Source organism: Microbacterium sp. LRZ72 (assembly GCF_033792225.1).
Classification (GTDB): Bacteria; Actinomycetota; Actinomycetes; order Actinomycetales; family Microbacteriaceae; genus Microbacterium.
Genome location: NZ_JANGEX010000007.1, coordinates 1 through 115343 on the forward strand (window position 1 = coordinate 1; position 115343 = coordinate 115343).

At 69.3% G+C, this 115343-nt stretch carries 101 protein-coding genes (1 of these 101 running past the window's edge); 52 read left to right on the forward strand and 49 right to left on the reverse strand.

Annotation, left to right across the window (positions count from 1 at the left end; genetic code table 11):
* Positions 1–373 precede the first annotated feature (373 nt).
* Both M4I32_RS09010 and M4I32_RS09015 read left to right on the forward strand, forming a co-directional pair.
* Positions 374–1489, forward strand: coding sequence for an NAD(P)-dependent alcohol dehydrogenase (locus M4I32_RS09010; RefSeq protein WP_319034152.1), 1116 nt, complete (start codon positions 374–376; stop codon positions 1487–1489).
* Positions 1490–1574: 85 nt separating this feature from the next.
* The gene (locus tag M4I32_RS09015; protein WP_319034153.1) at positions 1575–2237 is read left to right on the forward strand and encodes a GntR family transcriptional regulator; all 663 of its coding nucleotides are present in this window, start codon (positions 1575–1577) and stop codon (positions 2235–2237) included.
* A 79-nt stretch (positions 2238–2316) separates the two neighbouring features.
* Here the strand turns inward: M4I32_RS09015 and M4I32_RS09020 are convergent, their stop codons facing one another.
* From M4I32_RS09020 to M4I32_RS09040, 5 genes are read right to left on the reverse strand one after another with little or no spacing between them, the layout of a single operon-like run.
* Positions 2317–3570 carry an ABC transporter substrate-binding protein gene (locus tag M4I32_RS09020; protein WP_319034154.1) on the reverse strand — a complete coding sequence of 418 codons (1254 nt, stop codon included), beginning with the start codon at positions 3568–3570 and terminating at the stop codon, positions 2317–2319.
* Entirely contained in the window at positions 3567–4634 is a 1068-nt protein-coding gene (locus M4I32_RS09025) for a branched-chain amino acid ABC transporter permease (RefSeq protein WP_319034155.1), read from the reverse strand. Before M4I32_RS09025 ends, M4I32_RS09020 begins: the two co-directional genes overlap by 4 nt.
* An 11-nt stretch (positions 4635–4645) precedes the next feature.
* A complete protein-coding gene (locus M4I32_RS09030; protein ID WP_319034156.1) occupies positions 4646–5527 on the reverse strand; it encodes a branched-chain amino acid ABC transporter permease in 882 nt (293 codons plus the stop codon).
* Between the two features lie 3 nt (positions 5528–5530).
* Positions 5531–6244 carry an ABC transporter ATP-binding protein gene (locus tag M4I32_RS09035; RefSeq protein ID WP_319034157.1) on the reverse strand — a complete coding sequence of 238 codons (714 nt, stop codon included), beginning with the start codon at positions 6242–6244 and terminating at the stop codon, positions 5531–5533.
* Entirely contained in the window at positions 6228–7010 is a 783-nt protein-coding gene (locus M4I32_RS09040) for an ABC transporter ATP-binding protein (protein WP_319034158.1), read from the reverse strand. Before M4I32_RS09040 ends, M4I32_RS09035 begins: the two co-directional genes overlap by 17 nt.
* A gap of 281 nt (positions 7011–7291) precedes the next feature.
* Here M4I32_RS09040 and M4I32_RS09045 point away from each other — a divergent pair, with 281 nt between their 5' ends.
* From M4I32_RS09045 to M4I32_RS09060, 4 genes are all read left to right on the forward strand, one after another.
* Positions 7292–8662, forward strand: a complete 1371-nt coding sequence (locus M4I32_RS09045) for an aminomethyl transferase family protein (RefSeq protein ID WP_319034159.1) — start codon at positions 7292–7294, stop codon at positions 8660–8662.
* A gap of 163 nt (positions 8663–8825) precedes the next feature.
* A complete protein-coding gene (locus tag M4I32_RS09050) occupies positions 8826–9713 on the forward strand; it encodes an IclR family transcriptional regulator (RefSeq protein ID WP_319034160.1) in 888 nt (295 codons plus the stop codon).
* Between the two features lie 7 nt (positions 9714–9720).
* A complete protein-coding gene (locus M4I32_RS09055) occupies positions 9721–10494 on the forward strand; it encodes a DUF1932 domain-containing protein (protein WP_319034161.1) in 774 nt (257 codons plus the stop codon).
* 72 nt (positions 10495–10566) lie between these two features.
* Positions 10567–12063: an aldehyde dehydrogenase family protein gene (locus M4I32_RS09060; protein ID WP_319034162.1), complete on the forward strand. Its 1497-nt coding sequence runs from the start codon at positions 10567–10569 to the stop codon at positions 12061–12063.
* A 149-nt stretch (positions 12064–12212) separates the two neighbouring features.
* Here M4I32_RS09060 and ligM read toward each other — a convergent pair whose 3' ends face one another.
* Positions 12213–13616, reverse strand: coding sequence for a vanillate/3-O-methylgallate O-demethylase (gene ligM, locus M4I32_RS09065; RefSeq protein WP_319034163.1), 1404 nt, complete (start codon positions 13614–13616; stop codon positions 12213–12215).
* A 183-nt stretch (positions 13617–13799) separates the two neighbouring features.
* Here ligM and M4I32_RS09070 point away from each other — a divergent pair, with 183 nt between their 5' ends.
* From M4I32_RS09070 to M4I32_RS09080, 3 genes are read left to right on the forward strand one after another with little or no spacing between them, the layout of a single operon-like run.
* Positions 13800–14501 carry a 4-carboxy-4-hydroxy-2-oxoadipate aldolase/oxaloacetate decarboxylase gene (locus M4I32_RS09070; protein ID WP_319034164.1) on the forward strand — a complete coding sequence of 234 codons (702 nt, stop codon included), beginning with the start codon at positions 13800–13802 and terminating at the stop codon, positions 14499–14501.
* Positions 14491–15561: a PrpF domain-containing protein gene (locus M4I32_RS09075; protein WP_319034165.1), complete on the forward strand. Its 1071-nt coding sequence runs from the start codon at positions 14491–14493 to the stop codon at positions 15559–15561. Before M4I32_RS09070 ends, M4I32_RS09075 begins: the two co-directional genes overlap by 11 nt.
* Before the next feature lie 59 nt (positions 15562–15620).
* Positions 15621–16649, forward strand: coding sequence for a VOC family protein (locus tag M4I32_RS09080; protein ID WP_319034166.1), 1029 nt, complete (start codon positions 15621–15623; stop codon positions 16647–16649).
* Positions 16650–16792: 143 nt separating this feature from the next.
* Here the strand turns inward: M4I32_RS09080 and M4I32_RS09085 are convergent, their stop codons facing one another.
* The 7 genes from M4I32_RS09085 to ribD all read right to left on the reverse strand — a co-directional run bounded on the left by M4I32_RS09085 (position 16793) and on the right by ribD (position 23343).
* Positions 16793–17809 (reverse strand): amidohydrolase family protein, encoded by a 1017-nt coding sequence (locus tag M4I32_RS09085; RefSeq protein ID WP_319034167.1) that lies wholly within the window; start codon positions 17807–17809, stop codon positions 16793–16795.
* Positions 17810–18001: 192 nt separating this feature from the next.
* The gene (locus tag M4I32_RS09090) at positions 18002–18355 is read right to left on the reverse strand and encodes a Fe-S protein (RefSeq protein ID WP_319034168.1); all 354 of its coding nucleotides are present in this window, start codon (positions 18353–18355) and stop codon (positions 18002–18004) included.
* A 67-nt stretch (positions 18356–18422) separates the two neighbouring features.
* Positions 18423–19871, reverse strand: coding sequence for an MFS transporter (locus tag M4I32_RS09095; protein WP_319034169.1), 1449 nt, complete (start codon positions 19869–19871; stop codon positions 18423–18425).
* Positions 19868–20353: a 6,7-dimethyl-8-ribityllumazine synthase gene (ribH, locus tag M4I32_RS09100; protein ID WP_319034170.1), complete on the reverse strand. Its 486-nt coding sequence runs from the start codon at positions 20351–20353 to the stop codon at positions 19868–19870. Before ribH ends, M4I32_RS09095 begins: the two co-directional genes overlap by 4 nt.
* Positions 20350–21624: a GTP cyclohydrolase II gene (gene ribA / locus M4I32_RS09105; RefSeq protein WP_319034171.1), complete on the reverse strand. Its 1275-nt coding sequence runs from the start codon at positions 21622–21624 to the stop codon at positions 20350–20352. The genes ribH and ribA overlap by 4 nt, the downstream gene beginning before the upstream one ends.
* Positions 21621–22256, reverse strand: coding sequence for a riboflavin synthase (locus M4I32_RS09110; RefSeq protein WP_319034172.1), 636 nt, complete (start codon positions 22254–22256; stop codon positions 21621–21623). The genes ribA and M4I32_RS09110 overlap by 4 nt, the downstream gene beginning before the upstream one ends.
* 1 nt (position 22257) lies before the next feature.
* Entirely contained in the window at positions 22258–23343 is a 1086-nt protein-coding gene (gene ribD / locus M4I32_RS09115; RefSeq protein ID WP_319034173.1) for a bifunctional diaminohydroxyphosphoribosylaminopyrimidine deaminase/5-amino-6-(5-phosphoribosylamino)uracil reductase RibD, read from the reverse strand.
* A gap of 345 nt (positions 23344–23688) precedes the next feature.
* On the opposite strand from ribD, the gene M4I32_RS09120 reads away from it, so the two are divergent.
* Together M4I32_RS09120 and glpK are read left to right on the forward strand one after the other, a co-directional pair.
* Positions 23689–25413, forward strand: coding sequence for a glycerol-3-phosphate dehydrogenase/oxidase (locus M4I32_RS09120; protein WP_319034174.1), 1725 nt, complete (start codon positions 23689–23691; stop codon positions 25411–25413).
* Positions 25398–26918, forward strand: a complete 1521-nt coding sequence (gene glpK, locus M4I32_RS09125) for a glycerol kinase GlpK (protein ID WP_319034175.1) — start codon at positions 25398–25400, stop codon at positions 26916–26918. The genes M4I32_RS09120 and glpK overlap by 16 nt, the downstream gene beginning before the upstream one ends.
* Before the next feature lie 12 nt (positions 26919–26930).
* Here glpK and M4I32_RS09130 read toward each other — a convergent pair whose 3' ends face one another.
* Together M4I32_RS09130 and M4I32_RS09135 are read right to left on the reverse strand one after the other, a co-directional pair.
* On the reverse strand, positions 26931–27806 hold the full coding sequence (locus M4I32_RS09130; protein WP_319034176.1) for an Fpg/Nei family DNA glycosylase: 876 nt from the start codon (positions 27804–27806) through the stop codon (positions 26931–26933).
* 9 nt (positions 27807–27815) lie between these two features.
* A complete protein-coding gene (locus tag M4I32_RS09135) occupies positions 27816–28280 on the reverse strand; it encodes a MarR family winged helix-turn-helix transcriptional regulator (protein WP_319034177.1) in 465 nt (154 codons plus the stop codon).
* Positions 28281–28440: 160 nt separating this feature from the next.
* On the opposite strand from M4I32_RS09135, the gene M4I32_RS09140 reads away from it, so the two are divergent.
* On the forward strand, positions 28441–31587 hold the full coding sequence (locus M4I32_RS09140) for an efflux RND transporter permease subunit (RefSeq protein WP_319034178.1): 3147 nt from the start codon (positions 28441–28443) through the stop codon (positions 31585–31587).
* A gap of 134 nt (positions 31588–31721) precedes the next feature.
* Here M4I32_RS09140 and trpS read toward each other — a convergent pair whose 3' ends face one another.
* The 9 genes from trpS to sdhC form a co-directional block, all read right to left on the reverse strand.
* On the reverse strand, positions 31722–32726 hold the full coding sequence (gene trpS / locus M4I32_RS09145) for a tryptophan--tRNA ligase (RefSeq protein WP_319034179.1): 1005 nt from the start codon (positions 32724–32726) through the stop codon (positions 31722–31724).
* Between the two features lie 34 nt (positions 32727–32760).
* On the reverse strand, positions 32761–34659 hold the full coding sequence (locus tag M4I32_RS09150) for an NHL repeat-containing protein (RefSeq protein ID WP_319034180.1): 1899 nt from the start codon (positions 34657–34659) through the stop codon (positions 32761–32763).
* Between the two features lie 66 nt (positions 34660–34725).
* On the reverse strand, positions 34726–35574 hold the full coding sequence (locus M4I32_RS09155) for an exodeoxyribonuclease III (RefSeq protein ID WP_319034181.1): 849 nt from the start codon (positions 35572–35574) through the stop codon (positions 34726–34728).
* A gap of 66 nt (positions 35575–35640) precedes the next feature.
* A complete protein-coding gene (locus M4I32_RS09160) occupies positions 35641–36849 on the reverse strand; it encodes a YihY/virulence factor BrkB family protein (RefSeq protein ID WP_319034182.1) in 1209 nt (402 codons plus the stop codon).
* A gap of 16 nt (positions 36850–36865) precedes the next feature.
* Positions 36866–37609, reverse strand: coding sequence for a DUF2071 domain-containing protein (locus M4I32_RS09165; protein WP_319034183.1), 744 nt, complete (start codon positions 37607–37609; stop codon positions 36866–36868).
* Complete coding sequence (locus M4I32_RS09170; protein ID WP_319034184.1) at positions 37606–38385, reverse strand: succinate dehydrogenase iron-sulfur subunit; 780 nt, start codon at positions 38383–38385, stop codon at positions 37606–37608. Before M4I32_RS09170 ends, M4I32_RS09165 begins: the two co-directional genes overlap by 4 nt.
* A 2-nt stretch (positions 38386–38387) precedes the next feature.
* Positions 38388–40193 carry a succinate dehydrogenase flavoprotein subunit gene (gene sdhA, locus M4I32_RS09175; protein WP_319034185.1) on the reverse strand — a complete coding sequence of 602 codons (1806 nt, stop codon included), beginning with the start codon at positions 40191–40193 and terminating at the stop codon, positions 38388–38390.
* Between the two features lie 48 nt (positions 40194–40241).
* Entirely contained in the window at positions 40242–40691 is a 450-nt protein-coding gene (locus M4I32_RS09180; protein WP_319034186.1) for a succinate dehydrogenase hydrophobic membrane anchor subunit, read from the reverse strand.
* Positions 40691–41089, reverse strand: a complete 399-nt coding sequence (gene sdhC, locus M4I32_RS09185) for a succinate dehydrogenase, cytochrome b556 subunit (RefSeq protein ID WP_319034301.1) — start codon at positions 41087–41089, stop codon at positions 40691–40693. Before sdhC ends, M4I32_RS09180 begins: the two co-directional genes overlap by 1 nt.
* Before the next feature lie 215 nt (positions 41090–41304).
* Between sdhC and M4I32_RS09190 the strand changes: the two genes are divergently transcribed.
* From M4I32_RS09190 to M4I32_RS09230, 9 genes are all read left to right on the forward strand, one after another.
* Complete coding sequence (locus tag M4I32_RS09190; RefSeq protein WP_319034187.1) at positions 41305–42423, forward strand: mannose-1-phosphate guanylyltransferase; 1119 nt, start codon at positions 41305–41307, stop codon at positions 42421–42423.
* Between the two features lie 165 nt (positions 42424–42588).
* Entirely contained in the window at positions 42589–43686 is a 1098-nt protein-coding gene (locus M4I32_RS09195) for a BMP family lipoprotein (protein ID WP_413466807.1), read from the forward strand.
* A 102-nt stretch (positions 43687–43788) separates the two neighbouring features.
* Positions 43789–45309, forward strand: a complete 1521-nt coding sequence (locus M4I32_RS09200; protein ID WP_319034188.1) for an ABC transporter ATP-binding protein — start codon at positions 43789–43791, stop codon at positions 45307–45309.
* Positions 45310–45314: 5 nt separating this feature from the next.
* The gene (locus M4I32_RS09205) at positions 45315–46583 is read left to right on the forward strand and encodes an ABC transporter permease (RefSeq protein ID WP_319034303.1); all 1269 of its coding nucleotides are present in this window, start codon (positions 45315–45317) and stop codon (positions 46581–46583) included.
* On the forward strand, positions 46580–47878 hold the full coding sequence (locus M4I32_RS09210; protein ID WP_413466808.1) for an ABC transporter permease: 1299 nt from the start codon (positions 46580–46582) through the stop codon (positions 47876–47878). The genes M4I32_RS09205 and M4I32_RS09210 overlap by 4 nt, the downstream gene beginning before the upstream one ends.
* Before the next feature lies 1 nt (position 47879).
* Positions 47880–48284 carry a cytidine deaminase gene (locus tag M4I32_RS09215; RefSeq protein ID WP_319034189.1) on the forward strand — a complete coding sequence of 135 codons (405 nt, stop codon included), beginning with the start codon at positions 47880–47882 and terminating at the stop codon, positions 48282–48284.
* Positions 48281–49588 (forward strand): thymidine phosphorylase, encoded by a 1308-nt coding sequence (locus tag M4I32_RS09220; RefSeq protein WP_319034190.1) that lies wholly within the window; start codon positions 48281–48283, stop codon positions 49586–49588. Before M4I32_RS09215 ends, M4I32_RS09220 begins: the two co-directional genes overlap by 4 nt.
* Positions 49589–49628: 40 nt before the next feature.
* Positions 49629–50744 carry an adenosine deaminase gene (locus M4I32_RS09225; protein WP_319034191.1) on the forward strand — a complete coding sequence of 372 codons (1116 nt, stop codon included), beginning with the start codon at positions 49629–49631 and terminating at the stop codon, positions 50742–50744.
* 200 nt (positions 50745–50944) lie between these two features.
* A complete protein-coding gene (locus tag M4I32_RS09230) occupies positions 50945–51862 on the forward strand; it encodes a hypothetical protein (RefSeq protein WP_319034192.1) in 918 nt (305 codons plus the stop codon).
* A gap of 98 nt (positions 51863–51960) precedes the next feature.
* Here M4I32_RS09230 and M4I32_RS09235 read toward each other — a convergent pair whose 3' ends face one another.
* The 11 genes from M4I32_RS09235 to M4I32_RS09285 all read right to left on the reverse strand — a co-directional run bounded on the left by M4I32_RS09235 (position 51961) and on the right by M4I32_RS09285 (position 62686).
* A complete protein-coding gene (locus tag M4I32_RS09235) occupies positions 51961–52758 on the reverse strand; it encodes an ABC transporter ATP-binding protein (RefSeq protein ID WP_319034193.1) in 798 nt (265 codons plus the stop codon).
* Positions 52755–53780, reverse strand: a complete 1026-nt coding sequence (locus M4I32_RS09240; protein ID WP_319034194.1) for a FecCD family ABC transporter permease — start codon at positions 53778–53780, stop codon at positions 52755–52757. The genes M4I32_RS09235 and M4I32_RS09240 overlap by 4 nt, the downstream gene beginning before the upstream one ends.
* Complete coding sequence (locus M4I32_RS09245; protein WP_319034195.1) at positions 53777–54823, reverse strand: iron ABC transporter permease; 1047 nt, start codon at positions 54821–54823, stop codon at positions 53777–53779. The genes M4I32_RS09240 and M4I32_RS09245 overlap by 4 nt, the downstream gene beginning before the upstream one ends.
* Positions 54820–55857, reverse strand: a complete 1038-nt coding sequence (locus M4I32_RS09250) for an iron-siderophore ABC transporter substrate-binding protein (protein WP_319034196.1) — start codon at positions 55855–55857, stop codon at positions 54820–54822. The genes M4I32_RS09245 and M4I32_RS09250 overlap by 4 nt, the downstream gene beginning before the upstream one ends.
* A gap of 65 nt (positions 55858–55922) precedes the next feature.
* A complete protein-coding gene (locus tag M4I32_RS09255; protein ID WP_319034197.1) occupies positions 55923–56855 on the reverse strand; it encodes a siderophore-interacting protein in 933 nt (310 codons plus the stop codon).
* 50 nt (positions 56856–56905) lie between these two features.
* Complete coding sequence (locus tag M4I32_RS09260; protein ID WP_319034198.1) at positions 56906–58057, reverse strand: mannitol-1-phosphate 5-dehydrogenase; 1152 nt, start codon at positions 58055–58057, stop codon at positions 56906–56908.
* Positions 58054–58494, reverse strand: a complete 441-nt coding sequence (locus tag M4I32_RS09265; RefSeq protein WP_319034199.1) for a PTS sugar transporter subunit IIA — start codon at positions 58492–58494, stop codon at positions 58054–58056. Before M4I32_RS09265 ends, M4I32_RS09260 begins: the two co-directional genes overlap by 4 nt.
* A 149-nt stretch (positions 58495–58643) precedes the next feature.
* The gene (locus tag M4I32_RS09270; RefSeq protein WP_319034200.1) at positions 58644–60329 is read right to left on the reverse strand and encodes a PTS mannitol transporter subunit IICB; all 1686 of its coding nucleotides are present in this window, start codon (positions 60327–60329) and stop codon (positions 58644–58646) included.
* 27 nt (positions 60330–60356) lie between these two features.
* Positions 60357–62027 (reverse strand): phosphoenolpyruvate--protein phosphotransferase, encoded by a 1671-nt coding sequence (gene ptsP / locus M4I32_RS09275; protein WP_319034201.1) that lies wholly within the window; start codon positions 62025–62027, stop codon positions 60357–60359.
* Positions 62028–62029: 2 nt separating this feature from the next.
* Positions 62030–62314, reverse strand: a complete 285-nt coding sequence (locus tag M4I32_RS09280; RefSeq protein WP_319034202.1) for an HPr family phosphocarrier protein — start codon at positions 62312–62314, stop codon at positions 62030–62032.
* A 24-nt stretch (positions 62315–62338) separates the two neighbouring features.
* Complete coding sequence (locus M4I32_RS09285) at positions 62339–62686, reverse strand: PTS sugar transporter (protein ID WP_319034203.1); 348 nt, start codon at positions 62684–62686, stop codon at positions 62339–62341.
* A 150-nt stretch (positions 62687–62836) separates the two neighbouring features.
* On the opposite strand from M4I32_RS09285, the gene M4I32_RS09290 reads away from it, so the two are divergent.
* On the forward strand, positions 62837–64786 hold the full coding sequence (locus M4I32_RS09290; protein WP_319034204.1) for a BglG family transcription antiterminator: 1950 nt from the start codon (positions 62837–62839) through the stop codon (positions 64784–64786).
* Positions 64787–64869: 83 nt separating this feature from the next.
* Positions 64870–65127, forward strand: coding sequence for an HPr family phosphocarrier protein (locus tag M4I32_RS09295; protein WP_319034205.1), 258 nt, complete (start codon positions 64870–64872; stop codon positions 65125–65127).
* Positions 65128–65303: 176 nt separating this feature from the next.
* Here the strand turns inward: M4I32_RS09295 and M4I32_RS09300 are convergent, their stop codons facing one another.
* The 3 genes from M4I32_RS09300 to M4I32_RS09310 all read right to left on the reverse strand — a co-directional run bounded on the left by M4I32_RS09300 (position 65304) and on the right by M4I32_RS09310 (position 69026).
* The gene (locus M4I32_RS09300) at positions 65304–66275 is read right to left on the reverse strand and encodes a hypothetical protein (RefSeq protein WP_319034206.1); all 972 of its coding nucleotides are present in this window, start codon (positions 66273–66275) and stop codon (positions 65304–65306) included.
* A gap of 220 nt (positions 66276–66495) precedes the next feature.
* Positions 66496–68196, reverse strand: a complete 1701-nt coding sequence (locus M4I32_RS09305) for a phospho-sugar mutase (protein ID WP_319034207.1) — start codon at positions 68194–68196, stop codon at positions 66496–66498.
* Positions 68193–69026, reverse strand: a complete 834-nt coding sequence (locus M4I32_RS09310) for a purine-nucleoside phosphorylase (protein ID WP_319034208.1) — start codon at positions 69024–69026, stop codon at positions 68193–68195. The genes M4I32_RS09305 and M4I32_RS09310 overlap by 4 nt, the downstream gene beginning before the upstream one ends.
* A gap of 129 nt (positions 69027–69155) precedes the next feature.
* On the opposite strand from M4I32_RS09310, the gene M4I32_RS09315 reads away from it, so the two are divergent.
* Positions 69156–70613: an NAD(P)H-quinone dehydrogenase gene (locus tag M4I32_RS09315; protein ID WP_319034209.1), complete on the forward strand. Its 1458-nt coding sequence runs from the start codon at positions 69156–69158 to the stop codon at positions 70611–70613.
* 89 nt (positions 70614–70702) lie between these two features.
* On the opposite strand, the gene M4I32_RS09320 is transcribed toward M4I32_RS09315, so the two are convergent.
* Both M4I32_RS09320 and M4I32_RS09325 read right to left on the reverse strand, forming a co-directional pair.
* Positions 70703–72469 carry an acetyl/propionyl/methylcrotonyl-CoA carboxylase subunit alpha gene (locus tag M4I32_RS09320; protein ID WP_319034210.1) on the reverse strand — a complete coding sequence of 589 codons (1767 nt, stop codon included), beginning with the start codon at positions 72467–72469 and terminating at the stop codon, positions 70703–70705.
* A gap of 78 nt (positions 72470–72547) precedes the next feature.
* A complete protein-coding gene (locus tag M4I32_RS09325; RefSeq protein WP_319034211.1) occupies positions 72548–73207 on the reverse strand; it encodes a Maf family protein in 660 nt (219 codons plus the stop codon).
* Between the two features lie 160 nt (positions 73208–73367).
* Between M4I32_RS09325 and M4I32_RS09330 the strand changes: the two genes are divergently transcribed.
* The 4 genes from M4I32_RS09330 to M4I32_RS09345 are packed head-to-tail and all read left to right on the forward strand — an operon-like array spanning position 73368 to position 77636.
* Complete coding sequence (locus tag M4I32_RS09330) at positions 73368–74639, forward strand: class I SAM-dependent RNA methyltransferase (RefSeq protein WP_319034212.1); 1272 nt, start codon at positions 73368–73370, stop codon at positions 74637–74639.
* A 60-nt stretch (positions 74640–74699) separates the two neighbouring features.
* On the forward strand, positions 74700–75362 hold the full coding sequence (locus tag M4I32_RS09335) for a response regulator transcription factor (protein ID WP_319034213.1): 663 nt from the start codon (positions 74700–74702) through the stop codon (positions 75360–75362).
* On the forward strand, positions 75352–76617 hold the full coding sequence (locus M4I32_RS09340; protein ID WP_319034214.1) for an ATP-binding protein: 1266 nt from the start codon (positions 75352–75354) through the stop codon (positions 76615–76617). The genes M4I32_RS09335 and M4I32_RS09340 overlap by 11 nt, the downstream gene beginning before the upstream one ends.
* Positions 76614–77636, forward strand: a complete 1023-nt coding sequence (locus tag M4I32_RS09345) for a hypothetical protein (RefSeq protein WP_319034215.1) — start codon at positions 76614–76616, stop codon at positions 77634–77636. The genes M4I32_RS09340 and M4I32_RS09345 overlap by 4 nt, the downstream gene beginning before the upstream one ends.
* 255 nt (positions 77637–77891) lie before the next feature.
* Here M4I32_RS09345 and M4I32_RS09350 read toward each other — a convergent pair whose 3' ends face one another.
* From M4I32_RS09350 to M4I32_RS09360, 3 genes are all read right to left on the reverse strand, one after another.
* Complete coding sequence (locus M4I32_RS09350; protein WP_319034216.1) at positions 77892–78116, reverse strand: acyl-CoA carboxylase subunit epsilon; 225 nt, start codon at positions 78114–78116, stop codon at positions 77892–77894.
* Positions 78113–79747 (reverse strand): acyl-CoA carboxylase subunit beta, encoded by a 1635-nt coding sequence (locus tag M4I32_RS09355; RefSeq protein ID WP_319034217.1) that lies wholly within the window; start codon positions 79745–79747, stop codon positions 78113–78115. Before M4I32_RS09355 ends, M4I32_RS09350 begins: the two co-directional genes overlap by 4 nt.
* A 185-nt stretch (positions 79748–79932) precedes the next feature.
* Positions 79933–80844 carry an endonuclease domain-containing protein gene (locus M4I32_RS09360; RefSeq protein WP_319034218.1) on the reverse strand — a complete coding sequence of 304 codons (912 nt, stop codon included), beginning with the start codon at positions 80842–80844 and terminating at the stop codon, positions 79933–79935.
* A 295-nt stretch (positions 80845–81139) separates the two neighbouring features.
* Here M4I32_RS09360 and M4I32_RS09365 point away from each other — a divergent pair, with 295 nt between their 5' ends.
* The 5 genes from M4I32_RS09365 (at position 81140) to M4I32_RS09385 (ending at position 85765) form a co-directional block, all read left to right on the forward strand.
* Entirely contained in the window at positions 81140–81928 is a 789-nt protein-coding gene (locus M4I32_RS09365) for a biotin--[acetyl-CoA-carboxylase] ligase (RefSeq protein WP_319034219.1), read from the forward strand.
* A 58-nt stretch (positions 81929–81986) separates the two neighbouring features.
* Positions 81987–82565, forward strand: a complete 579-nt coding sequence (locus tag M4I32_RS09370; RefSeq protein ID WP_319034220.1) for a PH domain-containing protein — start codon at positions 81987–81989, stop codon at positions 82563–82565.
* A gap of 62 nt (positions 82566–82627) precedes the next feature.
* Entirely contained in the window at positions 82628–83761 is a 1134-nt protein-coding gene (locus M4I32_RS09375) for a 5-(carboxyamino)imidazole ribonucleotide synthase (protein WP_319034221.1), read from the forward strand.
* A 109-nt stretch (positions 83762–83870) separates the two neighbouring features.
* Positions 83871–84338, forward strand: a complete 468-nt coding sequence (gene purE / locus M4I32_RS09380) for a 5-(carboxyamino)imidazole ribonucleotide mutase (protein WP_319034305.1) — start codon at positions 83871–83873, stop codon at positions 84336–84338.
* Positions 84335–85765: an LCP family protein gene (locus M4I32_RS09385; protein WP_413466809.1), complete on the forward strand. Its 1431-nt coding sequence runs from the start codon at positions 84335–84337 to the stop codon at positions 85763–85765. The genes purE and M4I32_RS09385 overlap by 4 nt, the downstream gene beginning before the upstream one ends.
* Before the next feature lie 31 nt (positions 85766–85796).
* Here M4I32_RS09385 and M4I32_RS09390 read toward each other — a convergent pair whose 3' ends face one another.
* The 3 genes from M4I32_RS09390 to M4I32_RS09400 all read right to left on the reverse strand — a co-directional run bounded on the left by M4I32_RS09390 (position 85797) and on the right by M4I32_RS09400 (position 88847).
* Positions 85797–86369 carry a hypothetical protein gene (locus M4I32_RS09390; RefSeq protein WP_319034222.1) on the reverse strand — a complete coding sequence of 191 codons (573 nt, stop codon included), beginning with the start codon at positions 86367–86369 and terminating at the stop codon, positions 85797–85799.
* 110 nt (positions 86370–86479) lie between these two features.
* Positions 86480–88279, reverse strand: coding sequence for a DUF4012 domain-containing protein (locus tag M4I32_RS09395; protein WP_319034223.1), 1800 nt, complete (start codon positions 88277–88279; stop codon positions 86480–86482).
* 37 nt (positions 88280–88316) lie between these two features.
* Positions 88317–88847 (reverse strand): hypothetical protein, encoded by a 531-nt coding sequence (locus M4I32_RS09400; protein ID WP_319034224.1) that lies wholly within the window; start codon positions 88845–88847, stop codon positions 88317–88319.
* A gap of 271 nt (positions 88848–89118) precedes the next feature.
* Here M4I32_RS09400 and M4I32_RS09405 point away from each other — a divergent pair, with 271 nt between their 5' ends.
* The 5 genes from M4I32_RS09405 to M4I32_RS09425 all read left to right on the forward strand — a co-directional run bounded on the left by M4I32_RS09405 (position 89119) and on the right by M4I32_RS09425 (position 96389).
* Entirely contained in the window at positions 89119–90186 is a 1068-nt protein-coding gene (locus tag M4I32_RS09405) for a glycosyltransferase (protein WP_319034225.1), read from the forward strand.
* Between the two features lie 75 nt (positions 90187–90261).
* On the forward strand, positions 90262–91170 hold the full coding sequence (locus M4I32_RS09410) for an ABC transporter permease (RefSeq protein ID WP_319034226.1): 909 nt from the start codon (positions 90262–90264) through the stop codon (positions 91168–91170).
* The gene (locus M4I32_RS09415) at positions 91167–91913 is read left to right on the forward strand and encodes an ABC transporter ATP-binding protein (protein ID WP_319034227.1); all 747 of its coding nucleotides are present in this window, start codon (positions 91167–91169) and stop codon (positions 91911–91913) included. Before M4I32_RS09410 ends, M4I32_RS09415 begins: the two co-directional genes overlap by 4 nt.
* Before the next feature lie 115 nt (positions 91914–92028).
* On the forward strand, positions 92029–95097 hold the full coding sequence (locus M4I32_RS09420) for an SH3 domain-containing protein (protein WP_319034228.1): 3069 nt from the start codon (positions 92029–92031) through the stop codon (positions 95095–95097).
* 212 nt (positions 95098–95309) lie between these two features.
* Positions 95310–96389, forward strand: a complete 1080-nt coding sequence (locus M4I32_RS09425) for an acyltransferase (protein ID WP_319034229.1) — start codon at positions 95310–95312, stop codon at positions 96387–96389.
* Between the two features lie 146 nt (positions 96390–96535).
* On the opposite strand, the gene M4I32_RS09430 is transcribed toward M4I32_RS09425, so the two are convergent.
* The gene (locus tag M4I32_RS09430; RefSeq protein ID WP_319034230.1) at positions 96536–98389 is read right to left on the reverse strand and encodes a hypothetical protein; all 1854 of its coding nucleotides are present in this window, start codon (positions 98387–98389) and stop codon (positions 96536–96538) included.
* A 262-nt stretch (positions 98390–98651) separates the two neighbouring features.
* Between M4I32_RS09430 and M4I32_RS09435 the strand changes: the two genes are divergently transcribed.
* The 5 genes from M4I32_RS09435 (at position 98652) to glf (ending at position 104425) form a co-directional block, all read left to right on the forward strand.
* On the forward strand, positions 98652–99731 hold the full coding sequence (locus tag M4I32_RS09435; RefSeq protein ID WP_319034231.1) for a glycosyltransferase family 2 protein: 1080 nt from the start codon (positions 98652–98654) through the stop codon (positions 99729–99731).
* Complete coding sequence (locus M4I32_RS09440; protein ID WP_319034232.1) at positions 99728–100711, forward strand: lysylphosphatidylglycerol synthase domain-containing protein; 984 nt, start codon at positions 99728–99730, stop codon at positions 100709–100711. The genes M4I32_RS09435 and M4I32_RS09440 overlap by 4 nt, the downstream gene beginning before the upstream one ends.
* Positions 100708–101958: a glycosyltransferase gene (locus M4I32_RS09445; RefSeq protein ID WP_319034233.1), complete on the forward strand. Its 1251-nt coding sequence runs from the start codon at positions 100708–100710 to the stop codon at positions 101956–101958. The genes M4I32_RS09440 and M4I32_RS09445 overlap by 4 nt, the downstream gene beginning before the upstream one ends.
* Positions 101846–103222: a polysaccharide pyruvyl transferase family protein gene (locus M4I32_RS09450; RefSeq protein WP_319034234.1), complete on the forward strand. Its 1377-nt coding sequence runs from the start codon at positions 101846–101848 to the stop codon at positions 103220–103222. The genes M4I32_RS09445 and M4I32_RS09450 overlap by 113 nt, the downstream gene beginning before the upstream one ends.
* Positions 103223–103288: 66 nt before the next feature.
* Complete coding sequence (gene glf / locus M4I32_RS09455; protein ID WP_319034235.1) at positions 103289–104425, forward strand: UDP-galactopyranose mutase; 1137 nt, start codon at positions 103289–103291, stop codon at positions 104423–104425.
* Between the two features lie 4 nt (positions 104426–104429).
* Here glf and M4I32_RS09460 read toward each other — a convergent pair whose 3' ends face one another.
* Positions 104430–104918 carry a nucleoside deaminase gene (locus M4I32_RS09460; protein WP_319034236.1) on the reverse strand — a complete coding sequence of 163 codons (489 nt, stop codon included), beginning with the start codon at positions 104916–104918 and terminating at the stop codon, positions 104430–104432.
* 192 nt (positions 104919–105110) lie between these two features.
* On the opposite strand from M4I32_RS09460, the gene add reads away from it, so the two are divergent.
* The 9 genes from add to M4I32_RS09505 are packed head-to-tail and all read left to right on the forward strand — an operon-like array spanning position 105111 to position 115333.
* On the forward strand, positions 105111–106214 hold the full coding sequence (add, locus tag M4I32_RS09465; protein ID WP_319034237.1) for an adenosine deaminase: 1104 nt from the start codon (positions 105111–105113) through the stop codon (positions 106212–106214).
* Complete coding sequence (locus tag M4I32_RS09470) at positions 106211–108016, forward strand: adenine deaminase C-terminal domain-containing protein (RefSeq protein WP_319034238.1); 1806 nt, start codon at positions 106211–106213, stop codon at positions 108014–108016. Before add ends, M4I32_RS09470 begins: the two co-directional genes overlap by 4 nt.
* Positions 108013–108780, forward strand: a complete 768-nt coding sequence (locus M4I32_RS09475) for a GntR family transcriptional regulator (protein ID WP_319034239.1) — start codon at positions 108013–108015, stop codon at positions 108778–108780. Before M4I32_RS09470 ends, M4I32_RS09475 begins: the two co-directional genes overlap by 4 nt.
* Before the next feature lie 17 nt (positions 108781–108797).
* Entirely contained in the window at positions 108798–109928 is a 1131-nt protein-coding gene (locus M4I32_RS09480) for an acyl-CoA dehydrogenase (protein WP_319034240.1), read from the forward strand.
* Between the two features lie 51 nt (positions 109929–109979).
* A complete protein-coding gene (locus M4I32_RS09485; protein ID WP_319034241.1) occupies positions 109980–110483 on the forward strand; it encodes a hypothetical protein in 504 nt (167 codons plus the stop codon).
* Between the two features lie 38 nt (positions 110484–110521).
* Entirely contained in the window at positions 110522–111313 is a 792-nt protein-coding gene (locus M4I32_RS09490; RefSeq protein WP_319034242.1) for an ABC transporter permease, read from the forward strand.
* The gene (locus M4I32_RS09495; RefSeq protein WP_319034243.1) at positions 111313–112056 is read left to right on the forward strand and encodes an ABC transporter ATP-binding protein; all 744 of its coding nucleotides are present in this window, start codon (positions 111313–111315) and stop codon (positions 112054–112056) included. Before M4I32_RS09490 ends, M4I32_RS09495 begins: the two co-directional genes overlap by 1 nt.
* Positions 112053–114125 carry an acyltransferase family protein gene (locus M4I32_RS09500; RefSeq protein ID WP_319034244.1) on the forward strand — a complete coding sequence of 691 codons (2073 nt, stop codon included), beginning with the start codon at positions 112053–112055 and terminating at the stop codon, positions 114123–114125. The genes M4I32_RS09495 and M4I32_RS09500 overlap by 4 nt, the downstream gene beginning before the upstream one ends.
* A 41-nt stretch (positions 114126–114166) precedes the next feature.
* Positions 114167–115333 carry a polysaccharide pyruvyl transferase family protein gene (locus M4I32_RS09505; protein WP_319034245.1) on the forward strand — a complete coding sequence of 389 codons (1167 nt, stop codon included), beginning with the start codon at positions 114167–114169 and terminating at the stop codon, positions 115331–115333.
* Here the strand turns inward: M4I32_RS09505 and M4I32_RS09510 are convergent.
* Positions 115321–115343, reverse strand: the 3' portion of a protein-coding gene (locus M4I32_RS09510) for a glycosyltransferase (protein WP_319034246.1). It continues 970 nt past the right edge of the window; only the last 23 of its 993 coding nucleotides appear in the window; its start codon lies off the right edge, out of view; the stop codon is at positions 115321–115323. The two genes, M4I32_RS09505 and M4I32_RS09510, sit on opposite strands and share 13 nt — an antisense overlap.

The following is a 115343-nucleotide window of genomic DNA, read 5'->3' on the forward strand; positions in this document are numbered from 1 at the left end:
TCAGCCACACTCAACACCGCATCCGTGAACCGCTCCCGGCCCCCGATAAACAACCCCGTCCGCACACCCGCAGACGTCGTCACATCTGTCATAGCCACTCCACCTCTCTGTGTTGTCGTGCCGTCGTACTACTCGTGCATGTCATACCGCTCGTGCAGTACATCTATTCCACCCCGCCCGTGGCATGTGCGCCACTGCCTGATCCGCGGGATGGGACGCCTGGCTCCAGCCTGCCTCACGAGAACGCGGGCATCAAGATTCGCGACAAGATCAGCGCGAAAATCGTCGACAAACCGGGGGGCGCGATATCCTCGGGGCACCGGGGGCGCAAGGCGGCGCCGTCCACCCCGGTCGAGCCGACGGAGGCGAGACGATGAAGACTGTGGCAGCGGTGGCCCGCGAGGCGGGAGCCGAACTCTCCCTCGAGGAGCTCGAACTCGACGACCTGCGCGCGACCGAGGTGCGTGTGCGCATGCTGGCGACGGGAGTCTGCCACACGGATGCCGTGGTGCGGGACCAGATCTATCCCACGCCGCTTCCGGCCGTTCTCGGTCACGAGGGGGCCGGCGTGGTCGAAGCGGTCGGATCCGGCGTCACCACGGTCGCCGCCGGTGATCACGTCGTCCTCTCCGTGAACACGTGTGGCACATGCCGGTACTGCCTGACGGGGGAGGGCACCTACTGCGTCGAGCTCTACGCCAAGAACTTCGGCGGCAGCCGCACCGACCAGACCACCTCTCTGACCGATGGCGAGGGGCACCGCGTCTCGTCGCACTTCTTCGGACAGTCCTCCTTCGCCCAGTACGCGAACGTCGATGAGCGCGCCGTGGTCCCGGTCGACGAAGACGTGCCCCTGGCGCTGATGGGACCCCTGGGGTGCGGCATCCAGACCGGAGCCGGTGCCGTGATGAACACCCTGCGACCGCAGGCGGGCACGTCGATCGCCGTGTTCGGGGCGGGAGCCGTCGGCTTGTCGGCGGTGCTCGCCGCCGTCGCCGTGGGCTGCGGCACGATCATCGCCGTCGACGTCAACACCGAGCGGCTGGACCTGGCGCGCTCGTTGGGCGCCACGCACACCGTGGATGCGGGGACGCTCGACGTCGCCGAGACGATCATGTCTCTGACGGGCGGCGCCGGGGTCGACCAAGCGCTCGAGACCAGCGGCCTGTCGCCCGTGCTCCGACAGGCGGTCGACTCCCTCGCTGTGCGCGGCACCGTCGGCGTCGTCGGCGCGCAGCCGCCCGGCACCGAGACCGCATTCGAGACCGGCCTGTCCATGACACGCGGATGGTCATTGCGCATGATCATCGAGGGCGACTCCGTGCCGCAGGTGTTCATTCCGCGGCTGATCGAGCTGTGGCGCCAGGGCCGATTCCCCTTCGATCGGCTGGTGCGGGAGTACCCGTTCGACCAGATCAACGAGGCCTTCGCCGCATCCGAACGCGGCGACGTGATCAAGCCCGTCGTGCGTTTCCCGGACGCTCCGTGACGGCCGGGATCGAGCCGCGCGTCCCGCGGCATGGTCGCGCGAGACGACGATCACGTACCCGCCATTCCAGGAGGCTCGAGTGTCGATGACCACGGATTCATCCGACCTGTCGCAGGTCGACGAGGAGGCGAAGCTGGACCTCACGCAGCAGATCCGCGACGCGATCCTCGGTGGAGAGTTCGCCCCGCATCAGCGGCTGATCGAGGCCGATATCAGCGCCCGGTTCGATGCGACCCGGGCCGCGGTGCGCACCGCCCTGCTCAATCTGACGGGGGAGGGGCTCGTCGAGCGGCTGCCGAATCGCGGTGCCCGAGTGCGGGCGATCAGCGTGGACGAGGCGGTGGAGATCGTCGAGGTGCGGATCGGGCTCGAGTCCCTCTGCGCCCGCAAGGCCGCCGTCAACATCACGGACGCCGACATCGAGGAACTGCGAGGGGTGCGCGCCCAGATCGAGGCGGCCGTGGCCTCCGGGCATCTGGTCGAGTACGCCCGGCTGAACCAGGAGATGGACCGGCGGATCCGCGACATCGGCGGGCACGAGACCGCGACCCGTCTGCTCGAACGCCTGCGAGCCCAGTCTGCGCGCCATCAGTTCCGGCTGGCGTTCCACCCCGGCCGCGCGTCGCAGTCCGCCCCGGAGCACATCGCGATCATCGATGCGGTCCTCGCGCGCGACCCCGACGCCGCCGAGGCCGCCACGCGCGCTCACCTCGAGGGCATCGTCGACGTGCTGCGCCACCTGGACTGATTCCCGGGCGTACGCGGAACGGCCCGGGCGGAAGAACCACCCGGGCCGTTCTGCGTCCGCGATCAGGTCGCGGCGATCGTCACTCGAACGTGTCGACCGTGTCGTACCCGGTGCCGTTGTACTTCTGAACGACGACCGACGACACGGCGGGCTGGCCGTCGAGCGTGGTGTCGACCGCGGTGCCCTCGAGCATGAGGGGCGCGACGAAGTCCTGGATGTTGCGCAGCTCTTCCATGAAGTTCTCGCGCGTGGGCTCGGTCATGTTCTGGAAGGCCTGCTCCAGCGTGGCGCCGATCATGTAGCTCCACATGCAGTGGGGGAAGGGCGGGACGTCGGGGTAGTCCGCGTACTCGGCGAGATTGGACAGGAACGCCTGCACGTCCTCATCCTCGGCGAACTCCGGGCTGGCCGGCGCCTTCGCGAACGACACCGAGTAGACGCCGGGGAACGCCTCGGCACCACCGGGCTGCAGGATCGCGCCGGGGCTCGAGGTGTTCGAGGGCAGGAACCAGCTCGGCTCCCAGCCGAGCTCCTGCGCCTTCTCCAGCGACGAGATGACGAGCGGGGTGATCGACATCGCGTTGAAGAACACATCGGCATCCGTCGCCGCCAGTTCCGTCAGCTGCGCGTCCACGGAGGTGTCCGTGGCCTCGTAGGTCAGCTCGCCCACGACCTCGATGTTGTCGGCGCCCTCGATGGCCTCGGTGAAGCCCGCGACGTACCCCTCGCCGTAGTCGTCGTTCTGCGACAGGATCGCGACGGTCAGGTCCTCATCGGACGACGCCAGCAGCTCGCCGAAGGCCGAGCCCTCGTTCTGGTAGATCGGCACGAAACCGAGCTGCCAGGGGCTTTCTTCCTCATTGCTGAAGATGGGGTCGCCGGTCTGGATGAGAACCTGCGGAACCTCTTCGTCGATCGCCGCCTCGCGGAACGCGCGGTTGGTCGGCGTGCCGAGTCCCGAGGTCATCGCGAAGACGTCGCCCGACAGCTGCTGGAAGTTCGCCAGTGCCTGCTGCGGGTCGTACTGGTCGTCGAGCGCCTCGATCTCGACCGTGCGGGTCATCCCGTCGCCGAACTCGACGCCGCCGTCGGCGTTGACCGCACCGAAATAGGCTTCGATCCCCGCGACGGTGCAGGTGCCGGGGCCGGCGGTGGGACCGCTCAGCGGTGTCGTGATGCCGAGCGTGATGCTGTCGTCGGTGATGCCGGGGCTCGCGGCGGCGCCGTCGCCCCCGTCATCCCCGCCGCGGGCGCAGCCCGAGACGGTCAGCGCCAGGACGGACGTCATGGCGATCACACCGGCGACGCTGCCTGTTCTCTTTCGAAGGTTCATGCGTGACCTTGCCTCTCTCTGTGTGTGGGATCTTCCCCGGAGGGATCCCCGGGAGGATCGTTCGGGGGAGTGTCGTCGGGGCTCGAGCCGGGGCCGGACCGCGTCTGCCCTCCGCGCCGGAAGGCGCGGGCGAGCAGGCGCGGCAGGCGAACGAGCCCGCCCGGGAGCAGGAAGAGCACGGCGAGCAGGACCGCGCCCTGGATGAGGGCCGTGAGGTTCGGCGCCACTTCGTTGGTGAACTGTGGCACCAGCACGTAGTACACGCCGCCGATCAGCGACCCGACGATGCTGCCCGCGCCGCCGATGACCATGGCGGCGAGCAACTCGATCGAGTGACCGAAGTTCATGGTCTCGGGCGACGTGTACTGCACAGCGACCATGTAGAGGAAGCCCGCGGCCCCGCCGTAGATCGACGCGATCGTGAAGGCGAGCACCTTGTAGCGGTAGGGCGAGATGCCCATCGCCGAAGCGACCGCCTCGTTCTCGCGCACGATCGTCATGGCGCGCCCGAACTTGCCCGTCACGAGGTTGCGTGCGAGAAGAAACGCGATCGCGGTGATGAGCAGCACGATGTAGTACTGCCACTGGTCGTCAGCGAGCCCGACGCCCTCGGGTGCGCCCGAGAAGCGGGCGGAGGTGCCCTGTGAGCCGCCGGTGAACTCCGACAGGCGCTTGGCGAGAGGCACACCGACGATCGGAAGAGCGATCGTCACCATCGCGATCGCGAGACCACCCAGACGCGCGGCGGCCAGCGCGATGACGAGACCGATCACGCCGGGAACGATGCAGGCGAGCGCCAGGACGATCAGGATGTTCCAGTCGTTGTTCACGCCATACGCCGTCACGTAGGCGCCGACGCCGACGAAGAAGATCTGCCCGAGCGAGACCTGACCGGCGTACCCCATGATGATGTTCAGCCCGAGGACGGCTACGGCGAAGACGCCCATGCGGATCAGCGTCTGGTTGACGAAGACCGGGAGCATCAGCGGAAGCACGACCAGGAGGATCGCGGCAGCCGCGAAGACGACCCAGCGCACCCAGGCGTTGTCTCGGTAGAGGTTCATTGCACCGGCCATCAGACGCGCACCACGACTTTCCGGCCGAACAGACCTTGGGGGCGGAGGAGGAGGGTGACGAAGATCAGGATGAAGGGCACCGCGATCTTCAGGTCGTGACCGATGAACGGCACGTAGACCGCGGCGAGGTTCTCCAGCACCCCGATCAGCCACGCGGCGACGACGACGCCGATCGGGCTGGACAGTCCGCCGAGGATGACAGCGGCGAGCGCGTACACCAGGGCGGTGTCCATCATCCCCGGAGTGAGCGTCAGCTGGGGGGCCACGAGCGCCCCTGCCACGGCGCCGAGCGCGGCGGCGAGGCCCCATCCCACCATCAGCAGGCGGCCGACGGGGACCCCGGAGAAGGCCGCGGACTGCGGGTTGTTCGCGACGGCACGCAACGCGAGGCCGAGTTTCGTGCCGCGGAAGAGCAACTGCAGCAGGACCATCATCGCGACGATCGTCACCGTCGTGCCGATCGCCCTGACCGAGATGACGGCGCCGAGGATGTTGATCGTCTCGAGGGGGAACAGCGAGGGGAAGAGCTGGTTGTTGTATCCCCAGATCCAGCCGCATATGCCGGTGATCAGGGTCAGGAGTCCGACGGTCACCACGACCGAGGTGTCGTGGCTGCCGCCCTCGAAGCGCCGGATCACGAAGCGTTCGATTCCCGCCCCCATGAAGAACGACACGATGACGGCGGCGATGATCGCGAGGATCAGCGGGAGCCCGAGGTTCAGGAACGCGAAGGCGAAGTAAGCCGACAGGACGGCCATCCCTCCCTGCGCGAAGTTGATCAGGCCGGTGGACTGGTTCACGAGCACGATTGCGAGTGCGAGTGCGGCGTAGACGGAGCCGAAAGCCAGCCCGTCCACGACGAGTTGGACGAAAGTGCCCATCGCTCAGCCTCCCAGGTAGGCGCGCCGGATTTCATCGCGGTCGCGCAGTTCGGTCGATGTTCCGGTGAGGACGCTGCGGCCCGTCTCGAGGACGGTCGCCGAGTCCACGAGCTCGAAGGCGAGATTCGCATTCTGCTCGACCACGAGCATCGCGATGCCCGATTCCTCGCGGAGGCGGCGGATGGCGTCGTAGACGTTCTTCGCCGTGCTGGGCGCGAGGCCCAGGGAGGCCTCGTCCAGAAGCAGCAGGCGGGGCTTGGCCATGAACGCGCGGGCGACGGCGAGCATCTGCTGCTCACCGCCCGAGAGCGCCGAGGCGGCCGAGGTGATTCGGTTCTTCAGCTGGGGAAACAGCTCCAGGCAGTAGTCGATGTCGGGAGCGATCGCCTTGCGGTCGCGGCGCATGTACGCCCCGATCCGCAGGTTCTCGCGGACGGTGAGGTCTCCGAGCGTGCCGCGCCCCTCGGGGACGTGGGCGATTCCGAGAGCCGCCACTCGATCGGGGCGAGTCCCGCGGATGTCGCGCCCGTCGAAGCGGATCGAGCCGCCCGCGCGCACCGATCCGCTGATCGCTCGCAGCGTCGTCGTCTTGCCGGCGCCGTTGGCTCCGAGAATCCCCACGGCGCCGCCATCGGGGACGCTCAGCGACACCCCGTCCAGCACCTGGACGGGACCGTAGAAGGCGGTCACGTCTTTCAGCTCAAGCAGCGTCATCATCTGCCTTCTTTCCGAGGTATGCCTCGATCACGCGGGCGTCCGCCTGCGCCTCGGCAGCAGTGCCCTCCATGAGCACTCGTCCCTGGTCGAGCACGACCACGCGGTCGGTGAGCGCGGAGATCAGTCCCATGTGGTGCTCGACGATCACGATGGTGATGTCGTCGTGCGCCTGCAGTCCCTTGATCGTGTCGCTGAAGCGATCGACCTCACCGTGCGACAGGCCGGCGGCCGGTTCGTCGAGCAGCAGCAGCTGGGGGCGCGACAACAGGGCGCGGCACAGCTCGATGCCCTTGTGGAGTCCGTGCGAGAGCTCGTCGGCGGGCAGATCCGTCGCCCATGCGAGGCCGGTGCGCTCGAGGAGTTCTTTCGCCTCCTCGCGCATCTGCCTCTCGCTGCGCGTCGTGCGCGGCAGGCGCAGCGACCACTGCACGGGACCGCCGGGCAGGCGGGCGTGCGCCCCGAGCATCACGTTCTCGAGCACCGTCGCGTTCAGCTGCAGCGCCGGATGCTGGAAGGTGCGGGCGAGACCGTGACCGCTGAGCTTCGCGGGGGCCGAGCCGGCGACCTCGGCATCGTCGATCAGGATCGAGCCCGAGGTGGGCTTGTAGTGGCCGCTGATGCAGTTGAACAGGGAGGTCTTGCCGGCGCCGTTGGGGCCCACGAGGCCGAAGATCTGACCGGGTTCGACCTCGAACCCGACATCGTCGAGCGCGGTGATCCCCCCGAATCGCAGGGTGACGTCCCGCAGGGTCAATCGAGCGGCCATCGCTCACCTTTCTTGGTCGGGCATCATCGCATCGACATGCATCGGGGATCTGTCCCCGCCTCTCGCAAGGTACGGACAGAGGGTCATATTGTCAACGATTTTGGTGTGAGTCCACGGGAGCGTGGCGCAATCGTGACCCGGGCGGCGTTCACTCTCTCACACCTCGACATCATTCCCGTCTTAGGCGGACAGAGCGCGTCTTTTCGACTCAACGGAATTGGTCCCGGCGCGCGAGCCGTGTGATCCGTATCCTGATCGCCTCCGAGAAAGGAAGGTCGAAGATGACAACGGAAACTCTGGCCCAGGCCATCACCCGCGCAGGCGGACCCGTCGAACTGCTCCGCAACCAGAACTGGCCCGCGTTCACGTTCCCGGTCGCCCCCGAGTTCACGAACTGGCGCGACGAGCAGCGCGCGTGGAACACGACCGTGGCCCTGATGGATCAGTCGCACCACATGACCCAGCTGTTCCTGGGCGGCGCGGATCTGCTGCCGCTGCTGGAGTCGATCTCGCCGAACACGTTCGCGACGTTCCGTCCGGGCGTGGCCAAGCAGCTGATCTCGGTCAACAAAGACGGCTACCTGATCGGCGACGGCATCCTGTTCTACAACGAGGACGCCCCCGAGGGTCTCGTGCTCGTCGGGCACCACCTGCTGATCGACTGGGTGCGCTTCAACGTCGAGAAGGCGCGGGCCGCCGGCAAGGACGTGCACCACCGCCTCGAGGCGAACTCGAACATGCGGCAGGAGCCGCCGACGTTCTACCGCTACGAGCTGCAGGGCCCGCGCGCGGACGACGTGATGGAGAAGATCTTCGGCGGCCCCGCCCCCGACATCAAGTTCTTCCACATCGGCGACGTCACGATCGGCGGCCGCCCGGTCAAGGCACTGCGTCACGGCATGGCCGGCCAGCCCGGCTTCGAGTTCTACGGACCGTGGGCGGACAACGAGGTCGTCCTCGACACGATCATGGCGGCAGGAGAGGAGTTCGGCATCCGCCGTGTCGGGGCGAAGGCCTACTCCGCGACTCCGCTGGAGTCCGGGTGGGTGCCCACGCCGTTCCCCGCCATCTTCGACGAGGACTTCGCCGAGTTCCGCGAGTGGCTGCCCGCCGCCCGGGCGGGCTCGGTCGCCGGCTCGCTGCAGTCGGACGACATCCACGACTACTACATGACGCCCTACGACATCGGTCTGGGTCGCTCCGTGCGCTTCAACCACGACTTCCACGGCCGTGAGGCGCTCGAACGGCACTCCGAGAACCAGAAGCGTCACAAGGTCACGCTGCTCTGGAACGCCGAGGACGTGGCGGCCGTCGTCCGTTCGCAGATGGAGCCCGGCACGCCCGCGAAGTTCCTGGACTTCCCCAAGGCCCGCTATGGCCTGTTCCAGATGGACGACGTGCTGCACGACGGGCGCTCCGTGGGCGTTTCGACGGATGCCGGGTACATCGCGTTCGACCAGCTCTACATGTCGCTGGCGAGCCTCGACGTCGACGTGCCCGAGGGCGCCGAGGTCGAGGTGGTGTGGGGTGAGGACCCGATCTCGCGCAAGGACAGCGTCGACGTCGCCCATCGGCAGGTGCGCATCCGCGCGACCGTGGCTCCCGCGCCGTACCACGACTACGCGCGCACGGTCTACCGCCAGAACGACTGAGCGCGGCGTTTCGTCTCGCCTGCGGCTCGCTCAACGCCCGGTCCGGCGGTTGAGCGAGCGCGGCGACACGAAACGCCTGGTCCGGCGGTTGAGCGAGCGCGGCGAGACGAAACGCCGCCCGCACCGCACCGAGTAACATGGCTCCGTCATCGAGGAGGATGCCATGGCGCGAGGATCGGCGGGGGAGTCGGTGCTGCACAAGCATCTGCGCATCCTCGACACGTTCGACGCCTGGCACCCCTACCTGGCGCTCTCCGAGATCGCGGATGCTGCCGGGCTGGCGCGCTCGACGGCCCACCGCCTGATCGCGGAGCTCGAGCGGGAGGGCCTCGTGGAGCGGCTGCCCGACCGCACATACCGTCTCGGCGTGCGGCTCTGGGAATTCGCCAGTCGCACGCCCGGAGCCATCGGGCTGCGCGAGATCGCGCGTCCCTGGCTCGGCGCCGTGCACGAGCGGATCCGTCAGCACGTGCAGCTGGGCGTGCTCGCCGGTCGTGACGTGCTGTTCGTGGAGCGGATGTCGGCGCGGGACGCGGTCGTGAACGCCACGCTGATCGGCGGCCGCATCCCCCTGCATGCCTCGTCGAGCGGCCTCGTGCTCTTGGCGCACGCTCCTTCCACGCTGGTTGACGACGTCGCCCGGCACGGGATGAAGGTGTACACGCATCGAACGATCCGCACCGCGGAGGAGCTGCGCGACCGCGTGCGCCACGTCCGCGCCGCAGGGGTGGCGGTGACGGAGGGGTACATCCACCTCGAGTCGCGGGGCATCGCGGTGCCGGTCTCGGGACCGGACGGCTCCGTGTACGCCGCCCTCGGCGTCGTCGTTCCCGATGACGGAGCGCCGACGCAGCCGATCGTCGAGGTCCTGCGACGCGCCGCGGCGGGGGTGACGCGCGATCTGCTGCAGGCGTACCGGCCCGAGCCCGCGGCGGGCACGCGAGGCATCCGCTCGCTCGCCGGCACGTCCCGGCGCTCGCTGGAGTATCTCGAGAGCCTGCCGCCCGCGGAGCGGGAACCGCACGAGGTCGGCGGCGGTGGTCTAGGGTGATGTCCCGATGACCACGATCACGATTCTCGGGCTGGGCGAAGCCGGCCGCCTGTACGCGCGCGGACTCGGCCGGGCCGGGGCGAGCGTGCGCGGCTACGACCCGTTCCAGAAGGTGGACGACGCCGAGATCGCGCAGGTCGACGACCTCGAAGACGCCCTCGCGGGGGCGGATGCCGTGCTCAGCCTGGTCGGTGCCCGCGCCGCCGTCGAGGTGGCCGCACAGGCTCTGCCGCTCGTCCCGCGTGCCGCCGTGTACGCCGATCTGAACACCGCCGCGCCCGAGGCCAAGGCCGAGGTCGAAGCGCTCGCCGCGAGGGTCGGCGTGCCCATGGTCGACGTCGCCGTGATGGCGCCCGTGCCCCGCGCCGGCCACCGCACCGCCCTGCTCGCCGGCGGCGGAGGCGCCGAGCAGCTGGCGCAGGTGCTCGGCCCGCTGCAGGTGCCGGTCGAGGTCGTGCCGGGAGGGGTCGGCGCGGCCGCCCGTCTCAAGCTGCTGCGCAGCGTGTTCATGAAGGGCCTCGCGACGCTCATGATCGAGGGGCTGGGCGCCGCGCGCGAAGTCGGCGCCGAGGAGTGGCTGCGCGACCAGATGGCGCAGGAGCTCGGACCCGACGGTGCGGCGCTCGTGGACCGCCTCGTGTCGGGCACCTATGCGCACGCGGAGCGTCGCGAGCACGAGGTGCGCGATGCTCTCGCAGCCCTCGAGAGCGCGGGTCAGCCCGCCGACATGACGCGCGCGACCCTCGCCTGGTTCGAGCGCATCCTCGCCGAACGCGGCTGACCTATCCGCTCCTGATCGACGCGTCCGTGTGACGATACATGTAGACGAATCGATCTCGAGAAGGAGTCCCCGATGTCGCAGACCACCGACACGTCCGCCGCGCCGAGTGCGCCCCGCCCCCGACCCGACCTGTTCATCGACGGCGCATGGGTGGCGCCGGCAGGCGGTGGCACCTCCACTGTGCTCGACCCATCGACGGGGCGTTCCATCGGCGAGGCCGCCTCCGCGACGCCCGATGATGTGGATGCCGCAGCCCAGGCCGCCCGCGCCGCCTTCGACGACGGCCGCTGGTCGCGGCTTTCGGGCCGTGAGCGCTCGCGGGTGCTGCTGCGCGTGGCGGCGCTCATGCGCGAGCGCGCCGAAGAGCTGGCGCAGGCCGAGAGCCTGGATGTCGGCAAGCCGATCCAGTTCGCTCGGATGGTCGACGTCCAGAACTCGGCCGACCAGTACGAGTACTACGCGACCCTCGCGCCGCACCAGGACGGTGCCGTGCGCGACACTCCGCTTCCGGCGTTCGCCTACACGCGACGGGAGCCGCGCGGGGTCGTGGGCGCGATCACTCCCTTCAACTTCCCGCTCATCCTGTCGTCGTCGAAGATCGCTCCCGCGCTCGCCGCGGGCAACACGATCGTGCACAAGCCGGCGCCCCAGACTCCGCTGACGGCGCAGCTGATGGCCGACATCCTGCACGAAGCCGGCGTTCCCGACGGCGTCTACAACCTCGTCACGGGCACGGGGCCGGAACTGGGCGACGCGCTGGTGCGCCACTCCGCCGTGGACATGGTCGCCTTCACCGGCTCAACCTCGATCGGCCGCATCGTGGCACGCACTGCGGGCGAGCTGCTCAAGCCGGTGCACGCAGAGCTCGGCGGCAACGCGGCGAACATCGTGTTCGCCGACGCCGATCTCGACAAGGCGATCGGCACGGTCATCAGCGCCTTCGTCTTCAACACCGGACAGTTCTGCATGGCCGGCCCACGTCTGCTGGTCGAACGTCCGCTCTACGACACCGTCGTCGGCATCCTCTCCGACGCCGTGGGCGGGGTGCCGCTGGGGCGTCCGAGCGATCCGGACACGGTGATCGGCCCGCTCGTGAGCGCCGAGCACCTTTCCCGTGTGGAGGCGCTCGTGGCGGATGCGAAGGCCGCGGGAGGCGCGGTCGTCGCCGGCGGAGAGCGGGTCGATCTGGACGGGGGCTTCTACTTCGCACCGACCGTCATCGCCGGTCTCGACAACGACGCCCTCGCGGTGCGTGAAGAGGTGTTCGCGCCGGTGCTGACGGTGCAGGCATTCGACACCGAAGAAGAGGCGGTGCGCCTGGCCAACAGCACGCCGTACGGGCTGGCCGCCGGCATCCAGACGACCGACATCTCTCGCGCCCACCGGGTCTCGGAACGCCTCGAGGCGGGCATCATCTGGGTCAACGGCTGGGCGATGCTCGATGCGGCGGTCCCCTTCGGGGGCGTCAAGTCGTCGGGCTGGGGACGCGAGAACGGGCCCGAGGCCCTCGAATCGTTCACGCGCGTCAAGTCTGTGACGATCGCGGTCGACCCGGGCGTCGGCGGCTGACCGCGAGCGCACGCGCAACGCGCGAGTGCACACGTTGTTCGCGTGTGCACTCGCACACGACGTGTGCACTCGGCCCGCACGGCCACGCGCGAGCGCACGAAGAAGGGGGTGGATGCCGGAACACCGGCATCCACCCCCTCTCTCGTGTCTCAGGCCTGGCCGCTGGAGCGCCAGCCGCCCTGGTACTCCGTGCGCGCCGTCTCGGCGTAGGGCACGGGGCTGACCACGGCGCGGATCGCAATCTGCTCGTGCGGCTCGACGGTGGTCTTCTTGCTTCCGCCGTCGGGCTCACCCCAGACCACGCGCACCTCGGTGCCGACCGGAACGTCGTGGTCGACCGTCGCGAGCGACAGGCCGCGCTTCTCGTTCGCCGTCACACCCGTGAACATCGACAGGCCGACGTTGGTGCCGTCGGCGTCGATGACCGCGTCGTAGTTGGACGAGCCGTAGTTGGCGTTGGGCAGGTCGAAGAACTGGTAGCCCGGGCCCTGGCGGTCGAGCACCGTCGTGAGCACCTTCGAGAGGTCCTCGTCGTTCCACGCGAGCGTGACCTTCTTGCGCTGGGCAGCGGGGTCGAGCTTTTCGAGCGCGTCGCGACCGATGAAGTCGTGGTCGAACTTGACGAACGAGCCGTAGCCGAGCTCCCACGGGTTGAGGTAGTAGTCCTCGATGTTGTCCGAGACGAACGAGCCCGCAAGCGCGTTGATCGCCTCGTAGCTGTTCGCCGGCAGCCACTCGCGGTAGCCGCGCTCGGCCTCGCTGGAGTAGATCGCGGGCAGCGGCGAGGGGATCCAGCCCGACTCGAGCGTGTTCGACGAGTACGCGCGCGAGCCGCAGGGCTCGATGCCGAACTCGGCGCCCGCCTCGAGGATCGCGTCGCGGATCTTGCCGTGCTGCTCGTAGGGGCCCCAGAGCTCGAGTCCGGGCGCGCCGGCCATGCCGTGGCGCAGGGTGCGCACCTGCTCGCCGGCGATCGTGAGGTAGCCCATGTGGAAGAACTTGACCTGCTCGAGCGTCCCGCCGTTGAGCTTCTCGATGATCGCCCACGCGTTCGGGCCCTGGATCTGGAAGCGGTAGTACTCGCGGTGCACGGCCTGGCCGTAGGGGCGCGAGGGGGAGCGGTCGTCGTAGCGCACCTCGACGTTGTAGCCGCCGGTCTCGGCGTGGTAGTGCAGCCAGTTCGCGCCGGGCGCGCGGCCGACGTATACGTAGTCGTTCTCACCCTCGCGGAAGAGGATGCCGTCGCCGATCACACCGCCGTTGGATGCCGTCGGGACGAACTGCTTCGCCGTGTCGATGGGGAAGTTCTTGAAGCCGTTGATGCCGGTCTCGGCGAGCAGACGCAGGGCGTCGGGGCCCGAGACGAACAGGTTGACCATGTGGTGCGTCTGGTCATAGAGGACCGCCGTCTCGCGCCACGCCTTCTGCTCGCGGCGCCAGTTGCTGAACTCGGCCGGAACGACCGGGTAGATGTAGGTGCCCAGCTGCGCGTTGCGCAGCATCTCGACGGTGCTGCCCTTTTCGTCCAGCAGCTCCTGGAGGTTGCGTGCCATGTGAGGTGTCCTCGACTTCCTTGTCCGTGGGTCTGTCGCCCGTGGGTGTATCGGTGATGCTACGGAACGCATTTACCTATTGCCAGAGGTATTTATCCGTCGCCAAGATTGTAGACAGAATCTTGACCATTCGGCTAGGGGTATGGTTCGCTGGCGGAAGCCGCAGGCCAATGAGGGAGAACTATGTCCGACAAGGTGGTCGTCACCGATATCGCCCGCGCAGACCGCGCAACCGCCGATGCGCTCGCCGAGTTCGGGTCTGCGACGGTGCACGAGGCGATGGGTCGCATCGGCTACGCCGGTCCCCGCATCCGCCCCATCCAGCAGGGCGTCACGATCTCGGGCACCGCGGTCACGGCCTCGGTCGCCCCCGGTGACAACCTGATGGTGCACGCGGCGATCGAGCAGGCCGGCGACGGCGACATCATCGTCGTCGTGCCCGTCACCGACTCGCCCTACGGCTTCATCGGCGAGCTGATGGCCACGCAGATGCAGGTCCGCGGTGTGCGCGGCTACGTCACGTCCGGAGGTGTGCGCGACACGACCGAGCTGCGCTCCATGAAGTTCCCCGCCTGGGCGGCGCACATCAGCGCCGAGGGCACGGTCAAGGACACGGCCGGCTCGGTCAACCTTCCCGTCGTGCTCGACGGCGTCGTGGTCAACCCCGGCGATGTCGTCGTCGCGGACGACGACGGCGTGGCGATCGTGCCGCGCGAGCGCGTGGCCGAGACCCTGGAGGCGTCCCGCGCACGAGCGGCCAAGGAGAGCGCGAACCGCGTCAAGTATGAGGCGGGCGAGATCTCGATGGACCTCAACAACCTGCGCCCGGTGCTCGAGCAGCTCGGAGTGACCTACGTGAGCCAGGCGCAGCGCGATGGCCGCTGACCCGCTCCGCGACGGCATCCCGTGCATGCTCATGCGCGGTGGAACCTCCAAGGGCGCCTACTTTCTGGCCGAGGATGTGCCGGCCGATCGTGCCGCACGGGATGACCTGATGCTGCGGATCATGGGCACGCCCGACCCCCGGCAGATCGACGGGATCGGCGGGGCCCATCCGCTGACGTCGAAGGTCGCGATCGTGTCGCGATCGGAGAGCCCGGATGCCGACGTGGACTATCTGTTCCTCCAGCTGGGCGTGGGTGAGCCTCAGGTGAGCGACACGCAGACGTGCGGCAACCTGCTCGCGGGTGTCGCGCCGTTCGCGATCGAACGCGGACTGGTCGAGGCGGATGCCGACGAGACCGCAGTGCGCATCCGGCTGATCAACACGGGAGACCTGGCGACCTCGCACGTGGCCACTCCCGGCGGGGTCGTCGACTACGACGGCGACGCCGCCATCGACGGCGTGCCAGGGACGGCGTGCGCGATCGAGCTGGCGGTGGAGCGGGCGGTTCCCCTGCTGCCGAGCGGGAACGTCGTCGACGAGATCGAGGGGCATCGTGTGACGCTCGTCGACAACGGCATGGCGGTCGTGCTGCTCGACGCGTCGGAGTTCGGGGTCGCGGGAGACGAGACGCCCGAACAGCTCGAGGAGAACGCCGATCTGGCGGCCGAGGTCGAGCGCGTGCGCCTGGCCGCCGCGCCTCTGATGGGCATCGAGAACGCCGCAGACCAGAGCGTGCCGAAGATGTTCCTGCTGTCGCCGCCGGCCGCCGGAGGCGCCATCCGCACCCGGGCCTTCATCCCCCGGCGGGTGCACACCTCGATCGGCGTGCTCATGGCGGCGTCCGTGGCCGCCGGCATCCGCATCCCCGGAGCCGTGGGGGCCGAGATGGCGCAGGCGCTCGATGGTGACGAGACGGTCGTCGAGCACCCGACCGGCGCGTTCCCCGCCCGGGTCGCGGTGACGCAGGATGCGGACGGCGCGTGGATCGGGTCCTCCGTCTCTGAGCGCACCGCGCGCAAACTCTTCGACGGGCGCGTCTTCCCGCGTCCCCGCCGCTGATCACACGTCGCTAAACACCCGTCCGCCGGGCATCCGGCGCAGTCAAGGAGGACAACACCATGGCCGAGTACGAGAACTTCGACATCGCCCACCTGGGCGGTATCGAGCTGTTCACCCCGAAGTTCGAGGAGAGTCTCCACTTCTTCCGGGACATCTGCGCGATGCGGGAGGTCGCCCGCATCGGCGACTCGTCCTATCTGCGCTGCTGGGACGAGTACCAGCTGTACACGCTCAAGCTCACGGCATCCGACACCAACGGCGTGGGGCGCACGCTCTACCGCGCGTCGAGCCCGGAGGCCCTCGAGCGCCGGGTCGCGGCGATCGAGGCTGCCGGTCTGGGACGCGGATGGCGCGAGCCGGAGGTCGGCGTCGGCCGTTCATACGAGTTCGTGGACCCGGACGGCCACCTGATGGGCCTCTACTACGACACCGAGCACTACGTGCCCGACGACGAGGACCGGCCCGCGCTGAAGAACCAGGCGTCGGCGTATCCCGGCCGCGGCATCAACGCGCGGCGTATGGACCACATCAACTACCTCGCGAGCGACGTCGACGCGGCGGGCGAGTTCTGGCGCGACGTGATGAAGGCGCGCGAATCGGAGCGGGTCCGTCTCGACACCGGCAAGTACGGCGCCTGGTGGTTCCGGTTCAACCAGAAGTCCTACGACGTCGTGTACTCGGACGACTGGACGAAGGAGCGCGGGCGCTTCCACCACTTCGCGTTCTCACCCGACTCGCGCGAGGACATCCTCAAGGCCGCCGACATCTGCCTCGAGAACGGCGTCTACATCGAGTACGGCCCGTACAAGCACGCCATCAACCAGACGTTCTTCCTGTACGTGTGGGAGCCCGGCGGCAACCGCATCGAGTTCGCCACCGCTCAGGCTCGGCTGATCCTCGACCCGGACTGGCCGGTCGTCGAGTGGACGCAGGCCGAGCGCGCCAAGGGCCAGGCGTGGGGCATGAAGACCGTCGCGACGTTCCACACGCACGGCACCCCCTACGTCGAGGACCAGGAGGAGATCGACCGGGCGGCTCTCGAGGGGCGCGCGTACGTCAAGCCCGAACGCGACGAGGAATCGGAGTAGTCCCGGTCGGCTGCTGACCGAGACGAGAAACGGGGCCTCCGCGGATTGCGGGGCCCCGTTTCGTCTCGCTTCGCTCGCTCAACGACCGGTTCTGCACCGGTCGTTGAGCGAGGAGCGGAGCGACGAGACGAAACGACGCCGTCTCAGGCGGCGGGCAGCCAGCTCTCGATGCGGGGGTAGACGCGGCGCGCGTTGCCCTCGAAGATCTGCTGCTTCGCGGCATCCGAAAGCGCGGAGGCGGCCACGTAGGAGCGCGTGTCGTCCCAGTACTTGCCGGTCTCCGGATCCCGGCCCCGCACGGCGCCGATCATCTCGGAGCCGAACAGGATCTGCGACGTCGGCACGACATCCAGCAGCAGGTCGATGCCCGGCTGGTGGTACACGCAGGTATCGAACCAGATCTGCGACAGGGTCGCGTCGAAGTCCCAGCCCTTGTCCTGCGCCATCCCGCGGAAGCGGCCCCAGTGGTACGGCACCGCGCCGCCGCCGTGGGGGATGATCAGGCGCAGTCCGGGGTGCTCTGCGAGAAAGCCCGAGGTGAGCGACTGCATGAACGCCGTCGTGTCGGCGGCGAGGTAGTAGGCGCCGGTGGTGTGGATGCTGTCGTTGTCGGATGCCGAGACGTGCACCATGCCGGGGACGTCGAGCTCCTCCATCGCCTCCCACAGGGGCGTCCAGTACCCGTCCGAGAGCGCCGGGCTGTCCCAGCGGCCGCCGCTCGGGTCGGGATTGACGTTGCACCCGATGAAGCCCAGTTCGTCCACGCAGCGCCGCAGCTCGGTGACGGCGGCGTCGATGGGGGCGCCGGGGCTCTGCGGCAGCTGCGCGACGGGCGCGAACTTGCCCGGGAACAGCTGACAGACGCGGTGGATGAGGTCGTTCTGACGGCGTGTCCACTCCAGCGACGTCGCGGCGTCGCCGATGTGGTGTCCCATCCAGCTGGCTCGGGGCGAGAAGACGGTCAGGTCGGTGCCGCGCTCCTGCTGCTGCGCCAGCTGCGCGCCGCCCACGGCTTCGAGGATCTCGTCGTCGGTCACCTCGTACTCGCGCGCCACCACGACGTCGAGCTCGGCGGGCGTGGTCGCCGCCAGTTGCGCATCCCGCCAGGCGGCGACGCCGGGCGGAGTGGTGGTGAAGTGGCCGTGGCAGTCGATGATCACGTGGGGATCTCCATCTCGTCGTCGCGCTCGTCGTCGAGCAATTGTCACCAATTATGGCGACAGGACGGCATCCCCGTCCACCCGTGCGCCGCCTCCACCGCACCGGAGCCGCCGAGAACGCACCTGTGCCCCGGCTTCCTGACGGAACCGGGGCACAGCAGCGTTCTCGGGAACGCGCGGAAGCGGGCGGGGTCAGCGCCAGAGCACGGCGATGGCCGCGTTGGCGAACGTGAGCACGCCGATGCCCCAGAACAGCACCGGCGGCACCGACCCGCTCTTGCGCTGGCGTCCCTGGCCGATGCCGAGGAAGGCGCCGATCACGAGCAGGATGACGAGTTTGGTGGCGATCTTGGCGTAGTCGAGCTCGTACGACAGGCCCCAGGGCGCGGCCAGGGCGAGTCCGGCGACGGCCGCGATGGTGAAGCCGACGTGCTGCAGGCGGGTGACGAGCCGCTTGCCGCCCCAGGCCTGCGCCGCCCAGGCGCCGAAGAGCAGGGCGAAGCCCGTGAGGTGGACGAGCACGACGATCGAACGCAGGATCTCCATAACCGTCACGGTAGAGCCAACCTGGCGCAACCGCCAGCAAGGCGCGCCTCACCCGCGCGCAGGCCCGTCAGCGTGCGTCGGCCGCCGGTCGTCCCAGGTTCGCGTCGTAGTCGACGTCCTTGGTCTCGGGTGCGAACCAGAGGGCCACGAACGTCAGTACCGCCATGGTCGACAGGTAGATGCCGACGAGCCAGGGGCTCCCGCCGGCGGCAGCCCACAGCGCCACTGCGATGAGGGGAGCGACCGCGGCGCCGAGGATCGACGAGACGTTGTACGAGATGGCCGATCCCGAGTAGCGCACGTTCGTCGGGAAGAGCTCGGGCAGCACGGCGCCCATGGGGCCGAACGTCGCGCCCATCAGCAGGAATCCGAGGATGAGGAACGCCTGCACCAGGGCGCCCGTGAACATCGGGTCGACCTGCGGGAGCAGGAAGACGTTGAACAGCAGCCCGAAGACGAAGATGGCCGCGGTCACCCACATGAGCAGAAGCCGGCGCCCGACACGATCGGCGAGCGGCCCGGAGAGCATCGTGAAGATGCCGAAGAAGACGACCCCGACGATCTGCATGATGACGAAGTCGGTGTAGCCGAAGCCGAGCCCGGGAATGTAGGCGGCCGCGTCGAATGGCTCGCCGGCAGCATCGGCGGCCGCCTGCGCGGCATCCGTCGAGGCCTTCGTGCCGTAGGAGAGCGTGAAGCTCGTCATCAGGTAGAACAGCACGTACGTGGCCAGCATGATGAAGGTGCCGAGGATCAGGCGTCGCCAGTGCCTGCGCACGACCTCCCCGACGGGAAAGCGGCGCACCGCGCCCGACTTCTCGGCCGCGGTGAACGTCGTGGACTCGACGAGCTTGAGCCGCACCCAGAGACCCACGATCACCATGACCGCCGAGAACAGGAAGGGCACCCGCCAGCCCCAGGCGAGGAACTCGGCCGAGCGCAGCTCTGCGCCATCCGGGTGGGGCAGCGCGAAGTAGATCGCCAGGAACACGGAGTTGGCGATGATGAACCCGATGGGGGCCCCGAGCTGGGGAAACGTGCCGTACCAGGCGCGGCGACCCTTCGGCGCGTTCTCGGTGGCGACGAGCGCGGCACCGGACCATTCGCCGCCGAGCGCGAAGCCCTGCGCCAGTCGCAGCACCAGCAGCAGCAGTGCGGCCCACCAGCCGATGTCGTCGAAGGTCGGCAGCAGTCCGATCACGATGGTCGCGATGCCCATCGTCAGCAGCGACGCCACGAGGGTGGCCTTGCGGCCGAACCGATCGCCGAAGTGGCCGAAGATCACCGCGCCGACGGGGCGCGCCACCATCGCCGCCCCGAAGACGGCGAACGAGGACAGCAGGGCGGTCGTGTCGTTGCCGGTGGGGAAGAACAGGATCGGGAAGACCAGAACCGCAGCCGTGGCGTAGACGTAGAAGTCGTAGAACTCGATGGTCGTGCCGACCAGGCTCGCCGCGATGACGCGGGAGCGGGGGTTGGCGGGTGCGGATGCCGGTGCGGCCGCCGTCGCCGTCATGCCCGGGCGCTCGCGGCCAGCTCGCGCAGCACGATCGCGGTGCGCATCGCGGCGTCCGCCGCTTCGTTGCCCTTGTCCTCACGCGACCCGGGCAGGCCGGCGCGGTCGAGCCCCTGTGCCTCGTCGTCGAGGGTCAGCACGCCGAAGCCCACCGGCTTGCCCGTGTCGAGCGCCACGCGGGTGAGCCCGTCGGTCGCGGCGGCCGCGACGAAGTCGAAGTGCGGCGTGCCGCCGCGGATGATCACGCCCAGGGCGACGACGGCATCCGCCCCCTCCTCGAGGGCTCTCTTGCAGACGACCGGCAGCTCGAAGGAGCCGGCGACGCGCACGAGCGTCGAGCGCGCACCGGCGGCGTCGATCGTGCGCAGCGCACCCGCGATCAGGCCGTCGGTGATGGTGTCGTGCCACGTGCCCGCCACGACCACGACGTGCAGGCCGGCGGCATCCACCGCGCCGGTACGGGGCGCTCCGGAGCCGCTCATTCGTCGTGTCCCGACTTCATCTCGGCGAAGGCCTCGGCCAACTCGTCCTGGTCGATGATGTGACCCATCCGATCCCGTTTCGTCTCGAGGTACTGGTGGTTGTTCGGTCCCACGCCGACGAGCAGGGGCACCTGCTCGACGACGTCCATCCCGAGCGCCTTCAGCTGCGTGGCCTTGTCGGGGTTGTTCGTCAGCAGCCGCACGCGCTCCACCCCGAGGTCGGCGAGCACGCCCGCCGCCGCGGCGTAGTCGCGCGCGTCGGCGGGCAGGCCGAGTGCGAGGTTGGCGTCCACCGTGTCGAGCCCGCGCTCCTGCAGGCCGTAGGCGCGCAGCTTGTTGATGAGCCCGATGCCCCGGCCCTCGTGGCCGCGCATGTACACGACCACGCCGCCCTCGCGGGCGATCGCCTCGAGCGCGGCATCCAGCTGGGGGCCGCATTCGCACTTGAGCGACGCGAACGCCTCGCCCGTCAGGCACTCCGAGTGCACACGGACGAGCGGGGTGTCGACCAGGTCGCCCGCGATGATCGCGAGGTGGTCGGTGCCGGTCGTGCGGTCCTTGTACGCGAGGATGCGGAAGACCCCGTGCGCGGTGGGCACGCGCGCCTCGGCGCGCAGGCTCACGCGGCGCCGGTGCACGTGCGTCTCGGAGGCATCACGCGGATCGTGCTCGTCGAGGTGCGCGATGAGCTGCTCGATCGTGATGACGGGCACGCCGTCGCGCTCGCCCAGTTCGAGCAGACCCGGCATCCGCATCATGCTGCCGTCCTCGGCGACGACCTCCGCGATGGCGCCCACCGGGGCGAGGCCGGCCAGCCGCATCAGCTCGACCGCCGCCTCGGTGTGCCCGCCGCGCTCGCGGACGCCGCCGTCGACGGCCCGCAGCGGCAGCACGTGGCCGGGGCGGATGAGGCTCGACGGGGTGGACGCGGGGTCCGCCAGAACGCTGAGCGTGTGTGCGCGGTCGGCGGCGCTGATGCCCGTGGTCACGCGGGACGAGGCGTCGACGCTGACGGTGTACGCCGTGCCGCGGGCGTCTTCGTTGCGCTCCACCATCGGCGGCAGGTCGAGACGATCGGCGATCTCGGCGGTCATCGGCGCACAGATGAAGCCGGACGACCAGCGGACCGTCCATGCCAGCCACTCCGGCGTGGCCAGCTGGGCCGAGAGCACCACGTCGCCTTCGTTCTCACGGTCTTCGTCGTCGGCGACGAGCACCGGGCGGCCGGCACGCAGCGCAGCGAGCGCCTCGGAGATGGTGGACAGGGTCACGGTGTTCCCCCCTCGGTCGGGGTCGGGTGCGAGAAGCCCAGCATCCGCTGGACGTGACGGGCAAGGATGTCGGTTTCGATGTTGACGGAGTCGCCCGGCGCCCGATGGCCCAGGGTGGTCGCCTCGAGCGTCTCGGGGATGAGCGAGACCTCGAACCAGGGCTCGGTGAGGTTCGCGGCGCTCACCGCGCTGACGGTGAGCGAGATCCCGTCGACGGCGATGGAGCCCTTGTCGACGACGAGGGGGGCAAGGGCGTCAGGAAGCGAGATGCGCACCACCTGCCAGCGGTCGCCCGGGCGCACCTCGAGCACGCGTCCCGTTCCGTCGATGTGTCCCTGCACGATGTGCCCGCCCAGGCGGTCGCCGACCGCGGTGGCCCGCTCGATGTTGACGGGGTCGCCGACCGCGAGCGTGCCGAGGGTCGACATCGCGAGCGTCTGACGGATCACATCGGCGGTGAAGCCCGCCTCGTCGTGCTCGATCACGGTCAGGCAGACGCCGCTGACCGAGATCGAATCGCCGTGGTGCGCGTCCACCACCCCCTGCGGGGCGTGCACGCGCAGCCGCACGCCGTCGCCGGCCGGCGCGACCGCGTCGATGCGGCCGATCTCTTCGATGATGCCTGTGAACATGTCAGCCCTCTCGCTCGGGTGTGGGGGGAGCGCTCGCGCGGGCCGCCGCAGGGGGCGAGGCGGCCTGATGGGGAGAAGCCGGCGCTCCGACGAAGAGCGTGTCGGCCCCCAGCCGGACGGTGTCGATGATCCGCAGGGCGCGCGCGGCCGCCATCGTGGGCACGCCGATGTCGCCGAGTGCGGTGCGCGCTCCGCCCAGAAGCATCGGCGCGACGTAGATCAGCAGCTCGTCGGCCAGATCGGCGCGGATCACGGCGCTCGCGATGGTCGGCCCGCCCTCGACGAAGACGCGGTGGATGCCGCGCTCGAGCAGCCGGGCGAGCAGGCCGGGCAGGTCGCGCCCGTCGTCGACGATCGGCGGGTGCGGATGCCGCAGGATGGCGGCGTCCCGCGGGATCCCACGCCGGCCGACGACGACCGGCACCGGCTGGTGCGGCGCGAGGGCACCGTCTGCTCCGCGTGCGGTGAGCGCCGGATCGTCCGCGAGCACCGTGCCGATCCCCACCAGGATCGCGTCGGCCTCGGCACGGCGCCGGTGGACGTCGGCGCGCGCCTCCGGGCCCGTCACCCAGCGGCTCGTGCCATCCGCCGCGGCCGCACGCCCGTCCAGGCTCTGGGCCCATTTGACGCTCACCAGCGGGCGGGCCCGCGCGACGGTGCCGAGCCACGATTCCAGCAGGGCCCCGACCTCGTCGGCTCGGATGCCGCTGGCGACCGTGACGCCGTTCTCGCGCAGCCGTTCCGAGCCGCCGCCCGAGACATCGGCCGGATCGTCGATCGCGTAGACCACGCGGGCGATGCCGGCATCCAGCAGTGCCTGGGCGCACGGGCCGGTCCGGCCGGTGTGGTTGCAGGGTTCGAGCGTGACGACCATGGTGGCGCCCCGGGCCTCGCCGGGCGCCAGGTGCGAGAGGGCGTCGACCTCGGCGTGATGAGTGCCCGCACCGCGATGCCATCCCTCGGCGATGACGGCCCCCGTGGGCGAGAGCACGACGGCGCCGACCTGGGGGTTCACTCCCCGCGGACCGCGGGCCGCCAGCTCGCACGCGCGACCCATGGCGCGCCACTCGTTGTCGCTGCTGGTCATCCCGGTCCTTCGATGGCCCCGGGGGTGCGGCGACGGTCTGCGGCATCAGGGCGCCGCGGCGCTCTGCGTGCTGCCTCCCATCCGGACTCGCGTGGGCCTGCCACGCATCACCGTCGGTCCCGGAATTCCACCGGGTCGACCACGCCGCCCCCCTCTCGAGAGGGACCGCGCAGCTCGCGGACTGTCACCGCCGGTTCGGATTCTCACCGACCCCGGAGCACGTTGTGTCTGTGCCGAGTGTAGCAACGCATGCGGGCGGATCATTCCCGGACGGGCGTGCCCGGCGTGGGTGCTGCCGCGCCGATGTCGATGCGCGCGATTAGGGTTGAGCAGAGGGGGTGCGAGATGCCGGACGATGGCGGAGCGGTGGCGGCCGCGGCATCCGCCCTGTTCGAACGCCCGCATGCCGACGTGCTCATCATCGGCGGCGGGATCAACGGGCTCGCCACGTTCCGTGACCTCGCCCTCCAGGGTGTCGATGTCGCGCTCGTCGAGCGGAGAGACATCGCCGTGGGTGCGACGGCGGCGTCGTCCCACATGATCCACGGCGGCGTGCGCTACCTCGAGAACGGTGAATTCCGGCTGGTGCACGAAGCCGTCACGGAGCGCAACGACCTGCTGCGCACGGCCGCGCACTACGTGCGCCCGCTGCGCACGACGATCCCGATCTTCACGACGTTCAGTGGCCTGTTCAGCGCGCCCCTGCGCTTCCTGCGCCACGGCGCGGGACGCCGCACCGAGCGCGGGGCGCTGCTGATCAAGCTGGGCCTGACGATCTATGATGCGTTCTCGCGCGGCCGGGGACGCGTGCCCCGTCACACGTTCCGCGGACGCCGGCGCTCGCTGCGCGCGCTGCCCCGGCTCAACCCCCGGGTGGAGTACACCGCGACGTACTGGGACGCCTCGTTGCGCGACCCGGAGCGCCTCGCGCTCGACGTGCTCACCGACGCACTCGAGGCCGGCCCGCACGCGCGCGCCGCCACGTACGTGGAGGCGGTGGAGAGCAGGGCGGGACGCATCGTGCTGCGGGACGTGCGCGATGGGCGGGAGTGCGAGTTCGCGGCATCCGTCGTCGTCAACGCCAGCGGCCCGTGGACCGATCTGACCAATGTCGGGCTCGGTGTGCCGAGCCGCCTGGTGGGCGGGACGAAGGGCTCGCATATCGTGCTCGACCACCCGGAGCTGCTCGAGGCGACCGGCGGTCGCGAGCTGTTCTTCGAGCACCGCGACGGCCGCGTCGTGCTGATCTATCCCCTGAAGGGTCGCGTTCTGGTCGGCACGACCGACATCGAGCACGACATGCGCGAGCCGATCGTCTGCACCGACGAAGAAGTGGCGTACTTCTTCGACCTGATCGGCCATGTCTTCCCCGGCATCCCCGTGGATGCCGGCCAGATCGTGCATCGCTTCGCCGGAGTGCGCCCCCTGCCGGGGCACGGCGACGTCGCGCCGGGATACGTCTCGCGCGACTACCGCATCGAGCGGGGTGCCCTGCCCGGCGGAGCCGGCGTCGTGCTGCTGAGTCTCGTCGGCGGCAAGTGGACGACGTTCCGGGCGCTCGGGGAGCGGCTGTCGAACGTGGTGCTCGCCGAGCTCGGGGTCGCGCGCCGCACCGGCACACGGGGACTCGCGATCGGCGGCGGCCGCGGCTTTCCGCGCGGCCAGCGCGCTCGTGAGCGCTGGCTCGACATGCACACGCACGGGGTGGACCGCGCCCGTGCCCGCGTGCTGCTGGAGCGCTACGGCACGCGCGCCGTCGCCGTGATGGCGCGCATGCGCGACGATGCCGACGATCGGCCGCTCACGAGCGCCCCGACCTACTCCACCGGCGAGCTCCGCCATCTGGCGCGGACCGAGCTCATCTGGCACCTCGACGACGTGCTGCTGCGCCGCACGAGCCTCGCATTCACGGGGCAGGCGAACGAGGCGGTCGCGCGCGAGGTCGCGGATGTCGTCGCGGGAGTGCTGGGCTGGGATACGAGGCGCATCGAGGACGAGGTGCGCCGCGCGCTCGAGATGATCGACCCCGGGCAGGTTCGGACGGAGGAGGCGACGTGGCCGACCACGTGATCGCCGTCGACCAGGGGACCACGTCCACGCGCGCCATCGTGTTCGATCGCGAGGGGGCGATCGTGGGCTCCGCGCAGCGGGAGCACACGCAGATCCTCCCGCGCGCCGGGTGGGTCGAGCACGACCCGGTCGAGATCTGGACGAACACGGAGTGGGTGCTGCAGGCCGCCGCATCGTCGGCATCCCTTCCCCTGGCGCGCATCGGGGCGATCGGCATCACCAACCAGCGCGAGACGGCGATCGTCTGGGACCGGCGCACGGGGCGCCCGGTGCACAACGCCATCGTGTGGCAGGACACGCGCACGCAGCAGCTGATCGACGACCTGGCCGCCGACGGGGGCGCGGACCGCTTCGCCCGGCGGACGGGCCTGCCCCTGGCGACGTACTTCTCGGCGTCGAAGATCCGGTGGATCCTCGATCACGTCCCGGGCGCGCGCGAGGGCGCGGAGGCCGGGCACCTGGCGTTCGGCACCCCCGACACATGGCTGATCTGGAACCTGACGGGCGACCGCCGGGGCGGACGGCACGTGACCGACGTCACGAACGCCAGCCGCACGCTGCTGATGGACCTCGAGACGCTCGACTGGTCCGACGAGATGCTCGGCGTCTTCGGCATCCCGCGGTCGATGATGCCCGAGATCGTGTCGTCCGTCGGAGTGCTCGGCGAGGTCTCGGCGCCCGGTGCGCTGCGGGGCGTGCCGATCGCGGGGATCCTCGGCGACCAGCAGGCGGCGACCTTCGGGCAGGCGGCGTTCGAGGCGGGGCAGACCAAGAACACCTATGGCACCGGCAACTTCCTGCTCGTCGGCACCGGCGCCGAGATCGTCCACTCCCAGCATGGACTGATCACGACGGTGGCCTACCGGTTCGATGGTGAACCTGCGCGGTACGCGCTCGAGGGATCCATCGCGGTCACCGGCTCCCTGGTGCAGTGGCTGCGCGACAACCTCGGCATGTTCGCGGAGTCGCACGACGTGCAGCGCCTGGCGGAGTCGGTCGACGACAGCGGCGGGGCGTACTTCGTTCCGGCGTTCTCGGGTCTGTTCGCGCCGCACTGGCGACCCGACGCCCGCGGAGCGCTGCTGGGGCTGACCCGCTTCGTCACCAAGGCGCACATCGCGCGCGCGGCGCTCGAGGCGACGGCCTTCCAGACCCTCGATGTCATCGAGGCGGCCTGCGCCGACACGGGTGACGAACTCGACGAGCTGCGGGTCGACGGCGGCATGACGCGCAACGGGCTGCTGATGCAGTTCCAGGCCGACATCCTCGGCATCCCCGTCGTGCGTCCGCGCATCATCGAGACGACGGCGCTCGGCGCCGCCTACGCGGCCGGCCTCGCCACCGGGGTCTGGAGCGGGCTCGGGGAGCTGCGCGAGCACTGGCGCGAAGACGTGCGGTGGATGCCGCGCATGGACCCCGGCGAGCGTGACCGTCGCGTGCGGCTGTGGCGCAAGGCCGTCGAGCGGTCGCTCGACTGGGTCGACGACGACGTGCGGGCGCTGTAGGCCCGGCCCGGGCTACTTCAGCAGCCGCGACATCCGCCGGTCGGCGAGGATCTTGCCGCCGGTCTGACAGGTGGGGCAGTACTCGAGGGAGTTGTCGGCGAAGAACACGCTGCGCACGGTGTCGCCGCAGACGGGGCACGGTTGCCCGCGGCGGCCGTGCACCCGCATCCCGCGGCGTTTGGCGTCCTTGAGCTCGGCGGGAGGAGCTCCCGCGGCGGCCCGGAGCGCCTCGTCGAGCGTGGTGTGCAGGGCGGCGTGGAGCGCATCGACGTCGTCGGGGGAGAGGGATGCGGCGAGCGCGTAGGGCGAGAGCCGGGCGGCGTGCAGGATCTCGTCGGAGTAGGCGTTGCCGATGCCCGCGATGATCGACTGGTCGCGCAACACGCCCTTGATCTGCGTGCGCCGGCCGGCGAGGATCTGCGCGAGGGCATCGCGGGTGAAGTCGGCGTCGAGGGGTTCCGGCCCCAGGCGTGCGATCCCCGGCACATCGGAGACGCTGCGGACGACCGAGACGGCGAGCGACTTCTTGGTGCCCGCCTCGGTCAGGTCGAAGCCGCAGCCGTCGTCGAGACCGATGCGCATCGCGATCGGGCCGCGCCCCGGCTTCGGCGGGGCGGTCGGCACCTGCTCGTACCAGCGCAGCCAGCCGGCCTTGGCCAGGTGGAAGACGAGGTGGATGTTCGAGCCGGCGGCGTCGCGGCATCCGATGTCGACGAACTTGCCGTGCCTGCGCACGCTGTCGATCCGGCTGCCGACGAGGGCCTGCACGGGCGGCTCGAACGTCTTCAGCGCCGCGATCTGCACCACGCTCGCGCGCGTGATCGTCCGGCCGGCCGCGCGCTCGGCGAGGAACGCGACGAGCCCCTGCACCTCGGGCATCTCGGGCATGCGTTCCGTCTAACCCGCCGAGTCCTGTTGCGTCGCCCGCAGCAGCGCACGGACGCCCTGGGTGAGTGCACGCAGGTCATCGATGGCGATGCGATTCAGTGGCGTGCGCCGGAGCTCCGGCCGCCCGGCCAGCAGTCGCTGCACCGTTTCGCGCCCGAGAGGCGTCGCCGTGACGCGGCGGACTCGTTGGTCCCGCGGGTCGAGGATGCGACCGATCATCTCTTGTGATTCGAGTCGATCGACGATGCCCGACATCGTCGCCAGTGACACGCCGATCGTCTTGGCAAGCGCCTGAACCGTGCTGCCTTCGGGCTCCGTCATGACGATCGCGAGCACTTTGAGCTGCTGCATCGTGAGGTTGAGGGTGAGCATCGGCTCGATGATCTCGGGGACGAAGGAGTTCTCCAGGTCGTTCTGGATCTTCAGCAGTTCATCGAGTAGCGATGCGCGCTCGGCCTCCTCGTTGGTGTCCACGCTCTTGAGATTAGCCTCATGCGTCGCCGCGGGGATGGGATTCTGATGCGTAGCATTGCGCTAAGCTTTGCGTGAGGCAAAGTATCTCGCCGGGCGCGTCCGCCCTTTCCCTTCGTCGACTCAACGGTGGTGTTCCTTGTTCCGTCTTGCCCGATTCAGCTTGGCCAATCGCACGCTGGTCGCGCTGATCACCCTCCTGATCGCCGCGTTCGGGGTCTTCTCGATGACTCAGCTCAAGCAGGAGCTCATCCCCTCCCTCGAGCTTCCGCAGACCACGGTCGTCACCGTCGTCCCCGGCGCCAGCCCCGAAGTCGTCGACCAACAGGTGAGCGTGCCGATCTCGCAGGCGATCACCGACATGGGCGATGTCGAGCAGGTGGTTGCCACGTCCTCCTCCGGCATGTCGATGGTCTCGGTCGCGTATGCCTATGGCACGGACGCCGACGAGTTCCGCACGTCGGTGGAGCAGGCGCTGGACGGGCTCTCCGCGGGTCTGCCGAGCGATGCCGAGCCCAACCTCGTTGCGGGCAGCACCGCGGACATCCCGGTCATCTTCATGACGGCGTCGTCTGCCGATGAGGACTTGACAGCCCTCTCGGCGACGCTCTCGGACACTGTCGTGCCGCGCTTGGAAGCCATCGAGGGAGTCCGCTCGGCCGCGGTCTCAGGCGGCGCCGTCGAGCGCGTCGTGATCACGCCTGATGCGGCTGCGCTCGCGCAGAGCGGCCTCAGCCCGCAGGCGATCTCCCAGACGCTCGAGGCGAACGGCATGACGCTGCCGTTGGGTTCGGTGACGGATGACGGTTCGCTCGTGCCGGTGCAGGGCGGCACGCCGGTAGACTCTGCCGGAGATATCGCTTCACTGCCCATGGCCAGCCAGACGCAGCCGGGAGCGGTGGTGACGATCGGTGACGTCGCCGATGTCGCGCTCGTCACCGAGGACCAGACGTCCATCACGCGTATGAACGGCGATCAGGCGCTGTCGATCTCCATCACCGCAGCGCAGGGTGGCGACGTCGTGGCGATCTCGCACGCTGTGGCCGACGCCATCTCCGAGCTGACCGATGAAGTCGCGGGACTCGAGCTGACTGTCGTATTCGACCAGGCGCCGTTCATCGAAGAGTCGATCCAGCATCTGGCTGTCGAAGGGCTCCTCGGTCTGCTGTTCGCGATCGTCGTCATCCTGGTCTTCTTGCTGTCGCTGCGCTCGACGATCGTGACCGCGATCTCGATTCCGCTGTCAGTTCTGGTGACCTTCATCGGTCTGAACCTCGGCGGCTACTCACTGAACATGCTCACCCTCGGCGCTCTCACGATCGCCATTGGGCGCGTGGTGGATGACTCGATCGTCGTGATCGAGAACATCAAACGACACCTCTCGTACGGAGAGGAGAAGGTGCGTGCGATCCTCGCGGGCGTTCGAGAGGTCGCGGGCGCCATCACATCTTCGACGCTCACCACCGTGGCCGTGTTCCTGCCCATCGCACTCGTCGGCGGCATCGTCGGAGAACTCTTCGCGCCGTTTGCCCTGACAGTCACGATCGCCATGCTCTCGTCGCTGCTGGTGGCACTGACGATCGTCCCCGTGCTGTCCTACTGGTTCCTGCATCAGCCGAAGGACGTCGCCGACCCTGAGGCCGTGCGCGTGGCTGCGGAAGAGAAGGAGCACAAGACGTGGTTGCAGCGCGGCTACAAGCCGATTCTGCGCGGCACCCAGAAGCATCCGGTCATCACGCTGGTGGCATCCGGTCTGCTGCTGGTCATCACTGTCTCGCTCGTGCCGCTGCTGAAGGTGGACTTCCTCGGCAGCACCGGGCAGAACATGGTCATGGTCACCCAGAGCTTCCCGAGCGGCTCTGACCTCGAGACGGTCTCGGACGGCGCCCGCGACGTCGAGGACACCTTGCTGGAGGTGGGCGGGGTCGAGGACGTCATGCTCATGGCCGGCTCGAGCGGCGGAGGCGGGGGCGACTTCTCCGCTCTTCTCGGCGGGGGCGGCGGCACCGCGACGTTCATCGTGAACACCGATCCCGAGGCGGATCAGTCGGCGCTGCAGGAAGAGATCCGAACGCAACTCGCCGAGATCGATGGCCCCGGCGAGGTCAGTCTCAGTGATGCCACGGCGATGGGCGCCGGTGTCGGCGGCTCGGTGGACGTGGTGGTCAGCGCCCAGAACGAGAGCGACTTGGCTGCGGCGACCGACGAGGTCTACGCGGCACTCGAGGGGACGCCGGACACGACCGAGGTGACCAGCGACCTCGCCCCTGCACAGCCGATCGTGCAGATCTCGGTCGATCGCGACGTCGCCCTGGAGAGAGGTCTCACCGAGATCCAGCTGCTCGGCACGGTAGGTGCCATCCTGTCCCCCCAGAGCGTCGGGAACGTGACGATAGACGATGAGGAGTACAGCATATTCATCGACGACGCACCCGCTCCGCAGACGGTCGACGAACTCGCGGACCTGCCGGTCCCGACCGCTGCCGGCCCGGTGCCGTTGACCGACCTCGCCACGGTCGAGGAGGTCACGGTGCCCACCTCGCTCACCCGTCAGGACGGCGACCTCGTCGCCACCGTCTCGGTCACCCCCGCCGAAGGGAATCTCGGGGCGGTGACCACCGAGGTCGAAGAGCGCATCGACGACCTCGACATGCCGTCCGGCACGAGTGCGACGATCGGCGGCCTCGCCGAGACTCAGCAGGAGTCGTTCCAGCAGCTTGGCCTGGCCATGCTCGTTGCCGTCGCGATCGTGTTCTTGCTGCTCGTCGCGACCTTCCGATCGCTCGCGCAGCCGCTCATCCTGCTCGTATCGATCCCGTTCGCTGCCACCGGTGCGATCGCTCTCCTGTTGGCCACCGGCCGTCCGCTGGGCATCTCGGCGCTCATCGGCATGCTGATGCTCATCGGCATCGTGGTCACGAACGCGATCGTGCTCATCGACCTGGTCAACCAGTATCGCGGGCAAGGTCAGAGCGTCCGCGACGCCGTGTTCAACGGTGCTCGACAGCGTCTTCGCCCCATCCTGATGACGGCTCTTGCGACGATCTTCGCGCTCATCCCGATGGCGCTCGGCGTCACCGGTTCGAGTGGGTTCATCAGCCAGGACCTTGCGATCGTCGTCATCGGCGGATTGATATCGTCGACGGCGCTCACGCTCGTGCTGGTGCCGGTGTTGTACCTGCTTTTCGAGGGAGGCCGCGAGCGCCGGGCCGGGAAGCGCACGGGCGGCACCGTTGGTGCAGCGGATGCGGCGGAGGAGTCGTTGCAGCGCGACCACGCGCCGACGCGCCGGGAGCCGCGCACGAGCTGAGGATGTGAGGCGGTGGGGCGGGTTCTCTGCCAAGGGGAGGTCGAATGCCGCAGCGCGGAGGATTCGGGGCGGATTCATCCTCGACTGGGCAGTCATCCTCCTCTCGGCAGGCTTGCTGCCGCCAGGTGCCGCGGTCAGCGCCGACGGAGCAGCCCCATCCTGTCGTAGACGTCGGAGAGCGTGGTCTCGGCGACCTCGGCTGCGTGGTCGGCGTTCGCCCCGAGCACCCGGTCGAGCTCGGCGGGGTCGTCGAGCAGTTCCAGGGCGCGCGCCCGCACGGGCTCGAACTCCGAGACGAGGACCTCGGCCAGCCCCTTCTTGAAGTCGCCATAGCCGCGCCCGGCGTACTCGTCCTCGATCGCCGGGATCTGCCGCCCGGACAGCGCGGCGTAGATCACCAGCAGATTCGACACTCCGGGCTTGGCCTCGCGGTCGTAGCGCACGCTGCCCTCGCTGTCGGTGACGGCGCGCATGATCTTCTTCGCGCTCGCCGAGGGATCATCGAGCAGCCAGAGCACGCCGGCATCCGACTCGGCGGACTTGGACATCTTGGCGAGCGGATTCTGCAGGTCGTAGATGCGGGCCGTGTCCTGCTGGATCACGGGCATCGGCACGCGGAACGTGTCGCCGAAGCGCGAGTTGAACCGCTCGGCGAGCACGCGGGTCAGCTCGATGTGCTGCTTCTGGTCGTCGCCGACGGGCACCACCGCCGTCTGATAGAGCAGGATGTCGGCGGCCATCAGCACCGGGTAGGTGAACAGGCCGACCGAGGTGGCGTCCTGGCCGTACCGCTGGGACTTGTCCTTGAACTGCGTCATCCGGCCCGCCTCGCCGAAGCCGGTGAGGGTGCCGAGGATCCAAGCGAGCTCGGCGTGCGCGGAGACGTGCGATTGCACGTAGAGGGTGGACTTGGCCGGCTCGATGCCGGCGGCGATGTACTGCGCCGCAGTGCGGCGGGTCTTCTCCCGCAGCTCGCTCGGGTCGTTCGGCTGCGTGATGGCGTGCAGGTCGACGACCGAGAAGAACGCGTCGTAGGATTCCTGCAGATCGCGCCACTGCATCAGGGCCCCGATGTAGTTGCCGATCTGAAGGGAGTCGGCCGAGGGCTGCATTCCGGAGTACAGGCGCGCTTTGGTCACTGAACAATCCTAGGGTCGCGCCGGCCGAGGCCCCTCACTCGAAGGGAGCCACGGCCACGGGCGCGGCGGCACCGATGTACGCGACGATCTGGTGCCCACCGGGGTTGGTCTGCACCGCCGCGGTCTTCCAGTTGTTCGTCGTCCACACGTTGCCGGAGGGATCGACGGTGATGCCCGTGCTTCGCTGCAGTCCGTCGAAGGAATAGCCCGTGTCTTCGGGCGAGATCGCATCGCCGGTCTGCAGTCCGCGCGGGCACGTGTCGGCGTTCACGCCGCAGAAGTGCGAGATGCGCTGCTCCTCGAAGTTCGCCGCCCACACGTTGCCGTCGCCGTCCGTGGCGATGCCCCAGGGGAGGGTCAGCCCGCCGCCGGTGTAGGGCTCGCTCACCGTGGTTCCGTCGGGCGAGATCATGACGACCGAGGGCGTGCCGCGACCGTCGGCGACACGTTCCGGGCAGGGCAGCGTGATGCCGCCGGAGTTGGAGATCCAGACATTCCCGTCCGCGTCGACCGCTGCGCCCATCGGGCGGTCGAACGAGCCCGTCAGGGGAGAGCCCTCGATCGGCGTGCCATCGCGTTCGGCGACGGCGACCGTGCTGTTCACCGTTCCCGTGACGAAGATGCGCTCGCCGTTGTCGACGACGTCGAACGGCTGCTCGAGTCCCATGCTGCCGAGGTTGACGCCCTGTTCGGGGTCGCCCTCGGGGTACAGCGAGACGGTGTCGTTTCCGCAGTTGGCGATCCAGACGCCGCCGTCGCCGGCCACTTCGATGCCCTGCGGCCACGACAGGTCGCCCTCGGTGTAGCCGGTGTCGGACGAGATCGCGGTGCCGTCGTAGGCGAACAGCGACATGCTGTTGTGCGGCGGCTGCTCGTCGTCGGGGCATCCGGGCGCGGGCGCGGCGAAGCCGAAGTTGCTGAGCCAGATGTCTCCGGTCGCGTCGAACTCGATGCCGTAACCCGATCCGCTCAGGCCTCCGCCGGAGTAGGTCTCGAGCAGCTCGCCGGTGGGCGAGAACTTGAACATCTGATCGCTGCCGCACACCGGGGTCTGAGGATCGGCGTTGTATTCGTAGTTGTTGTTGACCCAGATGTTGCCCTCGGGGTCGATCGCGAAGTTGCCGGGGCCAGCGAGCTGGTCGCCACCGCCGTCGAACAGCAGCGTGAGCGTCCATGCCGCCGGCGCGGCCGACAGGCCGGGACGGTCGCCGGCCTCGGCGGCGGCGATCTCGAACAGCGCCTCCGGGTCCGCGCTCGGGTCGCGCGCGATTGCGGCGAACGTCTGCAGCGCGTCCGCACCGGCATCCACTCCGGCGGCGTCGGTGAGCCGGGAGCAGTTCTCGTCATCGACGATGCAGGCTCCGAGCATGTCGGTGAGCGAGGTGAAGGCAGGAAGGGTCGAGGTCTCGTTGCCGTTGGGCGCCGTGGTCAGCACGTCGCCGTAGTCGCCGGATGCGGGGTCGGCGAGGGTCGCGGCCATCGCGGCGGCGTTGTCGAGTCCGGGGGACGGGCCGGTGATCCCCTCGGCCTCGACGAACTGCGCGAGCGCGTAGGCCGCCGCGACCGTCGTGCGTTCGTTGAGGGTCACCTTCGACGTCTGGGAGAGGTCCGCGACGGCCACCGCGAGCGTCGCGTCGCCGGACGAGCTCTCGGCCGTGAGGTAGGCGACCGACTCGCCCGCGTCGGCGACGTCGATGCTGAAAGCACCGTCGTCATCGGCGGACGCCTCCGCCACCACCTCGGGTTCGCCTTCGCCCGCCTGCCAGGCCGTGACCGTCCAATCCGCAGAGGATGCACCCTCGGTCACGGGGGCGACGCTGCCGGTGATCGTTCGCGTCTCGGCATCGGGTGAGGAGGAGCCGGTGCATGCCGCGAGCGTGATCGCCAGCCCGGCGATCAGCGCGAGAGGAAGGACGTGGGGACTGGTTCGCATGCGATCTCCTGCATCGAAGACAGCCGACCCTCCGCCGACCAGTGCCGAGCCTATCGGGGCCGGGTATCAGCTTCGCAACTCGTAGTCGACGACGACCGGTGCGTGGTCGCTCCATCGGGTATCCCATGACGGCGCACGATCGACCCGGTAGGCCTCGGCGCATGCACCGAGCTCCGGGCTGGCGAGGTGATAGTCGATGCGCCACCCGGTGTCGGTGTCGAACGCCTTGCCGCGGTTCGACCACCACGTGTACGGACCATCCACATCGCCGTGCGCTCGTCGTCCCACATCGACCCACCCCAACCCGGTGCCGGTCGAGCCGTCGACACACGTGACGGCGGCCGCCTCGGCGCCCGTGAACCGATCGAAGTAGGCGCGCTCGCGCGGCAGGAAGCCGGACTTCTTGCGATTGCCGCGCCAGTTGCGGATGTCGATTTCGCGGTGGCCGACGTTCAGATCGCCGGTGATGACCGTCAGCGGCACCTCGGTGCGCATCACCGGCATCCGCGCTTCCATCGCATCGAGGAACGCCCACTTCGCGTCCTGTTTCGGGGTGTCGGCCTCGCCGGTGTGCACGTACGCGCTGACGACCCGCACCGTCTGCCCATCGAGGCGGTAGTCGGCCTCGATCCATCGGCCGGCCGAGTCGAGGGCGTCGTCGCCGAAGTCCGTGCGCCAGTGGGTCGGAGCGCTTCTGCTGGCGATGGCGACGCCCGAACGGCCCTTCCTCGCGGACTCGTCGTTGACGATGTGCCATCCGGGCAGCGCCTCGGCCAGGTGCGCGGCCTCCGCGCGCACCTCCTGCAGCGTCAGGACGTCGACGTCGGCGGCCTCGAGCCAGTCGTGCATGCCCTTGCGGACGGCAGCGCGGATGCCGTTGACGTTGACCGATGCGATGCGGATGGTGCGGGGCATGCGCGCCAGCGTATCCGTGGCCGACGACACGACGCGAAACGCCTCGAACGAGGACGCCGTCCGAGGCTAGTCGAGGAAGCCGCGCACCCGCGGTTCCGGGGGAGCGGCGGCCTCGACGCGCGCCAGCCGCTCCTCGGCTTCGGTCACCCGCCGAGCAGCGACCCAGCGTCGATACCAGGGGGCAGCGGCGAGAGCCTGGCGTTCGTCACGCAGACGGATGCGAGCGGCCACGAGCAGCGCCCGGTGCTCCTCGCGGAGGCGTTCCTCCTCGCTCACGTGGGCGAGCGCCAGATCGCGGTCGGTCGCGGCGACCGCGATCCAGGCGCCGGCGACGAGCACGACGATGCCGTTGAGGCGGAACCAGAGCAGGAACCCGATCAGCACCGCGAAGGTCGTCAGCAGCGGATTGGAGGGGGTGTAGCTCAGCAGCAGCCCGGCGCCCAGCTGGAGCACGACGATGGCCGCGCCGCCGAGCAGCGACCCGGGCCAGATGCGGCGCCACGACAGCGCGGCTCCGGAGAGGAACCGGAACATGCCCGCCAGCGCGGCGGCGTTGATCGCGAAGGCGACGAGCGGGGAGGACACGCGCACGATGTTCTGCGAGACGCCTCCCGCCAGCTCCACGCCGAAGATGGCGAACACGGAATCGAGCGCCCACGTGGCGATGCTGCCCACGGCGGCGCCGAGAAGCAGGGCAGCGCCGAACAGTACGGCCGCGAGCAGATCCCGGGCCTTCAGCAGCACGTAGGCGCGGGTGTCGAACGGCAGGCCGAAGATGTCGCGCACGGCGCGGCGGGCGAAGGTGATGAAGCCGATGGCCGTCCAGACGACGATCACCAGCGCGATGGCGCCGGTGACGCCGAGAGTGCCGACGCTGTCGGCGGCCACCGCCTCGACCTGGTCCTCGGTGACGAGCCCGCCGTCGCCGATCAGGTTCGGGATGTATCCGTTGATGACGTCGATGAGAGTGTCGATGGCCGCCGTGCTCGCCCCGAGCCACAGCCCGACGGAGACGAAGGTCAGATACAGCACGCCGAAGATCGCGAACAGCGACTGATAGCTCACGCCCGCCGCGAGCAGAAACCCGTTGTGCCGCAGAAAGTGCCGCCAGACGCGGATCGGGAACCACGCGAGCGTACGACGCGTGATGCGGGTCGCTCTCTCGACCGGCTCCTCGAAACGTTCCCGCAACGACTCCTGCGCGAGCTCCCAGCGGTTGCGGGCATCCGCTTCGGCGGCCTCCTGCCCGGGAAGGGGCCCGCCGCTGCTGCTCACCGCTCCAGGGTACCGATCAGCGCCGGCGACCCGAGGCGGTCACGGTCGAGGGCCGAGCGAAGTCCGTCACCACCGCGCCGGGGGAGACCAGCACCGACGCGGGCTCCGACGCCGCCAGTCCCTCGAAGCCCGCCGCCTCGAGCAGGTCGTCATCGAGCGACAGCAGCCGGCCGCGCTGCAAGGGCCACGGGGAGTGGATGTTGCGCCCGTAGATGGTGCGTCCGCGCACGGCCTCGTGAAAGCCCCACCGCGCGGTCAGGTGGTGCGCGAGCGGCGTGTCGTCGGCCTCACCGAGCCCCCGCACCGAGAATCGGGTGCCCACCCGGCCGCCGGTATGGCGCACGGATCGATAGCGCCAGGTGTCGCCCCGTCGGACCGCCGCCACACGCGACCACGTGTAGGGGAGGCCGTAGAGGGCGTTGGCCGCGAGGACGGGGAGCAGCCGGTCCGCGTCCAGCGAGAGGAACACGACGCCGCGCTCGTCGTTGTCGTCGATCGAGTACAGCCGCACGTTGATCTCGGCGAACGTGCCGAGCACGGGCACCGGCGGCAACGGCAGGAAGCGGTGTCCGGACAGCATGAAGCCGATCAGGCCGACCCAGCTCGATCCGTCGAAGACATCGGGCCGCGTGCCGGGCGGCAGCATCGGGGCCACGCGAGCGGGCTCGACGCGCCAGTGCAGGAACGAGACCTCGCCCCACTGCTGCCGGATGATCGCCCGGCCGGGAAGCGGGGGCGCCTCGGCATCCCGCGCTGTCACCGACCGCGCAGGACGGCCTGCTTGACCTCGGCGATCGCCTGCGTGACCTGGATGCCGCGGGGGCACGCCTCGGTGCAGTTGAAGGTCGTGCGGCACCGCCACACGCCCTCCTTGTCGTTGAGGATGTCGAGCCGCGCGTCGCCGGCGTCGTCGCGCGAATCGAAGATGAACCGGTGCGCGTTGACGATGGCCGCCGGCCCGAAGTACTGGCCGTCGGTCCAGAAGACGGGGCACGACGACGTGCATGCCGCGCAGAGGATGCACTTGGTCGTGTCGTCGAAGACCTCGCGATCGACGATCGACTGCACGCGCTCCTTGCCCGGCTCGGGCGCGGAGCTGGAGATCAGGAACGGCTGCACCTCGCGGTACGACGCGAAGAACGGCTCCATGTCGACGATGAGGTCCTTCTCGAGGGGCAGGCCCTTGATCGCCTCGACGTAGATCGGCTGCGAGATGTCGAGATCCTTGATCAGGGTCTTGCAGGCGAGCCGGTTGCGGCCGTTGATGCGCATCGCGTCCGACCCGCAGATGCCGTGCGCGCACGAGCGGCGGAACGACAGGGAGCCGTCGACGTCCCACTTGATCTTGTGGAGCGCGTCGAGGACGCGGTCGGTGGAGAACAGCTCGACGTCGTAGTCGACCCAGCGCGGCTCCTCATCGACCTCCGGGTCGAACCGGCGCACGATGAAGGTCACGAGGAAGGCCTGGATGCCGGTGTCGGCAGCGGTGTCCTCGGCGGGTCCGGAGTCGGTGTGCTCGAGCGTCGTGGACGCCATTGCTAGTACTTCCTCTCCATGGGCTGGTAGCGGGTGATGACGACCGGCTTCCAGTCGAGTGTGATGTGGTCGTCGGCGTGCGACGAGTGCGGATCGCCCGTGAGGTAGGCCATCGTGTGCTTCATGAACTTCTCGTCGTCGCGGGTCGGGAAGTCGTCGCGCTGGTGGCCACCGCGGCTCTCCTCCCGGTTGCGCGCGGCCACGACGACGACCTCGGCGATGTCGAGGAGGAATCCGAGCTCGACTGCCTCGAGCAGGTCGGTGTTGTACCGCTTGCCCTTGTCGTCGACGTGCACGTTGCGGTAGCGGGTGCGCAGGTCCGAGATCACGTCGAGCACGTGCGACAGCGACGCGTCGGTGCGGAACACCTGCGCGCTCTTGTCCATCTCTTCCTGCAGCGCCTTGCGCAGCGTTGCGATGCGCTCGGTGCCGGGGTTGGCGCGCAGCCCCTCGATCAGCCCGCGCACCTCGGCGACGGGGTCGGCGGGGAGGGGGACGAAGTCGGCGGTCTTGGCGTACTCGACCGCGTTCTGCCCGGCGCGCTTGCCGAAGACGTTGATGTCGAGCAGCGAGTTGGTGCCGAGCCGGTTGGAGCCGTGCACCGAGACGCAGGCGCACTCACCGGCCGCGTACAGACCGGGCACGACGGTGTCGTTGTCGGCCAGCACCTCGGCGGCGACGTTGGTCGGGATGCCGCCCATCGCGTAGTGCGCGGTGGGCATGACCGGAACGGGCTCCACCACGGGGTCCACGCCCAGGTAGGTGCGCGCGAACTCCGTGATGTCGGGCAGCTTGGTCTCGAGCACCTCGGCGCCGAGGTGCGTGCAGTCGAGGAAGACGTAGTCGCGGTGCGGTCCCGCGCCCCGGCCCTCGGCGACCTCCTGCTGCATGCAGCGGCTGACGATGTCGCGCGGAGCGAGGTCCTTGATGGTGGGCGCGTAGCGTTCCATGAACCGCTCGCCCGAGGCGTTGCGCAGGATCGCTCCCTCGCCGCGCGCGCCCTCGGTCAGCAGGATGCCGAGCCCCGCCAGGCCGGTCGGGTGGAACTGGAAGAACTCCATGTCCTCGAGCGGCAGCTTCTTGCGCCAGACGATGCCCACGCCGTCGCCCGTGAGGGTGTGGGCGTTCGAGGTGGTCTTGTAGATCTTGCCGAAGCCGCCCGTGGCGAAGACGACCGACTTGGCGTGGAAGACGTGCAGGTCGCCGGTGGCGAGCTCGTAGGCCACGACGCCGGCGATGCGGGTGGTGCCCTCGTCGACGACGGTGATCAGATCGAGCACGTAGAACTCGTTGAAGAAGTTGATGCCGAGCTTGACGCAGTTCTGGAACAGCGTCTGCAGGATCATGTGGCCGGTGCGGTCCGCGGCGTAGCACGCACGGCGCACGGGCGACTTGCCGTGGTCGGCGGTGTGCCCGCCGAATCGACGCTGATCGATCTTGCCCTCGGGCGTGCGGTTGAACGGCAGCCCCATGTTCTCGAGGTCGATGACCGCGTCGATCGCCTCTTTGGCGAGGATCTCGGCGGCATCCTGATCGACGAGGTAGTCGCCGCCCTTGACGGTGTCGAAGGTGTGCCACTCCCACGAGTCCTCTTCGACGTTCGCCAGCGCCGCCGCCATCCCGCCCTGCGCCGCACCCGTGTGCGACCGGGTGGGATAGAGCTTCGAGATGACCGCGGTGTTGGCGTGCGGTCCCGCTTCGATCGCCGCGCGCATGCCGGCACCGCCGGCACCCACGATCACGACGTCGAACTGGTGGTGGTGCACGCCATCTGTCACCGTCGTGCCGGTCGTCGCTGTCGTCGTCACTGTCTCAGTTGCCTCTTCGTTGGTCGTGTCGGGGAGCGGATGCCGCGGCTAGGCCTGGCACTGCTCCCACAGGGTGCTGGCGGGTGTCACGCCGATGCAGGGGTCGAAGGTGAAGACCACCAGGGTGCCGAGCACGATCAGGAAGCCGGCGGCGAGCCCGATGGCCCACACCAGCACGCGGCGCGCGGTCGGATTGGTCACGTAGTCGTTCACGATCGTTCGCATGCCGTTGCCGCCATGGATGAGGGCGAGCCACAGCATCAGCACGTCCCACCACTGCCAGAACGGGTCGGCCAGCTTGCCGGCGACGAAGCCGAAGTCGATGCCGCTGATGCCGTCGCCCAGCATGAGGTTGACGAAGAGGTGACCGAAGATCAGCACGACCAGCAGCACACCCGAGGCGCGCATGTAGATCCAGCCCCACTTCTCGAGGTTCTTGCCGCGGCGACGTGGTGCGGTGTGCGGGCTGCGGGGAGCGGCGAGGGTGTCGGCGGTCATCAGTGGCCCTCTCCCGAGAAGACGTTGATCAGATGGCGCGGGGTGAACGCGAGCATCGTGACGACCCACACGCCGATGACGATCCAGAACATCTGTCGCTGGTACTTGGCGCCCTTCGACCAGAAGTCCACGAGGATGATGCGCAGCCCGTTGAAGGCGTGGTACGCGATCGCGCCGACGAGCGCGACCTCGCCGATCCCCATGATGGGGTTCTTGTAGGTTCCGATGACCGCGTCGTACGCCTCGGGGGAGACCCGGATGAGGGCCGTGTCGAGCACGTGTACGAGGAGGAAGAAGAAGATCGCGACGCCGGTGATGCGGTGCAGCACCCAGGACCACATGCCCTCCCGGCCGCGGTAGAGCGTGCCGGCGGGACGTTTGGACGTCGTGTCCGACATCGACGGCGAGCGGGTGTCTGCAGACACGGTCGTCCTCCCTGGTAGGTGCGAGGTCGCAGCGCGGGCGCCGACATCGGTACGCGGGCGCGCCCTCCATATTAGGACGGTTGCACGGGCGGATGACGATGAGGGTCACCTAACTCTCTCGATATCGAGATATCTTGCGGGCGGGCGTTCGCCGTGGGCGGTCGGGTGACTCTGACTACGCTGGCACCATGGCGCATGAATCCCTGCACGACTTCTACGCGGTGATCCCGGCCGGCGGCATCGGCAGCCGGCTCTGGCCGCTCTCCCGAGCCGACGCGCCCAAGTTCCTGCACGATCTGACGGGCTCGGGGCAGACCCTCCTGCGCGACACGTGGGATCGGGTCGCCGGCATCGCGGGGGAGGATCGCATCGCCGTGGTCACCGGGCGCGCTCACCGGGCGGCCGTGGAGCGGGAGCTGCCGGACATCCCCGACAAGAACGTCATCCTCGAGTCCGAGCCGCGGGACTCGGCCGCCGCGATCGGTCTCGCGGCCGCCATCCTCGTGCAGCGCGAGCCCGACGTGGTGATCGGGTCGTTCGCGGCCGACCACGTCATCCGCGGCACGCGCACCTTCGAGTTCGCGGTGCAGCAGGCGGTGCAGGTGGCGCGGGCCGGCTACATCTGCACGATCGGCATCCAGCCCTCGGAGCCCTCGGTCGGATTCGGCTACATCAAGAAAGCCGGCGAACTCGACGTCGACGGCGCCCCCGAGGCGGCAATGGTGGAGCGCTTCGTCGAGAAGCCGGATCTCGACACCGCGCGGTCGTACTACGCGGATCGCTCCTACCTCTGGAACGCGGGCATGTTCATCTCGCGCGCCGACGTGCTGCTCGAAGAGCTCGCCCGCAACCAGCCCGCGCTCCACGCCGGCCTGATCGAGCTCGCGGAGGCGTGGGACGACCGTGACCGCCGCGGGCCGGTGGTGGACCGGGTGTGGCCGACGCTGACGAAGATCGCGATCGACTACGCCGTGGCCGAACCCGCTGCCGAGCGCGGTCGGCTCGCGGTGATCCCCGGCCACTTCGACTGGGACGACGTGGGCGATTTCGCCAGCCTGGCCAAGCTCAACTCCCACGGTGGCAAGAACGAGCTCGCCATCCTCGGTGAGAACGCCCGCGTGCTGGCCGACGCCTCGAGCGGCATCGTGGTCTCGCAGACCTCGCGCGTGATCAGCATCGTGGGGGTGCAGGACATCGTCGTGGTCGACACAGAGGACGCGCTGCTGGTCACGACGAGCGAGCACGCGCAGCGGGTCAAGGGCGTCGTCGACGCCCTGAAACTCACCGGGCGCGGCGAGGTGCTCTGACGCCGATCGCGTCGCGACACCCGGTGTCCGCCGCCCTGAGATCGCGTCTTTATAACCATTCCCTCTCGGCGGAGCCCGCCGGACTGTGGGACGGCCGCGCACGGGGTAGCGTTTCGTCGTCAGGTCCCGAGACGGTCGGGACCTTGCGAGTCTTTGGAGGACACTGTGAGGATCACGAAGAGGACCGCGTTCAGCGGTCTCGCGATGGTCGGTGCGGCTGCGCTGCTCGCCGGCTGCGGCTCGGCGCCGGAGGAGACCGACGGCGACGGCGGCGGTGAGGCGCTCGACTACCTGCCCTGTATGGTCTCGGACTTCGGTGGCTTCGACGACCGGTCCTTCAACCAGCTGGGCGCCGAGGGCCTGCAGGCCGCGTCCGACGAGCTCGGCGTCGAGCCGATCCTCGTGGAGTCGCAGGCCGAGACCGACTACAACGCCAACCTGCAGAACCTGGTCGACCAGGGCTGCGACACCATCGTCACGGTCGGGTTCGCGCTCGCCCCGGCCGCGCTCGAGTCCGCGCAGGCGAACCCCGAGATCGAGTACGTCTCGATCGACGACACGGTCGACACCGACTTCGATGGTGAGACCGACGCCGAGAACATCAAGCCGCTCGTCTTCGACACCGCGCAGGCGGCGTTCCTCGGCGGCTACCTCGCGGCGGGCATGACCGAGACCGACGTCGTCGGCACCTTCGGCGGCCAGAACTTCCCGACCGTCTCGGTCTTCATGGACGGCTTCGCGCAGGGCGTCGAGTACTTCAACGAGACCAACGGCACCAACGTCGAGGTCATCGGCTGGGACCGTGAGGAGCAGGACGGCTCCTTCACCGGTGGGTTCGAGGCCAACGACACCGCGCGTCAGATCGCGCAGGGCCTGATCGACCAGAACGTCGACGTCATGATGCCGGTCGGCGGGCCGATCTACCAGTCGGCCGCCGCGGCCATCCGCGACGCGGACCGCGAGATCGCCCTCATCGGCGTCGACGCCGACGTGTATGAGACCGACCCGTCGGTGGGCGACCTGCTGCTGACCTCGGTGCTCAAGGGCATCGACGTCGCGGTCGAAGAGGCGATCCTCGAGGCCGGCAACGACGAGTTCGACCCGTCGCCCTTCGTCGGCACCCTCGAGAACGACGGTGTGGGACTGGCGCCGTACCACGACTGGGAGGGCGAGGTCCCCGAGGACCTGAACGCCGAGATCGAGGCGCTGCGCACCGCGATCGTCGCCGGCGACATCCAGGTCGATTCCTACCTCGCGGAGTAGGACGCACCTGGCACGAGGGGAGGTCGGTCCCGCCGGCCTCCCCTCGGTCGTCCCGCGGGGTATCATCCGTGACGCGGGTGTTCGAGAAGGAGGATCGGCATCATGAAGCTCGAACTTCGCGGGATCACGAAGACTTTCGGCCCCCTGGTCGCGAACGACCACATCGATCTCACCGTCGAGGCGGGCGAGATCCACTGCCTGCTCGGCGAGAACGGCGCCGGCAAGTCCACGTTGATGAACGTGCTCTACGGCCTGTATCAGGCGGATGGCGGCGAGATCCTCCTTGACGGCGAGGTGCAGCATTTCGCGGGCCCCGGCGACGCCATGCGCGCGGGCATCGGAATGGTGCACCAGCACTTCATGCTGATTCCGGTGTTCACGGTCGCCGAGAACGTGATGCTCGGACACGAGCAGACCGGGTTCGCCGGACGGCTCGACCTGAACGCCGCCCGCGCCAAGGTGCGTGAGATCTCGGAGCGGTTCGGCTTCGACGTCGACCCCGACGCTCTCGTCGACGATCTCCCCGTGGGCGTGCAGCAGCGGGTCGAGATCATCAAGGCGCTCTCCCGCGATGCGCGGGTGCTCGTCTTCGACGAGCCGACCGCCGTGCTCACTCCGCAGGAGACCGACGAGCTGATGCAGATCATGCGCCAGCTCAAGCAGAGCGGCACGTCGATCGTCTTCATCACCCACAAGCTGCGCGAGGTGCGCGAGGCCGCTGACCGCATCACGGTCATCCGCCTGGGCAAGGTGGTCGGCGAGGCGGAACCCTCGGCATCCAACGCCGAGCTCGCGTCGCTGATGGTGGGACGCGCTGTGGAGCTGACGGTGCAGAAGCAGCCCCCGGCCCTGGGTGAGCGCGCGCTGACCGTCGACGGCCTGACCGTCGTGGACGGCGACGGACACATCGTGGTCGACGACGTCTCGTTCGACGTGCACGAGGGCGAGATCCTCGCGATCGCGGGCGTGCAGGGCAACGGTCAGACCGAGCTCGCCGAGGCGCTCGTCGGTCTGCAGGAGAACGTGCGGGGCGCCGTCGTGCTCGACGGCTCACCGCTGGCGGGTCAGAGCGTGCGCCGGGTGCTCGATGCGGGAGTCGGCTTCGTGCCGGAGGACCGCAAGGAGGACGGGCTGGTCGGCACGTTCACGATCGCCGAGAACCTCATGCTCGACCGGTCTCAGGAGCCCCCGTTCGTCAAGGGCGGCGCGTTGCAGCTGTCGGCCCTCTCGGCCTTCGCCGACGAGAAGGTCGCCGAATTCGACGTGCGCGCGCCCTCGGCGCAGGCGACGGTCGGCACGCTCTCGGGCGGAAACCAGCAGAAGGTCGTGCTCGCGCGCGAACTCAGCCGCGATCTGCGGCTGCTCGTCGCGTCGCAGCCGACCCGCGGGGTCGACGTCGGCTCGATCGAGTTCATCCACAAGCGCATCGTCGAGACCCGGGATGCCGGCATCCCCGTCATCGTCGTCTCGACCGAGCTCGACGAGATCAGCGCCCTGGCCGACCGGATCATGGTCATGTACCGCGGCCGAGTCGTCGGCATCGTCCCGGGTGATACCCCGCGCGAGACGCTCGGCCTGATGATGGCCGGCGAGGCCCCGAACCACGAGGGAGCGGCCGCGTGAGCACCATGCCCGACGGCACCACGAACATCGGGACGACCGGCAGGCAGGAGCCGAACCGGTGGGAGCGCGCCCTGCGCGAGATCACCACCGGCAACGCCATCATCTCGGTGCTCGCCATCGTGCTGGCGCTGATCGTGGGCGCGGTCATGATCGCGTTCACGGATGAGGGCGTGCAGGCGTCGGCCGGCTACTTCTTCGCCCGGCCCGGCGACACCTTCGTGGCGATCTGGGAGGCCGTCTCCGGGGCGTACGTCGCGTTCTTCCAGGGCGCGGTCTACAACTTCCGAAGCGCCGAGTTCGCCTCCGGCATCCGCCCGCTCACCGAGACGCTCACCTTTGCGACGCCCCTGATCGCCGCCGGCCTGGGCGTGGCCCTGGCGTTCCGCATCGGCATGTTCAATATCGGCGGTCGCGGCCAGATGCTCATGGCCGCGGCGGCCTCGGGATACGTCGCCTTCGCCGTCGATCTGCCGTGGGGCCTGCACATGCTGGTCGCGCTTGCGGCGGGACTGGCCGCCGGCGCCCTCTGGGCCGGCATCGCCGGCGTGCTGAAGGCGCGCACCGGCGCACACGAGGTGATCGTCACGATCATGCTCAACTACATCGCGTTCTACCTGGTGTCGTGGATGCTGCGCACTCCCGGCCTGCTGCAGGCGCCCGGCTCGTCGAATCCCGCGACGCCCCCCATGGCGGACACCGCGGTGTTCCCACAGCTGCTCGGCCCGCGCTACAACCTGCACTTCGGCTTCGTGCTCGCGCTCGTCGCCGTCGTGGTGGTCTGGTGGATCCTCGAGCGATCGGCCCTCGGATTCCAGTTCCGAGCGGTGGGCGAGAACCGGCACGCCGCCCGCGTGGCGGGCATCAGCGTGCCGCGCATGTACATCTACGGCATGCTCATCTCGGGGGCGCTCGTCGGCCTTGCCGGCGTCAGTCAGGTGCTCGGCACCGTGACCACCGGCTTCTCGAGCGGGATCGACGCGGGCATCGGCTTCGACGCGATCACCGTGGCGCTGCTCGGACGTTCCACCCCGTGGGGCGTGCTCGCCGCCGGGGTGCTGTTCGGGGCCTTCAAGGCCGGTGGATTCGCCATGCAGGCGGCCGAGGGCGTGCCGATCGACATCGTGCTCGTCGTGCAGTCGCTCATCGTGCTCTTCATCGCCGCGCCGCCGTTGGTGCGCACGATCTTCCGGCTACCCGCTCCGGGCGGGCCGAAGAAGCGGCAGCGGCCCGTCGTCTCGACGACCGCCCGCGACGGAAAGGCGGATGCCCTGTGAGCACCGTGACCCCCGCGTCCCGCGAGGCCGCGCGCCCCGATCCGGAATCCTCGGCGCGGCCTGTCAGCCGCAAGGCTCCGATCGGCTTCGCCGCGGTCACCGTCCTCGCCGCCCTGCTGTTCCTGCTCGCACCCCATGACGGTGCCGCACTGTTCCGCGTCTCGGGCGGCGGCGACGTCATCCAGGTGCCCGAGTTCGAACTGGATTCGGGCATCACCACGATCGTGGTGCTGATCCTGATGGTCCTGCTGACGGCCGCCGCGGCGCTGCTCGTGCAGCGGCGGCGACGGGTTCCCCTGTGGCTGATCGTGCTGTTCGCGCTGGCGTTCATGATCGGGTTCCTCACCTGGGCCGCCGCGGGAGCGTCGACGCACGTCATCCCGCTCTCGGGGCTGCTCGCCGGGGCGATCAGCCTGTCGGTGCCGCTGATCTTCGGCGCCCTCTGCGGTGTACTGAGCGAGCGCGTCGGCGTCATCAACATCGCCATCGAGGGGCAGCTTCTTGCAGGCGCGTTCACGTCGGCCGTCGTGGCGACCGCCACAGGTCAGCCGCTGCTCGGGCTGGTCGCGGCCGGCATCGCCGGCATGCTCGTGGCGTTCGTGCTCGCCGCCTTCGCGATCGTCTATTTCGTCGACCAGATCATCGTCGGCGTCGTGCTCAACGTGCTCGTCATCGGGCTGACGAGCTTCTTCTTCTCTCAGGTGCTCGCCCCGAACCAGGCGGCGTTGAACACGCCGCCCCGGTTCGAGCGCATCGACATCCCGCTGCTGGCCGAGATCCCGCTGATCGGACCGATGTTCTTTCAGCAGACGATCATCGTGTACCTGATGTACGTCGCGATCGCCGCGGTGTACGTCGGGCTGTTCCACACCAAGTGGGGCCTGCGCCTGCGCGCGGTGGGCGAGCACCCCCAGGCCGCCGACACGGTCGGCATCAACGTGCGCCGCACCCGCTTCTGGAACGTGTCGCTGGGCGGGGTGATCGCCGGCATGGGCGGCGCCTTCTTCACCCTCGGCTCCGTGGGCGCGTTCAACAAGGAGATGACGGCGGGAGCGGGCTTCATCGCGCTCGCCGCCGTGATCTTCGGCCAGTGGGATCCGATCAAGGCGACGCTCGCGGCGCTGCTGTTCGGCTTCGCCTCGAACCTGCAGAACACGCTCGGGGTGATCGGCTCGCCGGTGCCGAGCGAGTTCATGCTCATGCTGCCCTATGTGGTGACGATCTTCGCGGTCGCCGGCCTCGTGGGCAGGGTCCGCGGTCCCGCCGCGGCCGGCAGACCGTATATCAAGGGATGAGATGACCGACATCGACTGGGATGACCTGCGCCACGTGGCCACCGAGGCGATGAGGCGCGCGTACGTGCCGTACTCGCGCTTCGCCGTCGGCGCCGCCGCGCTCGTGACCGACGGACGGATCGTCGCGGGCTGCAACGTCGAGAACGCCTCCTACGGCGTCACCCTGTGCGCCGAGTGCGGGCTGGTGTCCGACCTGCACATGTCGGGCGGCGGCCAGCTTGTCGCGTTCGTCTGCGTTGACGGCGAGGGCCGCACTCTGATGCCCTGCGGTCGGTGCCGGCAGCTGCTCTACGAGCACGCCGTGCCCGGGATGCTGCTCGAGACCGTCTCGGGCATCCGCACGATCGACGAGGTGCTGCCCGACGCCTTCGGGCCGCGCGACCTCGAGGACGCGGGGCGCCGGTGACCGCGGCATCCGCCCGGGAGCCTTTCGACGCGGTCGACGTGATCCGTCGGGTGCGCGATGCTCGACCGGTGCCGCACGACGAGCTGCGCTGGATGATCGACGCGTTCACCCGCGGGTACGTTTCGGATGCGCAGATGGCCGCCTTCGCGATGGCCGTGCTGCTGAACGGTCTGGGGCGGGAGGAGATCCGCGTGCTGACCGATGCGATGATCGCCTCGGGGGAGCGGATGAGCTTCGCGGGGCTCGGCAAGCGCACGGTCGACAAGCACTCCACCGGCGGTGTGGGTGACAAGATCACCCTGCCCCTGGCGCCGCTCGTGGCATCGTTCGGCGTGGCGGTGCCCCAGCTCTCGGGCCGTGGCCTGGGCCACACCGGGGGCACGCTCGACAAGCTCGAGTCGATCCCCGGCTGGCGCGCGGCGCTGTCGAACGACGAACTGCACGCGCAGCTGCGCGACGTGGGCGCCGTGGTCTGTGCGGCCGGCTCCGGCCTGGCTCCGGCCGACAAGAAGCTCTATGCGCTGCGCGATGTGACCGGCACGGTCGAGGCGATCCCGCTGATCGCGTCGAGCATCATGTCGAAGAAGATCGCGGAGGGCACGGATGCCCTGGTGCTCGACGTCAAGGTCGGTTCGGGTGCGTTCATGACCGACATCGCGAGTGCACGCGAGCTGGCCGCCACCATGGTCGCCCTCGGTGCTGACTCCGGGGTGGCGACGACGGCTCTGCTGACCGACATGGAGACCCCGCTGGGACGCACGATCGGAAACGCGAACGAGGTGCGCGAGGCCGTCGAGGTGCTCGCCGGGGGCGGGCCCGCCGACGTCGTCGAGCTGACGGTCGCCCTCGCGCGCGACATGCTGGCGCTCGCCGGGCAACCGGACGTGGACGTCGAGGCGGCGCTCGCCGATGGCCGGGCGATGGACACCTGGCGCGCGATGATCCGCGCCCAGGGCGGCGACCCGGAGGCCGCCCTGCCCGCGCCCCGCGAGAGCCACACCGTCTTCGCCGACCGCGACGGAGTGCTCGAGAGCATGGACGCCCTGGCGTTCGGGGTTGCGGCGTGGCGGCTGGGCGCCGGACGTGCGCGCGCGGAGGATGCCGTCATCCACGCCGCCGGAATCGATCTGCACGTCACCCGCGGCGCACGGGTGCGCGCGGGCGATCCCGTGTTCACGCTGTCGACCGACGAGGACGAGCGCTTCGGGCGCGCCCTCGAGGCACTCGACGGAGCGTGGATCATCGGCGACGATGGGGATGCCGCGGCGCCCCGCCCGCTGGTCCTCGACCGCATCACCGCCTGACCTCCCTCATCCTCACCCACCCACGGAAGGGCCCGCGCTCATGACGATCGACGCCGACGGCGACATCACCCTGCAGGGCGTTTCAGTGCGCTCCCTGCCCAAAGTCAGCCTGCACGACCATCTCGACGGCGCCGTGCGCCCCGAGACTGTCGTGGAGCTGGCGGACGAGGAGGGAATCGACCTGCCCGAGACCGACGCCGACGCCCTCGCGGACTGGTTCGCCGAACGGAGCGACTCGGGCTCGCTGGTGGAGTACCTCACGACCTTCGAGGTGACGACGGCCGTGATGCAGACGTCGGCCGGCCTGACCCGCATCGCGCGCGAGTTCGTGCAGGACCTCGTCGCCGACGGCGTCGTCTACGGCGAGGTGCGCTGGGCCCCGGAGCAGCACCTGAACGGCGGGCTCTCGCTCGACCAGGCCGTCGAGGCCGTTCAGGCCGGGCTCGAGCAGGGCGAGGACGACGCCGACCGGGAGGGCCGCAGCATCCGCGTGGGGCAGCTGATCACCGCCATGCGGCACACGGATCGCTCGCTCGAGATCGCCGAGCTCGCCGTGCGGCATCGGGAGCGCGGGGCCTCGGGCTTCGACATCGCCGGTCCCGAGGACGGCTTTCCGCCCTCGCGACACCGGGCGGCATTCGACTACCTCGCGGCGAAGTTCTTTCCGGTGACCGTGCACGCCGGCGAGGCGGCGGGGCTGGACTCGATCCGCTCGGCCCTCATCGACGGGCGCGCGCTGCGGCTGGGTCATGGGGTGCGGCTCGCGTCGGACCTCGAGGTGCTCTCGCGCTCGGGCGACGAGGTGCGGGTGAAGTTCGGGTCGATGGCGCGGTGGGTGCGCGATCGCGAGATCACGCTCGAGCTCTCGCCGTCGTCGAACCTGCAGACCGGTGCGATCGAGGCGTGGGGCGAGGAGCTGATCGACCACCCCTTCGACCTGCTGTACCAGCTCGGCTTCTCGGTGACCGTGAACGTCGACAACCGGCTGATGAGCGGCACCTCGCTCACCCGGGAGCTGGCGCTCCTGGCGCGCACGTTCGACTATGACCTCGACGATCTCGAGGCGTTCCAGCTGAACGCGGCCGCCGGGGCGTTCCTCACGGTGGAGGAGCGCGAGGAGCTGATCGATGTGATCGCGGAGGGCTTCGCCGCCTGAGCCGCGGATGCCGGGGGCCCGGCCTTCGCGCCCCTTCCCCGGATGTCCCACCTTTTCATGCCACCGCAGCGCGGTGACATGAAAAGGTGGGACATATGCCGCGCCTGGGGATGCTCTCCCCAGGCGCGTCGGGCGGCGGGCTGTCCCCGGAGCGCGTGATCGGGCCGGCGCGGGCGCCCCTGGGGCACGCACGATGGGGCATGCCACGTCGTCGAGCCCCCGTTCCCGAATTGCGTCGCGCCCTGAGCCACCACGAGGCCCTCGACCTCGGCATCAGCCGGGGTCGCCTCGCCTCGCCCGCGCTCCAGCATCCGTTCTGGGGCGTCGTTCGTGAGCGTCGCCTGAACGTCGACGAGGCGGAGTTCGCCCAGCGGTGCCATGACTACGCCGCCCGGATGCCGCGGCACCAGTTCTTCTCGCACGGCACCGCGCTTCGCCTGCACGGCGCCCCGGTGCCCTTCGGAGTCGCCGAGCAGTTGCACGTCGCGACCCATCGCCCCGCACGCGAACCGCGCACGCGAGGGATCACCGGCCATCGGCTGCAGGCGCGCGATGACGCCGCGGGGGTCGTCGACGGCCTGCGCGTCGAGCATCCGGTCCGTGCCTGGCGTCAGGCCGGCGCGAGTTGGGGCGCGCTCGCTCTGACTCAGGCGGGCGACTTCCTGCTCGCCCGGCGCCGGCCCCTCGCGACCATCGAGGAGCTGCGCGCCGAAGTGGCGACCATGGGCGGTACGCCCGCGCTGCGTCGCGCGCTGACGCAGGTGCGCGTGGGGTCCGAATCGCCGCGCGAGACCGAGCTGCGCCTCATACTCGTGGCGGCGGGTCTTCCCGAGCCCGAACTCAACGTCGACATCCGCGTGGGCGGGGCGACCGCATCCGGCCGTTTCGTCGCCCGCCTGGATCTCTTCTATCGCCGCTACGGGGTGGCGGTGGAGTACGACGGGAGACAGCACGCCGCGGACGCGCGTCAGTTCGCCCGCGACGCCGACCGCTGGGATGCGATCCGGGACGCGGATGTGACGCTCGTGCGGATCCTCGACCACCACCTGGCCGACGGCGGCCGAGCGGCGGTCGCCAAGGTGCGCGCGGCGCTGCGTCGGCGGGGCTACCCCCGGTGACCTCCCGCATGTCCCACCTTTTCACCGCTAGGCGGCCGGGTGTGCTGAAAAGGTGGGACATGGTCGAGAGAGCGGGGCGGATGCCGGGGGCCCGGCCGTCAGCAGTGGTGGCGGCCGCGGGGGAGCACCAGCGGCGTGCCCGAGACCGGATCGGGGATCACCTCGCAGTCCAGCGCGAAGACGTCGCGGACGACGGCCGGGGTGATCACCTCCGCCGGTGTGCCCACGGAGTGGACGCGACCCTCGTGCACCGCGACGAGCGAATCCGCGTACCGGGCCGCGAGGTTGAGGTCGTGCAGCACCATCACGATCGTCGTGCCGCGGTCGCGGTTGAGATCGGTGAGCAGGTCGAGCACGTCGATCTGGTGCGCGACGTCGAGGAACGTGGTCGGCTCGTCGAGCAGCAGGATGTCGGTCTGCTGAGCCAGGGCCATGGCGATCCAGATGCGCTGACGTTGCCCGCCCGACAGCTCGTCCACCGGCCGGTCCGCCAGGTCGGCGGTGCCGGTCGCCTCCAGAGCGTCGGCGACGGCGGCGTAGTCCGCTTCGGTCCAGCGGGCCAGAAAGCGCTGGTGCGGATGCCGGCCCCGGCCCACCAGGTCGGTCACGACGATGCCCTCGGGGGCGCTGGGGCTCTGCGGCAGCAGCCCGAGCCGGCGCGCCACCTCGCGCGAGGGAAGGCGGTGGATCTCCTCGCCGTCGAGCAGCACCGATCCCGTGCGCGGACGCAGGAGCCGTGCGAGCGCCCGCAGCACCGTGGACTTGCCGCAGCCGTTCGCGCCGACGATCGCCGTGATGGTGCCGGTGGCGATGGCCAGGTCGAGGTCGTGGACGACCTCGCGGTCGCCGTAGGCGAGGGTGATGCCCTCGGCCTGCAGGCGGGGCGTGTGCGTCACAGGGAGCCTCCGGAGCGGTTGGTGCGGACGAGCAGGTAGACGAGGTACGGCGCTCCGAGCACGCCGGTGATCACGCCGACGGGGTAGCGGGTGCCGAACACGAACTGGCCGATCAGGTCGGCGACCAGCACGAGAAGTGCGCCGACGAGTCCGGCCGGCAGCAGCAGTGAGGCGCCCGGTCCGACCAGGCGCGCGGCGATCGGGCCCGCCATGAACGCCACGAAGGCGATGGGGCCGCTGGCCGCGGTGGCGAAGGCGAGCAGGCCGACCGCCGCGAGGATCAGCACGAACCGGGTGCGGTTGGTGCGCACGCCGAGGGCGGCCGCGGAGTCATCGCCCAGGTGCAGCGCCGCGAACGCGCCGGAGTGCGCCATCAGTACCGGCCCCAGCACCAGGACGACGATGAGCAGTGGCAGCGTGCGCTCCCACGTCGCCCCGTTGAGGCTTCCGGTCAGCCACTGCATCGCGCTCTGCAGATCCCACGCGGCGGCGCGCGAGAGCAGGTAGGTGATGAGGCTGTCGAGCATGGCGCCGACGCCGATACCGATGAGGATCAGCCGCGTGCCGGCGAAGCCGCCCTTGTGCGAGAGCAGATAGATCGCCGTGGCCGTGCCCAGCGCCGCGACGAGGGCGAACACCGACATGGCCTGGTCGCCGAGTCCGAGCGTGACCCCGGCGAACACCGCGGCCGCGCTGGCCCCCGCGCTGATGCCGATGACATCGGGCGAGGCGAGTGGGTTGCGCAGGAGCGTCTGGAAGGTCACGCCCGCCAGACCGAAGGCGAACCCCGACAGCAGCCCGAGCGTGGCGCGCGGCAGTCGCAGCTGCCCGACGGTGAACGAGGCCCCCGGCACCTGCTCGCCGAGGATCACGGCGACGACCTCGCCGGGGGAGTAGAACGTCTGGCCGACCATGAGGGTCACGGCGTACGAGGCCAGAACGAGCACGGCGAGCGTGGTGACGACGCCGACGCGACGGCGGGCGCGGACACGGCGGCCGTGCCGGATGGTCTCGAGGGTCACAGTTCGCGCACCTTCTGCCGCCGCACGATCCAGATGAAGACCGGGGCCCCGATGAAGGCGGTCACGATGCCGACCTCGATCTCTTCGGGGCGCGTCACGACCCGGCCCAGGATGTCGGCGGCGGTCAGCAGCCCGGCGCCGACGATGGCCGAGAACGGCAGCAGCCAGCGGTGGTCGGTGCCGATCAGCAGGCGGCAGATGTGCGGCACGACGAGGCCGACGAATCCGATCGGTCCGGCGATCGCGGTGGCCGCGCCGGCGAGGATCACGGCTCCGACCGCCGCGAACAGCCGCGTGCGCGCGACCCGCACGCCGAGCCCGGCGGCCATGTCGTCGCCCAGCGCGAGCGAGTTCATGCCCCGCGCGCTGGCGATGCAGATGAGGGCTCCCAGCCCGAGGAACGGGGCGACGACGGCGATGCGCTCCCAGTCGGCACCGCCCACGCCGCCGATCTGCCAGAACCGGAAGCTGGTGAGGATGTCGACGCGCGGCAGCAGGATGGCGCTCACGAGTGACATGAAGGCGGCCGACGACGCCGCGCCGGCCAGGGCGAGCTTGAGGGGAGTGGCTCCGCCGCGCCCGAGTGAGCCGACGGCGTAGACGAAAGCCGAGGCGGCGGCGGCCCCCAGCGTGGCCACGCCGATCGTGGCGTAGGGGCTGACCAGGCCGAAGAAGGCGATACCGATCACGACCGCCAGCGCCGCACCCGCGCTCACACCGAGGATGCCGGGATCGGCCAAGGGGTTGCGGGTGATCGCCTGCATCGCCGCGCCCGAGAGGGCGAGGGCTGCTCCGATGAGCATCGCGAGCACCGTGCGGGGAATGCGCAGGATGACGGCGGCCTCGCCGATGCCGCTCGTGTCGCCGCGCAGGGCGGCGAAGATCTCCGTGATCGACACATCGCGGGCGCCGAAGGCCAGGGAGGCCACGAAGAGTGCCGCGAGAAGGAGGACGCCTGCGATGAGCCACGCCAGGCGAACGGCTGTCGGACGCCGCAGCGGGGCGGTGTCCGACAGCCGTCCGGATGCCGTGGCGGTGCTCAACCGTTCTCGGGCAGCGCGCCCGCGAGAAGACCGAGATACTCGTCGATGCCCCAGCGGATCGACAGCGGCGACGGGTTGGCCGAGGCGGCGAGCGGCGTCGAGTCCTGCAGCACCGCGATCGCATCGTTCTCGATCGCCGGGATCTGCGACAGCAGCGGGTCGGCCTGGATCTGGGCGACCATCTCGCCCTCGGGGTCGCCGTAGGTGACGAACACGTCGACGTCGTCGAAGCGGTCGGCCGCCTCGGAGCTGATCGTGACGTAGAACTCCTCGGTCTCGGCCGACTCCTCCTCGACGACCGTCGGCATCGGAAGGCCGATCGACTCGAGGAACCCGGGGCGGGTGTCGTGGGTGGTGTAGAACCCGATCTGGCTGAAGTCGGCCGGGTCGATGTAGGAGAAGAGCACCGTCTTGCCCTCGAGCTCGGGGTAGCCCGCCAGCGCGTCGTCGATCTCGGCATCCAGCTCGCTGATCAGCTGCTCGCCCTCCTCTTGAAGGCCGAGCGCGGTGGAGTTCAGCCGCACCATCTCTTCCCACGGCGTCGCCCAGGCGACCTCGGGGTAGGCGACGACGGGGGCGATCTGCGACAGGGTGTCGTACTCTTCCTGGGTCAGGCCGGAGTACGCCGCCAGGATGACGTCGGGCTGGGTGTCGGCGACGGCCTCGAAGTCGATGCCGTCGGTCTCGTCGAAGAGCACGGGCGTCTCGGCCCCGAGCTCCTCGAGCTGGTCTTGGACCCAGGGCAGCACGCCGTCGCCGTCATCGTCGCCCCAGGTGGCCTTGCTCATCCCGACGGGCACGACGCCCAGCGCGAGCGGCACATCGTGGTTCGCCCACGCGACCGTCGCGACGCGCTCGGGCTTGTCCTCGATGACCGTCTCTCCGTAGACGTGCTCGACGGTGATCGGGAATCCCTCCGACGCGGCGGGCTCGGCGTCGCCGCTGCCGGTGTCGGCACCGGTGGAACACGCGGTCAGAGCCAGGGCCGCGGTCGCGGCGAGGGCGAGCGGCAGCGCGCGTCGGTTGAGGTTCATCGAACGTCCTTCGGGGTCGGGGGCCGGAGCGGCATACTTAGGTTACCCTAACCGTACCTTGCACGTCACATCTCCGGACGACCCGCGCGCCAGTACCCCATGAACGCCACCGAGCGGCGATCGACGCCGCGGTCTCGCACCAGGTGCCGGCGCAGCTGCTTGATGGGTGAGGCCTCGCCGGCGAGCCAGGCGTAGAACGGTCCCCGTTCGAGCAGCGGGTTGCCGGCGGCATCCGTCGGCACATCCCAGAGGATTCCCGCCTCGATGTCGATGTCCTCGAACGCCTCCGTCGAGCCGGTCGAGGGTGCCAGCACCGTCTCGGCCGCCTGCTGCACGGCCGGCACGAGCAGCGTGCCCGTCGGATCCTGCCCGCGGGCAACGACGCGCACCTCGACGCCCGGGGGCGGCACGGCGAGCGCTGCCGCGTCGTCGGCGTGCGGCACCTCGATGACGGCGATGCCGGTTGCGGATGCCGGGAAGCGCTCGAGGATGCCGGAAACGGCGGGCAGCGCCGTCTCGTCCGCGGCGATGAGGATGCGCTCCACGCCGGCCGGTGGGCGGAAGTCGATGCCGCCGTGGAAGTCGCCGGCGAAACCCGTGTGCGGCACGCACACGACGATCTCGTCGCCGGGGCGGGCATCGAGCGCCCACGACGAGGCGGGGCCCAGGCGCCCGTGCACGGCGATGTCGACATCGAACTCGGCCGACTCGGAACGCACCTCGCGCACCGTGTACGTGCGCATCGGCGGACGCGCGTCGTTGTCGAGCTCACGCCACGCGGCGTACCACTCGTCGTCGAGAGGCATGGCGTCGAGTCCCGCCGTCGGCGTCGGGAAGAGGATCTTGAAGCGCTGATCCAGGCGGTTGTCGGCGACCGTGGCGATCTCGGGGCCGGTGAGCGTGAAGCGACGGAAGGTGGGACTCACCTCATGGATGCGGGCGACCTGCGCCCGCATCGGGACGAAGGCCACCTGGGGGGAGCGGGTCGGGGTGATCACTTAGGTGACCCTAACTGCGGTCACCGGCGGGCACAAGTCGCCGGGGCTGCTCACCCCATCGACGACTGGCGCGCGGCGACGGCCCGCTCTACGGCCGCGAAGAGCGGATGCTGCGGGTCGAGACCCGTCACGCCGGCGGTGACCGACGCGGCATCCTGTTCGCGCAGGAGCGTCTGCAGCCGCACCGACTGCTCGTCGTCGGGGTCGTCGAAGGCCAGGGCGGCCCCCATCGCCGCCACGAGGGCGTCGGTGGGCAGGCCTCGTTCGGCCGCCTCCGCCGCGGGGCCCACGAAGCGTTCATGCCGGGAGAGCTTGCGCAGGGGCTGGCGGCCCACCCGTCCGACGGTGTCGGGGAGCGCCGGGTTGCGGAAGCGGGTCAGAATCGTCTCGCGGTACTCGGTCAGGTGATCGGGGTCGAGCTCGTGCTTGGCGACCAGCAGCGCCGACGTCTCCTCGAGCACGGCGCGCACGCGCGACGCGATCCGCTCGTCGGCGAGCGCGTCCGAGATCTTCTCGACGCCCGCCTGCGCGCCGTAGTAGGCCGTCGCGGCATGGCCGGTGTTGACGGTGAAGAGCTTGCGTTCGATGAAGGGCGTCAGATCTTCCACGAAGTGGGCCCCCGGAATCGACGGAGGGTGCTCGCCGAAGGGGGGCCGTTCGATGGCCCATTCGTAGAAGGGCTCGACGGTCACGTCGACCCCGGGGTTGTGCTGCGGCGCGGGCACGATGCGATCCACGGCGGTGTTGGCGAACAGCGCGCGTGCGGATACGGCATCCCACGCCTCGCCGGCCTGCGAGCGGATCTCATCGCGCAGGAGGTCGGTGGCACCGATCGCGTTCTCACATGCCATCACCTGCAGGGGCGCCGCGTCGGCGGCCCGCGCGCCCAGCCCGGCGAGCACCAGCGGGGCGACGAAGGGCAGCACGGTGGGACCCACGGCGGTGGTGACGACGTCGGCGGTGGCGATCTCGTCGATCACCGCCTGCGGGTCGTCTCGGCTGTTCAGGGCACGAAAGCCCGTGACCACGCGATCCGAGCCGCCCTCGCCGACCTCGTGCACCGTGTACGACGACTCGGCGTTGATCGCGTCGACCAGTGCACCCGCGACATCCGAGAAGACCACCTCGTAGCCGCCCTCGTGCAGCAGCAGGCCGACGAAGCCGCGCCCGATGTTGCCGGCGCCGAAGTGGACGGCTTTCATGACTCGTTCACCGCGCTGAGCTTCTCGAACAGCGCCTCGGGGGTGGCCGTCTCCTTCAGCGCCGCCACCTCGTCCTCGTCTGAGAACATGATCGCGATCTGCGAGAGGATCTCGAGGTGCTCGTCGCCCTTGCCGGCGATGCCGATGACGAAGGTGACGGACTCGCCGCCCCAGTCGATCCCGCCGTCGTAGCGCACCACCGAGAGCGCGGAATCGAGGATGGCGTCCTTGGTCTCGTTCGTGCCGTGGGGGATGGCGAGTTCATTGCCCATGTAGGTCGAGACGGTCTGCTCGCGCTGCTGCATCGCGTCGAAGTATGCCGTGGTGACGGCGCCGGCCGCCTCGAGGATGTCGGCTGCCTCTTTCATCGCCTCTTCGCGTGATGCGGAGCCGGCGTGGATCCGAACCTGACCGATAGAGAGAACATCGCGTGCCATGGTGGTGCCTTTCTGTTGATCAACCTCTTGCATGTCCCACCTTTTCAGCCTTCGGGGCGCCGGATGCCTGAAAAGGTGGGACATCGACGGGTGTGGACGCCGCGGGGTCGGTGACTGAGCGCCAACCGACCCCGCGACGTGATCAGACCCTACGCACCATCCTCGTGCTGGTCGCGCACCAGGGTCACGACCTCGTCGTACTTCGGCGAGTTCATGAAATTGTCGACCGAGACGTGGATCGCGTCCGGGGTCTGATGCCGGGCACGGTCGGTGAGCTGGTTCTGCGTGATGACCAGGTCGGCCGAGCGGTCGAGGTTCGCGATCGACTTGTTCGTGACGGTGACGTCCTCGATGCCGGCCTTCTTGATCTTGTTCCGCAGCACGCTGGCACCCATGGCCGACGAGCCCATGCCCGCGTCGCAGGCGAACACGATGGTGCGCACCTGCTTCGTGGTCAGCAGCCCGCCGTCGGCACGGCCGCCGGTCTCACGCTCAGTCTCGAGCTTGTCCAGCGACTCCTCCGCGTCGTCGACCGCAGCGCGGTCACGGCCGTCCGACGCGCGGAGGGCATCCATCGCGGCGGACGACTTGCCCTTGTTGGCCTCGGTCTGCGAGATCGCCGCGGCGAACGTGTCGCCTTCGGCGAGCAGGTCGCGCTTACGAGAGGCGCGCAGGATGACCGCCGTGAGAAGGAACGTCACCGTCGCCGCGAGGATGACCGAGAGGTATACGACGAGCAGGTTCGCGATTCCGCCGGCGGCGGGGCTCGAGGCCGCCGCAGTCACGGCGATGATGCTGCCCGGGGCGGCGGGGAAGGCCAGACCGCCGTTCAGCAGCATGTTCGTGGTGACGCCGGTCGCGCCTCCCGCGATGAGGGCGAGGATCGTCATCGGCTTCGACAGGGCGTAGGGGAAGTAGATCTCGTGGATCCCCCCGAAGAACTGGATGATGATCGCGCCCGGTGCCGATGCCTTCGCCGCGCCGACGCCGAAGAACGTGAATCCCAGCAGCAGGCCGAGGCCCGGTCCGGGGTTGGCCTCGATGAGGAACAGGATGGACTTGCCGGTCTCGGTCGCCTGCTCGATGCCGAGCGGCGTGAAGACGCCGTGGTTGATGGCGTTGTTCAAGAACAGCACCTTCGCCGGCTCGACGATGATCGAGACGAACGGCAGCAGGCTGAGGCTCACGAGCCAGGCGACGGCCGCACCGAGCACATCGCTGAACCAGAGGATCGCGGGTCCGAAGATGAAGAAGCCCAGGATCGCCAGCAGCATGCCGAGGATGCCCGCCGAGAAGTTGTTCACCAGCATCTCGAAGCCGGGCCGGATCTTGCCGTCCCAGAGCTTGTCCATCTGCTTCGTGACCCAGGCCGCGATGGGACCCATGATCATCGCGCCGAGGAACATCGGGATGTTCGTGCCCACGATCACGCCCATGACGGCGATCGTGGCGACCACGCCGCCCCGCTCGCCGTAGACCATACGGCCCGCGGTGTTCGCGATGAGAAGCGGGAGCAGATAGGTGATCATCGGACCGACGAGGCCGACGAACTGCGGGAAGGTGTTGCCGTCCGCATCGACGGCGAGGGTCGTCATGGCGCCGGGCCAGTTGATGACATCGGCGTTGCCGAACCCGCCGAGCAGCGGCGCGACGGGCTCCCAGAACCCGAGCCACCCCACTCCGATGAAGAGCATCGTGATGAAGCCCCACGCGATGAAGGCCGCGATGTTGGGCATGATCATGCCGGAGAGGAACGTGCCGAAGCGTTGGACTCCGACCCGCGCCTTGTTTGCCCCGTTTGCCCCGCGCTTCGCGGGGGGTGACGTCGTCGTCATGGCGTTCTCTTTCTCTGAAGGGTGTTCTCAGGGTGTGGGTACGAGCGGGTTCGCCACGGCCTGGGCGTCGTGGCGTGCTTCCGCCGCTCCGTCCGCGGCCAAGGCGACCTCGGCGACGCGCCGGGCATCGTCGAGGGTGTGCGCGAGCAGGGTGGCCCGCACGTCGGCGAGCGCGGTCGGAGCCATCGACAGCGTCGTGGCGCCGAGCCCCACGAGCACGACGGCCAGCAGCGGGTCGGCCGCCGCCTCACCGCAGATCCCGACGGGCTTGCCGAGGTCGGCGCCGGCGGCCCCGACCTCGCGGATCAGGCGCAGCACGGCCGGATGCCAGGGGTCCTGATATGCGGCGACCGAGCCGAGCATGCGGTCGGCGGCGAGCGTGTACTGCGTCAGGTCGTTCGTGCCGATCGAGGCGAAGTCGGCGTGGGTGAGGATGCGGTCGGCCAGCAGCGCGCTCGAGGGCACCTCCACCATCACGCCCGCGGTCTTCACCCCGTACTCCCGGGCGAGCGTGACGAAGTACTCCGTCTCGGCCACCGTGGCCACCATCGGCGCCATCACCCACAGATCGGCGGATGTCGCGGCATCCGCCTCGGCGAGGGCGGTGAGCTGCTCGCGCAGGATGTCCTCACTGGCGCGCAGCGCGCGCAGGCCGCGCATGCCGAGCGCCGGGTTCTCTTCGTGCGCGTCGTTCAGGAAGGGCAGCGGCTTGTCGGCGCCGGCATCCAGCAGGCGCACGACGACCTTCTTGCCGGGGAACGCCTCGAGCAGCTGGGTGTACGACGCCTTCTGCTGCGCCACCGTGGGCGCCTGGCTCGCGCTGAGGAACAGGAACTCGGTGCGGAACAGCCCGACGCCCTCGGCGCCGAGCTCGACCGCCTCGGCGGCGCCCGCGGGGGAGCCGAGGTTCGCCAGCAGCGGGATCGGCGTGCCGTCCGCGAGGGCCCCCGGAGTCAGCGGGGCCACCGCGGCCTCGGCGCGAGCCGCGGCCCGGGTGGTCGCCCGGCTGAGCTCGTCGGGCGTGGGCTCTTTGACGACCAGATCGGCCGCGGCATCCACGATCACCGTCTCGCCGTCGACGAGATCGGTGGCCCCGGCGACGCCGACGATCGCGACGATCGCCTTCTCCCGCGCGAGGATCGCGGTGTGCGACGTGGGGCCGCCGTCGGTGGTGATCAGAGCGAGCACCTTGTCGAGGTCGAGCATCGCCGTGTCGGCGGGCGCGAGATCGCGGGCGACGAGCACGAAGGGGTGGCCGGGATCGGGCACGCCCGGCGCGGCGACGCCCATCAGGCGCGCGATCACACGTTGGGCGACGTCGTCGAGGTCGGCGGCGCGTTCGCCGAGGTAGCCGCCCACCGCCTCGAGCTGGGCGCGGAACGACTGGAAGGCGTCGTGCACGGCGAACTCGGCGGTCTTGCCGGCGGCGATGCGGCTGTCGAGCTCTTCTTCGAGGGTCGGGTCCTCGGCCATCATGGCCTGCGCCTCGAGCACCTCGCGAGCGGTGCCGCCGGTGAGGGTGGCCCGCTCCTCGAGCTCACGCGCCACCGCCTGAACGGCCTCGCGCGCCCTGGCCGTCTCTTCGTCGGGGGAGCGGTCGCTCGCCTCGTCCGGGGGCGGGGGAAGCGGGGCGGCCATGCGCGCGACCGGGCCCTGGGCGACCCCCAGCCCGATGCCGACTCCCCGAAGCTCGGACATGCTCACGCGGCGTCGTGGTCGGTGGTGAGCAGCTCGGACAGGTGGTCGAGCGTCCGCTCACCGGCATCCGCATCGTCGGTGTCGACGGCGAGCGTGACGTAGTCGCCCTGTTCGACGCCGAGCGAGATGACCCCGAGGATGCTCGCGGCGTTGACCGGCTTGCCCGCGTCCTTCGCGATGGTCACGGGAGAGCCGGCGTCTTTCGCAGCCTGCGCGAAGAGCTTCGCGGGGCGCGCGTGCAGTCCGTGCGACGAGCCGATGCGGACGGTGCGGGTGATCTCGGCCATGGTGGTCCTCTCGAAGGGGTCGAATCAGGCGGTCAGGTCGGGGTGGGGCGAGCCGTCGGCCGGCGCGGGCGTCGACAGCACGTCTCTGGCGTGGGCCAGCGTCCGGGTGCCGTCCTGGTCGGCGAACACATCGTCGGGCAGCAGGCTCACGAGCACGCCGCGGTTCGCCGCGAGCTCTCGGATGCGGGTCAGCTGGTCCTCGAGATGAGGACCGACGAGCAGAACGTCGGCGGAATCGAGGTCGATCGGCAGCGAGGCGTGCGTGCCGGCGGACGCCTGGATGCTCACGCCCGCCCGCTGCGCGGCCTTGCGCAGGCGCATCGCCACAAAGGTGCTGGACGCTCCCGCGCCGCAGACCACGAGGATCCTCATCGATCCCACCTCCTTCTGCTCAATCTTGTGAGAATGCTGAGTGCCCGACAAGGCACCTCCTCTTCCGCCCCGGCGGAAACCGGCTGCGGCGTGGTTGACTAGCGGAAGTCCACCGGAGGCAGGGCCCGCCGTGTGCGGGGTTTCGCGAGGATGAGCTCGCGGGAAGGGAACCGACATCTCGTGACACGGGCGCGGCAGGACAGGGTGATCGCCCTGCTGGCCCGGCGGGGGGACTGGCTGACCGCCGCGCACCTCGCGGATGCCCTCGGCGTCACACCGCGCAGCATCCGCAGCTACGTCACCGCGATCAACGCGCGGGTGCCGGCGGGCGACGCCGTCGAGTCGGGTCCGCTCGGCTACCGCATCGACCGCGCGCACCTCGCCGCGCTGCGCGACAGCTCGCCCGAGACCGGGACTCCGCGGGATCGGCTGCACACGCTCGTCCGCGCGCTGATCGACGCGGAGGACGGGCTCGACGTGCACGAGAGCGCGGGGCGCTTCTACGTCAGCGACGCGACCTTCGAGGGCGATCTCGCGCGGGTCCGGGCGCTGATCGCGCCGACCGGGCTGACGCTCGAACGCTCGGCCGCGCGCGTGCGGCTGCGCGGCCCCGAGGGGGAGCAGCGGCGGCTGCTGAGCCGCCTGGTGCACGATGAGATGGATGCGGGTGCGCTCGACATGCCGCTGCTGCGGCGCTCGCTGGGCGCGGAGTACGTCGACCCCGACACCCTCGCCGCGTTCAAGTCCGACCTCGTCGCGGCGCTCGCGCCCCGCGGCTTCTACGTCAACGAGTACGCCATCACCGACGTGCTGCTGCACGTGGCGATCGCCGTCGACCGCACCCGCCGCCGCCGCGTGATCGAGGATGCCGACCCCGTCGAGGGGGCGACCGCCGAGGTGGCCGCCACCGTGGCCGAGCTGATCTCGCGTCACTTCAGCGTCGAGCCCGCCCCCGCCGAAGCCCGGCACCTCGCGACGCTGCTGCTGACGCGGGTCGTCGCGCCCGCCGAGGATCACGGCGAGGACGCCCGCCAGCGCCTCGACCCCGAGGTCGAGAGTGCGGTGCGGGATGCGGTGCAGCGGGCCGCGGCAGAGTTCGCGGTCGATCTCGACCACGACGACTTCGTGCTGCGCCTGGCCCTGCACGTGCAGAATCTGCGGCATCGGGCGCGCACCGGCGCGTGGTCGCGCAACCCCCTGACCCGCTCGATCAAGTCGAGCTACCCGATGATCTTCGAGATCGCGGTGTTCCTGTCGGTGCAGCTGCACGAGCGGCTCGAGCTCGAGCTGCACGACGATGAGCTCGCCTACATCGCGATGCACGTGGGCGGCAGGCTCGAGCGCAGCCGCCGCGCCGACGCGATCGTGACCGCCACCATCGTGTGCCCCGGCTACTACGAGCTGCACGAGCTGCTGCGCTCCAGCGTGGACCGGTCGCTGTCGCAGGCGATCGAGGTCGTGACCGTCGACACCCGCGCCGACCCCGACTGGTCGGCGATCGACAGCGACCTCGTGCTGACCACGATCGCGCCGCCGACGGCATCCGACCGCGTCGTGCGGGTGCAGCCGTTCCTCACCGAGGCCGATGTGGAACGGGTGCAGGCGGCGGCGGCACGAGTGCGCCGGGCGCGGCGGCTCGCCCGGCTGCGGGCCGAGCTGGAGCAGTACTTCGACGCGTCGGCGTTCGTGCGGGGATTGGATGCCGCGGCCGGCGAGGACGACGTGATCCGGCAGCTCGGAACGCTGCTCGTGGCGCGCGGCGTCATCGACGAGGACTACATCGAGCGCACGATCGAGCGGGAGCGGCTGTCGTCGACCGCGTTCACCGACGCGCTCGCGGTGCCGCACGCGCTGACGATGACCGCGACGCGCACGGCGATCGCCGTCGCCGTGGGCGAGCAGTCGATGCCGTGGGGCGATGCGCGCGTGCAGGTGGTGGCCCTCGTGGCCTTCAGCGAGAACGACCGCGAGGCGTTCCAGACCATCTTCGAGCAGCTGGTCGAGGTGTTCTCCGAGCGCGAGAGCGTGCAGCGCATCGTGCGCCGCGGCGTGGATTTCGCGGGTTTCCTCGACGAGCTGGTCGCCGTCATCGACGGCTGATGTCGACGCGCCCGCGCGGCGGGCCATATCGTGGCGGCAAGAGCGGCGGCGACGAGCCGCGCGGCGCAGCGAGGAGGTGGCCGGTGCCGGAGCGGAGGATCACCGTGACCACGCCCGAGGGGCTGCACGCACGGCCCGCCGCCGAGCTGGTGCGACTGGCGCGGGCGCACGGCGCACCCGTGCGCGTGGGCGTCGACGGTGGCGAGCCGGTGGATGCCGCCGGCATCCTGGGTCTCATGACGCTCGGGGTCGAGCGGGGCGACACCGTGATCGTCACCGTGGACGGCGCGGGGGCGGAGGTGCTGCTCGCGCGCATCGAGGCGCTGCTCGCGTCCGCGTAGCGGTGCTGCCGGCCCACGTGTCGCCGGCACCCAGACCGGGGCATCTGTGGTGCTGACCGGCGGCTGCGGGGCAGGTGAGGTGCTGTGGGGCAGTGTCTGCCGTGCCCCACAGCACGGCGCGTGCCCCGGTTCGCTGCGTCGCACCTGCGGGGCCTCGGCTCCGCCCCCACCCCGCATCACACCAGACCGCCCCGGCGCACCGGTGGCCGGATCGAGAAGCGTGCGAGACGTTCGCCCAGCGCCTGCGCGTTCGGGATGTGTGTGGTCCCCCACCGGGCGAGACGCCGGTGGGTGCTGCCGCGGATCCAGTCTTCGCGCCACTTCTCGTCGGTCAGCGCCTGCGCTGTGGTGCGCCCGTTCAGCAGGGTGGGGTCGGTGTACTTGGACTCCCCGTCGAACTCGCCGAACGCCTCCACATCGTCTAGCCCGAAATCGACGTAGTAGGTGGTGCCACCCGGGCCGCGCACGGCAACCTGCAGGTCGGGCACTGCGAAACCGAGTCGCACGAGGTAGAGCCTGCTCACGCTCTCGCCCGGTAGGTGCGCGCGCGGATCAGCGAATTCGATCACCCGCCGGGCGCGGATGCCGCCCCGCGCGAATTCGGCTGCGTGCGCGAGCGCCCGTTCTCGCAGCCGCACGACCTCTGGATGGGCGGGGTCGCGCGAGACGCCGCGGAGGGCAGCGTCCGCCGCCGCTATTGCGGTCTCGGGGAGCGACGTGCGAGCGATATCGGCCACGGTGGCGGCGAGATCCGTGACGATCAAGCCACTGACTGTCCGCAGCGCTCGGTCGACGCCGCCGTCTCGGTGCCGCACCACACCGGGCGTCGCGCCCTTGCGCGGATCGGGGACGATCGTGTGCACTGCCGGGGACCCGGTTCGAACGAGTGGCAGCCCCTGCACCGCTGCAGCCGTCGTGTGTGAGAACACGGGCGGGTCGCCTGCGGCGAGCGCCCACGCCCGCGCAAGTACGATGGTGCGGGCCTCGAATCGCATGCCGCGCCAGTCCGCGCCCGAGACGAGGATGCCGCGGCGCACGCGCACGAACGCTCCGCCGTCGATCAATCGCGCCAACCGGCGCGACGTCACGCCGGCACGATAGAGCTGCGTGGTGCGGGTCAATTCCACGGCGAACGCATCGCTTCCCATATAGCAATCCTGTGCGGTTGCGATGCGACTCGATGCGGCTGCGTGCGTCCGTCGGGAATGCGCTTGCCGGTGGCTCCCGGGGGAGGACGAGTCACGCGGATGCCGGTCGCCCCGCTGTGGGGCAGGTTCTGCGTTGTGGGGCAGGTTCTGTCATGCCCCACAGCACGTCAGCTGCCCCCGGCTCGCGCGGCCGCGCGTACCCGGACTCGCCCGGCCGCCGTCACGCCACGAGCGCGCGCGCGGCGTCCTCCAGGCGGACGACGCGTGCCGCGGCATCGGCCGCCGTGTCGCCGCGCGCATCGATGTAGACCTTGAGCTTGGGCTCCGTTCCACTCGGGCGCACGATCACCCGCGAGCCGTCTTCGAGCCGGTAGCGCAGCACGTCGCCCGAGGCGCCGCCGTCGGTCGGATGGAGCAGGTCGTCGGCCTGCGCGACGGCGACACCGCCCCACGCGGCCGGCGGTGCGCTCCGCAGCCGCGCCATCGTCTGGGCGATGATGCCCAGATCGGTCACCCGCACCGACACCTGCGTGCTGGCGTAGTGTCCGAACTCGTCGCCGAAGCGCTCCAGCTCGTCGCGCAGCGTGGAACCTCGCGCGTGCGCATCCGCGGCGATCGCGAGCACGGCGACCGCGGCCGACACACCGTCCTTGTCGCGGACGGACCCCGGGTCGACCAGGTAGCCCAGCGCCTCCTCGAACCCGTACACGATGCCGGGCGCGCGCGAGATCCACTTGAACCCGGTGAGCGTCTCGCGAAAGACGAGGCCGTACCGGTGGGCCACCGCCTCCAGCCCGGGGGAGGAGACGAGCGAGCAGGCCAGGGTCGCACCTTCGCCGGCGCCGGCCGACCGTGCACGCCTGGCCGCCCACCAGCCCAGCAGCAGCCCCACCTCGTTGCCGGTGAGCCGGCGCCAGCCCCCGTCGGCCGCGTGTCCGCTGTCGGGGATCGCCACGGCCAGCCGATCGGCATCCGGGTCGTTCGCGAGCACGAACTGGGCGCCCGCACGGCGCGCCGTGGCGAAGGCCAGGTCCATCGCCCCGGGCTCCTCCGGGTTGGGGAAGGCCACGGTCGGGAACGAGCCGTCCGGCGCGGCCTGCTCGTCGACAAGGGTCGGATGCGGGTAGCCCGCGGCGTCCAGGACGCGCTCGAGCGTGTGCCACCCCACGCCGTGCAGGGGCGTGTACACCCAGCGCAGCGCGTCGGCGGCCGACGGGGCGGGGGCGACGGCGGCCGAGGCGGCGACATACGCGTCGAGCACGCTCTGCGGTGCGACCTCGTAGTCTTCGGAACGCGGCAGCGCGTCCACCCGCTGTGTGCGGGCGACGTGGTCGATCTGCGCGGCGATGGCGGCGTCGGCCGGCGCCACGATCTGCGTGCCCTCGTCCGCGCCCCCCAGATAGACCTTGTAGCCGTTGTCCTCCGGGGGGTTGTGGCTTGCGGTCACCATCACGCCGGCGTCGGCGGCGAGGTGGCGCACCGCGAACGCCAGCACCGGCGTGGGCAGCATCTGCGGGAGCAGGATCGCCCGCAGGCCCGCGCCGGCGAAGATCTCGGCCGAGTCCCGGGCGAAGACGTGGGAGTTCTTGCGCGCGTCATAGCCGATCACGACCGACGGCTGCTCCGCCGCTTCCGGGCGCTCCCGCAGGTAGGCGGCGAAGCCTGCGGCGGCCTGCGCGACCAGCACCCGGTTCATGCGGTTGCTGCCGGCCCCGAGGGCTCCCCGAAGCCCGGCGGTCCCGAACGCCAGGCGCGATCCGAACCGGTCGACCAGATCCGCGGATGCCGCCGCGTCGCCGCCCTCGGCGGCCGTGATCAGCGACTGCAGCTCGGCGCGCGTCTCGGTGTCGGGATCCTGCGCGAGCCACGCGCGGGCCGCCTCGATCGCGCCGCTCGGGCCGGCGGCATCCGGCGTCGTCACATCGCTCCGATCACGCGGGCCAGCAGCGACGAGATCACGGGTTCGGCCTCGCGGCCCGCGTCGATGACCTCCTGATGGCTGAGGGGCGTGGTCTGGATGCCGGCGGCCTTGTTCGTGATGAGAGAGAGCCCGAGCACCTCCATGCCCGCCTGCCGGGCCGCGATCGCCTCGAGCGCGGTGGACATCCCCACGATGTGTCCGCCGATGGTCTTGGCCATCTGCACCTCGGCGGGGGTCTCGTACTGGGGTCCGCGGAACTGGCAGTAGACCCCTTCATCGAGGCTCGGATCGATCGAGCGGGCCAGATCGCGCAGCCGCAGCGAATACAGGTCGGTCAGATCGACGAAGGTGGCGCCCTCGAGCGGCGAGTCGGCGGTGAGGTTGATGTGGTCCGAGATCAGCACCGGCTGCCCCGGCTTCCACGCCGGCTTGATGCCGCCCGCGCCGTTGGTCAGCACCATCGTGGCCGCGCCGGCCGCCGCGGCCGTGCGCACGCTGTGCGCGACCCGGCGCACGCCGTGGCCCTCGTAGTAGTGCGTGCGCGCGCCGATCACGAGCACGTGCTTGCCCCGCGGCGTGCGGACGCTGCGCAGAGTGCCGACGTGTCCCTCGAGCGCGGGCGCGCTGAACCCGGTGACCTCGGTGGCGGGGAACTGTGCAACCGTCTCGCCCAGCAGCTCCGCCGACTTTCCCCAGCCCGAGCCGAGGGTGACGGCGATGTCGTGCGTGTCGACGCCCGTGATGCGACGGATGTCGTCGGCGGCGCGTCGGGCCACCTCGAACGGGTCGGCGGCCGGATCGGTGAGGGGGTTGCTGAGCTGCGCTGACATGAGACCACTTTAGGAAGGCCGGGGTCGCCGGGCCAGCCCCACGCCGTCCGCGGCGCGCCGCGCCGCCGCCGGTGCGCCCCGGCCGTGCCTCGGCGCGGGACGGCCGCGCCGGGATGACAGAATGGGGGCATGTCGGGTGAGTTCGAACGGACGCAGCGGATCGCAATCATCGGCGGAGGCCCCGGCGGGTACGAGGCGGCGCTCGCAGCCGCCCAGCTCGGCGCCGACGTCACGCTGGTCGAACGCACCGGCGTGGGCGGGTCCGCGGTGATCACCGACGTCGTCCCGTCGAAGTCGCTCATCGCGACGGCCGATGCCGCGTCGGCGATCAAGGAGGCCACCGACCTCGGCGTGCAGTTCTTCGCGCGGGGGGCGGACGGCCAGCCGAGTCGTCCCGAGGTCGCGATCAATCTGCGGGCCGTCAACAAGCGGCTCCTGTCGCTGGCGAGCCAGCAGTCCGACGACATGCGCGCGTCGCTCGTCGAGGCCGGCGTGCGCATCATCCCCGGCTACGGGCGGCTCGACGGACCGCATGCCGTGGTCGTCTCCACCGGTCCCGGCGGCACGGACTTCGATCGGGTCGAGGCCGACACGCTCGTGGTCTCGGTCGGCGCGGCGCCGCGCGAGCTGCCGAGCGCGAAGCCGGACGGCGAGCGCATCCTCACCTGGACCCAGCTGTACGACATGCCGGCCCTGCCGGAGCACCTGATCGTCGTCGGCTCCGGCGTCACGGGAGCCGAGTTCGCCTCGGCGTATATGAACCTCGGATCGAAGGTCACGATCGTCTCGAGCCGCGACCAGGTGCTGCCGGGCGAGGACCCCGACGCCGCCGCGGTGCTCGAGGGCGTCTTCCGACGCGGCGGGATGAAGGTGCTCTCGAAGTCGCGCGCCCAGTCCGTCACCCGTGAGGGCGACGGCGTGGTCGTCACGCTCGAGGACGGCCGCACCGTCGAGGGCAGCCACTGCCTGATGGCTGTCGGTTCTGTCCCCAACACCGCCGGCATCGGTCTCGAAGAGGCCGGTCTGCAGCTGAGTCCCTCCGGCCACATCCGCGTCAATCGCGTCGCGCGCACCTCGGTGCCCAACATCTACGCCGCGGGGGACTGCACCACGTTCATGCCGCTGGCGTCGGTCGCCTCGATGCAGGGCCGCACCGCGATCTTCCATGCGATGGGCGACGTGGTCATCCCGATCGACCGGCGGCTCATCGCGGCGAACATCTTCACGGCCCCCGAGATCGCCACGGTCGGCTACAGCGAGCAGGACGTGACGGACGGCAAGATCCTGGGCGTCGTACACAAGCTGCCGCTCTCGGCCAACCCGCGCGCCAAGATGATGGGCATCAAGGACGGCTTCATCAAGCTGATCGCGCGTCGCGGCTCGGGCACCGTGCTCGGCGGCGTGATCGTCGCCCCCAAGGCGTCCGAGCTGATCTATCCCATCGCCGTGGCCGTCGACCGCCGCCTCAGCGTCGACCAGCTCTCCCGCGCCTTCACCGTCTACCCGTCGCTCACGGGCGGGATCACGGATGCCGCGCGCGCCATGCACATCGTCGATGCCGACGCCGAGGCGGGCGACGACGCCTGACCCCTGCCGTGCGTTGAGCGAGCGGAGCGAGTCGAAACGTGGGTAGTGCCGGTTCCGTATCTCGCTCAACCGCCGGCGCGCGGCGGGCGTCAGGAGATGGTGAGCAGCGCGTGACCGGCCGAGACGGTCGTGCCGGGGTTCGCGTCGATAGCGCCGATGCATCCGTCCTTGTGCGCCTGGATGGGCTGCTCCATCTTCATCGCCTCGAGAACGACGACGAGGTCGCCCTTGACGACCTGCTGCCCCTCCTCGACGGCGACCTTGACGATCGTCGCCTGCATGGGGGCCTTCACGGCGTCTCCCGACGTTCCGGCGACGACGGTGCGCGCGTGGTCGCGTCGCGACGGCGGCACGGCGGCGGGGCGACCGGTGGATGCCGGTGAGCTGGCGACGCGGTCGGGCAGACTGACCTCGAGGCGCTTGCCGCCCACCTCGACCACGACGGTGTGCCGGGCCTCGTCGGGCGCGGGATCGCCGAGCTCGCCGTCCCACGGCGGGATGTCGTTGTCGAACTCCGTCTCGATCCACCGCGTGTGCACCCCGAAGCGTCCGTCCTCGGCGGTGAACGCCGGGTCGCGCACGACCTTGCGGTGGAAGGGGAGCACGGTGGGCATGCCGGCGACCTCGAACTCGTCGAGCGCGCGTCGCGCCCGGCGCAGGGCCTCGGCGCGGTCGCGGCCGGTGACGATGATCTTCGCCAGCAGCGAGTCGAAGGCCCCCGAGACGGTGTCGCCGGCGGTCACGCCCGAGTCGAGCCGGATGCCGGGACCGCCGAAGGTCTTGAACACGTGGATCGGGCCCGGCTGCGGCAGGAATCCGCGCCCCGGGTCCTCACCGTTGATGCGGAACTCGATGGAGTGCCCGGACACCTCGGGGTCGACGTCGTCGAGCACGCCCCCGGCGGCGATGCGGAACTGCTCCCGCACGAGGTCGAGTCCCGTGACCTCCTCGGACACGGGGTGCTCGACCTGCAGGCGGGTGTTGACCTCGAGGAAGGAGATCGTGCCGTCGGCACCGACCAGGAACTCGCAGGTGCCCGCGCCGACGTAGCCGACCTCGCGCAGGATGGCTTTGGAGGCGGTGTAGAGGATCTCGGTCTGCTGTTCGGTGAGGAACGGCGCGGGCGCCTCCTCGACCAGCTTCTGGTGGCGACGCTGCAGCGAGCAGTCGCGGGTGGACACGACGATGACGTGGCCCTCGGCATCCGCCAGGCACTGCGTCTCGACGTGTCGCGGGCGGTCGAGATACTTCTCGACGAAGCACTCGCCGCGGCCGAACGCCGAGACCGCCTCGCGGGTGGCGGAGTCGAACATCTCGGGGATCTCATCGAGCTCGCGCGCGACCTTCAGTCCTCGACCGCCGCCGCCGTACGCGGCCTTGATCGCGATCGGCAGGCCGTGCTCGCGGGCGAACGCGACGACCTCGTCGGCCGATTCGACGGGGCCGGGTGTGCCCGGGGCCAGCGGCGCCCCGACCTTCTCGGCCACGTGCCGGGCCGTGACCTTGTCGCCGAGCGCGTCGATCGCCTCGGGGGAGGGTCCGATCCATGTGAGTCCCGCATCGATGACGGCGCGGGCGAACGCGGCGTTCTCGGCGAGGAAGCCGTAGCCGGGGTGCACGGCGTCGGCGCCCGAACGGCGGGCGATCGAGAGCACCTTGTCGATGGACAGATACGTCTCCGCACCGGTGGCGCCGCCGAGGGCGTACGCCTCGTCGGCGAGTTTGGCGTGCAGGGCCTCGCGGTCCTGGTCGGCATAGACGGCGACGGAGCCGATTCCGCTGTCGCGCGCGGCGCGGATGATGCGGACGGCGATCTCGCCCCGGTTGGCGATGAGGACCTTGCCCAGCTCTGGCATGGATGCCAGCCTACCGACGCGAGGACCCCCCACTTTGACCCTCCTCGACAAGAACGCGAAGAAGACGTGGGAGAACTCCTACAACGGCTTTCGCGGCTGTGCCCAGAGCGACGTCCAGTCGACTCCCAGTCGGCGCACCAGCATCCGCACCGTCGACAGCGACATCCCCACCACCGTCGAGGGATCGCCCTCGACCCGTTCGATGAATGCCGCACCGAGGCTGTCGACCGTGAATGCACCGGCGACGCCCAGGGGCTCGCCGGTCGCGACGTACGCCTCGATCTCGGCATCCGTGACGTCCGCCACGAAGGTCACCGAGGCCCGTGCGACGGCGTGTTCCTCGTGAGCCCCGCCGTCGGCGCTGACGCGGAAGACGGAGTGGCCCGAGTGCAGTGTGCCCGTGCGGCCTCGCATCGCGTGCCAGCGCTCGATGGCGCGCTCCGGCGTATGGGGCTTGCCGAGCACGGCGCCGTCGAGCTCGAACATCGAGTCGCCCCCGATCACGAGGCCGTCGAAGCCGGGGTCCTCCAGGGTCAGCCGGGCGACGACATCCGCGGCCTTGCGCCGGGCCAGCAGCGCGACGTGCTCGTCGGGAGTGAGCACGCGGGATTCGGCGGCCTCGACCGCCTCGATCACGGCCTCCTCGTCGACCTCGGGCGCGACGAGTTCGGGTTCGATCCCCACCTGGCGCAGCAGCATCCGTCGGGCCGGCGAGGTCGAGGCGAGGCAGACGCGCATGTGCCCAACCTACCGACCGTGGCGGTGACCCCGCGCGCAGGCCCCCGTAGCCCGCGACCGTCCATCGCGGCTGCAGTTTTCGGCGGCGGTTGCGCCGATCGCTGGCGCCCGGGCCGAAAAGTGCAGCCGCCGTGCAGGGGCGCTGTGGAATGCTCGGGGGGTGCAACCCGACGACACCATCGAACTCGACGTGACGGATGTCGCGCACGGCGGCGTATTCATCGCCCGGCACGAAGGACGGGTCGTGTTCGTCTCGGATGCCGTGCCCGGCGAGCGCGTGCGCGCCCGGATCACCGACACCGGCCATGCGTCCTATTGGCGCGCCGAGACGATCGACGTGATCGAGGCCTCGCCCGACCGTCGACCGCACGTCTGGCCCGACGCCGACCTGTCCCGCCCGGCGGGGAACCGCCCCGGCGGCGCGGATTTCGGGCACATCGCGCTCGCCGCCCAGCGCTCCCTCAAGCAACGCGTGCTCACGGATGCGCTGTCGCGGTTCGGGCAGGTGCGGCTCGACGTCGAGGTCGAGCCCGCCGGTGCCGGCGAGACCGTGGACGGCACCCGATGGCGCACGCGCATCGGCCTGCATGTCGCGGCGGATGGGAGCGTCGGACCGGTCGCCGCGCGCAGCCATCGCGTGATCCCGGTCGCCTCGCACCCGCTCGCGGCGGCGCCCATCGAGCGTGCGGCACTCTCCCTGGCACAGGAAAAGCCCGGGCGCATCGACCTGGTGCTGCCCGCCGACGGCGACGTGCGCGTCGTCCGGCGACCGGAAGCGCCGGCGCGCCGGTCCGGCCGCCGCCCGCCGCGGCGGGTCGAATCAGGGGCGAGCGACACGATCACCGAGCGGGCCCTGGGACACGACTTCTCAGTGGATGCCGGCGGCTTCTGGCAGGTGCACCGCCTGGCGGCGGACACCCTCGGCACCGCCGTGGTGCAGATGCTCCGCGAGCACGGCTTCGACCCCGTCGCGCCCAACCTGGATCTGTACGGCGGGGTCGGGCTCTTCGCCGCGGCGATGGGGGTGGCCGGCGGTCCGGACACGCATGTCACGAGCGTCGAGTCGGCACCCGGGGCGACACTGCACGCCACCTCGAACCTCGCCGGTCTCGGGAGTGCCCGAGCCGTCACCGGCCGGGTCGATCGCTTTCTGCGCGGTGCCGCCGGCGCGGACGAGGCGGGCTCGTTCTCGGGAGCGACCGTGCTGCTCGATCCGCCCCGCGCCGGGGCAGGGCGCGAGGTCGTGCGCTCGATCGCCGCTCTCGCGCCCCGCATCGTGCTCTACGTCGCGTGCGACCCCGTCGCACTGGCCCGGGATGTCGGCACATTCGGTGAGGCCGGCTATCGGGTGAGCGCGATGCGGGCGTTCGACCTGTTCCCGAACGCCCACCATCTCGAGGCGATCGCGGTGCTCGAGCCCAATGGTCGCTGACGTGACGCATCGAGCGGTCGGGTTCGCGGGAGGGCGGGTCCGCGCCGCTAGGGTGGTCGCATGACGAGGGTCGCACTGATCGACGATCACGAGTCCGTTCGACTCGGTCTCGAAGCCGCGCTCGCCCGCGCCGGGCACGACCTCGTCTTCTCGGGTGGCACCGTGAACGAGTACCTCGGCTGGCGGCACGACGCCGGCGCGGGTCCCGCCGACGTGGTCGTGCTCGATCTGACCCTGGGCGATGGCACCACGGTCACCGACAACGTCGGCCGGATCGTCGCGGATGGCTCGAGCGTCATCATCCACTCCGTCGCCGACCGTCCCGCCGCCGTTCGCGAGGCGCTCATGGCGGGAGCAGCGGGCGTGGTGAGCAAGAGTTCCCCGACCGGCGGCGTGATGGACGCGATCGCCACGGTCGCGGGCGGCGAGGCGCTCGACAACGTCGAGTGGGCGAGCGCGATCGAGGGCGACCGTGCCTTCGCCGACGCGCAGCTCTCCGCGCGCGAACGCGAGGTGCTGCGTCTCTACGCTGCGGGTCTGCCGCTGAAGGTCGTCGCCGACCGGCTGGGCGTGGCCTACTCCACGGCCAAGGAGAACATCACCCGTGTGCGTGTGAAATACGTCGAGGTGGGGCGTCCTGCGCCCACGAAGGTGGACCTGTTGCGGCGGGCGATCGAGGACGGCCTCGTCACCTCATCGGAAGACCGCTCCGGTGGCGACTGAGGCCGAGGTCGGCGCACAGGTCGACCGGGCCTGGGGCCACATCCCCCAGGGGCGGTTCGCGGCCGCATGGCAGGGCACGTTCACGCGCAGCCGCATCGAGCGCATCACGGCGATCGCCGCGGGGGTCGCGAGCGCGGTGCTCGGCCTGCAGTCGCTGCTGCTCGCCCTCACCAACGACGGCGGCCTGCAACCCGGATGGCGCGAGCCCATCCTCGTCGGCACGTTCGGCCTCCTGATCGTGATGTGCGTGGCGTGCATGTTCGAGCGGACGGCGAGGATCGTCACCGGCATCTTCGCGGTCGCCTACATCGTCGTGCTGCTGCTGTGGCCCCTCGCGACCGCGGGAGCGGTCGTGCCCGCAGTGCCCGAGCCGTGGCCGTGGTACCTGATCAACGTCGCGACGATCGCGGCCGTCATCGCCTTCCCCCCGCCCCTGCAGCTGGCATGGACGATCGGGACGCCGCTGCTCTACGGGGCCGTGCGCCTGGTCGAAGGAGATTTCGCCCCCGACTACTGGGTCTCCCTCGTCTTCGAGGTGCCCTACTCGCTCATCCTCGGCGGGCTGCTGCTGACGCTCGTCACGATCTTCCGGCGGATGGCGTCGGGGGTGGACCGGGAGCGAGCGCACACCGTCGCGGCGTACGCGCAGGCCGCCGAGGCGCAGGCGGCGCAGGAGGAGCGGGTCGCGGTGTCGGCGCTGATGCACGACAGCGTGCTCGCGGCGCTCATCGCCGCCTCTCGTGCCGACGGCCCGCGCGCCCGCTCGCTCGCGGTGTCGATGGCACGCGAAGCCCTCGAGGGGCTGGCGGGGGTCGACACCCGGGGCGGCAGCATCGAGGCGCACCCGCAGGACTACGCCGGCATCGCCCGCGGCATCCAGGCCTATCTGGCCGACCTCGGCGTGCGGTTGAGAGTCGAGGTCAGCGACGAGGACGGACGCGAGATTCCGGGACCCGTGGCCGCGGCGATGATCCGGGCCGCCACGCAGGCGGCCGCGAACGCCGTGCAGCACGCCGACGGCAAGGGGCTGGCCGCGAGCGTGCGCCGACCCGAGGGCGCTCCGCCGGATCGCGGCGCGCTCGAGGTCGAGGTGCGCGACAGAGGTCCGGGATTCGACCTCGCCGCGGTGCCCGACGACCGGTTGGGCATCAGCGCCTCGATCCTCGCCCGTGTCGCGGCCGTCGACGGCACCGCGGTGATCGACTCGGATCGTTCGGGGACCGTCGTGACCCTGCGGTGGGAGGAGCGGGAATGAGCGTGCGGACCGTGCTCGGCGTGCTCGCGCTGGCATTCGCGCTCTACCAGGGCGCGCGCGGCATCCTCTGGACGCGCACGATGCCCGCCGTGCCGTGGCTGCTCGTGGGGGCCATCGTGTTCTTCGTCGTCGTCGTGGCCGTGTGCATCTTCGCCATCCCGCGCGCAGGCCTGCGCGACCCGGCCAAGCGTGAGCCGATGCCGGTCTGGGCGGCGGTGCTCGCCGTGCTGGCGACCCTCCTGCTGCCCTCGGCGACGGGTGTGGCCATGTTCGGCGGGCAGGATCCCACCGCGACGTACAGCACGTGGTACATCGGAGGGCTCGGCGCCCTCATGGTCGTCGTCATGGTGCGGCGCCGGCCCTGGTCTGCGTGGATCGGCACGGCTCTTCTCACCGGCGGTGCGATGGTCTGGTACGGCCCGCTCTCGGCCCTCGGCCAGGGCCTCGTCGGCTCGATCGTGTGGGTGGGCGTGGCGCACCTGCTCGTGTTCCTCATCGATCGCGCGGAGCGGGATGCCGAGCAGCTGGCCGAGCTGCAGGCCGTGACGAGCTCGTGGGAGGCGGCGCAGGAGGGTCGCGAGCGGGAGCGCCGGGTGCAGCTGCAGCGCGCCCTCGCCGTCGGTGGTCCTGTGCTCAAGCGCGTGATCGCGATGCACGGCGTGCTCACCGACGACGAACGGCACGAGGCCGCGATGGCCGAGGCGAGGCTGCGCGATGAGCTTCGGGGCCCGGGTCTGCTCGATGACGCGGTGCGGGATGCGATCGACGCCGCTCGCCGCCGCGGCGCCCAGGTGAGCGTGTTCGACGAAGGCGGCCTCGAGGGCGTCGGCGACGAGGAGCTGAAGACGATCCGCGCGCAGCTGGCCGACGTGCTGCGCGACGCCGAATCGCACCGCATCATCATCCGCACCTCGCCCGACGACCGCATCGCGGTCACGGTCGTGGGCCGGCTCGTTCTGGACGAGACCGACGAGGACGGCGTGGACCTCTGGGTCGAGATCCCGCATCCGGGCCGGTGAGCCCCGGCGGTCGCCTCGGCGGGGGGATGACCGAGGCGACGCGCCGAGGATGAGGGAGGGGGGCGGCGATGCCGCCGACCCCCCTCCGTGCGGGACGGTTACCCGAAAACCGCCCGCGGGTGTCCGCTGTCCCGAGAGACGGGAGGTGCGGACGAACGCATGAACGCGTCACGCACAACCAGTATGCGTCGCGGCATCCGGGGCGTCTGTAGGTACTTTGGGGGACAGTGAAGCGCCCGCGATGCGGGCCGGTGATCAGCCCTCGAAACGCCCCCACACGCTGCCCTGCGGCAGGGGGGCACGCAGGCCCCTGGCGCTGCGCTGCCAGGCCGACATTGTCGGGGCATCGTCGGCCACGGCGGAATCGGCCTCGACGGTGTACGCCTCGGTGACGACGGCGATGAGGGCGGCGAGCTCGTCCTCGGACGGCGCGCCGCGACGCACGTCGATGGAGGGGGAGTGGTCCGGCTCGTCGCTCACAGCGGGATGTTCCCGTGCTTCTTCGGCGGCAGGCTCGCCCGCTTGTTGCGCAGCGAGCGCAGGGCTTTGGCGACCGACACCCGCGTGGCGGCGGGTTCGATGATGCCGTCGAGCTCGCCGCGCTCGGCGGCCAGGAACGGCGAGGCCACGTTGTAGGTGTACTCGTTCGCCAGTCGCGTGCGCACGGCGGCGACGTCCTCGCCCTCTGCCTCGGCGCGCTTGATCTCGCCGCGGTAGAGGATGTTCACGGCCCCCTGGCCGCCCATGACCGCGATCTCGGCGGTCGGCCACGCGAGGTTGATGTCGGCACCCAGCTGCTTGGAGCCCATCACGATGTAGGCGCCGCCGTAGGCCTTGCGCAGGATCACCGTCACGAGCGGCACGGTCGCCTCGGCGTAGGCGTACAGCAGCTTGGCGCCGCGGCGGATGACGCCCGTCCACTCCTGGTCGGTTCCCGGCAGGTAGCCCGGCACGTCGACGAGGGTGAGGATCGGAACGGAGAACGCGTCGCAGAACCGCACGAAACGGCTGGCCTTCTCGCCCGCGTCGATGTTGAGCGTGCCCGCCATCTGCGACGGCTGATTGGCGATGATGCCCACCGAGCGGCCCTCGATGCGGCCGAAACCGATGACGATGTTGGGGGCGAACAGCGGCTGCACCTCGAGGAACTCGCCGTCGTCCACGATGTGCGCGATGACGCTGTGGATGTCGTACGGCTGGTTCGGCGAGTCGGGGATGATCGTGTTGAGGAACTGGTCGGCATCCGTCGTCTGGAACTCGAACCCCGACTCGTAGGCCGGCAGCTCGGACATGTTGTTGTCGGGCAGAAAGCCGAGCAGGGTGCGCACGTAGTCGATCGCGTCGTCCTCGTCGTCGGCGAGGTAGTGCGCCACGCCCGATCGCGTGTTGTGCGTGTGCGCGCCGCCCAGCTCGTCCATGCCGACGTCCTCGCCCGTGACCGTCTTGATCACGTCGGGCCCGGTGACGAACATCTGGCTCGTCTTGTCGACCATCACCACGAAGTCGGTGAGCGCGGGAGAGTACACGGCGCCGCCGGCGGCGGGTCCCATGATGAGCGAGATCTGCGGGATGACGCCGGATGCCGCGGTGTTCAGACGGAAGATCTCGCCGTACTTGCCGAGCGCGACGACGCCCTCCTGGATGCGGGCGCCGCCGGAGTCGAGGATGCCGATGATCGGCATCCCTCCGCGCAGCGCGAACTCCATGATCTTGATGATCTTGTCGCCGGCCACCTCGCCGAGCGAGCCCCCGAAGGTCGAGAAGTCCTGCGCGTACACGGCGACGGCGCGGCCGTGGATCGTGCCGGTGCCGGTGACCACCGAGTCGCCGTAGGGGCGGGATTTGTCCATGCCGAAGGCGGTGGTGCGGTGTCGCACGTACTCGTCGAACTCGACGAAGCTGCCCTGGTCGACGAGCAGCTCGATGCGCTCGCGGGCGGTGAGCTTGCCCTTGGCGTGCTGCTTGTCGTGGGCGAGGCGCTCGGCAGACACGACCGCCTCGTCGTATCGGGCACGCAGATCCGCGATCTTTCCGGCGGTGGTGAGGTCGGGCTCGTCAGTCACGGGTTTCACTCTATCCGGGGGGCCGCGCTCGACCCGGTTGGAGGACATCGACAACGCACTGTCCAATCCGCTGTGGGGTTCCGTCGCCGCGGACAGGGCGGTCGGCCCGCGGCTGGCGTTCCCTGCCACTCCCGCCCTGCGCCACGCGAGGACTCTGGCGCGGCAGGAGGACTCTCGGCGAGGAATCGTCCTCGCGCCGCGCCGAAGCCCTCGCGCCGGGCCGGCGCTCGCGGCTACCGCGCCCGATGCAGGCCCTGCGCCATAGCGCGCCGGATCTCTGCCAGCACCCGCGGCAGCTCCTCGTGCACCTCGCGCCAGTCGTAGCGGAGCACGGTGTACCCCGCCAGCCGCAGCCGGCGATCGTGCGCGATGTCGCGGCGCCGGTCGGCCCCACGGTGGTGGGCGAACCCGTCGAGCTGCACCACGAGTCGCCGCCCGATGAGCAGATCGACGTCGTGCCCCAGGATCTGCACCTGCTGCAGCGCCTCGACACCGGTGCGCGCCAGTGCGTGCAGCACGATCGTCTCGAGTCCCGAATCCGACAGGCTGGATGCCGCGGCGGCGAGCTCCCGCGCGTTCGTCGATGTCCATGGCATGGTGCGCAGGTGCGCCGTGGTGGTCAGGCCCCGGGCGATCGCCGACTCCCAGACAGTCAGCGCGTCCTCCCGGCACAGGCAGGTCGCGACGCGCGCCAGCACGTTCTCGAGGGGATCCACGAGTGACCGCGGCGGCGCGGTCACGGGACCGAGGTGGCGGTGCAGCCGGACGCCGCCGGCGGAACGGCCCGCGTGCGGGTGGATAGCGAGGTGCAGGGCGCCTCCGCGTGCGGCGGCGCCCGGCGCCAGCCGGGGCGGATCCGGATTGGGGCCGCGTGCTGCAGCGGATCCGTCGGCGGCGACGGGGCGCCACGGCATCCACAGCCCGAGGCGTTCCAGCGCGGAGACGCACGTGACGCGTGCGCCCAGGCGCATGGCGGCGTGCAGGTCGGCGGGCGGGTCGGGCAGATGCAGCCAGGCCCGGGCCGTGACGGCGATCTCTCCGCGCGCGCTGGCGGCCTGGATCGAATGCCGGCTCCAGCCTGCGGCGCGAGCGTCGAGGCGGTGGGCCCAGCCCCCGCGCTGACGCATCCAGGAGAGGAGTGTCATGGGGGTCAGAGTCGCGCGCTTCCGCGGGCGGCCGTACCCCGGCGTGAGGTTCGGGGGAGTGCTGCACGAGACCGCCCGGTGAGGAGGGTGAGTGGGTCGCGCCGGGAGGGGAGTGGGCCCGCGCGGGAGGAGGACTTTCGCGCGGGAGGAGGACGAATGTGCGCCAGGAGTACTCGCGCGGCGCGATAGTCCTCGCGCGGGGCGGGTAGGGGAACGCGGGGAAGGGATGAGGAGGGACGTCAAGCGAAGAAAAGACGGGAGGAGCGGGGGAGCGGGGCGGGCGTAGCATGAGCGCATGCCGCTGACGTCCGCCTCCCTCAGCGCATCCGCCGCGCGTGCCGCCCGCCTCGAGATCGTCGCCCGCACCGGGTCGACGAACGCCGATCTCGTGGCCGCGGCATCCGCCGATCCGGATGCCTGGCCGCACCTCTCGGCCATCGTCACGGACGATCAGATGGCGGGCCGCGGTCGGCTGGGGCGCGTGTGGAGCGCACCTCCCGGAACCGCCGTGGCCGTGTCGGTGCTGCTCGATGCGGCCGCGCTGCCCGTCGCGGCCCGCGGCTGGGTGCCGCTCATGGCGGGTGCGGCGATGACGCGGGCGGTCACCACCCAGCTCGCCGGCGTGCACACCGCGCGCCTCAAGTGGCCGAACGACGTGCTCGTCGACGGGCGCAAGATCTGCGGCATCCTCACCGAGGCGGTGCCGGGCACCGATGCCCTCGTGGTCGGGGCGGGGGTCAACACGACCATGCCCAAGGAAGCGCTGCCTGTGCACACGGCGACGTCGTTCGCGGCCCTCGGTCTCGTGGCGGATGTCGATGTGCTGCTGGCCCGCTTTCTGATGGGCCTCGACGAGCACCTCAGGGCACTGATCTCCAGCCGCGGGGATGCCGCCGAGTCGGGCGTGCACGCGGAGGTGGCCTCGCTCTGCTCCACGATCGGTCTCACCGTGCGCGTGGAACTGCCCGACGGGGAGCAGGTGATCGGCGACGCCACCGGCATCGGTCCGCACGGCGAGTTGCAGATCGAGGGGTCCGAGGGCTCGGCATCCGTCGTCGCGGGCGACGTGGTGCACGTGCGCTGAGCGCACCACCCCCGCGTGGGATGCCGGCCCCGCCGCCGGGCCGCGGCAGAATAGCGACATGACCGACGCGCCGACCCAGGGCAGCCGCCTCGCGGCCCCGCCGCCCGGGATGGCCGCGCCCGAGCGTCTCGTCGCGCGCACGCGGGGGTCGGCGCGCCGCCTGACCTGGTCGGCGCTGGTCTTCATCGCGGTCGCGGGAGCGGTGGGATGGTTCTTCGACAACCTCCCGGCACCGTGGGAGAACTGGATGCTGTTCGCCGCGGCCGGCGTCGTCGTGCTGCTGCTCGTGCTGCTGCCCTGGATGCGGTGGGCCGCCCGCATCTACACGATCACGACGCGCCGGGTGATCGTGCGCTCCGGCGTGCTGGCCCGGCACGCCCGGGAGTACTCCCACGCCCGCGGATACAGCATCGCCCTGCGGCGCGGTCCGCTGCAGCGCATCTTCCGCTGCGGCACGCTCGTGCTCTCCAACGGGCTCGATGAGCCCCTGCGGCTCGTGAACGTGCCCGATCCGGCGCTGCTGCAGGAGGTGCTCGCCGACCAGATCGAGGTGAGCCAGATCCTCGTGCACCGCGAGGTGCCGGCCACCTACGGCGACATGCCCGTGCCCGCGCGGCCGCCGGATCCGACGGGCTGAGGCCGCGGCGGCATCCGGGTGGGTGCGAAGATGGACCCGCAAGTCTCGGCGAAGGGAGCCACATGTCGGTGCGCGTGGGTGTTGTCGGCGGCGGGCAGCTGGCCCGCATGATGATCGCTCCGGCGGTGGAGCTCGGCATCGATCTGCGCGTGCTCGCCGAGCAGGATGGCATGGCGGCGGCGCTGGCCGCCACGGCGGTGGGCGACTACCGCGAGGTCGAGACCGTGCTCGCGTTCGCCCGGGACGTGGATGTCGTGACCTTCGACCACGAGCACGTGCCGCAGCCGGTGCTGCGCGCCCTCGTCGATGCCGGGGTCGCGGTGCATCCGGGGCCCGACGCGCTGCAGTACGCGCAGGACAAGCTGCGGATGCGGGCGCGCCTGGACGAGCTGGGGATGCCGCAGCCGGACTGGGCGGCGGTCTCGGACGTCGACGGCCTGCAGCAGTTCATCGAGGCGCACGGCGGCGCGGCCGTGGTCAAGACGCCGCGCGGCGGCTACGACGGCAAGGGCGTGCGGGTCGTGCGGGCGGGCACCGAGGCGGCCGACTGGTTCACCGCGCTCGCCGAGGACGCGAACCCCGGTGCGCTGCTCGTCGAGGAGTTGGTGCCCTTCCGCCGTGAGCTGGCTCAGCAGGTCGCGCGCGCCCCGCGCGGCGAGATGGTCGCCTATCCGGTGGTCGAGACGGTGCAGCGCGACGGCGTGTGCGCCGAGGCGCTCGCCCCCGCCCCGCATGCCTCAGCCCGGCTGGTCGAGGTCGCGCGCGAGATCGGTGAGGCGATCGCCGAGGGCCTCGGCGTGACCGGGATGCTGGCGGTCGAGCTGTTCGAGACCGAGGACGAGCGCATCCTCGTCAACGAGCTGGCGATGCGCCCCCACAACAGCGGCCACTGGAGTCAGGACGGCGCCGTCACCGGGCAGTTCGAGCAGCACCTGCGGGCCGTGCTGGATCTGCCGCTCGGCGCGCCCGACCCGCGGCATCCGTGGTCGGTCATGGTCAACATCCTCGGCGGTCCCGCCGAGGGCGAGGTGACCGACCGCCTGCCCGCGGCGCTCGCGGAGCACCCCGGCGTGAAGGTGCACACGTACGGCAAGGCGCCGAGACCGGGCCGAAAGGTGGGGCACGTCACGGCTACCGGCGCCGACCTCGACGACGTCTGCTACGACGCGCGGGCGGTGGCGGCGCACTTCGCCTGATCCGCCGGTGGCCCGCGTGCCGCAGCGGTGTTCTCGCAGCCGCGGCGCCTACCCTGGACGGGTGACCCGGCCGCTGCATTCCTCCGACACACCCTGGGTCGGGCTCGTCATGGGCTCCGACTCCGACTGGCGCGTGATGAGCGACGCCTCACAGGTGCTGTCCGACTTCGTCATTCCGCACGAGGTGGAGGTGGTCTCGGCGCACCGCACCCCCGACAAGCTGATGCGCTACGGCCGCGAGGCGCGGGCCCGCGGCCTTCGCATCATCATCGCCGGCGCCGGTGGCGCGGCACACCTGCCGGGCATGCTCGCGTCGGTCACGGCGCTGCCGGTGATCGGCGTGCCGGTGCCGCTCGCGACCCTCGACGGCATGGACTCGCTGCTGAGCATCGTGCAGATGCCCGCCGGCATCCCGGTCGCCACGGTCTCGATCGGCGGGGCCCGCAACGCCGGACTGCTCGCCGCCCGCATCCTCGGCGCGTCCGATCCCGAGATCGCCGACCGTGTCGAGGGGCACGCGCGCGAGCTCGAGCAGCAGGTCGAAGAGAAGAACCGCCGCCTGCGGGATTCGCTGTGACCGTCGCCGCCGCCGGGGTGCGCGGCGTGCGCCCGGTGCCGCCGCCCGCCGTGAACGAGCGCCCGCTGCGTTACCCCGACACGTCGTCGCCCGACGTGATGCGCCGGCGTGCCTGGTGGCTCGTGGCGGCCAACGTGCTCTTTCCCGGGGCGGCGCAGGTCGCGGCGGGAGGGCGCCGGCTCGGGCGCATCGGCGTCGTCGCGACCCTCGTGCTGTGGATGCTGGCGCTCGCGGCCGTCGCGCTGCTGGTGCTCTGGCCGCAGGCGGCCTATGTGGTCGGGGCGAACCCGATCACCCTGACCCTGGTGCAGGTGCTGCTGCTCGCCTACGCCGTGCTGTGGCTCGTGCTGACCTTCGACACGCTGCGCCTCGTGCGCCTGATCAAGCTGCGGCCGGGGGCGCGCATCACCGTGCCAGCGCTCGCCGTCGCGGTGATGCTGCTGTTCTCGGGCGGTGCCGTCTATGCCTCGCAGACCGTCGGCGTCGCACGTGACGCGCTCGGATCGATCTTTGGTCTCGGCGGGCCCGTCGTGGAGCCCTCGGACGGGTACTACAACATCCTGCTCCTCGGCGCCGACAGCGGAGAGGGACGTGATTCGATGCGCCCCGACAGCATCTCGGTCGTCTCGATCAACGCCGAGACCGGCGCGGCCACGATCACCGGCATCCCGCGCGACATGGTGAACGTGCCCTTCGCCGAGGGACCGATGCAGGATCTCTTCCCCGACGGATACGGCGGGCCCGAGTGCAGCACCGCCCACTGCGCCATGAACGAGATCTTCACCGAGGTCAACGTGCTGCGCGACGGCGCTGCGCTGTACCCCGGGGCCGAGGCGACGGGATCGGACCCCGGGATCGAGGCGGTGAAGGACGCCGCGGCGGGCCTGCTCGGCATCGACATCCCGTACTACGTCTTCATCGACATGAACGGCTTCGCCGCGCTCGTCGACGCGCTCGGCGGGGTCGAGATCACGGTCGACGAGCGGCTGCCGGAGGGCGGGGGACCGGCGTATCCCGGCCAGCCCGCGGAGGAGTGGGCGACCGGGTGGATCGAACCGGGCACGCAGGTGATGGACGGCGACACGGCGCAGTGGTACGCGCGCTCGCGGTACACCACGAGCGACTGGGATCGGATGAAGCGTCAGCGTGAGCTGCAGGAGGCGATCCTGCGGCAGTTCACGCCGGCGAACGTGGTGACCCGCTTCCAGGACGTTCTCGAGGCGGGCGGCAACCTGATCGAGACCGACATCCCCGAGTCGATGGTGCCCTACTTCATCGACTTGGGGATGCAGACCAAGGAACTGCCCCTGTCGACCATCGAGCTCACGCCCGAGGGCGGCGTGGACCCGGAGGACCCGGACATCGAGTACATCCGCGAGCTCGTGCAGCAGAGCCTGCACCCGCCCTCGCCCACCCCGAGCCCGTGACGGGAGAGAGCGCCGAGCGGAGGCTCGGTGCTCAGTTGCTGCTGCGGCGGCGGAGCAGCCCCGCGACGATCGCGACGACTCCGGCGGCGAGGGCACCGAGTCCCACCCAGACGACCACCGGCGACAGTCCGCCGCCGGTGCCGGCGAGGGAGGTGTCGCCCACGACGACATCCGCGGCGACGTCGACGTCGGTCGGCACGACGGTGATGACGGCCGTGTAGTCTCGCGAGCCCTCGAAGACGACGTTGTACACGCCGCGCCCGTCGTTGGGCGCCGTGAAGGTGGCGACCATGCCGCCGTCGGACTCGGCCGTCTTGCTGGTCGACATCGTCGAGGACGCGTGCACCAGTGAGGCGAGGCCGGCGTCGTCGGCGCTCTCGCCCAGCACGGTGACGTCGACGGTCTCGCCCGGCTCGAAGTAGTCCTCCGAGAACGTGATCACCGAGTCCTCGCCGGGGGCGATGACGGTCGGGACCACGGTGACGCTGACCTCGTCGGAGTAGTCGCCGAGGTCGGTCTGCGCGTGTGCGGCCGTCGTCGCTCCCCACATGAGGGCCGACGTGATCAGCGCGACGAAGCCGACAGAGACAGTCTTCTTGAGCATGCGATTTCCCCCAGAAAATCACGGAGTGTGCGTCGTCCCCACGACGACGATGTTGCCCCACGCAACATCTTCACTATATGCCCGGCGGCGTGCGCCGCGCGAGGGTTTTCTCAGGGCTGGCAGCCGGTGACGGTCGTGTCGATCTCGGCATCGCGCAGCAGGGGGGTGGCGACGATCTCGGCGGCGCCCGGGTCGGGCCCGGTGAACGCCACCTCGATGAGCGTCGAGCCCCCCGGTTCGAGCGTCGTCTCGTACTGGATGACCGGGCGATCGTGATCGATCGTGGCCTGTGCGCCCGCGGCCGCACCGTCGAGACTCGAGGATGCCGCGAGCCAGCCCTGCGGACCGTACACCGCGATGCGCGTGCGCGTCTGTCCGGTGGGGACCGCCTCGCTGCCGTTGCCGGTGACGTAGACGGGCAGCGAGGTGGCGGCGTCGGCGGGGGCGGAGCTGCTCCACCGCACCTGCACCGTGAGCGTGGCTTCCTCCTCGCAGCGGGCGAGCTGTGCGGTGATCTCGGCGTCGGTGTAGTAGTTCATCTTCGCGCCGGTGCTGTCGTTGAAGTACACGGCCGCGACGACGGCGTCTTCGTCGTCCTCGGGCAGCGCTCCGGCGAGGGTCGTCTGCGCCAGCATCCGCTGTTCGCCGTCGTGGGCGCTCCACACGCGGACGCGCCCCTCGGTGCCGGCCTCGCCGAGGGCCTCGATGAGTGCGGGCGATGCGGCGCGGCCGTCGGTGACGGCCGCGAAGACGCCCGTGGCGGCGGCTTCGAAGACCGCGTCCTGCTGCGAGGGCGCGGTGAAGTCGCGATAGACGTCCGAGAGCAGCAGGCCGACGGCGTTTCCGGCCGTCAGCTCGTAGGGACCCGCCTGCAGCGAGCCGGTCGCATCGAGGATGTGCGAGAGCACGACCGTGTCGACCGCGATGACTCCATCGACACGGTCGCCCATCGTGCGCTGCCAGAACTCGGCGGCAAGCGGCGCGGCGGTCGGAAAGTCGGGGATCTGCAGCGCGTGCTGCACGTACTGCCCGGGCTGATCGTCGAAGAGCGCGACGGTCGCGGCATCCAGGGGCAGGATCGGGTCGTCGAACCTGCGGAAATCCGCCGTCGACGCCTGCGTCACCAGCTCGATCACGCCGTCCTCGGCCCGCAGCACGGCGAACGCGCCCGGGATGCCGCCCGACGAGCGCACCTCGGCGTTGTTCTGCATCAGGAGCAGGTACTCGCGGGGCTCTTCGGCTCCCAGCATGGGCGGCAGCAGCGTGGCTGCCCGCGCGAGCGCGTCGACGGCACCGGCTGCGGGTAGCAGCGTGCCGCGCATCTCGTCGACGGCACCGGCGACGACGGGCAGGGCGGCGAAGGTATCGATGGCCTGCGCTCGTTCGGACGCGGCGGAGAAAGCGCCCGCGGCATCTGCCAGCGCCGGTTCCGCGGCTGCGAAACCCGCCAGGCCGACGCGGCCCTCGGTGAGCCCGAGCGCGTCGATGTCGACCTCGGACGCGGCCGTGAGCAGAGGGGGCACCCCGTCGACGGCCAGGTCCTCGGCGATCTCGGTGACCTCGCGTACAGCCCGCAGGTTCGCTCCCACGAGGGGCACCAACTCCGCGGCGCGCCAGATCGGATCGCCCGTGCTCGCCGCGGCGTCGCGGGCGTGCCGAGTGATCGCCTGTGCCCGGGTGTCGAGCCCTGCCAGGTCACCGGCCAGCACCTGCTGCTGCAGCTGCGTCGCCTCGCCCACGGCGCTCTCGAGCGCGTCTTTGGCGGCGAGCGCACGCAGTCCCACCCAGACGGCGGCCGCGACGAGCGCCACCAGCACCAGGACGACGATGCCCAGGATCAGGGTGCGGCGACGACGGGGCGGCGGGGCCGCCGCCCGTCGAGCCGAGCGCGTGGATGCGTCAGCCGTCATCATGCGACGCTTTGCCTGCTCATCCGGCGCGTCGCCGTCAGGAGCGCTTGCTGCGGGCGCGCATCATCAGGGCCGCGCCGCCGGCGACGACGAGCCCGGCGCCCGCGAACACGGTCCACGGGCCGAGCTCGCTGCCCGTGAACGCGAGAACGTTCGGGTCCGCGTCGCAGGCGGGGCCGGCCTCGGTGACCGTCACCATCGCCGTGTAGCTGCCGGATTCAGCCACGAACGTGACCTCGTAGACGCCGGCGGCATCCGACGCGGGTTGGAACGTGGCGACCAGGCTGCCGTCGGCGTTCGCGTTCACGGGCGAGACGATCGTCGCACCCTCGGCCCGGAAGCCGGTGGCGCCGAAGGCGACCGACTCCGAAGCGCCCCAGTACCGTTCGCCGAACACGATCGTCGACTCCATGCACGGTTCGATGACCGCGGGCTCGACGGTGACCGACGCGGGCTGCGCATACGCGTCGACCGTGTCGGCCGACGCGGCGGCGGGCGCCCCCAGAGCGATGATCCCCACGGCCAGGCTTCCTACCGCCAGGCGCAGTGCAACGGCCTTCTTCAGCATGTCTTCTCCCCCAAAGAGACTCACGCGAAGCCTGTGGATGCCGGCAACCCCCGTTGCGGCATCCGCAGATGATCCCTCAGCCTCCCCAGGTGGAGGGATCGCTTCCCCAGATTTCGTCGGCTGGAACCCAGCTGACCCGTGGAGTCTACGACATCGGGTCGTTGCGCGCGACAACAATCTTCGGCGCCGCTTTCCGTGAGTGTGCTGAACGCGCGGCCGGGCGCGGCTCGCCGCACGGGATCGCCTCAGCGGGGCGGGTTACCCTCGGGACATGACCGCGACCTTGCGTGTCGTGCTCGACCAGGCTGCAGCGCCCGTCGTGGCCGACCTCCGCCGTGCCAGCCTGGCCCTCGCCCGCAATCTCGTGGCGACGAGTCCCCGGGGCTGTGACGTCGAGGCGATCGCTCCCGCCGAGGGACGGGATCTCGCCGAACTCGTGCCCGGGATCGCGAGGGTGCACCGTCTGCCATACAAGCGCGCCCAGCTGGCCGCAGCGTGCCAGCTGGGGGTCGTGCCCGGGTTCGGCGGCGGTATGATCCACTCGCCGACCATGCTCGCCCCGCTCGTGCGCCACGACCGCGTGCACGACAACGACCAGACCGTCGTGACGATCTGGAATCTGGACGCCTGGACCGCGCCCGAGCGACTGAGCCGGGGCACGGTGGCGTGGCGCCGCGCGATGCTCAAGCGCGCCGTGCGGCACGCCGACGCCATCGTCGTGCCCACGCATGTGATGGCGCAGGAACTGGCCGGCCGCGCCAAGCTCGAGGGCCGCATCCGCGTCATCTCCGGCGCCACGGATGCCGCGGAGGTCGGTCGCGCCGCCGTCGACGGCCGCACTCGGATCGTGGTCGATGCCGTGCGCTCGACCGAGGATGAGCTGGCGACGGCTTTCGGTGCGCTTGCGCGTTCGGTGGATGCGCGGGTCACCGCGCTGGCTGCCGATCGCGAGCGCGTGGGCGAGGCGGCGTCGGCCGCGGGTCTGCCCGAGCACCGCCTGCGGATGGTCGACGCGCAGGACGCGGCGCTCGCCCTGGAGGATGCCGCCGCGTTCGTCGACATGTCGGCGACCCTGTCGTTCCCCTGGCGGATGCTCGAGGCGCTGCACGCCGGCGTGCCGGTCGTGGCGGCGGCGTCGGCCCAGAACGCCGAGGTGCTGGCGGATGCCGGTCAGCTCGTGGCGGGGGACGCGCCCGACGCGCTCGCCGACACGATCGACCGCCTGCTGACGGACGGGGAACTCGGCACCCGCATGCGCGTGCTCTCGAGCGACCGTTCGCGGGCGTTCTCGTGGCGCGACACGGCCGAGCGGGTGTGGCAGTTGCACGCCGACCTGTAGTGGAAGAGGACTTGCGCTGCAGGCCCCATAGACTGGTGCGTCGTGGCCGCCCGAGCCGCGACTCGTGAGTGAAAAGTGACAGACAGACCAGACCCCTTCGCCCTCGTGCCCCGCTCGGAGTTCGACGTCCCCGGCACCAGCCGAGGCTTGATAGACGTCATCCGGTGGCGCTACCTACTCTCGTTGCTGGTGCGCACGGGGGTGACGACGCGTTACCGCAACTCGGTTCTCGGTTGGACCTGGTCTTATGTGCGCCCGGCAGCGCAGTTCCTCGTGTTCTGGATCGTTCTCGGCCTGTTCCTGCAGCTCGAGCGGGGCATCCCCAATTACGCGGTCTACCTGTTCTCGGGAATCGTCGTGATCAACCTCTTCACGGAGGGTTTCAAGAATGCGACGACCTCGATCGTCGGCAACGCGCCTCTCGTACGCAAGGTGTACCTGCCGCGTCAGCTCTTCGCCGTGTCATCGGTCATCGTCGCGCTCGTGCACTTCTTGCCTCAGCTCGCATTGTTGCTGGTCGTTTGCGTGCTGCTCGGGTGGTTCGCGCATGTCACGGTCCTCAGCTTCCTGGCGCTCGTCGCCGCGGTCGTGATCATCATGCTGCTCGCTTTCGGCCTCGGGCTCTTCTTCGGAGCGATCAACGTCCGCTTTCGTGATGCCGAGAACATCGTGGAGTTGCTGCTCCTGCTCGTCACATGGGCATCCCCGGTGCTCTACTCCTGGACGATGGTGGCCGATGTCTTCCCCGCGTGGCTGACTCAGATCTATCTCCTGAACCCGATCACCCAGGCGGTAGAGCTGTTCCACTACGCCTTCTGGCGTCCGGTGACGAGCGAGGGCTTTACTGAGCAGCTGAGCGGGATGCCGTTGCCCCCCGACCTGGCGCTCAACACCCTTTGGGCTTTCGTCATCTCGATAGCGACGATCGTCGTCGGGCAGCTCGTCTTCCGGCGGTTGGAGGGGCGCTTCGCCCAGGACCTATGAACAACAACTCTTCGACGATCGCCGGCCGCCCGAGCATCGTGCTTGACGGCATCCGCAAGTCGTTCACGCTCAGCCACGCCAACTCATTCAAAGACCTGGTTGTCAGCTGGATCCGACGGCGTAAGACGACAAGCACATTCGAAGCCCTTCGCAAGGTGGATCTGACGATCAACGAGGGCGAGTCGGTCGCAATACTGGGGTACAACGGCTCCGGAAAGTCGACGCTGCTCAAGCTCGTTTCGGGCGTCATGAAGCCCGACGGCGGCACCGTGTTGACCCGAGGCCGCGTGGCCGGGCTCATCGAAGTGGGGGCGGGGTTCCATCCCGAACTCTCTGGGCGCGAGAATGTCTACCTGAACGCGGCCATCCTCGGAATGCGCCGCAAAGAGATCGAGGCGCGCTACGACGACATCGTCGCCTTCAGCGAGATCGAACGATTCATCGATCAAGAGGTCAAGCATTACTCCTCTGGGATGTTCATGCGGCTCGCCTTCTCCGTTGCCATCCACGTCGACCTTGATGTGCTGCTCGTGGACGAGATCCTCTCGGTAGGAGATGCACCGTTCAGAGCCAAGTGCCGGCAGAAATTCGATGAGCTGATCGCCGCGGGCAAGACGCTGGTCGTCGTGAGCCACGACATGGAGATGGTCAGGGAGCTCTGTACGCGAGGCGTGGTGGTGCGGCAGGGCGAGATCGTGTATGACGGCGCGATCGAACAGGCGATCGCAGAACTCGCTAGGTGACGGCAAGAGCGCTTCAGCGCTTCGGTCTGCCTGCAAATAGGCCGAAACGGCGCGCGCTCAGAGGACTTTGCGTGAAAATGTGGTATCGACAGGCAACTTCAGTAACAATGTTCACATGCTTCCCCGCACTCTCGGTCGTGATCGGCGCGCTCTGACGCTCCGCGCGACGCTCGCCGTCGCTCTCTCGCTGGTGCTGGTGGGGGCTGCGTTGCCCGCCGCCGCCGATCAGACGGCGGTGACCGATACTTCGCTCGACGCGGCGGCATCCCTGCCCGTCGAGACGATGACGACGGATGCCGCGGTCGCGGATGCCGCTATCGCCGATACCTCAATGTCTGACACCGCCATCGCTGGCGCCGAGGTCGCGGACGTCGGGGTCGTTGACAGTGCTGTGCAGCCCGCCTATCTGACGGGCTTCAACCCGAGCAACCTGATCAGCGACGCGCTGTTCTACGACGGCGGTGCGATGACATCCGCCGAGATCCAGCGCTTTCTGGAGCAGCGAGTGTCGTCCTGTTCGAACGACAGGTGCATCCGAGACTTGCGCGCGAGCATCACGTCGCGGTCGACGCTGCATTCACAGGCGACCGGAAATCTGGTTTGCAACGCCATCCAGGGCGGTACGAACCTGCGCATCTCCGAGATCATCTATCGGGTGCAGAAGGCCTGCGGCATCTCGGCCAAGGTCATCCTGACGACGCTGCAGAAGGAGCAGGGCGTCGTCACGAGCTCCGCGCCGAGCGCCTGGAACATCCAGCAGGCCATGGGGGCGTACTGCCCCGACACCTCGCCCTGCGACCCGAGGTTCTCAGGTATCGGGGCGCAGATCGTCACGGGCACGATCCAGCTGAAGATGTACAAGGCGGGACGCTTCGCGAAGCAGCCGGGCACCCATTTCATCGGCTGGCACCCCAATTCGGCGTGTGGGGGCAAGACGATCACCGTCTCGAACTACGCCACCGCCGCGCTGTACAGCTACACGCCCTACCAGCCCAACGCCGCGGCGTTGCGGGCGGGATGGGGCATCGGCGACTCGTGCTCGAGCTACGGCAACCGCAACTTCTACAACTACTACACGAGCTGGTTCGGGTCGACACAGGCGTCGTCCCCGTGTGCAACACCGATCGGCACCGGGAATGCGTCTTGGACTTACCAGCTACGCGAAGACCTTCGCGGTCGCGCGGCCCCGAACACTTCATGCGCCAGTGGCACGGACGTGTCTGCTGGCGTCATCATGAAGGCTGTTGCGACCACGGCGGATGGCAAGTGGCGGAAATTGCAGACAGAGTACGGCCAGCTCTGGTTCCCCCTTGCTGACCTGCGGCATGTGACGGTGGAGGAGGCGTCGTGCGCGGTACCGGAAGCTAGCGGCTCTGCGACGTGGACGTATACGACGACGGTGAAGACAACCGGGCGTGCTGTGGCGAGCTCTGCATGTAGCAACGGTGCGATAGTCCTCGCGGAGGGCACCGTGGCGACGGCTACCCGCACATCTCTCGATGGTTCATGGCGCAAGTTGCACACCGGATCCGGCGAGCTTTGGGTTCCCAGAGACGACATTCGCGAAGCGTCAGCAGCTGAGTCGGCGTGCGCCTTTCCGTCCGACGCTGGGTCTGCGTCCTGGACCTATGTGGTCGAAAACGATGTCGAAGGGCTGAGTGCGCCCGACGTCGCGTGCGGGATCGACCCGGTGCCCATCACTTCGGGCACGATCGCGAAGGCCATCGCGACTACTGCCGACGGCCAGTGGCGCCAACTAGATACTGTCCACGGTCGGGTCTGGCTGCCGATGGCTGACCTTAGTCATGCGAGCATCGCTGAGGCAGCGTGCGCTACCCCTACGGGCACCCGTCCTGCCTCTTGGACTTACACTCTCATCGGCAATGCGACGGGGCGCGTGGGGCCGGACGACGCTTGCACGTCAAGTGAAGCCCAGTTGGAGCAGGGATCGACGGCGGTCGCAGTTGCTACGACGGCGGATGAACAGTGGCGCTTGCTGCGAACCGAGCATGGCGATCGATGGGTCCCGATCACCGCGCTACGTCAGGCAACGAGCGTTGAAGCTTCGTGCGCACAGACCGGACCATACGGCCCAGCGTCTTGGACGTATGTAACGACTCAGAAGGTGACCGGACACACAACTCCGCGGATCACCTGCGAGGATGGTTCTGTCGAACTGGAAGAAGGCATAGCGGCGACCGCCATTCAGACGTCGGCCGACGGGGAGTGGAGGCAGTTGCGCGCTGGCTCGGGCGATTATTGGGTCGAGGTCGATACTCTCCGCCGAGCAAGCGCAAGCGAATCTGCCTGCGTCGCCCCGACCGGAGTGGGGCCGGCCAGCTGGACCTACGTACTTACTAGAGGCGTGACTGGGCGGAGTGTGCCAAACGCGGCCTGTGATGAGGGTGCTGCACCTGTTGCGGCCGGAACAGTTGTCACAGCGACAGCAACATCTTCCGACGGTCTCTGGCGAAAGCTTGCGCTTACGTCTGGCGACGTCTGGGTGCCCAGAGACGCCATCCGTCAGGCGCGCTCCGATGAAGATGCTTGCCGGGAACCTGCGGGCGTCGGGCCTGCCTCCTGGGTCTACACCACACTCAGCGCGACGGATGGTCGGCTCGCGCCGGACAGTCGGTGCCACGTAGGCATCGTTGATGCCCCGGAAGGGCTCACTGCTTCGGCGATTGCAACCTCTCGTGACGGGGAATGGCGCAAGTTGGCGACGCCTGAGGGGGCAATCTGGGTTGCGCGAGACCAGGTTCGTCAGGCGACCCCCGACGAAGCTGAGTGTGTCTACCCGACTTCGACGTCCGGCGCGTCGTGGACCTACATTGTCTTGTCGGAAACAGCGGGCCGCACTGCACCAAGCCTTGGATGTAGCGAGGGCGCTGTTCCGCTTGAGATTGGAATGATAGCGAAGGCGGTTGCAACGACCGCCGACGGGCATTGGCGTAAGCTCACGACGGAGCAAGGCCAATACTGGGTGCCGATGGAAGATCTGCACCATGTACGCATGTCGGTTGTCGAAGCAGGGGATTTGAGGATGGAACCGGCCGATTCTGGTACCGTAACCTCGACGTTGTCCATGGGCACAGATGTGATCGTCACTGCATCCTCCGATTCGTGGAGACGCGTTGAAGCTGGTGAGAGGGTCGGTTGGGTCCTGGCAGCCAATCTTGGGTAGTCATAGGGCGCGTGGCGCTCTGCGTTCGTTGGAGGAGCCTGACTTGCTACGAGTCTCAGGGCGGGATCGGCGCTTGCGGCGGCTGCGGCAGGGGCTTTCTATCTGCTCGATCGCATGACGCCGTTGCATAGAACGTCTTCGACGACTGACAACGGCACGGCGATGCGCCCGTTGTGGCGCAGTGAGACGGCAGAAGCCCTGGACTGCGCCGTATGACCGCCCTCGCTACTGCTGCACCTATCGGCCGGCCCAAAGCGACGTACGTGCCATCGTTGGACGGGCTGCGAGCCGTAGCGGTGGGGACGGTGATGCTCGCCCACGCCGGCGTGCCCGGGCTGCTGGGGGGAAAAACAGGAGTACTTCTGTTCTTCGCCCTCTCGGGATTCCTGATCACGAGTATCCTGCTACGGGAAGCTGAGGCCCGGGGGACTATCAGCTTCCGTCGGTTCTACGCCCGCCGCTTCCTTCGTTTGCTGCCCGCCATGCTTCTCGTCATCGCCGCGACAGTAGTTTTCGCAGCGATCGTCGCTGACCAGGCCACCATGCAGCGCACGCCGGCAGCGCTGCTCTACTTCATCAATTGGACCCAGGTAGCAGGAGCCGACGCGGGATTATTCAGCCACTACTGGTCGCTGGCAGTGGAAGAGCAGTTTTATCTAGTCTGGCCCTTCTTGCTCGTCCTCTTGTTTCGGTGGATGGGCCGAAATGGAGTAGTGGCGGGAGCGCTCCTCGGCGCGGCGATCTCCATCGGTGTGAAGTGGCTGGTGGAGATTGGTCCAGGCCGACACGCGGGAACAGACTTCGCCGCCGACGCGCTCTTGCTCGGGTGTGCCCTTGCCGCCGCTTCACCAACGTGGTCCGGGCGGTTGGGACGAGCGTCGCGGGTTGCCTTTTGGCCGGCGGTGGCAGCGATCGGTGCCGCCCTGATGCTGGGCAATTCAGGCGGCGCTGCAACCGCAGAGGAGTACGCGGAGTACGCGCGCATCTGGTGGCCTATCTCCGCGGTAGCGGCCACCACAGTGATCGCTGCGTTCATCTACGACACAGCTCCCCGGTGGGTGCGGCGGATCTTATCTTTGCCTCCCATCGTCTACCTAGGCCGCATCAGCTACGGCATGTACCTCTGGCACATCCTTGTGCTTGCGGTCGTGTCGAGTGATCTGAACCCTTTTGTCGGGCTCCCTGCGAGGTTGGTTCTGACGTTCGGAGTGACGATTGCGCTTGCCGCTCTCTCGTTTGAGCTTGTCGAGAAGCGATTTCTGCTGCTAAAGCGACGGTATGAATCGGCCTGAGCGACGGGGCGGCATCCCGGGCCGATGGCGGCCCTTACCTAGCTACGGGAAGACGTATTCCGAAGATCGGTTGTGCCACATGGTCCGGCTGGTGCCGGCGCCCGCTGTACCTTCCGTCGAGATCGGCACGCAGTCGCCACGCAAAGCTATCGATCGCTCGCCGTTTCGTCTGCCGGCCGCAGCTCTCCTTGCGCCGCAAGTTCTTCCTGCAAATCTCCGGGAAGCACCCACGCCCAGCTTTCGTATATTTCGAAGTCCGCCAGGGGCCTTGCACCGACCTCAGACAAGGGAGAGGCGCCGACACAGCCCAGAACGATGTCGTAGTCAGGCTGAGCCACTTCGTCGGAACGCACGGAGCCGAGAATGAATTCATCAACGAAGCTGTACCCGAGCTGATTCTGCCCAACTCCTGATGTGAACCCACTTCGCCCGCAGGCCGTATCCCATGCCACGGTGAAGGGGCCGTACTGATCGACGAGGTCTTGCACCGCGTTGACCGCCTCATCCGGCATCTCGGTGGACGCGCGGAATTTGTCCGATGATGCGTTGGCTCCGAGGGATCCAGCGATGGCAAGGGAGCAGAGACCCAACGTGACTGCAATGGGCCAGCGGCGTAATAGCAGAAGCGCGACGAGGACGACGACGACTGAGAGAGACGCCACAAGCCACACCGCGTTCTCGTTCGTGAACGACGGAAGTAGCCCCGGCGGGAACTCGGACTTCGGTAGGAGCCATCCCCATGGGAGCAGTCCCGCGATGTGTGCGGGCGTTACGTACCCCCAGGTTGGGGCCTCGCGTGCTACCCAGAGAACTACGGGGATTGCGACACAGACAAATATCGTGGTTGACGCTACCCATACCCATGCTCGGAGGCCGCGCACGAGCAGCGCGAGGCCTATTAGCGCAACAAGCCCAGCGATGGGGTCCAGGTAACGCCCGTACACCCAGGCATCTAGTCGGCGCCACGGGTTGAGGTAGAGGCTCCAGTCGCTTGACCACGCCACGACGGACAACAGCCAGGTTGCCGCGAAGACACCGAACACCCACGTCGCGCGGCCCATTCGCAACTTTCGCAGTTCCCGCCACATGAGCATCACGACGGCAACGAATCCAATCGCAACCAGACCGAAGGATCCTACGAACTGGAGCCAGGTCTGTCCGAGGGCAGCCCTAAAAAAGACTCCCGGACGAAGATTCTCGATCTTCGACATCACGCTTTCCGACTGCGATGTAGTGGCGCCCAGTGCAGAATAATTGAGCTGATCGCCGAGGAACTGTGCAAGTGCCATTCCGAGCGCCAGAACCGCGAGACCCGTGACCGCTGTCTGCCAACGCTTGAGAGCTAGAGCGAGCAACCATATGCCGCTTGCGATCGCAAGCGGCAGCATGCGGAGGTGCGTGAAATAAGTGGCAGCGACGAGAAGCCCCAAAGTTGCGGCGCGTGCCGGGGTCGGGCGTTCCCACAATCGGAACGCCGCCAAACCTGCAAATGCCACGAGGAGGAACAGCAATCGCTCACTCATCGAGTAGTCGGCTTGGACAGTTCGCGCGGGCAGACTCATTACTACTGCCGCGACGGCCAGTCCTTGAGCGAAGCTGATCCGAAAACGAACCGCAAGGCGTGCCAGCGGATAGATCGTTAGCGCACCGACAACCCACCCCAGCACGAGTGACCACCTATAAACGACCTCCGGATCGTTGGAAAACCACCAGAGCGGTGCCATGAGCGCCGACCACCCGGGATAGTAGCCTGCGCCTCGGACGCGCGGGATATCGAATCCCGCGATCAGACGGGAGAGCTCAAGGAGGTGAATCTCGTCGAAGGCGAATGATGGCTTGGTCGTCGTCCATCCGACGTACGCGGTCAGGACAAGGTTTGCGACGATCGCCGTTGCCGCGATGAACCACCACCAGGTCGAGGCACGTTGGCCTGGAATAGTGAGGGGTCCTACTCCAAACGCGGGTGGACGGCGGCCCACAGTCCTCGACTTCAGATGCATTGCGGTCTCATTGCCTTTCGTTGCCGAGCGCCCGGACAATCGTAGCGACAGCCGCAGCCGCGACCTGGGACATCGCCGATACTGAGCTCCCGCCGTGCGGGCTGCCGAGATTGGCGCTTCCCTGGGTACTGGGCCCGCCGCGCACTCGCGCCCAGAGGCCACTCCACCGCTTCGCCAGATAGGATGGCCCAGCCCGTCCGGACTGTGCGGTGCCTTGCTACCTGCACGGCCCTCATACGTCAACACACTGAAGGACCTCTTCATGCGCCTCTTCGTGCAGATTCCTTGCCTCAACGAGGAGCAGACGCTTCCGTTGGTAGTGGCCGACATTCCGCGTGAGATTCCCGGAATCGACGAGATTCATATTCTTATCATTGATGACGGCAGCACCGATCGAACGATTGAAGTTGCACGTTCCCTCGGTGTCGAGCACTTCGTCGTGCACACGCGCAATATGGGGCTCGCGCGCTCGTTCAGAGACGGTGTGGACTATGCCTTGCAGCATGGGGCGGACATCGTCGTGAACACCGACGGTGACAACCAGTACCCGCAAGCGCGAATAGCGGATCTGGTTCAGCCGGTCGTCCAGGGTCGAGCCGACATCGCGATTGGAGACCGGCAGACGAAGACCATCGAGCACTTCTCATGGTTCAAGAAGTCGATGCAGAGGGTAGGTTCCGGAGTCGTGAACTTCGCGGCCGAGACCGACCTGCCTGACGCTGCCAGCGGGTTCCGTGCCTACTCCCGTGAGTCCTTGATTCGGCTGAATGTCGTCACGCAGTTCAGCTACTGCATGGAGACCATCATTCAGGCGGGCAACAAGCGATTGCGTATCGCGAGTGTGCCCATCAAGACGAACCCGAAGACGCGTGAATCTCGCTTGTTCAAGAACATTTTCCAGCACATGGGGCGTTCGGCGCAGGCGATTACACGCAGCTACCTGATGTTCAAGCCACATGTCGTCTTCCTCACGTTGGCCGTCCTGTTTCTCGTCGGAGCCGCTGTGCCGTTTGGGCGGTTCCTCATCCTGACCTGGGCGGGTGTTGCAGGCGACCACATTCAGTCCCTGCTGCTGGGGACAGCGCTGCTAGTCGGGTTCTTGCTGAGCGTCGCGCTGCTTGTTATCTCGGACATGCTCAGCACCAATCGCACTTTGATGGAGGACGCGCTGGAGCGGATCAAGCTCATTCAGTATGCCGACGACCGACTGGTCGACCCCAACAACGTGGGTCCATCGGAGATCACCCGTCATCCCTCGATGCCCGTCGGGGTTGCCGCCAGATCCGATTCTGCACGGACAGCGAGCCGTGCAGACTCAATGGGCACTGCGCGCAATTCATGACAAGAGCGCAGCCTGACAACCAGCAGAAACGACGATGGCTCCATCGCGCCATCCCGATTCTCTTCTACGCGCTCCTCGCCGTTTTTCTCGTTTTCGCGCTCGTCACGATCGATTGGTCGCAGCTATCGAGTCTGCAGCTGACGTGGTGGCCGCTCATCGCGGCTACCATCCTGAGTCTGCTGTTTCGGTACTTGGGCGTCTTCATCTGGTTGCGACTGCTCTATCGCCTTGGCGGTCGCGGTCTCAGGGGGCATTACCGGGAACTGACCTACATCTATGCCAAGTCCTGGCTCGGCCGCTACATTCCGGGTGCCGCGACGTGGATTCTCGGAAAGATCTACTTCGCCGGCCGTCACGGCGTTCCACGCTCCAAACTCGCGGTCAGTGGTGTTCTAGAAGGCGCCTTGCAGATCGTGGCGACGCTCGTTGTGGGGATCGCGCTCATCGCATTCGACGCACGAGCCGCCTCCGTGGCTCCCTGGTTGCGGTGGGCCATGGTCGGTGCGCTGATACTCGGGCTCGTGGCGCTGTTGCCGCCCGTCTTCAGGCGGCTGCTGCGCACGGCGTTTCGGCTCATGCGAAGAGGGACGCCAGCAGAAGCATTGCTCCCGCGTTGGGGAACCATGGCGGAGGCGACGGGCCTCTACGTGGTCGGCGCCTTGGTGACCGGCGCAAGCTACTACCTCGTCGTCATTTCGGCCTATCCCGATGTGCCGCTGGGCGATGCGCTCTACGTGATAGGAGCGGCAAGCCTGGCATCTGCCATAAGCATGCTTGCCGTATTCGCGCCCGGCGGACTCGGGGTGCGCGAGGGGGCGTTGGCGCTCCTGCTGGCCGTCGTCGTGCCGCCAGCCATCGCTGCTGTTCTTGTCGTCTTCCTTCGCCTGTGGTCGATCGCTGTGGATCTCATCTTCTTCGCAGTGGCCTGGCTGTCCCGCAACCGGCGGCGCAATGAGTTGATCGGGGAGCCACAGCTATGACGGCGAACGTTCCGCACGTACTCGTCGTCGCCTCAACCTTTCCCTCAGGGCCGAGCGATACCGTCCCGCGCTTCGTGCTCGACCAAGTCGTCGCGCTTCGGCGTATCCGGCCGACATGGCGATTCACTGTGTTGGCACCGCACGACGCGCGGAGTGGAACGGTAGACCGGCGCCAACATGAGGAGTTCTTGGAACTGCGCTTCCATTACGCGCGCCCACGGAGATGGGAGAAACTCGCGGGCCACGGGATTATGCCCGCGATCAGGCGGCATCCGGCTCTCATCTTCTTCGTGCCGGCTCTGTTGTGGAGCGAGTATCGGGCCATCCGTCGTGTCGTGCGCGAAGACCGTCCCGATCTGATCTACGCACACTGGTTCACGCCCCAGGCGATGGCCGTCGCACCCGTTGCGTGGCGCGCGCGGTTGCCATTCGTCTTCACGACGCACGCGTCCGACGTTGCGATATGGGGGCGATTCGGGATTGCGGGAAAGATCGTTGTTCGCTCTGTCTCGCGTGCCGCGAAGGCCTTGACCGCGGTCAGCGAGACATCGCTCTTGCGGATGCGACGGTTCTTCCCCGACGACGAGTGGACGTCGTCCGCGGGCAAGCGCGCGGTCATCCCGATGGGAATTGATCTCGCGGTCCCCGACGTCGGAGGTGCGAGCAACTCATTCCCTGGTGAGCGCGTGGTCTTGTTCGTGGGACGCCTCGCAGAGAAGAAGGGCGTGCGGTACCTCATCGAGGCGTTCGCCGCCGTCCGGGCCGACACGCCAGACGTTCGGCTCGTCGTCGTCGGTGACGGACCGCTACGCAGGGTCCTCGAAAATCAGGCGGCCGTACTGGGGGACTGCATCGAGTTTGCGGGCTATCGGACGGGCGCGGAGAAGGAGCGTCTGCTCCAACGCGCGGACGTCGTGGTGGTCCCCTCCATCGTCGCGGCCGACGGCGACGCCGAAGGGATGCCTGTCGCCCTCTTGGAAGCACTGGCGCGGGGCAAAGCGACGATCGCCACCGAATCGAGCAATGCAGGCGAGATCGATGCGCCTCCCGACGCGGTGGTGATGTGCGCCGACGCCGACGCTGACGCGTTGGCCCGCGCGATGCGCGAGGTGCTGGCATGGCCCGACGACCGGCGTGCGGCAGCATCTCTCGCCGCCAGAAGGGCCGCTGAGCAGTTCGCCTGGCCCGATGTTGCCGAGCGTACGGCGCAGTTCTTGCTCGACCCATACTTGGATAGTCGTCGTTGAGTCGACAGCTGCAGAGGAGAGTATCTTGCGCGTCCTGATCATCAACAGCGATTCGCCGAAGAATCGCGGCGACCGCGCAATCCTTGCCGGTCTCATCGAGGTTGTGCGCCGGCGCTGGCCAGGAGCGGACATCCATGCGCTCTCGCAGTTTCCCGAACGCGACTCCGAGTGGTTCGGAATCACGTTCCTGCCCCAATCTCCCTACAGCGCCAGCCCCATCGACTACGTGCGACTCCTGTGGCACGCGCGTCGGGCGGATGCGATTCTCTGGGGTGGGGGCGAGATACTCAAGGACTACACGAACCGGTTGGGGCTCGTCTACTGGGCTCTCAAGCTCACCGGCTTGTCGTGGCTGCGAGTCCCGATCTACGGCGCGTACCAGGGCATAGGTCCAACTGCCGCTGCAAGCAGTCGAGCGCTCATTCGCTACACGGTCAACCTCACTCGCAGCTTTGTCGTGCGGGACCAGGAGTCGAAACAGAAGCTCGAATCGTGGGGGGCGAGGGTTCCGATCACGGCCTCGTTCGACCCCGCCGTCCTGGCGCCGGTCGCCGCGTGGGACGAGGCTCTCAAGCAACGTGTAAGCCACGAGCTGGAGGTAGAGCCGGTGTTTTTCGACGATGTGGTCGGCATCGGAGTACGGAGATGGTTCCACTACCGCCGAGGAGGCTGGCTGCCGTTCGCGATGAGGAATTCGAACGCCGAGACGGACGAGTTCGTCACCTACCGCGATAATCTCGTGAGGCTGGTCGATCGTCTCACTGCGTCCACCTCGTCCAACATCCTGTTCATCCCGATGCATATGGCACCCGCCGAGGGCGACGACGCGCTGGCGCACGATGTTATCTCACGTTTGCAGCATCCTGATCGTGCGCGCGTGTTGGACCAGGACGTGTTCTCCCCGAGTGAGTTGTCGGCCGTGATCGGCGCATGTAGGTGTTTCGTCGCCTCCCGCCTGCATTCCGCGATCCTCGCGGCGACCGCGCGCGTCCCCGCCCTCGTTCTCTACTACGTCGACAAAGGTCGGCTCTTCTTCGAACAGCTCGGTCTTGTTCGGCTCTCTCGTCCCATCGAGCTCATGCTCGAACCCGAAGGCGTCGATGAAGTGAGCGAGATCGTCGACATGCTGTCGGCGGAAGAAACCGAGCTTCGTGCGACGATCGACGACCGCGTCAAGGCGATGGCAGAGAGCATCTACGCCGACGCCGCGGGTGCATGGGTTGAGCCTGCGCCCTCGACGCGATCGTCGAGGGCCGCGCACTAGGCTCCTCCCTGTGTGCGGATTTTCGGACGCACTGCATGACGGCATCCCACAGAAAGCTATCTAGCCATGGATCTTCTCATCGTCGGATCGGGCTTCTTCGGCCTCACGATCGCCGAGCGCGCCGCGGCCGCCGGTCGCAAGGTCACGGTCATCGACCGTCGGGACCACATCGGCGGCAACGCCTATAGCCAGAACGAACCGCAGACCGGCATCGAGGTGCACCGGTACGGGGCGCACCTGTTCCACACGTCCAACCCGACGGTGTGGGAGTACGTCAACCGGTTCACGACATTCACCGACTACGTGCACCGGGTCTACACGAACCACAAGGGCGTCGTGTACCCGCTGCCGATCAACCTCGGCACGATCAACCAGTTCTTCCAGGCCGCCTACAGCCCCGACGAGGCCCGGGCGCTCGTGAGCGAGCAGGCGGGGGAGTTCGATGTGAAAGCGGCCTCGAACCTCGAAGAGAAGGGCATTGCCCTGATCGGCCGCCCGTTGTACGAGGCGTTCATCCGCGACTACACGGCCAAGCAGTGGCAGACCGACCCGAAGAATCTGCCGGCCGAGGTCATCAGCCGTCTGCCCGTTCGCTACACGTACGACAACCGCTACTTCAATGACACGTGGGAAGGGCTTCCCACCGACGGCTACACCGCGTGGCTGGAGCGCATGGCGGATCACCCGAACATCGAGGTGAAGCTTCAGACGGACTACTTCGACGAGTCGCAGCCTCTCAACAAGACGGCCACGATCGGTCAGGTGCCGGTCGTCTACACCGGTCCCGTCGACAGATACTTCGACTACGCCGAGGGTGCGTTGTCGTGGCGCACGCTGGACTTCGAAGAGGAGGTGCTCGACACCGGCGACTTCCAGGGCACCCCCGTGATGAACTACGCCGACTCGGACATCCCGTTCACCCGCATCCACGAGTTCCGGCACTTCCACCCCGAGAGGGCCGATCGCTATCCGAGCGACAAGACGGTGATCATGCGGGAGTATTCGCGCTTCGCCTCACGTGAGGACGAGCCGTACTACCCCGTGAACACCCCCGAAGACCGCACCGGCCTGCTGGCCTACCGCGAGCTGGCGAAGGGCGAGAGCGGCGTGCATTTCGGCGGGCGACTGGGGACCTACCAGTACCTCGACATGCACATGGCGATCGGGGCCGCGCTGACCATGTGGAACAACCAGCTGTCCTGACGCCTCAGACCCAGAAGCCCTCGTGCGGGGCGGCCGCCTCGTCTTCGAGCAGCGGGCCGACGACCTCGATCGGACGCTGCCCCCGGGCGAACACCTCGCGGCACGGCAGCGAGAACGTCGGGTTCTCGGGGTGCGCGCCGGTCAGCTCGAGCAGACGGTATTCGGACAGGGCGTAGACCACGCGGTCGATTCCGGTCCAGTACGCCGCCCCCGAGCACATCACGCACGGCTCCGCGCTGGTGAACAGCGTCGATCCGGTCATGCCCTCGGCGCCCAAAAGGCGGGATGCCGCCGCCACCGCACGCATCTCGGCGTGCTGAGTGGGGTCGCCGTGCGGCGGGAGGGAGTTGTTGCCGAAGGCCGCGACCACCTTGCCGCGTGCATCGACCACCAGAGCTCCGAACGGATGGGACCCCTCGGCGCGTGAGCGCTCGGCGAGTCTGATGCTCTCGCGCACGTGAGCCAGGTCCTCGGGGGGCAGCGATGACGACATGCGCTTCTCCTTGTTAACAAGTTCGACGGTCGCTTCCATCGTAGGGCCGAAGATTCCCGGGATTCGGGGATTGATTTCACGCCTGTTACAAATTGCGCAAGGGCGCCGTGTCACTTGTGAACAAGTTTCGGGTGCGCGCTACCGTGCTGGTGGGCCGTCATCCGGACGAGACCCGTCTCGCGAAAGGCGTCCATGCCGCACCACCTCACCCGCGCCGATCGCGTTGACGAGCAGCAGATCCGCGCGTTGCCGAAGGCGGAGGTGCACGTGCACCTCGAGGGCACGTTCGCGCTCATCGATCTGCTCACCCTGGCCAGGGAGAACGGGGTGGCGCTGCCCGGGCCGGCGGCGACCCTCTTCGACATCGCCACCCACGACGAGTTCGAGGCGCCCGAGGTGTCCACGGGCGGGGGATCCGGAGCGGGTTCCGCGGGGCTCAGCGGCTTCCTCCGCTTTCTGGACTGGCAGTGCGGGCTCGTTCGCACCGCGGATCAGGCCGCTCGCGTCGCCTACGCCTTCGCGGCCCGCCAGAGTTCCTCCGGCGTGCGCTACAGCGACGTCATCGTCAATCCCACGCACTGGAACCGCTGGGTAGGGAGAGAGCTGGCACTCATGGACGCGCTCGCGGGCGGCTTCGACGCCGCGTCGCAGGACGGCCTGTGCGAGGTGAACATCGCCTACTCGCTGCTGCGGTCGCAGTCTCGCGCCCACGCGGAGGACGTCGTGCGCGACCTCGTCGCCCGTGCGCCCCGTCGCGTGGTCGCTCTGTCGGTCGACGGCGATGAGAAGGCGACCGGGCGAACGGGGGAGAAGTTCCGCGACGCGTTCGCGCTCGCCGCATCCGCGGGGCTGCGCCGGACCGTGCATGCGGGGGAGTCGAGCGGGCCCGAGGGGGTCTGGGACGCGCTGGATCTGCTGCAGGCCGAACGCATCGACCATGGCGTCCGGGCGATCGAGGATCCCGCCCTCATCGAGCGGCTGATCGCCGACGGTGTGAGCCTGGGGGTCTGCCCGCGCTCCAACGTGACCCTGGGGATCTATCCGGACTGGGCCTCACACCCGCTCCCGCGGCTCGTCGAGGCCGGCGTCGCCGTGACGCTGAACACCGACGATCCAGCGCCGCTCGGCTCGTCGCTAGAGAGCGACTGGGCGGTCACCGCGGCCACCTTCGGCTTCGACCTGCCGCAGATGGCGGTCTTCGCGGCGCAGTCGATCGAGGCGAGCTTCGCCGATGACGACATCAAGTCGCGTCTGCGCCACGAGCTTGCCGCGCACGGGGCGGTCGCCCCCGCATGACCGAGAAGACCGAGCTGTACCCGACCACCGCAGAGCTCATCCGCCTGCGCGCGGTGGCGATCGGACAGGAACGCCCCGATCTGATCGTGCGCGGCGGGCTCGTGCAGTCACCGGGCACCGAGGAATGGCTCGAGGCGGACGTGGTCGTGGCCGGACGCCACATCGCGGCGCTGACGCCGTGGGGACACGTCGCGGACGCGGCCACCGAGATCGACGCGGGCGGGGCGTACGTCGTGCCGACGTTCATCGACGCGCATCTGCACATCGAATACACGAACCTCACGCCCGGTGAACTGGCGCGGTTGTCGGTGCCGCGCGGCACCGGCACCGTGCTGACGGACCCGAACGGCGCCGCGAACGTGTGGGGACCGCGCGGGATGGATTTCCTCCTGTCGACCGCGACACCGCTGCATGTGTTCCAGCAGGTCTCACCGACGACCCCGGCCTCGACCGAGCTGGAGCGAGGTGGCGCCGTCATCCCCGAGGAGACCGTGCGGGCGCGCCTGCACGACGACTCCACCGTCACCCTCGGCGAGGGCAACCCCTTCGACTACGGGGACGTGTCGACGGGGCGCTTTCGCACGGCGCTCGCCGCCGGTCGGCGCATCACGGGTCACACGGCGGCCCAGACCCGCGAATCTCTGTGGGGCTATCTCGCGGCCGGGGTCGGCGACGATCACAACTCCTCCACCATCGACGAGGTGCTCGAGCGCACGCGTCTCGGCGCGATGATCACGGTGATGGGGTCGTCGCTGGCCGACAACACGGTGCCGTTGTTCGCCGACCTCGACGCCATCGCGCCCGCGCTGCGCAGCCTCTGCTTCTGCGCCGACGACAAGCACGTGCACGACCTGCGCACCGAGGGCCACATCGACCACCACGTGCGGCAGGCCATCCGCTTCGGCGTCGATCCGCAGCTGGCCTACCGCATGGCCACGGCGCACGCCGCGCACTACTACCGACTGGATCAGGTGCTGGGGGTGCTCGCCCCCTCGCGCCTGGCCGATCTGCAGATCATCCCCGACCTCGCCGACGTTCGCCCCTCCACGGTGGTGGTAGCGGGACGCGTCGCCGCACGAGACGGACGCGCGCTCTTCGCAAACGGGGACCCCGTTCCGGAGTGGGCGCGGAACACGGTGCACCTGCCCGATGAGCTCGACCCCGCAATGTTCGCGCTCCACGCCCCGGACGGCGCACGAGAGACGGTGCGGGTGCGGGCGATGGAGATGTACAACGGCTATTTCAAGCGGGCGTTCGAGGCCGAGCTGGCGGTGCGCGACGGGGTGGTCAAGACGGACCCCGAGCGGGACGTGCTGAAGATCGCCGTGGTCGACCGGCACCATGGCAGTGCGGAGACCGGCTTCGGCTTCGTGCGCGGGTTCGGCCTGGAACGGGGGGCCATCGCGATCACGATGAACTGCCCGAACATGAACATCGCGGTCGTCGGGGTCGACGACGATTCGATGCGGCAGGCGGTCGAGGAGCTGCGCGCGATGGGCGGAGGCTACGTGACCGTGGCCGATGGCAAGGTGCTCGCCCGCGTTCCGCTGCCGATCGGCGGCATGATGAGCGACGCGCCCTTCGAAGAGACCGGAGATGCGCTCGAACATGCTCACGCCGCGACGGCGTCGCTCGGCTGCCCGATCCCCTCGCCGTTCATCATCCTCTCGTTCGTCGGGCTCTACGTGGTGCCGGACCTCGGCATCACCGAGCGGGGGCTGATCGACGCGGTCACGCAGTCGTTCGTCGACGTTCTGGTCCCCGGCCCCGTCGATGGCTGCGGCCACGGACACGCCGCATGAGCGCCTCCCGAGAGCTCGACGCCGGACGGCGCGAGGACCAGCGCGTGCTCGCCGCACTGCTCCGGTTCGTGCGCGGTGCCGCAGCCGCCGGGACGACGTTGCAGGGCGAGGTCGAGCTCGCCGAGCGCATCGGCTGCAGCCGCAAGCAGGTGCGCGACGTGCTGGCCTCGCTGGAGCAGCAGGGCGTGGTGCATCGTCGGCAGGGTGCCGCAACCGAGGTCGACCCGGTCGCCATGCGGATGAGCGTGCGGTTCGAGGATCAGCTCGAGCACGAGGCGCTTCTGCGTCAGCTGGGCTACGAGGCCGACGTCGACGTGCTCGAGACGACCGACACGCTGCTCACCCCCGAGGTCGCAGCGCTGCTGATGACGCAGGCGGGGGCACCGGCGGCGCGGGTCGTGAAGAGATGGCGCGCCGACGGCGAGGTGGCGATGCTCGCCTTCGACACGATCCCGCTGCCGGCAGGCCACACGGCGTGTGAACTCGGCGATTCGATCTACACCGCCATCACGCGCCTCTGGGGCGAGGCGGTGGCATGGGAGGTCGCGACGCCCTCGGCCGAGATCCTGGGCGACGAGGATGCCGCCTTGTTCGAACGGAGGCCCGGCATCCCGGTGCTCACGCTCGACCTCGTCGGGATCGGCTTGAGCGGCCGCCGCCTCTTCCACGCCCGCGAGATCCACGATCCCGCCACCGTGTCGTACTCCATGATGCGCACCGTGCGCCCGCCACAGGTGTTCTCCACGGCGCGCTATCAGTTCTGATTTGTAGGAAGGTCCCCATGCTCACCCGCACATCACCCGTCGCCGTCCCCGTCGCCGAACGGCGCTGGCTCGAGACCGTCGCCGACCTGGCCACCTCGTTCGCGGCGACGGTGGCCGAGGACGACGTCTCCGCGCGACTGCCCGTCGAGCACCTGCGAGCGCTGTCCGATTCGGGGCTCGACGCGGCGTTCCTCCCCGTCGAGCACGGGGGAGAGTCGCTGTCGTACGCGACACTGGCCCATGTGGTGCGCATCCTTGCCGCCCACCACCCCGCGGTCGCGGCCGTGTGGCTGATGCACATCGGCGCCGCACATGCGCTCGTGGTCACCTCGGCGCCGGATGAGGCGGCGTTCTTCGCCGCCGAGCTGCGTGCCGGCAGGCGCTTCGCCAACGCCCTGTCCGAGCCCGCCGGCGGGAACCACTTTCTGACCTCGCACCAGGATGCCGAGCCGACCGCCGACGGATGGGTGCTGACGGGCCGCAAGCTGTTCGTCTCGGGCTCCGAGATCGCCGACCATCTCTTTCTCAACTCCCGCGTGGACGGGGCCCCCGCGTTCTTCGGTGTGACCGTCGACGACACGGTGACCTTCCCCGAAATCCAGGAGACGTCGGGGATGCGGGCGACGCGCAGCCGCAGCATCCACTTCGATGCAACGCCGCTGCCCGTCGAACGCCGGTGCGCGCCGCCGCCCGCCGATTACGCGAACCTCATCACGGTCGGGTTCTCGTCGCTCTCGATCGGCATCGCGGAGTCGGCGCTCGACGCGCTGCGCGACTACGCCGTGGGCCGCACCTCGCCTGGCTCGGCGGGCACGCTGGCGCAAGCCCCCTGGGTGAGGTCCGAGACCGGCCCCGTCTGGGCCGAGGTGCGCGCGGCGAGGCTCATGGCTGAGCAGGTGGCGTGGCTCGCGGATCAACGCTCGGGCGAGGCGATGCCCGCGGCGACCGAGACGAAGCTGCTGGCCAACGAGGTGGCCAAGAAGGCGGCGGCGCTGGCCGTCAAGGTGGGCGGCGGCAGCGGCTACCTGGTGTCCTCGCCCATCCAACGCATCTTCCGCGACGCCCAGGCCGGGGCGATCATGGCGTACTCCGTTCCGTTCACGGCGGAACTCGTGGGTGGGTGGGTGCTCGACACTGCGGGTGAGTGACGTCCGCCGTGGCTGCCGCGCCGGGCGGTCGGCCGCGGTTAGAGTGTGGGCGTGCCTTCGCCGTCCTCCTTCGTGTCCTCGTCCTCGTCTCGTCGTCTTGCGGTCGCCGCTGCCGCCATCGGCATGCTCGTGCTGACCGGATGCGTGCCCGAGCCGGAACCGACGGCCGCCCCGACCACGACCGACAGCCCCAGCGCATCGGCTGCGCCCACGGCGACGTCGGAACCTACGACCCCGTCGTCGCCTTCGGCGTCGGCGTCGCCGTCGCCGTCGCCGAGTGACGACGGGGAGCTGCGGGCCCTCGCCGACACGATCGGCGTGACCGATTTCGAGCTGCGGGGGCCGGCGGAGTACGTGGTGCAGTGGGGCATCGGCTCGCTCGACGGCAGCGAAGTGCGCATCTACGAATTCGCGTCCGAGGAAGACTTCAACACGTACCTCGACTCGGTCGTGGCCTTCGGTATCACCCGTGAAGACTTCGTGCGGGAGGAGCCCTACGCGGTGGCCCCCACCGACCGCAGCCAGCTCGAGCGCATCCGCGCCGCGCTCTCGTAGCGGCATTCCCGGCGCGGCGCCGGTCGTAGACTCGTCGGGTGAGCACACCCGCCGTCGGAGCCCCAGGCACTGCGCGGCGGTATCTGCATTCGCTGTGGCTGCTGTCGGCCCGCGACCTGCGCCTGCGCTATGCCACGAGTGCCCTCGGCTATCTCTGGTCGGTGCTCGACCCGCTCGTGATGAGCCTGATCTACTGGTTCGTCTTCACGCAGGTCTTTCAGCGCACCGTGGGCCAGGACCCGTACATCGTCTTCCTGATCGCCGCGCTGCTGCCCTGGGTCTGGTTCAACACCGCCGTCGGCGACTTCACGCGGGCGTTCAATCGCGACGCCAAGCTGGTGCGCTCGACGGCGATCCCGCGCTCGATCTGGGTCAACCGCATCGTCGTCAGCAAGGGCATCGAGTTCGTCTTCTCGCTGCCGGTCCTGATCGCCTTCGCCGTCTTCGCGGGCGCGAGCGTGGGGTGGGGTCTGCTGCTGTTCCCGGTCGCGGTGCTCCTTCAGACCGCGCTGCTCGTCGGACTCGGCCTGCTCGTCGCGCCCCTGTGCACGCTCTACTCCGACCTCGAGCGCACGACCCGGCTCATCCTCCGCGTGCTGTTCTACGGGTCGCCCATCATCTACAGTGTCGGCGACCTGCCCGGCATCTTCCCGCAGCTGGCGGCCTTCAACCCGCTCGCCGGCATCTTCACGCTGTACCGGATGGGGTTCTTCCCGGAGCTGTGGGACACGATGACGGTCGTCGTCGGCGCCGTCATGAGCCTCGGCATCCTCGCGCTCGGCATCGTGGTGTTCCGCGCGCTCGAGCGACCGGTGCTGAAGGAGCTGTGATGGAGGACGTGGCGATCGAGGTGCGCGACCTGGGGGTGCGGTTCCGCCGCAACCGACGAGGACGTCGGAGCGTCAAGGATCTCTTCGCCGACTCGTCGCGGCGTGCCCGACCCGGGGAGTTCTGGGCGCTGCGCGACGTCTCCTTCGACGTGCGCGCGGGCGAGTCCATCGGCGTCGTCGGGCGCAACGGGCAGGGCAAGTCCACGCTGCTCAAGCTGGTCGCCCGCGTGCTTCTGCCGGACGAGGGCAGCGTGCGCGTGAACGGGGGAGTGGCGCCGCTGATCGAGATCACGGGCGGCTTCGTCGGCGACCTGACCGTGCGCGAGAACGTGCGGCTGACCTCGGGTCTGCACGGAATGACGCGCGCCGAGGTGTCGCGTCGATTCGACGGCATCATCGACTTCGCCGAGCTGCACGACTTCGTCGACACGCCCTACAAGCACCTGTCGAACGGGATGAAGGTGCGGCTGGCCTTCAGCGTCGTCTCGCAGCTCGAGGAGCCGATCCTGCTCGTCGACGAGGTGCTCGCGGTGGGCGACAAGGCGTTTCGCGAGAAGTGCTACCGGCGCATCGACGAGCTGCTCGCCGAGGGCCGGACGCTCTTCTTCGTCTCGCACAACGAACGGGACCTGCGGCGCTTCTGCACCCGGGGCCTCTATCTGCACAAGCACGGCCTGGCGATGGACGCGCCGATCGACGAGGTGCTGGCGCGGTACAACGCCGACCACGGCGGCGCTGTGTGAGCACGACGGCCGAGCTGCCGCCGACGCGGGTTGGGCGCCGGAGGCAGCGATCGCAGCGCATTCTGGAGATCGACGGACTGCGAGCGATCGCTCTGACACTCGTCGTACTTTTCCATCTATTCGGCCAGGGTCGCGTCTCCGGCGGGGTGGATGTCTTCCTCGTTGTATCGGGATTCTTGATGGCAGCGTCCGTCTTCGCCGCGATCGCGGACGGTAAGTCCCTCGCGCTTGGTCGTAGATGGGGCAGGATCTTCACACGACTGGCGCCGCCGGCCTTGATAGTTCTGCTCTTCGTGATCGCCATCACGGAGTTCGTCATGCCGCCATGGACACGTGAACAAACGCTCGACGAGGTGATCGCGGCGGCTCTCTATTTTGAGAACTGGCAATTGATAACATCGCAACTGGAGTATGGAGCGGCGGGGCCACTGACCAGTCCTGTTCAGCACTTCTGGTCATTATCGATCCAAGCTCAGTTCTTTGTCATTTTTCCCCTTATCGGCGGGGGAGTGATGGCACTGGCTCGGTCCGCGCAACGACGCAGAACGCTTCTCATCTCCGCTATTCTCGCGGGCTCCGCATCGTCATTCTGGTTCGCGACGGTGCTCAACGCGTCGGATCCCGCGGCGGCCTACTTCAACTCCTTCGCCCGGTTCTGGGAACTTGGCGTCGGCGCTCTCGTGGCAGTGTTGGTGAGGGGACGTCTGCAGTTTCCACCAATCGTTGCAACCTTGATGGGCTGGGTTGGCATCGCCCTCATCTTGTCAAGCGGGTTCCTTATCGATGGCGCACTGGCGTACCCAGGGCCCTACGCGCTCTTTCCTGTCGCAGGGGCTGTACTTGTTCTGCTCTCTTCGCGTGCGCAAAGCAGCTTCGCCGCCAAGGGCATCCTATCGACGCCGGCGCTCGGTGCTCTCGACCGCATCTCGTATCCTCTGTACTTGTGGCACTGGCCGCTCTTGATTCTCTACCTTTCGTTGGCTGGAACGACCGAGCTCGACGTGCTAGGCGCAGGAGCCGTCCTAGCTGCGTCCGTCCTGGCGGCCGTCTCGACGTATTTCGCTGTCACCCGCCCGATGGAACGGCTTCTAGTGGGCTCCCGCCACTGGGCGAAAGCCGTTGGCCTGGCGATCGTAGCGGCGAGCATCGTGGTGGGTTTGTGTCTCGCGTTGCTGACTGCCGTTCGTGCGGCGCCCGCTGTCGAACTCACTGGTGAGGAATGTCTCGGAGCGGTCGCTGTGGACCCTTCTTCACAGTGCGATTCAAGAGAGCTACCCGGAGAGCTTCTGCCCAATTTGGCCGCGCTTCGAGAAGACGATGACAACCGAAAAGAATGCTGGACACGGTCAGGTAGTAGCGAGCTTTCCATTTGCCAACTTGGGTCCGTCGAGGGGTACTCGCAACGCATCCTTGCAGTGGGTGATTCACACAACAACACGCTGCTTGGCGCATATGAGCGCATCGCTGACGACAACAACTGGCGCATCGATGTCGCTGGCAAGGCTGGATGTCATTGGACGACGTGGCAGCCGCGCGAAAAATCTGTCGAGGCAGAATTGTGTACGGCATGGGCGCAAAAGGTGACGGAGTATGTCGGGGCTCAAGACGATCTCGATGCGATTGTCGTGACGCACTCGAGTCGGCCTGAACCTGGATCTCTTGATACCCGGAACGATCGGTCCGCTCAAGTCGACGGTCTTCTAGACGCGTGGTCAACTCGCGACCCGCATATTCCAATCGTGGCGATTCGAGACAACCCGATCTTTCCAGCGTCCCTCTTGGATTGTGTGCAATCCTCGACCTGGGAGACGGACACAACTTGTGGTCTTCCAAGGAGCGCTGCACTCGTTGAGAGCGAGTTGAACGAAGCCGTCCCTCGTGATGCGAACGCCCACCTGATGGACTTCTCGGACATCTACTGTGAAGACGTCTATTGCCCACTGGTGCGCGGTGGCGTTGTCGTGGTGCGAGATGGGTCACATCTCACCGCGACTTTTGCCCGCACACTGGCGCCCTACATCGAGCGAGGCATTGGCGTCGCTCTGCGTGCGGGCGCCCCGGTCGGCTAGTGTGACTGTCGTTTGCCGTAACTGAGAAGAAGGCAGGGTCAGTGAAGGAAGCCCCTAGCGGACGTCGGTCGATCGCCGATATGCTCCGTGGTTCAACCCGCCGCGCCGACACCGCCGTTCTCTATCTCGTCTCCACCGCCGGTCACCCGAACTACGGCGACGAGCTGATCACCCGTGCCTGGCTCGACTTCCTTGCGGAACACCGCCCGAGCGCCGAGGTCTGGCTCGACTGCCCGCATCCGGGACGCGTCGCCCACCTGATGAAGGACACCCACCCGCGGCTGCGCGTGACGAACACGCTCTGGGAGCTGGCGCTCGGGAGCGTCTCGCACGACCCGGTCGAGGACGCCGCACGCATCGCGTCGCTGGTGCGGGACCTGGGGTCGCCGCGGTTCGACGCCGGTCTGCTGCAGCTGCGTGAAGCCGCATCGGTGCACGTGCTCGGCGGCGGATACCTCAACGCGATGTGGCAGGACAACCTCGGCATCATCGCGGCGCTCGCCGAACTGCGCCGCAGCTTCGGCGTCCGCGTGTTCGCCACCGGACAGGGGCTGCTGCCCCAGAACGAGCGGCACCGCGACTGGCTGATCGAGCAGCTGTCGGCCTTCAGCCTGATCGAGGCTCGCGATGCCGAGACCGCACAGCTGGTGGGGGCGACCTCTGGGCTGGACGACGCCTTTCTCGCGCTGGCCAACTCCCGCCCCGTCTTTGACGCCCGCCCGGTTCCCGAGCGCATGGTGCTCGTGCAGGGGGATCTGCAGGCGTGGGACGACGCCGCCGCTGCCGAGACGATCGGTGCCTTCCTTGCCGATGCCGACGAGAGCGAGGTCGGCTTCGTCGAAGCGGTTCCTCCCGACGATTCGCGCTATGCGCAGCGAGTGCGCCCCGGGGCGCGGTTCTACCCCTTCGGCCATGTCTGGGCCGACGGGCTGCCGGCCCGCGCGGGGCAGAAGTGGCTCACGTCCCGCTTTCACGCCCACCTGCTCGCGGCCGCCGCGGGAGCGGCGGGCATCGTCATCGAGGGGATGAGCGGCTACTACGACGTCAAGCACCGCTCGCTCATCGAGCGGGGGACGGGGTGGAGCATCGTCACGGCGGGCGACCTGTCGCAGGGGCTCGAGCCCACGCTCGATCCTTCCTTTCCGGGACGGGCCCGGGGGTTCGCGAGCGAGAAGATCGCGCTCGCACGCCGCCTCTACGCGGAGTGAGCGCCGTCGA

Coding starts and splice junctions, on each gene's coding strand:
- M4I32_RS09010 (WP_319034152.1), top strand. CDS start 374: ATGAAGACTGTGGCAGCGGTGGCCCGCGAGGCGGGAGCCGAACTCTCC.
- M4I32_RS09015 (WP_319034153.1), top strand. CDS start 1,575: ATGACCACGGATTCATCCGACCTGTCGCAGGTCGACGAGGAGGCGAAG.
- M4I32_RS09020 (WP_319034154.1), bottom strand. CDS start 3,570: ATGAACCTTCGAAAGAGAACAGGCAGCGTCGCCGGTGTGATCGCCATG.
- M4I32_RS09025 (WP_319034155.1), bottom strand. CDS start 4,634: ATGAACCTCTACCGAGACAACGCCTGGGTGCGCTGGGTCGTCTTCGCG.
- M4I32_RS09030 (WP_319034156.1), bottom strand. CDS start 5,527: ATGGGCACTTTCGTCCAACTCGTCGTGGACGGGCTGGCTTTCGGCTCC.
- M4I32_RS09035 (WP_319034157.1), bottom strand. CDS start 6,244: ATGATGACGCTGCTTGAGCTGAAAGACGTGACCGCCTTCTACGGTCCC.
- M4I32_RS09040 (WP_319034158.1), bottom strand. CDS start 7,010: ATGGCCGCTCGATTGACCCTGCGGGACGTCACCCTGCGATTCGGGGGG.
- M4I32_RS09045 (WP_319034159.1), top strand. CDS start 7,292: ATGACAACGGAAACTCTGGCCCAGGCCATCACCCGCGCAGGCGGACCC.
- M4I32_RS09050 (WP_319034160.1), top strand. CDS start 8,826: ATGGCGCGAGGATCGGCGGGGGAGTCGGTGCTGCACAAGCATCTGCGC.
- M4I32_RS09055 (WP_319034161.1), top strand. CDS start 9,721: ATGACCACGATCACGATTCTCGGGCTGGGCGAAGCCGGCCGCCTGTAC.
- M4I32_RS09060 (WP_319034162.1), top strand. CDS start 10,567: ATGTCGCAGACCACCGACACGTCCGCCGCGCCGAGTGCGCCCCGCCCC.
- ligM (WP_319034163.1), bottom strand. CDS start 13,616: ATGGCACGCAACCTCCAGGAGCTGCTGGACGAAAAGGGCAGCACCGTC.
- M4I32_RS09070 (WP_319034164.1), top strand. CDS start 13,800: ATGTCCGACAAGGTGGTCGTCACCGATATCGCCCGCGCAGACCGCGCA.
- M4I32_RS09075 (WP_319034165.1), top strand. CDS start 14,491: ATGGCCGCTGACCCGCTCCGCGACGGCATCCCGTGCATGCTCATGCGC.
- M4I32_RS09080 (WP_319034166.1), top strand. CDS start 15,621: ATGGCCGAGTACGAGAACTTCGACATCGCCCACCTGGGCGGTATCGAG.
- M4I32_RS09090 (WP_319034168.1), bottom strand. CDS start 18,355: ATGGAGATCCTGCGTTCGATCGTCGTGCTCGTCCACCTCACGGGCTTC.
- M4I32_RS09095 (WP_319034169.1), bottom strand. CDS start 19,871: ATGACGGCGACGGCGGCCGCACCGGCATCCGCACCCGCCAACCCCCGC.
- ribH (WP_319034170.1), bottom strand. CDS start 20,353: ATGAGCGGCTCCGGAGCGCCCCGTACCGGCGCGGTGGATGCCGCCGGC.
- M4I32_RS09110 (WP_319034172.1), bottom strand. CDS start 22,256: ATGTTCACAGGCATCATCGAAGAGATCGGCCGCATCGACGCGGTCGCG.
- ribD (WP_319034173.1), bottom strand. CDS start 23,343: ATGACCAGCAGCGACAACGAGTGGCGCGCCATGGGTCGCGCGTGCGAG.
- M4I32_RS09120 (WP_319034174.1), top strand. CDS start 23,689: ATGCCGGACGATGGCGGAGCGGTGGCGGCCGCGGCATCCGCCCTGTTC.
- M4I32_RS09130 (WP_319034176.1), bottom strand. CDS start 27,806: ATGCCCGAGATGCCCGAGGTGCAGGGGCTCGTCGCGTTCCTCGCCGAG.
- M4I32_RS09150 (WP_319034180.1), bottom strand. CDS start 34,659: ATGCGAACCAGTCCCCACGTCCTTCCTCTCGCGCTGATCGCCGGGCTG.
- M4I32_RS09155 (WP_319034181.1), bottom strand. CDS start 35,574: ATGCCCCGCACCATCCGCATCGCATCGGTCAACGTCAACGGCATCCGC.
- M4I32_RS09170 (WP_319034184.1), bottom strand. CDS start 38,385: ATGGCGTCCACGACGCTCGAGCACACCGACTCCGGACCCGCCGAGGAC.
- M4I32_RS09180 (WP_319034186.1), bottom strand. CDS start 40,691: ATGACCGCCGACACCCTCGCCGCTCCCCGCAGCCCGCACACCGCACCA.
- sdhC (WP_319034301.1), bottom strand. CDS start 41,089: ATGTCGGACACGACGTCCAAACGTCCCGCCGGCACGCTCTACCGCGGC.
- M4I32_RS09190 (WP_319034187.1), top strand. CDS start 41,305: ATGGCGCATGAATCCCTGCACGACTTCTACGCGGTGATCCCGGCCGGC.
- M4I32_RS09200 (WP_319034188.1), top strand. CDS start 43,789: ATGAAGCTCGAACTTCGCGGGATCACGAAGACTTTCGGCCCCCTGGTC.
- M4I32_RS09205 (WP_319034303.1), top strand. CDS start 45,315: ATGCCCGACGGCACCACGAACATCGGGACGACCGGCAGGCAGGAGCCG.
- M4I32_RS09215 (WP_319034189.1), top strand. CDS start 47,880: ATGACCGACATCGACTGGGATGACCTGCGCCACGTGGCCACCGAGGCG.
- M4I32_RS09225 (WP_319034191.1), top strand. CDS start 49,629: ATGACGATCGACGCCGACGGCGACATCACCCTGCAGGGCGTTTCAGTG.
- M4I32_RS09230 (WP_319034192.1), top strand. CDS start 50,945: ATGCCACGTCGTCGAGCCCCCGTTCCCGAATTGCGTCGCGCCCTGAGC.
- M4I32_RS09250 (WP_319034196.1), bottom strand. CDS start 55,857: ATGAACCTCAACCGACGCGCGCTGCCGCTCGCCCTCGCCGCGACCGCG.
- M4I32_RS09260 (WP_319034198.1), bottom strand. CDS start 58,057: ATGAAAGCCGTCCACTTCGGCGCCGGCAACATCGGGCGCGGCTTCGTC.
- M4I32_RS09265 (WP_319034199.1), bottom strand. CDS start 58,494: ATGGCACGCGATGTTCTCTCTATCGGTCAGGTTCGGATCCACGCCGGC.
- M4I32_RS09270 (WP_319034200.1), bottom strand. CDS start 60,329: ATGACGACGACGTCACCCCCCGCGAAGCGCGGGGCAAACGGGGCAAAC.
- ptsP (WP_319034201.1), bottom strand. CDS start 62,027: ATGTCCGAGCTTCGGGGAGTCGGCATCGGGCTGGGGGTCGCCCAGGGC.
- M4I32_RS09280 (WP_319034202.1), bottom strand. CDS start 62,314: ATGGCCGAGATCACCCGCACCGTCCGCATCGGCTCGTCGCACGGACTG.
- M4I32_RS09285 (WP_319034203.1), bottom strand. CDS start 62,686: ATGAGGATCCTCGTGGTCTGCGGCGCGGGAGCGTCCAGCACCTTTGTG.
- M4I32_RS09290 (WP_319034204.1), top strand. CDS start 62,837: ATGAGCTCGCGGGAAGGGAACCGACATCTCGTGACACGGGCGCGGCAG.
- M4I32_RS09300 (WP_319034206.1), bottom strand. CDS start 66,275: ATGGGAAGCGATGCGTTCGCCGTGGAATTGACCCGCACCACGCAGCTC.
- M4I32_RS09310 (WP_319034208.1), bottom strand. CDS start 69,026: ATGTCAGCGCAGCTCAGCAACCCCCTCACCGATCCGGCCGCCGACCCG.
- M4I32_RS09315 (WP_319034209.1), top strand. CDS start 69,156: ATGTCGGGTGAGTTCGAACGGACGCAGCGGATCGCAATCATCGGCGGA.
- M4I32_RS09320 (WP_319034210.1), bottom strand. CDS start 72,469: ATGCCAGAGCTGGGCAAGGTCCTCATCGCCAACCGGGGCGAGATCGCC.
- M4I32_RS09325 (WP_319034211.1), bottom strand. CDS start 73,207: ATGCGCGTCTGCCTCGCCTCGACCTCGCCGGCCCGACGGATGCTGCTG.
- M4I32_RS09335 (WP_319034213.1), top strand. CDS start 74,700: ATGACGAGGGTCGCACTGATCGACGATCACGAGTCCGTTCGACTCGGT.
- M4I32_RS09345 (WP_319034215.1), top strand. CDS start 76,614: ATGAGCGTGCGGACCGTGCTCGGCGTGCTCGCGCTGGCATTCGCGCTC.
- M4I32_RS09355 (WP_319034217.1), bottom strand. CDS start 79,747: ATGTCCTCCAACCGGGTCGAGCGCGGCCCCCCGGATAGAGTGAAACCC.
- M4I32_RS09360 (WP_319034218.1), bottom strand. CDS start 80,844: ATGACACTCCTCTCCTGGATGCGTCAGCGCGGGGGCTGGGCCCACCGC.
- M4I32_RS09365 (WP_319034219.1), top strand. CDS start 81,140: ATGCCGCTGACGTCCGCCTCCCTCAGCGCATCCGCCGCGCGTGCCGCC.
- M4I32_RS09370 (WP_319034220.1), top strand. CDS start 81,987: ATGACCGACGCGCCGACCCAGGGCAGCCGCCTCGCGGCCCCGCCGCCC.
- M4I32_RS09375 (WP_319034221.1), top strand. CDS start 82,628: ATGTCGGTGCGCGTGGGTGTTGTCGGCGGCGGGCAGCTGGCCCGCATG.
- purE (WP_319034305.1), top strand. CDS start 83,871: ATGGGCTCCGACTCCGACTGGCGCGTGATGAGCGACGCCTCACAGGTG.
- M4I32_RS09390 (WP_319034222.1), bottom strand. CDS start 86,369: ATGCTCAAGAAGACTGTCTCTGTCGGCTTCGTCGCGCTGATCACGTCG.
- M4I32_RS09395 (WP_319034223.1), bottom strand. CDS start 88,279: ATGACGGCTGACGCATCCACGCGCTCGGCTCGACGGGCGGCGGCCCCG.
- M4I32_RS09400 (WP_319034224.1), bottom strand. CDS start 88,847: ATGCTGAAGAAGGCCGTTGCACTGCGCCTGGCGGTAGGAAGCCTGGCC.
- M4I32_RS09405 (WP_319034225.1), top strand. CDS start 89,119: ATGACCGCGACCTTGCGTGTCGTGCTCGACCAGGCTGCAGCGCCCGTC.
- M4I32_RS09415 (WP_319034227.1), top strand. CDS start 91,167: ATGAACAACAACTCTTCGACGATCGCCGGCCGCCCGAGCATCGTGCTT.
- M4I32_RS09420 (WP_319034228.1), top strand. CDS start 92,029: ATGCTTCCCCGCACTCTCGGTCGTGATCGGCGCGCTCTGACGCTCCGC.
- M4I32_RS09425 (WP_319034229.1), top strand. CDS start 95,310: ATGACCGCCCTCGCTACTGCTGCACCTATCGGCCGGCCCAAAGCGACG.
- M4I32_RS09430 (WP_319034230.1), bottom strand. CDS start 98,389: ATGCATCTGAAGTCGAGGACTGTGGGCCGCCGTCCACCCGCGTTTGGA.
- M4I32_RS09435 (WP_319034231.1), top strand. CDS start 98,652: ATGCGCCTCTTCGTGCAGATTCCTTGCCTCAACGAGGAGCAGACGCTT.
- M4I32_RS09440 (WP_319034232.1), top strand. CDS start 99,728: ATGACAAGAGCGCAGCCTGACAACCAGCAGAAACGACGATGGCTCCAT.
- M4I32_RS09445 (WP_319034233.1), top strand. CDS start 100,708: ATGACGGCGAACGTTCCGCACGTACTCGTCGTCGCCTCAACCTTTCCC.
- glf (WP_319034235.1), top strand. CDS start 103,289: ATGGATCTTCTCATCGTCGGATCGGGCTTCTTCGGCCTCACGATCGCC.
- M4I32_RS09460 (WP_319034236.1), bottom strand. CDS start 104,918: ATGTCGTCATCGCTGCCCCCCGAGGACCTGGCTCACGTGCGCGAGAGC.
- add (WP_319034237.1), top strand. CDS start 105,111: ATGCCGCACCACCTCACCCGCGCCGATCGCGTTGACGAGCAGCAGATC.
- M4I32_RS09470 (WP_319034238.1), top strand. CDS start 106,211: ATGACCGAGAAGACCGAGCTGTACCCGACCACCGCAGAGCTCATCCGC.
- M4I32_RS09475 (WP_319034239.1), top strand. CDS start 108,013: ATGAGCGCCTCCCGAGAGCTCGACGCCGGACGGCGCGAGGACCAGCGC.
- M4I32_RS09480 (WP_319034240.1), top strand. CDS start 108,798: ATGCTCACCCGCACATCACCCGTCGCCGTCCCCGTCGCCGAACGGCGC.
- M4I32_RS09495 (WP_319034243.1), top strand. CDS start 111,313: ATGGAGGACGTGGCGATCGAGGTGCGCGACCTGGGGGTGCGGTTCCGC.